This window comes from Paenibacillus sp. FSL H7-0703 (genome assembly GCF_038003485.1).
Classification (GTDB): domain Bacteria; phylum Bacillota; class Bacilli; order Paenibacillales; family Paenibacillaceae; genus Paenibacillus; species Paenibacillus polymyxa_B.
The window spans coordinates 1,325,417-1,440,759 of record NZ_JBBOPF010000001.1 but is presented as its reverse complement, the minus strand read 5'-3'; the positions used below and the strand labels follow the sequence as shown (position 1 = coordinate 1,440,759).

110 protein-coding genes, 1 tRNA gene, 1 other RNA gene and 1 pseudogene (2 of these 113 running past the window's edge) are annotated in these 115,343 nt (G+C 45.0%); 82 read left to right on the top strand and 31 right to left on the bottom strand.

The features are described from left to right. A protein-coding gene (locus MHB46_RS05925) for a DUF4183 domain-containing protein (RefSeq protein WP_341161835.1) crosses the window boundary here: on the bottom strand, positions 1-173 show its 5' end (the start). 337 nt of this gene lie to the left of the window's left edge; the window shows 173 of its 510 coding nt (coding positions 1-173); the start codon lies at positions 171-173; the stop codon falls past the left edge of the window. 377 nt (positions 174-550) lie between these two features. On the opposite strand from MHB46_RS05925, the gene MHB46_RS05920 reads away from it, so the two are divergent. Next, positions 551-1,633, top strand: coding sequence for an ankyrin repeat domain-containing protein (locus MHB46_RS05920; protein WP_341161834.1), 1,083 nt, complete (start codon positions 551-553; stop codon positions 1,631-1,633). A gap of 89 nt (positions 1,634-1,722) precedes the next feature. Here the strand turns inward: MHB46_RS05920 and MHB46_RS05915 are convergent, their stop codons facing one another. Beyond that, positions 1,723-2,610 carry a LysR family transcriptional regulator gene (locus MHB46_RS05915; protein WP_341161833.1) on the bottom strand — a complete coding sequence of 296 codons (888 nt, stop codon included), beginning with the start codon at positions 2,608-2,610 and terminating at the stop codon, positions 1,723-1,725. 126 nt (positions 2,611-2,736) lie between these two features. Here MHB46_RS05915 and MHB46_RS05910 point away from each other — a divergent pair, with 126 nt between their 5' ends. The 4 genes from MHB46_RS05910 (at position 2,737) to MHB46_RS05895 (ending at position 7,418) form a co-directional block, all read left to right on the top strand. Then, complete coding sequence (locus MHB46_RS05910; protein WP_328802266.1) at positions 2,737-3,408, top strand: O-methyltransferase; 672 nt, start codon at positions 2,737-2,739, stop codon at positions 3,406-3,408. A gap of 353 nt (positions 3,409-3,761) precedes the next feature. Further along, the gene (locus MHB46_RS05905; protein WP_023987941.1) at positions 3,762-4,508 is read left to right on the top strand and encodes a DeoR/GlpR family DNA-binding transcription regulator; all 747 of its coding nucleotides are present in this window, start codon (positions 3,762-3,764) and stop codon (positions 4,506-4,508) included. A gap of 2 nt (positions 4,509-4,510) precedes the next feature. Continuing rightward, positions 4,511-5,422: a 1-phosphofructokinase gene (pfkB, locus tag MHB46_RS05900; RefSeq protein WP_254349388.1), complete on the top strand. Its 912-nt coding sequence runs from the start codon at positions 4,511-4,513 to the stop codon at positions 5,420-5,422. Between the two features lie 67 nt (positions 5,423-5,489). Next, the gene (locus MHB46_RS05895) at positions 5,490-7,418 is read left to right on the top strand and encodes a PTS fructose transporter subunit IIABC (protein WP_165175946.1); all 1,929 of its coding nucleotides are present in this window, start codon (positions 5,490-5,492) and stop codon (positions 7,416-7,418) included. A gap of 166 nt (positions 7,419-7,584) precedes the next feature. Here MHB46_RS05895 and MHB46_RS05890 read toward each other — a convergent pair whose 3' ends face one another. Beyond that, a complete protein-coding gene (locus tag MHB46_RS05890) occupies positions 7,585-8,460 on the bottom strand; it encodes a LysR family transcriptional regulator (RefSeq protein WP_341161832.1) in 876 nt (291 codons plus the stop codon). A gap of 111 nt (positions 8,461-8,571) precedes the next feature. Here MHB46_RS05890 and MHB46_RS05885 point away from each other — a divergent pair, with 111 nt between their 5' ends. From MHB46_RS05885 to MHB46_RS26205, 8 genes are all read left to right on the top strand, one after another. Further along, complete coding sequence (locus MHB46_RS05885) at positions 8,572-8,958, top strand: tautomerase family protein (RefSeq protein ID WP_341161831.1); 387 nt, start codon at positions 8,572-8,574, stop codon at positions 8,956-8,958. Next, the gene (locus MHB46_RS05880) at positions 8,955-9,290 is read left to right on the top strand and encodes a carboxymuconolactone decarboxylase family protein (protein ID WP_209941581.1); all 336 of its coding nucleotides are present in this window, start codon (positions 8,955-8,957) and stop codon (positions 9,288-9,290) included. The genes MHB46_RS05885 and MHB46_RS05880 overlap by 4 nt, the downstream gene beginning before the upstream one ends. 244 nt (positions 9,291-9,534) lie before the next feature. After that, positions 9,535-10,392 carry a BglG family transcription antiterminator LicT gene (gene licT, locus MHB46_RS05875; protein WP_341161830.1) on the top strand — a complete coding sequence of 286 codons (858 nt, stop codon included), beginning with the start codon at positions 9,535-9,537 and terminating at the stop codon, positions 10,390-10,392. A 183-nt stretch (positions 10,393-10,575) separates the two neighbouring features. After that, entirely contained in the window at positions 10,576-12,453 is a 1,878-nt protein-coding gene (locus MHB46_RS05870) for a beta-glucoside-specific PTS transporter subunit IIABC (RefSeq protein ID WP_341161829.1), read from the top strand. Positions 12,454-12,528: 75 nt separating this feature from the next. Further along, a complete protein-coding gene (locus tag MHB46_RS05865) occupies positions 12,529-13,938 on the top strand; it encodes a glycoside hydrolase family 1 protein (RefSeq protein ID WP_165175934.1) in 1,410 nt (469 codons plus the stop codon). A gap of 179 nt (positions 13,939-14,117) precedes the next feature. Then, positions 14,118-15,020, top strand: a complete 903-nt coding sequence (locus MHB46_RS05860; RefSeq protein ID WP_023987954.1) for a LysR family transcriptional regulator — start codon at positions 14,118-14,120, stop codon at positions 15,018-15,020. A 123-nt stretch (positions 15,021-15,143) separates the two neighbouring features. After that, positions 15,144-16,283 carry a 5-methyltetrahydropteroyltriglutamate--homocysteine S-methyltransferase gene (locus MHB46_RS05855; protein WP_341161828.1) on the top strand — a complete coding sequence of 380 codons (1,140 nt, stop codon included), beginning with the start codon at positions 15,144-15,146 and terminating at the stop codon, positions 16,281-16,283. 263 nt (positions 16,284-16,546) lie between these two features. After that, positions 16,547-17,071 (top strand): DUF1036 domain-containing protein, encoded by a 525-nt coding sequence (locus tag MHB46_RS26205; RefSeq protein ID WP_445667607.1) that lies wholly within the window; start codon positions 16,547-16,549, stop codon positions 17,069-17,071. A 199-nt stretch (positions 17,072-17,270) separates the two neighbouring features. On the opposite strand, the gene MHB46_RS05850 is transcribed toward MHB46_RS26205, so the two are convergent. Further along, on the bottom strand, positions 17,271-17,609 hold the full coding sequence (locus MHB46_RS05850) for a helix-turn-helix domain-containing protein (RefSeq protein WP_341161827.1): 339 nt from the start codon (positions 17,607-17,609) through the stop codon (positions 17,271-17,273). A 349-nt stretch (positions 17,610-17,958) separates the two neighbouring features. Between MHB46_RS05850 and MHB46_RS05845 the strand changes: the two genes are divergently transcribed. The 3 genes from MHB46_RS05845 to MHB46_RS05835 all read left to right on the top strand — a co-directional run bounded on the left by MHB46_RS05845 (position 17,959) and on the right by MHB46_RS05835 (position 19,097). Continuing rightward, positions 17,959-18,228 (top strand): hypothetical protein, encoded by a 270-nt coding sequence (locus MHB46_RS05845; RefSeq protein ID WP_341161826.1) that lies wholly within the window; start codon positions 17,959-17,961, stop codon positions 18,226-18,228. A 100-nt stretch (positions 18,229-18,328) separates the two neighbouring features. Continuing rightward, the gene (locus MHB46_RS05840) at positions 18,329-18,427 is read left to right on the top strand and encodes a hypothetical protein (protein ID WP_014599622.1); all 99 of its coding nucleotides are present in this window, start codon (positions 18,329-18,331) and stop codon (positions 18,425-18,427) included. Positions 18,428-18,647: 220 nt separating this feature from the next. Further along, positions 18,648-19,097, top strand: coding sequence for a DUF6386 family protein (locus MHB46_RS05835; protein ID WP_165175926.1), 450 nt, complete (start codon positions 18,648-18,650; stop codon positions 19,095-19,097). Positions 19,098-19,227: 130 nt separating this feature from the next. On the opposite strand, the gene MHB46_RS05830 is transcribed toward MHB46_RS05835, so the two are convergent. Continuing rightward, on the bottom strand, positions 19,228-20,358 hold the full coding sequence (locus tag MHB46_RS05830; protein WP_341161825.1) for a phosphodiester glycosidase family protein: 1,131 nt from the start codon (positions 20,356-20,358) through the stop codon (positions 19,228-19,230). Between the two features lie 132 nt (positions 20,359-20,490). On the opposite strand from MHB46_RS05830, the gene MHB46_RS05825 reads away from it, so the two are divergent. From MHB46_RS05825 to nspC, 7 genes are all read left to right on the top strand, one after another. Next, positions 20,491-20,964 carry a DUF7716 domain-containing protein gene (locus MHB46_RS05825; protein WP_165175922.1) on the top strand — a complete coding sequence of 158 codons (474 nt, stop codon included), beginning with the start codon at positions 20,491-20,493 and terminating at the stop codon, positions 20,962-20,964. Positions 20,965-21,015: 51 nt separating this feature from the next. Further along, positions 21,016-22,329 carry a hypothetical protein gene (locus tag MHB46_RS05820; RefSeq protein ID WP_341161824.1) on the top strand — a complete coding sequence of 438 codons (1,314 nt, stop codon included), beginning with the start codon at positions 21,016-21,018 and terminating at the stop codon, positions 22,327-22,329. A 155-nt stretch (positions 22,330-22,484) separates the two neighbouring features. Then, on the top strand, positions 22,485-23,108 hold the full coding sequence (locus MHB46_RS05815; RefSeq protein WP_341161823.1) for an SMI1/KNR4 family protein: 624 nt from the start codon (positions 22,485-22,487) through the stop codon (positions 23,106-23,108). A gap of 180 nt (positions 23,109-23,288) precedes the next feature. Next, positions 23,289-25,169 carry a molecular chaperone HtpG gene (gene htpG / locus MHB46_RS05810; protein WP_165175916.1) on the top strand — a complete coding sequence of 627 codons (1,881 nt, stop codon included), beginning with the start codon at positions 23,289-23,291 and terminating at the stop codon, positions 25,167-25,169. 156 nt (positions 25,170-25,325) lie between these two features. Continuing rightward, on the top strand, positions 25,326-25,586 hold the full coding sequence (locus MHB46_RS05805) for a bacteriocin immunity protein (protein WP_165175914.1): 261 nt from the start codon (positions 25,326-25,328) through the stop codon (positions 25,584-25,586). A gap of 315 nt (positions 25,587-25,901) precedes the next feature. Next, positions 25,902-27,101: a saccharopine dehydrogenase family protein gene (locus tag MHB46_RS05800; RefSeq protein ID WP_013309649.1), complete on the top strand. Its 1,200-nt coding sequence runs from the start codon at positions 25,902-25,904 to the stop codon at positions 27,099-27,101. Between the two features lie 8 nt (positions 27,102-27,109). Continuing rightward, complete coding sequence (nspC, locus tag MHB46_RS05795) at positions 27,110-28,249, top strand: carboxynorspermidine decarboxylase (protein WP_069079886.1); 1,140 nt, start codon at positions 27,110-27,112, stop codon at positions 28,247-28,249. Positions 28,250-28,451: 202 nt separating this feature from the next. On the opposite strand, the gene MHB46_RS05790 is transcribed toward nspC, so the two are convergent. After that, positions 28,452-28,952, bottom strand: a complete 501-nt coding sequence (locus MHB46_RS05790; RefSeq protein WP_341161822.1) for a hypothetical protein — start codon at positions 28,950-28,952, stop codon at positions 28,452-28,454. A 311-nt stretch (positions 28,953-29,263) separates the two neighbouring features. On the opposite strand from MHB46_RS05790, the gene MHB46_RS05785 reads away from it, so the two are divergent. Together MHB46_RS05785 and MHB46_RS05780 are read left to right on the top strand one after the other, a co-directional pair. Beyond that, positions 29,264-29,779 carry a hypothetical protein gene (locus MHB46_RS05785; RefSeq protein WP_341161821.1) on the top strand — a complete coding sequence of 172 codons (516 nt, stop codon included), beginning with the start codon at positions 29,264-29,266 and terminating at the stop codon, positions 29,777-29,779. A 74-nt stretch (positions 29,780-29,853) separates the two neighbouring features. Next, complete coding sequence (locus MHB46_RS05780; RefSeq protein ID WP_165175906.1) at positions 29,854-30,363, top strand: GNAT family N-acetyltransferase; 510 nt, start codon at positions 29,854-29,856, stop codon at positions 30,361-30,363. A gap of 96 nt (positions 30,364-30,459) precedes the next feature. Here MHB46_RS05780 and MHB46_RS05775 read toward each other — a convergent pair whose 3' ends face one another. Continuing rightward, entirely contained in the window at positions 30,460-30,900 is a 441-nt protein-coding gene (locus MHB46_RS05775; RefSeq protein ID WP_165175904.1) for an N-acetyltransferase, read from the bottom strand. A 377-nt stretch (positions 30,901-31,277) separates the two neighbouring features. Between MHB46_RS05775 and MHB46_RS05770 the strand changes: the two genes are divergently transcribed. Next, a tRNA-Leu gene (locus tag MHB46_RS05770) sits at positions 31,278-31,362 on the top strand. Between the two features lie 93 nt (positions 31,363-31,455). Here MHB46_RS05770 and MHB46_RS05765 read toward each other — a convergent pair. Then, complete coding sequence (locus MHB46_RS05765; RefSeq protein WP_165176719.1) at positions 31,456-31,986, bottom strand: NAD(P)H-dependent oxidoreductase; 531 nt, start codon at positions 31,984-31,986, stop codon at positions 31,456-31,458. A gap of 197 nt (positions 31,987-32,183) precedes the next feature. Between MHB46_RS05765 and MHB46_RS05760 the strand changes: the two genes are divergently transcribed. Both MHB46_RS05760 and fabV read left to right on the top strand, forming a co-directional pair. Continuing rightward, the gene (locus MHB46_RS05760; protein ID WP_069079881.1) at positions 32,184-32,540 is read left to right on the top strand and encodes a winged helix-turn-helix transcriptional regulator; all 357 of its coding nucleotides are present in this window, start codon (positions 32,184-32,186) and stop codon (positions 32,538-32,540) included. Between the two features lie 168 nt (positions 32,541-32,708). Further along, positions 32,709-33,872, top strand: a complete 1,164-nt coding sequence (gene fabV / locus MHB46_RS05755; RefSeq protein WP_341161820.1) for an enoyl-ACP reductase FabV — start codon at positions 32,709-32,711, stop codon at positions 33,870-33,872. A 130-nt stretch (positions 33,873-34,002) separates the two neighbouring features. On the opposite strand, the gene MHB46_RS05750 is transcribed toward fabV, so the two are convergent. After that, on the bottom strand, positions 34,003-34,206 hold the full coding sequence (locus MHB46_RS05750) for a hypothetical protein (RefSeq protein ID WP_061828633.1): 204 nt from the start codon (positions 34,204-34,206) through the stop codon (positions 34,003-34,005). 168 nt (positions 34,207-34,374) lie between these two features. Between MHB46_RS05750 and MHB46_RS05745 the strand changes: the two genes are divergently transcribed. The 4 genes and pseudogenes from MHB46_RS05745 (at position 34,375) to MHB46_RS05730 (ending at position 39,169) form a co-directional block, all read left to right on the top strand. Continuing rightward, entirely contained in the window at positions 34,375-35,526 is a 1,152-nt protein-coding gene (locus MHB46_RS05745; protein ID WP_341161819.1) for a sn-glycerol-1-phosphate dehydrogenase, read from the top strand. A 197-nt stretch (positions 35,527-35,723) separates the two neighbouring features. Next, positions 35,724-36,830 carry a GntR family transcriptional regulator gene (locus MHB46_RS05740; RefSeq protein WP_341161818.1) on the top strand — a complete coding sequence of 369 codons (1,107 nt, stop codon included), beginning with the start codon at positions 35,724-35,726 and terminating at the stop codon, positions 36,828-36,830. 400 nt (positions 36,831-37,230) lie between these two features. Beyond that, positions 37,231-37,359: pseudogene (locus MHB46_RS05735) on the top strand (class II aldolase/adducin family protein); the annotation flags it as partial. A 112-nt stretch (positions 37,360-37,471) separates the two neighbouring features. Further along, positions 37,472-39,169: a ribulokinase gene (locus MHB46_RS05730; RefSeq protein WP_341161817.1), complete on the top strand. Its 1,698-nt coding sequence runs from the start codon at positions 37,472-37,474 to the stop codon at positions 39,167-39,169. A gap of 205 nt (positions 39,170-39,374) precedes the next feature. Here the strand turns inward: MHB46_RS05730 and MHB46_RS05725 are convergent, their stop codons facing one another. Then, positions 39,375-39,959: a helix-turn-helix domain-containing protein gene (locus MHB46_RS05725; RefSeq protein WP_007429779.1), complete on the bottom strand. Its 585-nt coding sequence runs from the start codon at positions 39,957-39,959 to the stop codon at positions 39,375-39,377. 297 nt (positions 39,960-40,256) lie between these two features. Between MHB46_RS05725 and MHB46_RS05720 the strand changes: the two genes are divergently transcribed. The 15 genes from MHB46_RS05720 (at position 40,257) to MHB46_RS05650 (ending at position 57,343) form a co-directional block, all read left to right on the top strand. Continuing rightward, complete coding sequence (locus MHB46_RS05720; protein ID WP_341161816.1) at positions 40,257-43,496, top strand: hypothetical protein; 3,240 nt, start codon at positions 40,257-40,259, stop codon at positions 43,494-43,496. A gap of 72 nt (positions 43,497-43,568) precedes the next feature. After that, positions 43,569-48,980 carry a polymorphic toxin-type HINT domain-containing protein gene (locus tag MHB46_RS05715; protein ID WP_341161815.1) on the top strand — a complete coding sequence of 1,804 codons (5,412 nt, stop codon included), beginning with the start codon at positions 43,569-43,571 and terminating at the stop codon, positions 48,978-48,980. A gap of 16 nt (positions 48,981-48,996) precedes the next feature. Beyond that, positions 48,997-49,341 (top strand): DUF3969 family protein, encoded by a 345-nt coding sequence (locus tag MHB46_RS05710; protein WP_341161814.1) that lies wholly within the window; start codon positions 48,997-48,999, stop codon positions 49,339-49,341. A gap of 508 nt (positions 49,342-49,849) precedes the next feature. Then, positions 49,850-50,986 (top strand): polysaccharide deacetylase, encoded by a 1,137-nt coding sequence (locus MHB46_RS05705; RefSeq protein WP_341161813.1) that lies wholly within the window; start codon positions 49,850-49,852, stop codon positions 50,984-50,986. 207 nt (positions 50,987-51,193) lie between these two features. Continuing rightward, a complete protein-coding gene (locus tag MHB46_RS05700) occupies positions 51,194-51,619 on the top strand; it encodes a phage holin family protein (protein ID WP_341161812.1) in 426 nt (141 codons plus the stop codon). Between the two features lie 81 nt (positions 51,620-51,700). After that, positions 51,701-51,988 (top strand): Dabb family protein, encoded by a 288-nt coding sequence (locus tag MHB46_RS05695; RefSeq protein ID WP_013309679.1) that lies wholly within the window; start codon positions 51,701-51,703, stop codon positions 51,986-51,988. A 24-nt stretch (positions 51,989-52,012) separates the two neighbouring features. Then, positions 52,013-52,453: a DUF86 domain-containing protein gene (locus tag MHB46_RS05690; protein ID WP_023987986.1), complete on the top strand. Its 441-nt coding sequence runs from the start codon at positions 52,013-52,015 to the stop codon at positions 52,451-52,453. Positions 52,454-52,461: 8 nt separating this feature from the next. After that, positions 52,462-53,109 carry a helix-turn-helix transcriptional regulator gene (locus MHB46_RS05685; protein WP_023987987.1) on the top strand — a complete coding sequence of 216 codons (648 nt, stop codon included), beginning with the start codon at positions 52,462-52,464 and terminating at the stop codon, positions 53,107-53,109. A 96-nt stretch (positions 53,110-53,205) separates the two neighbouring features. Beyond that, on the top strand, positions 53,206-53,529 hold the full coding sequence (locus MHB46_RS05680) for a YtxH domain-containing protein (protein ID WP_061828623.1): 324 nt from the start codon (positions 53,206-53,208) through the stop codon (positions 53,527-53,529). A 209-nt stretch (positions 53,530-53,738) separates the two neighbouring features. Beyond that, positions 53,739-54,548 (top strand): glutamate racemase, encoded by an 810-nt coding sequence (racE, locus tag MHB46_RS05675; protein ID WP_023987989.1) that lies wholly within the window; start codon positions 53,739-53,741, stop codon positions 54,546-54,548. A 120-nt stretch (positions 54,549-54,668) separates the two neighbouring features. Beyond that, complete coding sequence (locus tag MHB46_RS05670; protein WP_341161811.1) at positions 54,669-55,889, top strand: M14 family metallopeptidase; 1,221 nt, start codon at positions 54,669-54,671, stop codon at positions 55,887-55,889. Between the two features lie 136 nt (positions 55,890-56,025). Beyond that, positions 56,026-56,292, top strand: coding sequence for a hypothetical protein (locus tag MHB46_RS05665; protein WP_023987991.1), 267 nt, complete (start codon positions 56,026-56,028; stop codon positions 56,290-56,292). Between the two features lie 140 nt (positions 56,293-56,432). Beyond that, positions 56,433-56,735 carry an iron-sulfur cluster assembly accessory protein gene (locus MHB46_RS05660; RefSeq protein WP_274484827.1) on the top strand — a complete coding sequence of 101 codons (303 nt, stop codon included), beginning with the start codon at positions 56,433-56,435 and terminating at the stop codon, positions 56,733-56,735. 23 nt (positions 56,736-56,758) lie between these two features. After that, positions 56,759-56,980, top strand: a complete 222-nt coding sequence (locus tag MHB46_RS05655) for a DUF1450 domain-containing protein (protein WP_007429791.1) — start codon at positions 56,759-56,761, stop codon at positions 56,978-56,980. A 93-nt stretch (positions 56,981-57,073) separates the two neighbouring features. Further along, positions 57,074-57,343, top strand: coding sequence for a hypothetical protein (locus MHB46_RS05650; protein ID WP_341161810.1), 270 nt, complete (start codon positions 57,074-57,076; stop codon positions 57,341-57,343). Positions 57,344-57,543: 200 nt separating this feature from the next. On the opposite strand, the gene MHB46_RS05645 is transcribed toward MHB46_RS05650, so the two are convergent. After that, positions 57,544-59,526: an LTA synthase family protein gene (locus tag MHB46_RS05645; RefSeq protein WP_341161809.1), complete on the bottom strand. Its 1,983-nt coding sequence runs from the start codon at positions 59,524-59,526 to the stop codon at positions 57,544-57,546. A gap of 186 nt (positions 59,527-59,712) precedes the next feature. Then, positions 59,713-60,873 (bottom strand): THUMP domain-containing class I SAM-dependent RNA methyltransferase, encoded by a 1,161-nt coding sequence (locus tag MHB46_RS05640; RefSeq protein WP_341161808.1) that lies wholly within the window; start codon positions 60,871-60,873, stop codon positions 59,713-59,715. A 157-nt stretch (positions 60,874-61,030) separates the two neighbouring features. On the opposite strand from MHB46_RS05640, the gene MHB46_RS05635 reads away from it, so the two are divergent. Then, positions 61,031-61,675 (top strand): O-methyltransferase, encoded by a 645-nt coding sequence (locus tag MHB46_RS05635; RefSeq protein ID WP_023987995.1) that lies wholly within the window; start codon positions 61,031-61,033, stop codon positions 61,673-61,675. Between the two features lie 109 nt (positions 61,676-61,784). On the opposite strand, the gene MHB46_RS05630 is transcribed toward MHB46_RS05635, so the two are convergent. Continuing rightward, complete coding sequence (locus MHB46_RS05630) at positions 61,785-63,005, bottom strand: MFS transporter (RefSeq protein ID WP_025722314.1); 1,221 nt, start codon at positions 63,003-63,005, stop codon at positions 61,785-61,787. A 232-nt stretch (positions 63,006-63,237) separates the two neighbouring features. On the opposite strand from MHB46_RS05630, the gene hemE reads away from it, so the two are divergent. From hemE to MHB46_RS05580, 10 genes are all read left to right on the top strand, one after another. Beyond that, a complete protein-coding gene (gene hemE / locus MHB46_RS05625) occupies positions 63,238-64,308 on the top strand; it encodes a uroporphyrinogen decarboxylase (RefSeq protein ID WP_023987997.1) in 1,071 nt (356 codons plus the stop codon). Positions 64,309-64,315: 7 nt separating this feature from the next. Continuing rightward, positions 64,316-65,257, top strand: a complete 942-nt coding sequence (gene hemH, locus MHB46_RS05620; RefSeq protein ID WP_341161807.1) for a ferrochelatase — start codon at positions 64,316-64,318, stop codon at positions 65,255-65,257. Positions 65,258-65,264: 7 nt separating this feature from the next. Next, a complete protein-coding gene (hemY, locus tag MHB46_RS05615; RefSeq protein ID WP_341161806.1) occupies positions 65,265-66,710 on the top strand; it encodes a protoporphyrinogen oxidase in 1,446 nt (481 codons plus the stop codon). A 136-nt stretch (positions 66,711-66,846) separates the two neighbouring features. Next, positions 66,847-68,325, top strand: a complete 1,479-nt coding sequence (locus tag MHB46_RS05610) for a CapA family protein (RefSeq protein ID WP_341161805.1) — start codon at positions 66,847-66,849, stop codon at positions 68,323-68,325. An 81-nt stretch (positions 68,326-68,406) separates the two neighbouring features. Then, entirely contained in the window at positions 68,407-69,177 is a 771-nt protein-coding gene (locus MHB46_RS05605; RefSeq protein ID WP_341161804.1) for a glycerophosphodiester phosphodiesterase, read from the top strand. A gap of 39 nt (positions 69,178-69,216) precedes the next feature. Continuing rightward, positions 69,217-69,840, top strand: coding sequence for a fumarylacetoacetate hydrolase family protein (locus MHB46_RS05600; RefSeq protein ID WP_341163687.1), 624 nt, complete (start codon positions 69,217-69,219; stop codon positions 69,838-69,840). A 208-nt stretch (positions 69,841-70,048) separates the two neighbouring features. Next, a complete protein-coding gene (locus MHB46_RS05595; protein ID WP_341161803.1) occupies positions 70,049-70,855 on the top strand; it encodes a DUF92 domain-containing protein in 807 nt (268 codons plus the stop codon). Between the two features lie 82 nt (positions 70,856-70,937). Then, positions 70,938-71,516 (top strand): TetR/AcrR family transcriptional regulator, encoded by a 579-nt coding sequence (locus MHB46_RS05590; protein WP_250261805.1) that lies wholly within the window; start codon positions 70,938-70,940, stop codon positions 71,514-71,516. Between the two features lie 123 nt (positions 71,517-71,639). Then, entirely contained in the window at positions 71,640-73,589 is a 1,950-nt protein-coding gene (locus MHB46_RS05585; protein WP_341161802.1) for an ABC-F family ATP-binding cassette domain-containing protein, read from the top strand. 153 nt (positions 73,590-73,742) lie between these two features. Beyond that, positions 73,743-74,732, top strand: a complete 990-nt coding sequence (locus tag MHB46_RS05580; protein ID WP_341161801.1) for an aldo/keto reductase family protein — start codon at positions 73,743-73,745, stop codon at positions 74,730-74,732. 19 nt (positions 74,733-74,751) lie between these two features. Here MHB46_RS05580 and MHB46_RS05575 read toward each other — a convergent pair whose 3' ends face one another. The 6 genes from MHB46_RS05575 to MHB46_RS05550 form a co-directional block, all read right to left on the bottom strand. Next, the gene (locus tag MHB46_RS05575; RefSeq protein ID WP_341161800.1) at positions 74,752-75,651 is read right to left on the bottom strand and encodes a LysR substrate-binding domain-containing protein; all 900 of its coding nucleotides are present in this window, start codon (positions 75,649-75,651) and stop codon (positions 74,752-74,754) included. A 73-nt stretch (positions 75,652-75,724) separates the two neighbouring features. Next, entirely contained in the window at positions 75,725-76,762 is a 1,038-nt protein-coding gene (locus MHB46_RS05570) for a M42 family metallopeptidase (RefSeq protein WP_341161799.1), read from the bottom strand. A 13-nt stretch (positions 76,763-76,775) separates the two neighbouring features. Then, positions 76,776-77,198, bottom strand: coding sequence for a LapA family protein (locus tag MHB46_RS05565; protein WP_341161798.1), 423 nt, complete (start codon positions 77,196-77,198; stop codon positions 76,776-76,778). 56 nt (positions 77,199-77,254) lie between these two features. After that, on the bottom strand, positions 77,255-79,051 hold the full coding sequence (gene pepF, locus MHB46_RS05560; protein WP_341161797.1) for an oligoendopeptidase F: 1,797 nt from the start codon (positions 79,049-79,051) through the stop codon (positions 77,255-77,257). Positions 79,052-79,250: 199 nt separating this feature from the next. Further along, positions 79,251-79,439 (bottom strand): hypothetical protein, encoded by a 189-nt coding sequence (locus MHB46_RS05555; protein ID WP_025715827.1) that lies wholly within the window; start codon positions 79,437-79,439, stop codon positions 79,251-79,253. 7 nt (positions 79,440-79,446) lie between these two features. Continuing rightward, positions 79,447-79,680, bottom strand: coding sequence for a hypothetical protein (locus MHB46_RS05550; protein WP_013309704.1), 234 nt, complete (start codon positions 79,678-79,680; stop codon positions 79,447-79,449). 173 nt (positions 79,681-79,853) lie between these two features. Here MHB46_RS05550 and MHB46_RS05545 point away from each other — a divergent pair, with 173 nt between their 5' ends. The 5 genes from MHB46_RS05545 to MHB46_RS05525 all read left to right on the top strand — a co-directional run bounded on the left by MHB46_RS05545 (position 79,854) and on the right by MHB46_RS05525 (position 84,314). Further along, positions 79,854-80,051, top strand: a complete 198-nt coding sequence (locus tag MHB46_RS05545; RefSeq protein ID WP_341161796.1) for a cold shock domain-containing protein — start codon at positions 79,854-79,856, stop codon at positions 80,049-80,051. A gap of 208 nt (positions 80,052-80,259) precedes the next feature. Continuing rightward, entirely contained in the window at positions 80,260-81,675 is a 1,416-nt protein-coding gene (locus MHB46_RS05540; protein ID WP_341161795.1) for an MATE family efflux transporter, read from the top strand. Positions 81,676-81,912: 237 nt separating this feature from the next. Next, positions 81,913-82,992, top strand: a complete 1,080-nt coding sequence (locus MHB46_RS05535) for a tetraprenyl-beta-curcumene synthase family protein (protein WP_061828604.1) — start codon at positions 81,913-81,915, stop codon at positions 82,990-82,992. 23 nt (positions 82,993-83,015) lie between these two features. Continuing rightward, positions 83,016-83,987 carry a 6-phosphofructokinase gene (gene pfkA, locus MHB46_RS05530; protein ID WP_061828603.1) on the top strand — a complete coding sequence of 324 codons (972 nt, stop codon included), beginning with the start codon at positions 83,016-83,018 and terminating at the stop codon, positions 83,985-83,987. A gap of 117 nt (positions 83,988-84,104) precedes the next feature. Continuing rightward, positions 84,105-84,314: a DUF3906 family protein gene (locus MHB46_RS05525; protein WP_341161794.1), complete on the top strand. Its 210-nt coding sequence runs from the start codon at positions 84,105-84,107 to the stop codon at positions 84,312-84,314. On the opposite strand, the gene MHB46_RS05520 is transcribed toward MHB46_RS05525, so the two are convergent. The 4 genes from MHB46_RS05520 to MHB46_RS05505 all read right to left on the bottom strand — a co-directional run bounded on the left by MHB46_RS05520 (position 84,311) and on the right by MHB46_RS05505 (position 88,453). After that, positions 84,311-85,681, bottom strand: coding sequence for an MATE family efflux transporter (locus MHB46_RS05520; RefSeq protein ID WP_341161793.1), 1,371 nt, complete (start codon positions 85,679-85,681; stop codon positions 84,311-84,313). The two genes, MHB46_RS05525 and MHB46_RS05520, sit on opposite strands and share 4 nt — an antisense overlap. Before the next feature lie 196 nt (positions 85,682-85,877). Continuing rightward, positions 85,878-87,056: a putative glycoside hydrolase gene (locus MHB46_RS05515; protein WP_341161792.1), complete on the bottom strand. Its 1,179-nt coding sequence runs from the start codon at positions 87,054-87,056 to the stop codon at positions 85,878-85,880. A 214-nt stretch (positions 87,057-87,270) separates the two neighbouring features. Continuing rightward, complete coding sequence (locus MHB46_RS05510) at positions 87,271-87,459, bottom strand: hypothetical protein (protein WP_080683009.1); 189 nt, start codon at positions 87,457-87,459, stop codon at positions 87,271-87,273. A gap of 172 nt (positions 87,460-87,631) precedes the next feature. Beyond that, on the bottom strand, positions 87,632-88,453 hold the full coding sequence (locus MHB46_RS05505; RefSeq protein WP_165175841.1) for a YitT family protein: 822 nt from the start codon (positions 88,451-88,453) through the stop codon (positions 87,632-87,634). A 324-nt stretch (positions 88,454-88,777) separates the two neighbouring features. Between MHB46_RS05505 and MHB46_RS05500 the strand changes: the two genes are divergently transcribed. From MHB46_RS05500 to MHB46_RS05485, 4 genes are all read left to right on the top strand, one after another. Further along, positions 88,778-90,367: a DEAD/DEAH box helicase gene (locus MHB46_RS05500; RefSeq protein ID WP_029516709.1), complete on the top strand. Its 1,590-nt coding sequence runs from the start codon at positions 88,778-88,780 to the stop codon at positions 90,365-90,367. 222 nt (positions 90,368-90,589) lie between these two features. Beyond that, positions 90,590-91,351 (top strand): YesL family protein, encoded by a 762-nt coding sequence (locus MHB46_RS05495; protein WP_061828600.1) that lies wholly within the window; start codon positions 90,590-90,592, stop codon positions 91,349-91,351. A 58-nt stretch (positions 91,352-91,409) separates the two neighbouring features. Continuing rightward, positions 91,410-91,604, top strand: a non-coding RNA gene (gene ssrS / locus MHB46_RS05490) — 6S RNA. Between the two features lie 210 nt (positions 91,605-91,814). Further along, on the top strand, positions 91,815-92,207 hold the full coding sequence (locus tag MHB46_RS05485; RefSeq protein WP_013309718.1) for a DUF1499 domain-containing protein: 393 nt from the start codon (positions 91,815-91,817) through the stop codon (positions 92,205-92,207). Between the two features lie 91 nt (positions 92,208-92,298). Here MHB46_RS05485 and tpx read toward each other — a convergent pair whose 3' ends face one another. Beyond that, entirely contained in the window at positions 92,299-92,817 is a 519-nt protein-coding gene (gene tpx, locus MHB46_RS05480) for a thiol peroxidase (protein WP_023988020.1), read from the bottom strand. 119 nt (positions 92,818-92,936) lie between these two features. Here tpx and MHB46_RS05475 point away from each other — a divergent pair, with 119 nt between their 5' ends. Beyond that, on the top strand, positions 92,937-93,560 hold the full coding sequence (locus tag MHB46_RS05475) for a rhomboid family intramembrane serine protease (RefSeq protein ID WP_061828599.1): 624 nt from the start codon (positions 92,937-92,939) through the stop codon (positions 93,558-93,560). 98 nt (positions 93,561-93,658) lie between these two features. Further along, complete coding sequence (locus MHB46_RS05470) at positions 93,659-94,597, top strand: LysR family transcriptional regulator (protein WP_039270004.1); 939 nt, start codon at positions 93,659-93,661, stop codon at positions 94,595-94,597. 90 nt (positions 94,598-94,687) lie between these two features. Here the strand turns inward: MHB46_RS05470 and MHB46_RS05465 are convergent, their stop codons facing one another. After that, positions 94,688-95,359: a zinc metallopeptidase gene (locus tag MHB46_RS05465; protein WP_023988023.1), complete on the bottom strand. Its 672-nt coding sequence runs from the start codon at positions 95,357-95,359 to the stop codon at positions 94,688-94,690. 39 nt (positions 95,360-95,398) lie between these two features. Then, positions 95,399-95,830, bottom strand: coding sequence for a MerR family transcriptional regulator (locus MHB46_RS05460; RefSeq protein ID WP_023988024.1), 432 nt, complete (start codon positions 95,828-95,830; stop codon positions 95,399-95,401). A 295-nt stretch (positions 95,831-96,125) separates the two neighbouring features. Here MHB46_RS05460 and MHB46_RS05455 point away from each other — a divergent pair, with 295 nt between their 5' ends. The 4 genes from MHB46_RS05455 (at position 96,126) to MHB46_RS05440 (ending at position 100,197) form a co-directional block, all read left to right on the top strand. Next, positions 96,126-97,529 carry an ammonium transporter gene (locus tag MHB46_RS05455; RefSeq protein ID WP_039270006.1) on the top strand — a complete coding sequence of 468 codons (1,404 nt, stop codon included), beginning with the start codon at positions 96,126-96,128 and terminating at the stop codon, positions 97,527-97,529. A gap of 48 nt (positions 97,530-97,577) precedes the next feature. Further along, positions 97,578-98,660, top strand: coding sequence for a DUF294 nucleotidyltransferase-like domain-containing protein (locus MHB46_RS05450; protein ID WP_341161791.1), 1,083 nt, complete (start codon positions 97,578-97,580; stop codon positions 98,658-98,660). Beyond that, entirely contained in the window at positions 98,657-99,394 is a 738-nt protein-coding gene (locus MHB46_RS05445) for an exonuclease domain-containing protein (protein WP_341161790.1), read from the top strand. Before MHB46_RS05450 ends, MHB46_RS05445 begins: the two co-directional genes overlap by 4 nt. Before the next feature lie 158 nt (positions 99,395-99,552). Next, positions 99,553-100,197 (top strand): TlpA family protein disulfide reductase, encoded by a 645-nt coding sequence (locus MHB46_RS05440; protein WP_341161789.1) that lies wholly within the window; start codon positions 99,553-99,555, stop codon positions 100,195-100,197. Between the two features lie 38 nt (positions 100,198-100,235). Here the strand turns inward: MHB46_RS05440 and cimA are convergent, their stop codons facing one another. Beyond that, positions 100,236-101,852, bottom strand: coding sequence for a citramalate synthase (gene cimA / locus MHB46_RS05435; RefSeq protein WP_341161788.1), 1,617 nt, complete (start codon positions 101,850-101,852; stop codon positions 100,236-100,238). A 293-nt stretch (positions 101,853-102,145) separates the two neighbouring features. Here cimA and MHB46_RS05430 point away from each other — a divergent pair, with 293 nt between their 5' ends. From MHB46_RS05430 to MHB46_RS05420, 3 genes are all read left to right on the top strand, one after another. Then, a complete protein-coding gene (locus MHB46_RS05430; RefSeq protein WP_209947956.1) occupies positions 102,146-103,426 on the top strand; it encodes a DNA polymerase IV in 1,281 nt (426 codons plus the stop codon). A gap of 161 nt (positions 103,427-103,587) precedes the next feature. Next, positions 103,588-103,830 (top strand): ferredoxin, encoded by a 243-nt coding sequence (locus tag MHB46_RS05425; RefSeq protein ID WP_013309730.1) that lies wholly within the window; start codon positions 103,588-103,590, stop codon positions 103,828-103,830. Between the two features lie 267 nt (positions 103,831-104,097). Continuing rightward, the gene (locus MHB46_RS05420; RefSeq protein ID WP_341161787.1) at positions 104,098-105,522 is read left to right on the top strand and encodes a L,D-transpeptidase; all 1,425 of its coding nucleotides are present in this window, start codon (positions 104,098-104,100) and stop codon (positions 105,520-105,522) included. Positions 105,523-105,549: 27 nt separating this feature from the next. Here the strand turns inward: MHB46_RS05420 and MHB46_RS05415 are convergent, their stop codons facing one another. Next, a complete protein-coding gene (locus MHB46_RS05415; RefSeq protein ID WP_023988033.1) occupies positions 105,550-105,696 on the bottom strand; it encodes a hypothetical protein in 147 nt (48 codons plus the stop codon). 218 nt (positions 105,697-105,914) lie between these two features. On the opposite strand from MHB46_RS05415, the gene MHB46_RS05410 reads away from it, so the two are divergent. The 3 genes from MHB46_RS05410 to MHB46_RS05400 are packed head-to-tail and all read left to right on the top strand — an operon-like array spanning position 105,915 to position 108,426. After that, a complete protein-coding gene (locus MHB46_RS05410; protein ID WP_061828594.1) occupies positions 105,915-107,009 on the top strand; it encodes a quinone-dependent dihydroorotate dehydrogenase in 1,095 nt (364 codons plus the stop codon). Between the two features lie 34 nt (positions 107,010-107,043). Beyond that, on the top strand, positions 107,044-107,856 hold the full coding sequence (locus MHB46_RS05405) for a GTP pyrophosphokinase (protein ID WP_023988035.1): 813 nt from the start codon (positions 107,044-107,046) through the stop codon (positions 107,854-107,856). Beyond that, positions 107,857-108,426 (top strand): DUF309 domain-containing protein, encoded by a 570-nt coding sequence (locus MHB46_RS05400; RefSeq protein WP_341161786.1) that lies wholly within the window; start codon positions 107,857-107,859, stop codon positions 108,424-108,426. It abuts the gene before it with no gap. Between the two features lie 84 nt (positions 108,427-108,510). Here the strand turns inward: MHB46_RS05400 and MHB46_RS05395 are convergent, their stop codons facing one another. Then, entirely contained in the window at positions 108,511-109,038 is a 528-nt protein-coding gene (locus MHB46_RS05395; protein WP_013309735.1) for a thioredoxin family protein, read from the bottom strand. Positions 109,039-109,201: 163 nt separating this feature from the next. On the opposite strand from MHB46_RS05395, the gene MHB46_RS05390 reads away from it, so the two are divergent. Both MHB46_RS05390 and MHB46_RS05385 read left to right on the top strand, forming a co-directional pair. After that, the gene (locus MHB46_RS05390) at positions 109,202-110,866 is read left to right on the top strand and encodes an RsmB/NOP family class I SAM-dependent RNA methyltransferase (protein ID WP_341161785.1); all 1,665 of its coding nucleotides are present in this window, start codon (positions 109,202-109,204) and stop codon (positions 110,864-110,866) included. Beyond that, positions 110,863-111,645 (top strand): pseudouridine synthase, encoded by a 783-nt coding sequence (locus tag MHB46_RS05385; RefSeq protein WP_209947963.1) that lies wholly within the window; start codon positions 110,863-110,865, stop codon positions 111,643-111,645. The genes MHB46_RS05390 and MHB46_RS05385 overlap by 4 nt, the downstream gene beginning before the upstream one ends. A gap of 126 nt (positions 111,646-111,771) precedes the next feature. Here MHB46_RS05385 and MHB46_RS05380 read toward each other — a convergent pair whose 3' ends face one another. Continuing rightward, complete coding sequence (locus tag MHB46_RS05380) at positions 111,772-112,953, bottom strand: GGDEF domain-containing protein (protein WP_341161784.1); 1,182 nt, start codon at positions 112,951-112,953, stop codon at positions 111,772-111,774. 206 nt (positions 112,954-113,159) lie between these two features. On the opposite strand from MHB46_RS05380, the gene MHB46_RS05375 reads away from it, so the two are divergent. Beyond that, on the top strand, positions 113,160-114,284 hold the full coding sequence (locus tag MHB46_RS05375; RefSeq protein ID WP_209947967.1) for a glycosyltransferase family 4 protein: 1,125 nt from the start codon (positions 113,160-113,162) through the stop codon (positions 114,282-114,284). On the opposite strand, the gene MHB46_RS05370 is transcribed toward MHB46_RS05375, so the two are convergent. Continuing rightward, a protein-coding gene (locus MHB46_RS05370; RefSeq protein ID WP_028542811.1) for a YkvI family membrane protein crosses the window boundary here: on the bottom strand, positions 114,281-115,343 show its 3' portion. 44 nt of this gene lie beyond the right edge of the window; 1,063 of the gene's 1,107 nt are visible here — the last part of the coding sequence; its start codon lies off the right edge, out of view; the stop codon is at positions 114,281-114,283. The two genes, MHB46_RS05375 and MHB46_RS05370, sit on opposite strands and share 4 nt — an antisense overlap.

Genomic DNA, 115,343 nt, shown 5'->3' with positions numbered 1-115,343 from the left:
CTATCATTCGTGAAATTTTGTGCTGGGATAGTGGTCACTCCACCTAATATATTACCAAGCACGACAATAGCTGTGTAACGATTAACCACTGGAGTGACATTGATACTTGTTGTGATAGCAATGTTTCCAGATACGATACTGTCTGCTTCCAGATAGATTCGAATAATAGACATAGGAATTCCTCCATTCCTAATATTCCAGATAAATATTATAGTTTATGTGAATATTCTAGATATGGATTGGATGGGAGGAGTCTTCTAATTATTTCTCTTTGTTCAAGCTTCTTTGGGCCCGGGTTACTATTCGCTTTGTTTCTTTGGTATCCGAAGTCATCAACCATGCATTGCGAGCCCCTTTTCGTGGCACAGGATATACAGAATCATAATACAATTATAGCTTCTATAAGGTATTTTGACCTCTATTACTCACTTGTTTGCGCTAGAGTGAATAATGAATTTTGGGGAATCTGTTGGATTTATGTAAAGGAGAGGTTGGTATAAAATAGATATACATAATTAATAGTAGATACATAAAGAGTGAGGGAATAACGATGATTAAATTAAAAGATGTAGGCAATTTCGAGGTTCTTCCTGAGATAGCGATGCATATCGTTCAAGGCAATATATCCGCTTTACGCCAAGCGCTGACCGAAGGCTGGGATATAGAACAAGGAATCGTACTCAGCAAATATACGACATTAAGTCCATTAGATATTACACTCATCACTGAGCAAATGGAAGTCTTGAAGCTACTGGTCGATGAGGGGGTCCAACTTAATGTGAAGGATAATCCCGCATTCCTGAAGGCTGTTCGCTATGGTACCGAAGAGATTGTCCGTTATGTGGTCGCCCATGGCGCCAAGCTGGACGGTAAAAATCATGTCAAATCCGGTGCTTATGAGCAAGCCTACTACGGTAACAAAAGTAATATGCTGCTTATCCATGAGCTGGGCCTCGATATGAAGCAGCATGCTGGAGCAACACTCCGCAGCGCAGTTAGTAAGCATGACCTAAAAACAGTAGCATTACTATTGGAACATGGCGTAGATATTAATTTCAATGCCCCTAATATGGTATATCCTTATAAAGCCACGTCTTTGACAGTGGCGGCACGCAACAACGATTTTGCGATGGTGAAATATTTGGTTCAGCAAGGCGCTGATGTGACGCTGGCAGAAAAAGATGGAGAACGGGCATATACAATTGCACTAAGTAATAAAAACGTAGAAATGGCTGAGTATTTAAAGTCTGTAGAGCCTCCGGCATTTCATAATCTGGAAAATAAACGACATGCTTTGAAAAGCTACAAGCTTCCGAAGGATTTAATAGCCTTTCTGACGGGGGATCAGCTCCGTGTGAACCTGCCAGAAAATGATCTTGATATTCAATTTGTTGAGTTCTTCTCATTCATAGATACGGTTGAGATGAAGGTAGGTCGGCAAAAGCTGTTGCGTCTGTCTCTAAACGTAGACAATTACTCGGATATCATATTGGTGTGGAATCCGAAGCAAAAGTGTCTGGGTTATTATGACGAGGAGCATCAGGAATATGCGGATATGTGCAGCTTTGCCGAGTTTCTTGCACAGCCGGAAGATTATCTGGAGAAGATTATTGAGGGTGAATATTTATCATAACAAGGTGAGCCATGAATGCGGTACGCACGCAGTCATGGCTCTTGTTATTTTAAAATACAGCGCTAGTGTACACAGGTGCCTAATGCTCATCAGGAATGGTTACGCATGAGCTGAATGAGATTTAGAGTAGCGGTAGATAGGGGTTCGTTCTTACGGGTACAGATGGCGATTGAATTGAGAAGCTGGATGTCTTCTACATATACCCGGCACAGTTCGCCACGTTCTACATATTCACGCACGACCAGTGAGGACACAAAGTTGGCACCATATCCGGCAATAACTGCGGTAATCGCCTCATGCAGCCCTGTGAAGTTTAGGGTGACCTGGGGGGTGGGGGCATTATAGGTTCGACATAAGGAAAATAATCTCTCCCGTGTCGAGCTCCCCTTTTCACGCATAACAAAGGGTTCATGCATCATTTCCAATAAAGAAACCTGCTGATTTGCATACCGATGATCTGGAGCTACCACGAACCACAATTCATCACGAAATAATTCTTCAGTCTGAATCGTATCGGGATACTGCTCAGGCAGTCCTCCGTAGATAGCCAAATCCACTTCTATATTTAATAGCTGCTGCAAAGCATCGTTGGAATTTGTAGTGTTAATCGTCATTTCAACATGTTCATATTGTTGTTTGAATTTTGCAATCCAGGCCGGAATGAGAAAATGAGCCGGTAAATAAGTAGCCGCTAGCCGGATATGACCATGGGCTCCATCACGATAATCTTGTGAAAATTGTTCGATTTGCTGTTCGACAGCAAAGAGCCGTCTGGCGAGTACAGCAAGTTTTTCACCAGCATCCGTTAAGGCAATCCCTCTTCCTAGCGGCATGAGCAGTGTGAGAGATATTTCTTTTTCAAATTTTTTAATCTGGGCGGTAATCGCAGGTTGGCTAATATTTAAAAGTTCAGAGGCACGTGTCACACTCCCTGTAGAGGCGACCACGTGAAATAAGCGTAATGCATGCAGGTTCAAGACCATTCTCCCTTTCCGACAGATTCATATATGTAGATTATGAATAGAGCAAAAACATATATTATTTTTATAATAATAATTCATTTACAATCAAATTGTAAGTTAATCCAAAGGAGAGTGGAGCGAATGAATCAAACGAACACGTGGGATCAAGTAGACCAGTATATCTCGGAGTGTCTCATTCCGCATGATGCTGTCTTGGAACAAGTATTGGCCGCTAATCAAAAGGCGGGACTACCTCCGCATGATGTATCCCCTAATCAGGGAAAGCTATTAAATATCCTTGCTCAAATGCAGGGAGCGCGACGTGTGCTGGAGATCGGTACTTTGGGAGGCTACAGTACAATCTGGTTGGGAAGGGCGTTGCCGGAGGATGGAGAAATAGTTACGCTGGAAGCCAATCCGATCCATGCTAAAATTGCCCGGTCGAATATATCGTTGGCTCAGTTGGATGGAATAGTGGAACTTCGGGAGGGAGACGCTTTAGAGCAGTTAGCACAGATGAAAGAGGAGAGAGTTGACCCCTTTGATCTTATTTTTATCGATGCGGATAAACCCAATAATCCATTTTATCTGGATTGGGCACTTCGCTTCTCACATCCTGGCACCGTTATTATCGGTGATAATGTTATCCGTGAAGGAGAAGTGGTTCAAGCTTATAGCACAGACCCTCGTGTGCAGGGAGTAAGAAAGTTTTATGAGATGCTAGCTGAGGAATCAAGAATTACAGCTACAGCTGTCCAAACCGTGGGGAGCAAGGGGTATGACGGTTTCGTCATTGGAATCGTTAAGGGCTGAACGCTGAGCATCTCGATTGGCTAAACACAAAGGGGAGCAATCTTCGTGTTTAGCCTTTTTCTGAGTAGTAGAGAAGGTGGGGACGAATTGTGCGCATAATGGTAAAATAGTACTGATGGAAGCTTTAGAACGTTTTTGAACGTTTACTGCTGAATTCCTATGTAAGAAGAATGAATTTACATAAAAGTAGATGTATTTTCTTTAAAATGTAAACGCAATCATGATGATTGGAGCAGGAATTCACCATTTTGTAAAAAAATGAATTAGAAATGAATTTTTTTGAATCTTTTTGGAGAAAAGTGATTGTTTTTTGTCAAGTTTGTGGTACGATATGAACAGTTGGGGGAATGATGATGCTGACGGAAGAAAGATACAAGTTAATAATACAGCGCTTACAAGAATGTGGTGTTGTAAAGTTGCAAGAATTGGCTGATCTGTTGGGAGCTTCTGAGTCAACGATTCGGCGTGATTTGATAGATCTTGAGGGCCGTCAGTTGCTCAAGCGGATTCATGGCGGGGCAACCTTGCTGAATCAGAAAAGTCAGGAACCTGGCATGGAAGAAAAAACATTCAAAAACGTTCAAGAAAAAAATGCGGTGGCCCGTATAGCAGCCAAAGAAATTTTGGATGGCGAATGTATTTATCTGGATGCGGGAACAACAACGATGGCGATGATTCCTTACATTGAAGCTAAAGACGTGACGGTCGTGACGAATGGACTATCCCACGTAGAAGCACTGGTAAGCAAAAGAATCAGAAGCTATCTACTGGGAGGGATGATGAAAATTCATACCAAAGCCGTAATCGGGAGTATTGCCCTACAAAATTTGGACAATTTTCGATTCGACAAGTGCTTTCTAGGAACGAACGGGGTGGATATGGAAATGGGGTATACAACTCCTGATCCCGAAGAGGCGCTGATCAAGCGACGTGCTCACCAGCTGTCTGGCAAAACGTATGTGTTAGCCGATTCCAGCAAAATTGGAGAAGTAACCTTCGCCAAACTGTTCGAGCTCAAGGAAGCTATACTTATTACTGAATCGATGCCAGAACGGTCACGCCGATCCATCGCTCAGAAAACTAAGATAATCGAGGGATAACAATGATATATACAGTAACGCTGAACCCTTCCATTGATTATATCGTGGAAGTTGATGATTTGAAGCTTGGTGATTTGAACCGGATGAAACGTGATTTAAAACTGCCAGGTGGTAAGGGGATTAATGTATCACGTGTACTGAACCAGTTGGGAGCAGATAGCACGGCGATTGGTTTTCTCGGAGGATTCACAGGCAGGTTTATCGACGATACATTGCGGGAAGAATCCATTAAAACTGATTTTGTAATGATCGAAGATGACACACGGATTAACATTAAGCTCAAGCATGGCGATGAAACGGAAATTAATGGTTTGGGACCTGCGATTCGTGAGCAAGAGGCCGATGCGTTGGTGCAAAAGCTGGCGGGACTCCAGAAAAATGACATTGTCGTCTTGTCGGGAAGTATTCCACCGTCACTTGGAGGAGACTTCTATGATCGGCTGATTAGCGTATGCCAGCAAACTGGAGCTGAATTCGTCATCGACACCACAGGTGAGGCGCTGATGAAGGCACTGGTTCATAAACCGCTGCTCATCAAGCCGAATCACCACGAGCTGGCTGAGTTGTTTGGCGTAACGATTCATTCAAAGGAGGAGATCGTCACTTACGGTCGTAAGCTGCTGGAAGCAGGCGCAAAAAATGTACTGATTTCCATGGCAGGAGAAGGGGCTTTGTTCATTACGGCAGATGAAGTGTATCACGCAAATGTACCAGCAGGTACGGTGAAAAATTCTGTAGGCGCAGGTGATTCAATGATTGCTGGATTCGTGGGTACGCTGGCTCTTCATGGCGATCCGATCGAAGCATTCCGTGCAGGAGTGGCATCCGGAAGCGCAACTGCGTTTTCCGATGATCTGGCTACTAAAGAGAAGATTGAACAATTACGGCCGCAAGTCACGATTTCAAAACGGTAATCCATCTGCATCATGAGCTTATTATGCGTGTGTCAACACGCTGATCGAACTTAGGAGAGTGTGAAAAATGAGAATAACAGACCTGATGATTAAAGAAACGATGATCATGGACCTGCAGGCGACGACAAAAGACGAGGCGATTGAGGAGCTTATCGCTAGTCTCGAAGCAAGTGGACGTATTAATGACCGTGCCTTGTTTAAAGAAATGATTTACAAACGTGAAGCAGAGTCTAGCACTGGAATCGGCGGCGGCATTGCGATGCCGCATGCCAAGACCAAAGCCGTAAATGAAGCGACTGTCGTTTTCGCCAAAAGCAGTAAAGGCGTAGAATTCGAATCGTTGGACGGTGAGCCGGCAAAAGTGTTCTTTATGATTGCCGCTCCAGAGGGAGCAGCAAATACGCATCTTCGCACACTAGCAGCGCTTTCCCGGCTTTTAATTGATACCGATTTCATCGACAAACTGATGAATACGCAAACACCGGATGAAGTATCCGAGCTGTTTGATACCAAGCAGGCGGAAGAAGAAGCAGCCAAGAAAGCAAAAGAAGCAAAGAAAGAGGCTGCCAAAGCACAGAAAACGCCGGATGTTATCGTTGGTAACCCGAATTCAGACGAGTTTGTGGTTGCGGTGACTGCCTGCCCTACAGGCATTGCGCATACGTTTATGGCTGAAGACGCTCTCATTAAGAAAGCGACAGAAATGGGTGTTAACATCCGGGTAGAAACGAATGGCTCGGAAGGTGCGCAAAACGTACTGACAGCGGATGAAATTCGCCGTGCCAAAGGTGTAATCGTTGCTGCTGACAAAAAGGTTGAAATGGCCAGATTTGACGGTAAACCTGTATTGCAAAGACCGGTAAGCGACGGTATCCGTAAATCTGAGGAACTGATCCGCAAAGCGCTGAACGGCGATGCCCCAATTTATCGTAGTGAAGGTAAAAGCAGCGCTGAAGAGTCGAAAGCGGAGAAGAGCAGCGTGGGCAGTAAAATCTATAAGGATTTAATGAACGGTATTTCTCATATGCTGCCATTCGTTGTAGGCGGGGGGATTTTGTTAGCAATTTCCTTCTTGATTGAGCAAGTGGCAGGAGAAGACAATGCATTGTTCCAACTGTTGCAGACAATTGGCGGTGGAACAGGTGCGTTCCACTTCCTGATTCCGATACTGGCCGGATTTATCGCGATGAGCATTGGAGACCGCCCGGCATTGATGCCAGGTATGGTTGGGGGTCTGATGGCTGTAAACTCTAATGCAGGCTTCCTTGGCGGTCTGGCAGCTGGTTTCATGGCTGGTTATGTGGTGATCTTCCTGCGTAAAGCTTTTGCAGGTCTGCCAAAAGCACTGGATGGTTTAAAACCAATCTTGTTATACCCTGTATTTGGACTTCTAATTTCAGGCGCGATTATGTTCTACCTGTTCGATCCAATTTTCGGTGGTATTAATACGTGGCTTGTTAATGTTCTGAACAATTTGGGAACAGGTAATGCAGTTATTTTGGGTCTGATCCTGGGCGGAATGATGTCGATCGACATGGGTGGACCTTTTAACAAAGCAGCTTACGCATTTTCGATCGGTGTCTTTACTTCCAGCGGTAACACGAACGGTGCTATGATGGCGGCTGTTATGGCGGGTGGTATGGTACCTCCGCTGGCGATCGCATTAGCTTCGACGTTCTTCAAAAATAAGTTTACTGAGCAAGAGCGCAAGTCTGGCTTGACGAACTATGTACTTGGATTGTCCTTCATTACGGAAGGAGCCATTCCATTCGCAGCTGCCGATCCTCTGCGTGTCCTGACCTCTTGTATTGTAGGTTCAGCGATTGCTGGTGGTCTGACGCAGTTCTGGCAAATCAATCTTCCAGCTCCACATGGCGGGATTTTTGTAGCAGCTCTTGCCAATCATGCTTTGCTGTTCTTGCTTGCAGTCGTGATTGGCTCCGTGATTTCCGCGCTCATTCTGGGACTGTGGAAAAAACCGCTCGAAGCGAAATAACGGGTATGTCAAGAGTATAAAAATTAAAAGAGGGCCATATTTCCTTAGGCCATCAAAATATAGTAAAGCCGCTAAACATCAGGTTTCTGAGTGTTTGGCGGCTTTTTCTTTATGCAAAGGTGTCGGCTTTGCCTATATAGCTTAATTAGTAGTTATTGCATTGGAGCTATAACCTAAAAAGCTCCTTAACCAGCTGTATAAATAGCTTTCGGGCCGAAGACATATACTGCTGGTGATGGTTGTTTTGTAGCAGTCCAATAGGAATATTCGGGTCTGTTAACTGGAGGGGGACGGTGACCAGTTCCTCCGGCAAAGGCATTGACGATACAACCACTCCAACTGATGGAATCGTTTTTACAAATGTGGCGATCGACGAGATTTGACTGACAGTATAAAAAAACGGCATCGACGGAAAGCGTGAAAGCTCTTTCTCCAGTCGTATATGGTACAAGCAGTTCTTACCTCCGACGATAAGCGGGTACTCGTACAGATCTTCGAGATAAAGCTCAGTTTTTACCGCAAAAGGGTGATTACGGGACACAATAAAGGCAATGTGTTCGTGATATATGGGTTCAAAGTGTAAGGAAGGAATCGAGTGAGGTTCCCCGGAGATTGCAAAATCCAGCTTACCGTCCACCAAAGCATTTGCGAGTGCATCCGTGTTTCCAACTGTAAAATGGCACGTAATATTCGGTTTATGCTCTCGAAACTGCTGCAGAACCAAGGGCAGTACGGTAGCCGCCACCGTTTCAATCACACCGATATGGAGCGTGCCAATCTCCTCCTTTTTTAGAGACTTCGCCTGGTCCATTACAAAATTCCAATGCTGAATAAGCCCGTTTATCTCCTCGGCATATAGTTTGCCTGGGGACGTTAACTCTGCATCCCAACCCCTTTTAAAAAGCTGAAATCCCAGCTCTTTCTCTAGCCTCTGGATTTGGTTCGTGACTGTAGACTGAGCGTAGTTTAATTTGGCAGCAGCTTTTGAAAACGTTCCTTCTTCGATTATGGTACGAAATGTAGTTAATTCTTTCAGATCCACGCATGTTCATCTCCATCGGTAAAATTGAATATATTTATGATTATTTTCAATTATACAGATGAAAATAAGAGGAGTACAATCATCTTATCCCAGCGAATAGGAGAGATGAACATGCCATTTGTACGAATTGGCTACATGGAGCAGCAATACACAGAGCAAGAGTTGCCTTGGATTAGTCGCTGTATCATGAATGCTTTGATCGAACATTTTCAGGTTCCGGAAAAAGATTACTTTCAGGTTTTTCATGCTCATAAGCTAAGCGAGTTTTATTATAGTCCCGATTATTTGAATGTATCCAGAACAGACAAGCTGCTGTACATCCAAATTACAATGGGATCGGGTAGAACTACGGAACAAAAAAAGAGTTTCTACCAAAAGTTAGCGGAACTCTTATCTATTGAATGTAAGGTTAGACCGGAGGATGTATTTGTGACACTGGTAGAGACTGAATTAGAGGATTGGTCCTTTGGCAACGGACTTGCCCAGATGATTGTATGAAGCATAAATTGATCAGATCGAGTGTTCGGGAAACCATCGGTGATTTTGCTCCCGCTTTTGTAGGTTATACGGAGGATGTTCTTTTTGGAGATGTATGGAGAAGAAGTGAGCTATCTCTCAGAGAACGGAGTCTCATTACAGTTGCCGCTCTGGTAGCGTGTGAGCATGTAAATCAACTTCCTTATCATCTGAAACTGGCCAAGGAGAACGGAATTTCGGAGGAAGAACTGGTTGAGGTCATTACACAGCTTGCCTTTTATGTAGGATGGCCCCGGGCAGCCTCAGCTATTCAGGTTGCCAAAGAGGTGTTTTGCAAAGGGAAAGAGAGTTAAGCGTGAACCTAAAAACTGCTAAGCGCAAGGAATTCCGAGTGTTTAGCGGTTTTTTGGCATGATTGTGTTGTTATTCTGCCTTGAAAGCGGTATAGTAAGAGTAATTGAATGAGGGGTGAAGTGCCCTTCGGGATTGTTACTGGTAAGCAGGCGATACCCAAATAATGACTAATTGATTTAGTCGTTATTTGGTTTTTTTTGTTATTACAAACTTTGTCATTACATCAATGAGGTGAGCAGATAAATGATCATCCGGCAAATTTTTAACAACAATGTCATCCGAGCCGAAAATCAGGTGGGTCATGAATTTGTTGTCATCGGGAATGGTCTGGGCTTTAAAAAGAAAAATGGCCAGAGGGTCGATGAGGAAAAAATAGAAAAAACCTTTGTATTAAAGTCCGATAAAATTCCACAAAAATTAATAGATCTTATTGGGGAAACATCCGTAGAGTATTTAAAGGTGGCGGATGAAATTGTAGGCAGCGCAAAAAAGGAAATGGGAGATATTTTTAGTGACAATATCTATATTTCTCTGATTGACCATATTCAATTTGCCATCTCTCGATACAGAAAATCCGTGGGACTTAAAAATTCACTGTTATGGCAAATTAAAAAATTTTACAAAAAAGAATTTATGATCGGAATGAATGCATTGGACATCATCCATGCTCAATTTGGCATCCAAATGGATGAGCATGAGGCCAGCTTTATTGCTATGCATTTTGTAAATGCAAGACAAGACGGCCAGGGTATGAAACAAACGGTTGAGATTACCGAGGTGATTGATGACATTTTCAACATTGTAACCGATTACTATCAGATTACACTGGATGAAACTTCGTTCAATTATTCCCGGTTTATTACTCATTTGCAGTACTTTGCCCAAAGATTGCTGAGCAATGAACAAGAACAACTAGCTTCAGGGGATAATTTCTTGTATGACCAAGTCAAAGATAAATACGAGAGGGCTTTTCAATGCACCCAATTGATCAATCAATATTTGGAATTAAAGCATGAAAGTGCTATGTCGATTGACGAAAAAGTGTATTTGACGATTCATATACAGCGTGTAACCTCCAGAAACGATATGGCTACTTCTTAGAAAAAAAGCTTGCAAACGATTTCTAAGTGATTTATAGTAGGCTCACAACTTAAATATAAGGATTGTTACTGGTTAAGCAGGCGATACCTAAATGAATGGCAGTGATCATTTTCTTTGATCATATAGGCCTTTCGTTTAGGTATTTTTTTGTTTTCAGGCAATCTGCCCAAGAGGAGAATGAACATGGACCATAAGAAAATGGGCGAGGACATCGTACGTCTCGTTGGAGGAGAAGAAAATATCAATGGGCTTGTCCACTGTGCTACACGACTCCGATTTGACCTGAAGGATTCACGAAAAGCCGAAAGAGAAGCGCTTGAGAAGCACGAGGGGATCATTACAGTTGTTGAAAGCGGCGGACAATTTCAAGTTGTTATTGGCAGCCATGTTGCCTATGTATATGCGGAGATTATGAAAAACAGGGATTTTGGATCGAATTCCCCTGCCAGTGAATCCAGTGGTAAAAAAACATCGGTCATATCCACAATCTTTGAAGTCATTTCGGGCAGTTTCTCCCCGTTGATTCCGGCGATGGCGGGCTCGGGAATGATAAAAGCACTCCTAACGGTTTTGACCTTGCTGGGATGGATGTCTGCAACAAGTGATACCTATCTGATTCTGTCTGCTGCAGGGAATGCTGTGTTTTACTTCTTGCCTATTTTGCTGGGGATTACGCTTGGTATAAAGCTGAAGGCGAATCCTTATGTAGCTGGTGTGATCGGTGCGGCTCTCATGGAACCCAACTTTACGGGGCTGATGGACAAAGGCGCTGATGTATCGTTTTTAGGAATACCGGTGGTCATGATGAACTACTCCGCCAGTGTTTTCCCGATTTTCATATCCATTAGCATCTATGCGTTGGTGGACAAGTTTTTGAAGAAGATCATTCTTAAGGATTTACAATTGTTTTTAGTTCCGATGCTGGCTTTAATGATTATGGTTCCGCTATCTGCGATGGCTTTTGGACCTTTCGGTACAGGGGTAGGAGATTGGATTTCTTCAGGTGTGACATGGTTAATCGGTGTAAGTGGCATTTTGTCAGGGATTGTTCTTGGCGGTTTTATGACCTTTATGGTCGTCTTCGGACTTCACTGGGGTTTTACACCTATTACGATTCAAAATATCGGTGTTGGTGGTGATCCGATTGAGGCGATGGCTGCAGCAGCTGTATTTGCTCAAATTGGTGTCGCATTTGGTATCTTCCTGAAGGCGAGAAAAGATAAAACACTTAGAACTCTTGCCGGTTCCACGAGTATTACAGGATTGCTGGCTGGTGTGACAGAGCCGATTGTGTATGGTCTGGTGCTTCGTTATAAACGTGTCATTCCGATTGTCATTATCGCAGGCGCTCTTGGCGGAGCTATCAATGGACATTTTGGGGTGAAAATGACGGCTTATGTGTTTCACAACATTTTTGCGATTCCAGTGTATACGCCAACCTTGGTTTACGTGATTGCCATTGCCTGCTCATTCGCGGCAGCAACCGCACTAACCCTTATTTTTGGGTATGAAAGCAAGGTGAAGGGGGAGGCCCCAGAAACAGTTGAATCCGTGAAAACAGCAGAACCAGAACCAGTTGCTACAGCAACCAAGGCCGTTGATATCAAGAAAGAAACGATATACAGCCCGATCACAGGCAGGATCATACCATTGAGTCAAGTGAATGATTCTGCATTTTCTACAGGGGCTATGGGAAAAGGGTTAGCTATTGAACCGTCTGTGGGTGAGGTTGTAGCGCCAATAGATGGAGTCGTAACCTCGCTGTTCCCCACAGGACATGCCATAGGATTGACTTCCAATGCGGGTACAGAGATATTAATTCATATCGGAATTAACACCGTTGCGCTGAAAGGGAAGCATTTTAATCCAGTGGTTAAAGAAGGCGACAGCGTGAAACAGGGCGATTTGCTAATCCAGTTTGACAGGGAACAGATCATAGAAGCAGGATACGAAATCGTAACGCCTGTCATCGTCACACTCACGAAACATAAAGTGGATGTATTTGAGACAAATCAGGAGCAGATTCAAAAAAATGAAGTATTGTTAACCTTGGTTGTGTGATACTGGCAAGCATCATCATTACACACATAAATTGCGAACATCAGAAGGATATAACTATACTGGAGGGACTAGATCATGAAACATAATCAATTGAAGGCATTTCCTGAAAATTTTTTCTGGGGAGGTTCCACTTCTGCTTATCAAGTAGAGGGTGCATGGGACGAAGATGGAAAAGGACCCTCTGTCATTGACATGGCTAATCACGTCGAAGGGGTCACTGATTTTAAGGTAACCAGTGATCATTACCATATGTTCAAAGAAGACGTAGCTCTGATGGCTGAAATGGGCTTTAAAGCATATCGTTTCTCTATTGCTTGGACACGTATTTATCCCCAGGGCGCAGGTGAAGTTAATCAGAAGGGAATCGCGTTTTACAGCTCATTAATTGACGAACTAATCAAATACGGGATTGAACCGATTGTTACTATGTATCATTTTGATCTGCCTTATGCTCTTGAACAACAAGGCGGTTGGTCGAAGAGGGAGACGATTGATGCCTTCGAACAATATGCTAAAACATTGTTTGAGAACTTTGGAGACAGGGTGAAATATTGGTTAACCATTAATGAGCAGAACATGCTGATTCTCCATCCCGGTTCTATTGGCACATTAGATACAAGTCTGGAAAATCCGCAAAAGGTACTGTACCAACAAAATCATCATATGTTAGTCGCGCAGGCGAAAGCGATGGTATTGTGCCATGAAATGCTACCTGACGCGAAAATTGGACCAGCGCCGAATATCGGGGTTATCTATCCAGCCAGTTCCAAGCCGGAAGATACACTGGCGGCTGATAACTATGCAGCGATTCGTAACTGGCTCTATCTGGATATGGCTGTATTTGGCCGTTACAATCACATTGCGTGGAGCTATTTGGTCGAGAAAGGCTATGAGCCTGTCATTGAAGAAGGGGATATGGACATTTTAGCGAAGGGAAACCCGGACTTTATCGCATTTAATTATTATACCTCTCAAACCGTAGGAGAAAGTTTAGATGACGGAAATGATTTTTCACATACAGGTGATCAGCATGAAATTGTGGGTGAACCTGGAGCATATCGAGGTTCCGTCAACCCCAACCTGCAAACGACGGAGTTTGGTTGGGAGATTGATCCGGTCGGTTTTAGAACCACATTACGACAAATTTATTCTCGCTACCACTTGCCTTTAATCGTAACAGAGAACGGCCTGGGCGCTTTTGACAAGCTTGAAGAAGGGGATGTAGTGAATGATCCTTATCGTATTGACTTTTTCAAGAAACATATCGAGCAGATTCAACTGGCTATTACAGACGGTGTAGAAGTATTCGGCTTCTGTCCGTGGTCTGCGATTGACCTTGTTAGTACCCATCAGGGCTCCAGCAAACGTTACGGGTTTATCTATGTGGATCGTGAGGAGTTTGATCTCAAGGATCTGCGTCGTATTCGTAAACAAAGCTTCTATTGGTATCAAAAGCTGATCTCCACAAACGGTGAAATTCGTTAATTAAAGTATCATAACTAGAGCACCTCCCTGAATGGAAGATTTTCATTTAGGGAGGTGTTTATATTTTTTAAACCTTAGGGGGAGAGGTTGATTTCATTTAAGCAACAACTATCCCTTTTCCAGAAGTGTGATTATGTATTATATAATAGAAGAAACACAAACGGAAAGGACATCATGCATTGACCTTACAACAATTAAAATATGTCATTGAGGTTGCCAATCGTGGCTCCATGAATGAGGCTGCGAAGCGGTTGTTCATTTCCCAGCCCAGTCTGTCGAACGCGATTCGCGATTTGGAGGAAGAAATTCATATCACCATTTTTGAGCGTACCAATAAGGGAATTTCTTTGTCCAAGGAAGGCGTGGAATTCCTCGGTTATGCACGTCAGGTCGTTGAGCAGGCGGAGCTGCTGGAAAGTCGCTATCTGGATGCCAAGCCTTCACCACAGCATTTTGCTGTGTCCACGCAGCATTACGCTTTTGCTGTAAATGCATTTGTGAATCTGGTGAATCAATATGGTCAAGAAGAGTATGAACTGGCTTTACGAGAGACCAAAACCCATGAAATCATACAGGATGTCAAAAGCCTGCGCAGTGAGATAGGAATCCTGTATCTGAACGAATTTAACGCCAAGGTCATTAACAAGCTGCTAAAAGATGCGAATCTGCAATTCAATAGCCTGTTTACGGCCAAGCCACACATTTTTATCAGTGCCAATAATCCGCTATCCCGACAGTCTATCGTGACCATTGATCAGCTTCATCCCTATCCGTATCTGTCCTTTGAGCAAGGGGAGTACAATTCCTTTCACTTTTCCGAGGAGATTCTCAGTACGTTGTCACATCCCAAAAGCATTCGTGTCCATGACCGGGCGACCCTTTTTAATTTGCTCATTGGCTTGAACGGCTATACGATTTCTACCGGGGTGATCAGTGCGGATCTGAACGGTAACGACATTATTTCCGTCCCTCTGGAATGTGATGAGTCTATTAATGTGGGATGGATTTGCCATAAAAACGCTGCGCTCTCCAAGCTGGCTACCGTCTATGTAGAAGCGTTGCATGAGGCGATAGGGGAATAAAAGGTTGGGTATAGCCTTAGGCTATAACTAGCTATAGTTTATTGGAGTTACCTTATAACTGAAAATGTATGTTATCTTTCTTACAAGAACTTCACTATAGAAGCGAAAAAGGAGATAACCCTAATGAGCAGCATCCTTGACAATGCATCCCAACGTAAAGTCACCCCTTTTAGACATGATATGGTCGGCAGCTTTTTGCGCCCGCAAGCGATTAAAGACGCCAGAATTCAATTTCAAAATAATGAAATCTCTGCGGACGAGCTGAGAAAGATTGAAGATAACGAAATTATCAAGCTAGTGGAAAAGCAAAAATCCGTAGGACTTCAAGCCGTGACAGACGGTGAATTCAGACGCTCCTGGTGGCATCTTGATTTTATGTGGGGTCTGGACGGTGTGGAAAAGGTACAGCTTTCGAACGGCTACCAATTCCAAGGTGTGGAAACAAGAGCGGAAACCGCACGCTTGTCCGGTAAAATCGGACATTCCCGTCATCCTTTCATTGAAGATTTCAAATTCCTGAAGCAAGTAGCAGGTGAGGATGCCATCGCGCGCCAAACGATCCCGGCACCTGCACAGTTCCTAGCCGAGCTGTTGCGCGGAGAGAATAAAGAAACAACCGATACGTATTACAGCAATCTGGATGAACTGGTGACGGATATCGCCAAAGCCTACAAATCCGTGATTCAAGCGTTGTACAATGAGGGCTGCCGCAGCTTGCAACTGGATGATTGCACATGGGGGATGCTCTGTGATAAAAACTATTGGGAAGCTAGACAGCATGCAGGTGAAGATGTGGAAGATACCAAAAAGCTGTTTGCCCGTGTGAATCAGGAAACGGTGAAGGATCTCCCAGCCGATTTGGTCGTAACGACCCACGTATGCCGTGGTAACTACCATTCCACCTGGGCATCTTCTGGCGGCTATGAGCCTGTAGCCGAAACCCTGTTCGGCATCGACAACATCGACGGCTACTATCTCGAATTCGACACCGACCGTGCAGGTGATTTCACACCGCTTAAGCATCTGAAAGATCAAAAGCAGGTCGTACTGGGCCTCGTTTCCTCCAAAACGGGTGAACTGGAAGACAAGCAGACGGTCATTAACCGCATTAAGGAAGCGACTCAATTCGTCGACATCAACCACATCTGCCTCAGCCCACAGTGCGGCTTCGCTTCAACAGAAGAAGGCAATATTCTGACAGAAGAGCAGCAGTGGAAAAAGCTTGCCTTCATTAAAGAGATTGCGGACGAGATTTGGAAGTAAGGTTTGGTTTAGGATATTTAAAAGGTTCTATTAGTTAAGGATATTTTATTGAAAAACACGTCATATATGGACGTGTTTTTTGATCTTTACAAGATTAGGTGGGGGTTTTCTTTTGATTGAATTCTATAACATAAACAACATGGTCATATGGTTTCGCTAAACTGATGGCGGGAAACTCTAAAAAAGCATAATCTCTGAGTATCCTAAAAAAGGCTAAGACTCTTTTATGTTTGTCCACTTCCTATTTACAACTCTTGCATACAATGGATTGTAGAATGGTATTAAGAGGGAGTGACAAAAAAATGAGTCTTTATTTTCGAAACAGCACCAATTCTACCGTACAGGTAGCCATTTTCTATCACGCGAGTAGGTGTGGGTTTGTCTTTGTGGGACAAACGGGTATATTGTCTACCTGGTACCGTCTGGCGCCTGGTCAAACGAGGGAAGTTGTTACTGGCAATGTAGGGGATAGAACAATATATTATTACGCTGAGAGCGTATCAAGAAATCTTGTGTGGTCAGGTAGTTTTCCCATACATGTTCCTAATTATAACTTCAGTGGATGTTGGATCTGGAATATTAATGGTAATCTATGCAATAATTGCAGAAGAGTTGGTTTTAAAACACTTAACATCCAACGCGGTTTCGTGAACTTTACAGTCAACCTTATTACAAATAGTGCTCAAAGAAAAACGAAGCTAAAAAATGTTCGTATGGTATTGCCCACAAAAAGGGTAAAAAGAAAATCTAAATTGAATGACCGCAAGAAACTACCTAGAAGCCAATAATTTCATAATGGCGGGAAGTCCTTTGCAATTTCGTATTCGATTCGCGCTTTTATATAAGAAACTTGAAATTAAGTTAATACTGGATATATATATGTTATTTTAATGTTCGATAGGGTATTGAACTTACGTAAAACAATAGTGCAATAGGAACTGCCTTGTTAACTAAAGGTGGCTCCTTTATTTTTGCTAAAAAATCCTTTTAATTTGTAATCTCCCGTATCACATTCCTCGCCAAGCGTACTTTCTCTGGACTCGATTTTTGGAGTATTTTTACGATTTCTTGTATATCAGTTTCATGTTTTGTAACCTTAATATCCTCATTTACATAAGCAAAAAGCTGAATCAAATTAACATCCAGTGCATTAGCAATTTTAGCTATATTTATTAAAGATACGTTTTTTTCTCCACGCTCAATCTGCCCTATGTATGAAAAATGGAACTCACCTTTTTCCCCAAGCGACTCCTGAGACAATCCTTTTTCTTTTCGCAAAGCACGTATTCTGGCACCCACTAATTTAAGAACTTCTTTATCTTCCATCGTCTACACCTCACTATTCTAAAAGTGTAGACAAGATATCCAAATGAAAACATTGAATAATGAATATAATAAATAATAATAATATCTATAAGTATTATTTTAGAGTATAATAAGACTAATATTGAAATTCTCTGGAGGAATAGATATGAAAGAAGCTCCTTCTACCTTTATTTCAAGTCCCACTCAACCGTCCAGACCCTCACAACACCTACATCATTCAATAACGGATTTTAAAACTCTATCCCAATACCACATGAAACTAGCCCAAATCCTGTACAAGCACAATCAAGTCCAATGCTGCATTATCCTATGTGACTGGGCTTTGACCTCCATGTTAAAAGCACTATATATGAAAGAAAACAACAGCCGTTTCCCTCCCGGATTACTGTCTATGACTGATCTGCTGCACTTATTACATACCGAAACCAACCCGGGATTGGATGTTGTTGTATTTATAGGCACCACTCAATTTCTTTCATCCCAGTTAGAAACCCCGCTCCTTCAAAAAATGAAGTACAAGGATGTGAGCAGGTTACTGCGAAGAACGGACGACATTCTCTGCCAGTTGTCATCCAGAGTCATTAGCGATCTATCTCAAACGTATCAGTCCATTTTCTGAGTAGTCCTTCCATGGCAAATAAACTTGCCGATTCGCCCTGTCGTTATCCGCTTTTCTTCATACGATAAGAGTAAGCTTTAACGCAAGGAGGGATTCAGACATGGGTGAAGTAGGTTACGGTGGAGCATGGACATCCACAGGAGCGATTTTGGTATTGTTCATTTTGTTGGTAATTATTACTAAGTCTTTTCTGATCTAACAGCAGGTTAGCATCGCTTAAATCCACAAATCGGCCTTCTTTCACGACATCGTGAGGGAGGGCTTTTTATGCAGAATAGGTGTTAGCCCAACATGTTGTCTGGCCCTGCAAGCATTGTTATACTTTACATACAGGGGGATTTTCCCTCAAATATATGGCAATACGGATAGCGTAAGACGTGGAAAAACAGAAATTCGTTGACCAAAATCAGGAGGATCGCATGATGAATATGGCAAGCAGTCCATTTCAATTTACGACAGACACGGCGACTCTTTGCTTATTTGATACGCAAGCTCTTAAGCATCGTTTGGACGATGATCCGGATTGGTGGTCCATCGAAGAGGACGAGCTGGGCGAGTTGAATGCGGGAAATGTAGCTTTTTTGAATCTGGGAGCCGACGGGACCTATGAGGTTTTGATGACAGATCATATTGACAAGCCTGCTGTACGACTGTTTTTGAAGGTTCCCTCAGGCAACCTATTTATTGGAGCAGGGGAGGAAGCCACAAGTGGTGGACTGGAGCCTGAATGCGTATGGGGAGGGACGTTCCTTTCTGTGCAACCGGGATTTTATGAATGCTTGGCGAGCAGAGAAGACAATCGTATTTATCTTTCTTTAAAAAAAGGAAGCGAAGGCAGCAATAGCTTTACAGGTCTGATTCGATTGTAGGTTGCAGGCAACCCGTAGCGGCCCATACAAGCCGCCTGAACAGGTGGAAGCAGGAACATCCGAAACCAGGAAAATGGATAAAAGGCTATCCCCACGGCTTACACATCCGTGAAGACAGCCCTTTATCTGTCTATTGATACTTTACAATAATGGCATTGCTGATTTGGCGGCCGGGTGTGGTGAGGTAGGAGCCGTTGTAATACAGCCCGCTGGAAGCACCGCCGTCCAGATTCATGGCTTGATAAGCGCCGGCCTGCTTCATCATTTGGGCGAGCTGCGGTATAGTCGCTCCACTTGTGGTTAGGAGGATTAGCTTATGATCCCGACTTATCCCGAGTGCGCTGCGGGCGCCGCCGCCTGTTAATATTTTAGGGTCCTTGAAGCCTTCGGCTTTGACATTTAGGGAAACCTGACCGTTCGTGACCAGACGAGGCCCGGCTTGAAGGGCACCTTCGACACTGCCTTGGCTTAAGCGTTGTTCAAAGGCAGAACCCGACATTAGCTCGGATAAATGGTTGGCATCGTAGGTGAAGACCGTCCGTTGGTCGCCGGAGCTTTTTTTCAACATCTTTCCATGGCTGACCAGATAGCCGTAAGGCGTTTTGTAGGAACTTTTGGTATAGGCGTCAAAGAATGTACCATTGATGGCTACAACCGCTTGGTTACGTTTGGCGAGACTACTTAAGTCTTCCACTTTACCAATGGAATCGCCTGCCAGTGCCACGTCCAGGCTTACCTTGGGATGGAGCATAGAGATGGTGACCACCTTAGCGGAAAATGTACGAGACCCGACCTTGAAGCTTTTATGAGCTGTCGTAATGGGTGTAGTGTTTCCGGGTAACTTGCCAGTATGTACCGGAAGCGTGACGGACTTTGCACCTTGCTTAATGCGTACAGCTGAGGTTTCCTTTTGCCATGAGACTTGCAGGTTTAGATATTGGCTGATGAACTGCAAGGGTACATAGGTCGAACCATTATCGGTAAAAGGAGCATTTTGCAAACGGACCGTTTGATCGTTCACTTTGGCAGTAGATTTCCCGGCAAATAGGGTGATCCGAGTATTGCCTTGCGCAATTTCTATTTTTTTGTCCGCTGCCGTCATGTTGAGTGTGATCCCTTCATAGCTGTTCAGAAGACGAAGCGGGATGAAGGAGTGGTTACTCTGGTCCACATAGACCAGCATAGGTGCTGGGGCAGCAGCGTAGATCGGGGATACCAGTAATAGCAAAGACAGGATAACAAGTGCGGTGATTCTTTTCATGAATAGATCAATCTCCTTATGTAGTCTTGACACTTTACGAGGTGCTTGTAATTATATCGGGTTTTATAAGTTGTAAATGTATGTTATGCGAATTTTGAGTGTTTAGCTGGTATAGGAAGCGGGAGGTTGAAGATGAGCAGGTATGAGACAAGACTTGAGGATTACCGTCGCAGAGAGCGCCCGTCTTATCGTGTATTTGAAGGATTGCAGGAATTGGTGCGTAGCGTGGGGCAACTGCATAATAACTGGTTATATGTGAATGTGGATCAATGGGATCAAGACCCTGTTCACACACCAATTTATTATTGGGATGAGCATTGGCTAGAGGAATGTGCAGAGGAGGGTACAGTCGTAACCAACGAACAGGACGAGTATATTCCCAAGTGGGTGCCGGATCGTCAGGTTCAAACCTGGTTTGAGTTGGCGACCTTCGAAAGTATTGTGGAAGTCCTTAAGGCTGCTGGACAGCCAGTGACGCTTCAGATGGTGATTATAGCGGTAAAATACTATGACAAACGAGATGCCTTTCTGGACTATGAAGAGGTGAAGGCAGTGACAGACCTGTGGTCTGTGCTGACAAAGGTGAGAAACCACCTAACAGAATGAACAAAGCCTGTAGAACAAACAGGGCATACATACACTGGATGGGGGAAGCAAATGAGTTGGTTGAATCATGAAATGGCAGCAAAGTGGCGACAGGAAGGAAAAAGGTATGCCGCAGATGTGAATGAATTTGTCAGAGTCGGCATGGAAAGTGAATGGCAGCAGGAGCAATCAGAGCCAAACCAGGACGAACGCCCCAAGATGGCCAAAGATATTTTTCGTATGATTCAGGAGGCGAATCAGGCTGGTGAAATGGAGCAGTTACGTCGAGAGATTCCAGCCGCGTCTTGGCCGCTTACACCAGCGTTCGAGGAGGCTTTGCAAGCCGTTAGGCCGATAGCTTTTGTGAATGGAGGCAATGAAGTCATTCTACATGCGGGCAATCCTCGGGAACGTGGGACGATCTATGTGACGGGAAAAGATAGAATCTTGCAAATCCCCGGACTGCATCGAGTAGGCTGTTCGCCGGACAGGACTTATTTTGCGTTGGTGGATGGACAGGGGATTCGGATTGTTCGTCAACCGGACTTAAATCTGCAAGGAGAAGAGACAGCACATTTTCAGTGGGAGGATATACAAGGCCGCTTAAAAGCATCCATTCCTGATCTGGAGTGCTTGGGAGATGAGGAGCATCCTGAAGATATATTAGATGAAGTGATTCCGTTTGGCGATGGACAGCGACTTCTGCTGCTTTGCGGTTACGGCGTTTATTTGCTGGCTGGTGATCAGGTGGATTTGATCCATCCCGAGGCGTCTGAACGAAGAAAACTAGAGTTGGAAGACACGATTGTGGATATGGCCCATGGAGCTGTGTCGAGGGATGGACGTTGGATTGCTTACGGTAGCCAGATGAGTGAGCATATGCTTATGGATCTGTCTGATAAGACGGTGCATACATTGGAGCCAAGTTCTAGTTATCCGCATTATGCTCTATTTTCCAATGATGATCTGGACGTCTGGTACAATGCCTGTCATTTCTACAACGGTGCCACCATTCAAGTGTCGATTGCTGAGGTGGAGCAGGGTCTTGCTCAGAATAAGGAAGAATGGCCGATGATGAATGAAGAAATGCGAGTATACGCTGCAACAGCGCTGACACAAGGATCTATTTTGGGTGATGCCTACGGTTATCTCCGTCTGATTGACAGGGAGGGCCGTGAACTTTGGCGCTATTTTGTCGGCAGTACGATATCCGGGCTGGCAGTTACACCTGATGAAAGTATGTTGGCGGTTGGAACGTATGGCGGTATGCTTCATTTGATTGATTTGCAGAGCGGCACGAAGGACGAATATAGCATTGGCACCGCGCCAATTCACGAGACAGCGCGTTGGGTGATCTGGCGGAACTATGAGCCCTTGCGCTGGTAATACTAATATTCCGCAAATGGTGATAAAAGCAAGTTCTGATAAGCTGAACTTAAAAAGTGTAGCAGCACATGATTACAATGCTATTTTCAGATAGAGGGCATTTGGCATTAACCCATGATGCAAAATGTGAATAGAGAGGAAAGAGGTGTGAAGACATGGACAAGAAAGCGGATATTCGTACATCCATGAAGGAACTATTTGCTCAGATGGATGAAGCCTTTTTTATGGATGTGGAAGAAAATGTACCGATGGAAATGCGTGATGGGAATGTTGACGAGGAGGGATGGATCAAGTGGAAGCCTCTCCTTTCACAGATTACTGAACAGGAAGTTCGGGAGATGGAGGAAAAATACCATTTTGAGCTGCCGCCCCTGCTGAGGAGTTTTATCACGTCCTACCATTATGTATCTTTACAATTCGATAATGAGTCCATCCCGGGAGTATACTGGAGCGATTGTACGTTTGTTGAGTTCCCACGTCTGCCTGTAGGTCAAGGATTAAAGGCATTTTATGATTTGCTTGATCAATGGTCACCTCTTCTGTCAGCAGGCTACATTCCTTTTGCAATAGCAGAGGACGACCAGGGTCCCGTTTGTTTAAATGCAGGCAGCAGACATAAGGACGGCGATTATCCTATTGTTTGGTTCTTTCATGAGGACCTCCAGCATTTGAATGAGGATGAGCTTCGGATCAGGAGTAATCTGCTTCCCCATGTACAGGGACTGTTTCCATCTTCTGTCGAAATGTTTAACGTGATGTTTAAGCACATTAGACACTAGCGATTTCCTAAAATGTAATTTTAATGTTCAGTCGACCGAGATATTGACATAAAAAATGAGGAATGATATAAAAAAGGTAGGCTAGCACTCGAATGATGGGAGTGCTAACAAAGTTGAATCGTTTGCATAGCTCATATCCGCTGGCCTTACATAGGTTCATATTTGAAAGGAGATATCCGAATGGAGAAAAAACAGTTTCAGGCTGAGTCCAAGCGTCTGCTCGAAATGATGATTAACTCGATTTACACGCAAAAGGAAATTTTCCTAAGAGAGCTGATCTCCAATGCAAGTGATGCGATTGACAAAATTTATTACAAAGCATTGACGGATGATCAACTGGTCTTTGACAAAGAAAATTATTATATCAAAGTAACTGCCGATAAGGATAACAGAACGCTAACCCTGCGTGATACCGGGATTGGTATGACCAAGGAAGAACTAGAAAATAACCTGGGTGTTATTGCTAAAAGTGGTTCACTGGCATTCAAAAATGAAAATGAATCCAAGGATGGTCATGACATCATCGGTCAATTCGGCGTCGGCTTCTATTCAGCTTTCATGGTAGCCGATGTGGTTACAGTGACTACCAAGGCTTTGGGAAGCGATACTGCATATAAATGGGAATCCACAGGTGCAGACGGGTATACCATTGAGGCAGCTGAGAAGGACGAGGTCGGAACCGAGATTGTTCTAAAAATCAAAGCAAACACCGAAGATGAGTCCTACGACGAATATTTGGACGAGTATCGTTTAAAAGCACTGATTAAAAAATACTCCGACTTTATTCGCTATCCGATTAAAATGGATATTACAGGCAAGCGTCTGAAAGAGGGAAGCGACAACGAGTTCGAGGATTATGAAGAAGAACAGCGCATCAACAGCATGGTTCCGATCTGGAGAAAAAACAAAAGCGAGCTGACCGACGAGGATTATCAAAATTTCTACGCGGAAAAACGCTATGGCTACGACAAGCCGCTCCAGCATATCCACGTCAGTGCGGATGGCGCGGTAGTGTACCAAGCTATTCTGTTTATTCCTGAAAATATTCCGTTTGATTTCTACTCCAAGGAATATGAAAAAGGGCTGGAGTTGTATGCCAACGGTGTGCTGATTATGGAAAAATCTCCTGACCTGCTGCCGGATTATTTTAGCTTTGTCAAAGGTATGGTCGACTCCGAAAGCCTGTCGCTCAACATTTCCAGAGAAATGCTGCAGCATGACCGTCAGCTGAAACTGATTGCCAAAAATATCGAAAGCAAAATCAAAGGCCAATTGCTAACCTTGCTCAAAAATGACCGGGAGAAATATGATCAGTTCTACAAATCATTTGGCAGACAATTGAAATTTGGTGTCTACAACGATTACGGCAGACATAAAGAAACTCTGCAGGATCTGCTCATGTTCTACTCTTCTACAGAGAAAAAGCAGGTTACTTTGGACGAATACGTATCGCGTATGCCAGAGGATCAGAAGTATATTTATTATGCTTCCGGGGAGTCCAATGAGCGTATTGAAAAACTGCCGCAAACCGAAATGGTGGCTGACAAAGGCTACGAAATTCTGTATTTCACCGATGATATTGATGAGTTCGCTATTAAAATGCTCTTAAGCTACAAAGAGAAAGAATTCAAATCTGTATCGAGCGGCGATCTGGGCATTGAGCCTGACGAAAACGAGAAAGAAACAGAAGCAGAACAAAACGACAACAAAGAGCTGTTCGAGTACATGAAGGGCTTGCTGGAAGGCAAGGTATCCAGTGTTAAAGCCTCCAAGCGCTTGAAGACACATCCGGTATGTCTGTCCGCAGACGGCGAAGTGACGATTGAGATGGAAAAAATCTTGAACGCCATGCCTAATAACGCCGATGTCAAAGCGAATAAAGTGCTGGAAATCAACGTAAACCATGCGGTGTTCAACTCTTTGAAAGAAGCTTTTGACAAGGATAAGGAGAAGGTAAACCTCTATACGGCATTACTGTATAATCAGGCTTTGCTGATCGAAGGCTTGCCACTGCAAGATCCGGTTGAATTCACGAACGATATTTGCAAAATCATGGTTTAACAAGCTTTATTATTGTATAGAGCCGTTCCCATACTGGGGGCGGCTTTATTTATCATAAACACTTCTTAAATCTCCATAATAGGTCATATAGCGCTTACAGAAGAAGGGATGGGCCCACACAATGCCGATCATACTCAATTAAAGGAGGGCAATTATATGAGTCTGGATAGAGATAGAAAGGAACTCCAAAATTTAGAGCGAAGTGAGCTTATAGAGTTAGTGGAAAAAATCATCAGAGGTGAGGGAACAGAAGAGGAAATCGACAGTATGCTGACCATAGTGATGCAAAATACGCTCCATCCGGGGATCAGTAATTTGATCTACTGGGATGACCGTGACTTGAGTGCAGCTGAGATCGTAGATGAGGCATTACGCTATCAGCCCATTATTTTACCACCCCATGAATCTTCTTCATAGGATGCGGAGGGGTGGTCTTTTGTTTAGAAATAAGATAGTATTAACTCTTTAGGACTATGAGCATTAGATTCAAAAAAACTTCCGTTAAATACGTGCTGACTTCCCTGGAGTGTATGAGGTAATGTTTGTTTTCTGCACACTTTACGGAGTTTTTATGCCTAATTTTGAGATTTGTAAAGTTTTTGTGACATGTTCCTGTGAATTTTGATACAGCAAATTGTCGTTTTTCTTGATTATTTGGTGGGATGTCTTTATAATCATTTTGTTTGCAAGAATGATTAGCGATTAGCGTATGGAATAAGGAGGTTATTTATTTTGGGAAAAGCATTGATTATTGGCGCCGGTGGCGTGGCCAGCGTTGTGGTGCATAAATGTTGCCAAAACCCAGATGTATTTGAAGAAATTTGTATCGCAAGCAGAACTGTTGAGAAATGCGATGCGCTTAAAGAGAAGCTGGGTGGAGGTCGTACGAAGATCCAAACGGCTCAGCTTGATGCTGACAACACCGACATGGTCATTGACTTGATTCGAAGCTTTCAACCGGATGTAGTTATCAATGTGGCTCTCCCTTATCAGGATTTGACGATAATGGATGCTTGCCTTGAGACAGGTGTTCATTACGTTGATACGGCGAACTATGAACCGCCGGATACGCCGAAGTTTGAATACAGCTGGCAATGGGCCTACAAAGAAAGATTCGAAAAAGCAGGAATTACAGCTCTGCTGGGCAGCGGTTTTGATCCAGGCGTAACTGGAGTATTTACGGCTTATGCTCAAAAGCACTACTTTGATGAAATTCATACGATTGATATTGTGGATGCGAATGCAGGGGACCACGGATATCCTTTTGCAACTAATTTTAATCCGGAAATCAATATTCGTGAAATTACGGCGAAGGGCCGTTACTTTGAAAACGGAGAATGGATTGAAACTGAGCCACTTTCTGAGAAAAAGGTATACGACCTTCCTGAAATTGGACCGAAAAATATATATCTTTTGTACCATGAAGAACTGGAATCTCTTGCAGTGAATATTAAAGGCGTGAAAAAAATCCGCTTCTGGATGACGTTCTCGGACAATTATCTGAATCATTTGAATGTACTTCAAAACGTAGGCATGACTTCGATCGAGCCTATTGATTACGAAGGACAACAAATCATTCCACTGCAATTCCTGAAAGCTATTTTGCCAGACCCGGCTTCTCTGGGACCAAGAACAAAAGGCAAAACGAACATTGGTTGCATCATCCAAGGTGTGAAAGATGGAAAACCAAAAACGTATTATGTTTACAATGTTTGTGATCATGAGGAATGTTATGCTGAAGTTGGCTCCCAAGCCATTTCTTACACAACTGGTGTTCCTGCTATGATCGGCGCAATGCTTATTATCAAAGGTATCTGGAAAAAACCAGGCGTTTACAACGTTGAGGAATTTGATCCAGATCCATTCATGGAAGCACTAAATAAACACGGATTGCCATGGCAAGAGAACTTTACGCCAACGTTGCTTGATTGAGGCCTGCGATGAATATTGATATTACAGGACTTCCATCACCTTGTTATCTTGTTGACGAAAGACTTCTTGTCAAAAATCTTGAGGTTTTAAATTCCGTTCAAGAGCGGACAGGCTGCAGTATTTTGCTTGCTCTTAAGGGATTTTCGATGTTTTCGACCTTTCCTCTGGTTGGCAAATATTTAAAAGGCGTAACCTCCAGTTCGTTGTTCGAGGCCAGACTCGGTCGCGAAAAAATGGACAAGGAAGTTCACGTATACGCACCTGCTTATGTAGACAGTGAATTTGATGAGCTATTGGAATATGTTGACCATATTGTTTTCAACTCCTTTGATCAACTGAAACGCTACAAAAGCAGAGTGCAAGGCGTAACTTCCAAAAAAATCGACATCGGCATTCGAGTTAATCCGGAATATTCGGAAATCGAAACGCCGTTGTATGATCCTTGCTACAACAACTCCAGAATGGGTGTGACCCTGGCTAACTTTAGACCTGAGGATCTGGATGGCGTGGATGGTATTCATTTTCATACGATGTGTGAACAGAATTCAGATACGCTGGAGCGCACCATTAAAGTCGTGGATGAGAAATTCGGGCCATACATTAAGAACATGAAATGGCTCAATTTCGGCGGCGGTCACCATATTACCAGAGAAGACTATGATCTGGACACGCTGGTACGCTGTATTCAATATTTTCAGGATAAATATGGTGTGCAGGTTTATCTGGAGCCAGGCGAAGCTATTGCTTTGAATACTGGATATCTGGTGGCTACCGTATTGGATACGATGAAAAACGGAATGGATATTGCCATTCTGGATACTTCGGCTGAATGTCATATGCCTGACGTGCTGGCTATGCCATATCGCCCGAATATCATCGATGCAGGCCAGCCTGGCGAGTATGCACATACTTACAGACTTGGTGGGCTTACGTGCTTGGCTGGAGATGTGATTGGTGACTATTCCTTTAAAGAGCCATTGAAGCCGGGAGACAAGCTTGTATTCTGCGACATGGCCCATTACACGATGGTCAAAAACCACATGTTCAACGGAGTCAACCTGCCAGCCATCGCCAGCTACAACGACGAAGAAGGCATCAAGGTAATCCGTCAATTCTCTTATGAGGACTTTAGCTCTCGTTTGTCGTAAGACTTACACAGGGGTAAAAGAACTGAGTGCACCGAATAGAATGACTGAACTACAAAAGCCTCGCCCCTTGAGAAAGGGGTGAGGCTTTTTGGCGTAGTTAGGGATTTTTTAGTTTTTATATGTGCCTGTTGCATGTATCCAATACGACAACGGGCATTAAATAATGGTTCAATACTTGAAAAGTTATATAAATTTAGTTAGTCTAGCTTACAGCTTCAGAAGAGAGTTTATAGTCAAACATTTTTCCTCCGAATTGAAGTCCGAGCGCATTGACGGCTAGGTAGTAATCCTTACCTTGCTCAAGAGTTGCATTTAAAAAATATTGACCATTTTTTGAACTTTTAATGCTTTGACCATTACTGTCGAAAAGGGTTAGTTCCAACCAAGAGTCGGGATATCTGTGTCCCTCAATTGTGAAGTGAACTTCTCTCGAGTTATTTTCTGCCATTATTTTATATACATCGTAGTTTTCCCACATCCCATGCTTCTCTTCACCGAGGGTTCCAATGACCCCATCACCTATAAAATAGTAGTTAGCCTGTTCAAAACTATCATTTGGTTCCTGTTCATGATATTCAAGTGCAGAGGTTAGAGTTGATTCCTTTGCTACTGGTACAGAATCTGCATCTTCAGCAAAAGCGGCACCTGCAGAAGTGCTTAGCAAAAGTGTGAGACCTAATGAAGTTAACAACGTTTTTTTCATAAATAAGAGTCCTCTCTTTTTTTGGGATTTATATTCATTTATATGAATATATTAGTAACTAACATGGACTATTATATATTATTTACCAGAAAATTGGAATAATAAAAAGGGATATTTATCAATAAAATGAATATAATAGAACATTTTGTTACAAAATTGCATTTTGTATGTTCACAAGTTTGTCTTAGGGGTTCTGTTCAAAGGTTAGATTTCTTGGAGGAAAATATATATGGTATACTCATTGGATTAGGAACAAACTTCGACATGAGTTGGGGAAATAAATTGTAACGATAGGCAGAGGTGAATTGCACATGTTCGACCCGACCGTTTTTGATAATTTAAAAGTAGCGATGGAAAATACAGTATACGATATGGATAATTTGGATTCACGTATTGACATTACACAGCGGATCGACAGATTGGAAATGTCCGTGATGTCACGTGAATTTGCTGTCCAATTTAGACTGAGAGAACAGCCTGGTGTAACGGCAGAAATTCAACTAAAGGCGGATCTAAACAACTTGGCTGCGGAAATTTTGGAAATCAAAGATCAAATTCCGGGATGTGTCTTGTTGCTGAGTTTTTACATGGAAATTCGTGAGATTGAGTCACAATGCAGCCGGATTGAAAATATACTGACCGAAATTTGGAAGCCCGATCTTCGACCGGTACAAACGCTTAGTCAGATTTACGGAGAGAAGACATCTACATACCAAAATAGGATTGAACTCCGATTTTCCAGACAAATTAACGAAGATCAGATGGAAGACATTCCAGAGCTGTTGGAACACATATTGCTGACGCTTATGGAATTAAACAAGGTCTAAACATCCCTCTTCCTCTTAATGAAAGACAGGCTGTTGTCGTTTGGGGGATTTAGAGGTAAAGGAGCTAGGGAGATATGATAAATGAACCCGATTTTTCTGAAATATATGCGATTATGGAGTCTTCTTTTCCAGCATCAGAATGCAGGACGTTTGAGGCTCAAAAGGCTTTATTGAAGCGTCCTAGCTATCGTATTATCACTGAAAAAAATGAGCAGGGGAATATAGTCGCTTTTTTGGCGGGCTGGGAATTCGCGTATTTTCGGTTTGTAGAGCACATTGCGGTAGATTCCCGTATACGAGGTGGCGGATTAGGCAAAAAGCTTATGAGTAGATTTATCTCACAGTCTGATCATCCGGTAGTGCTGGAGGTTGAGCCGCCAGTGGATGAATGGTCACGGAGAAGAATTGGCTTTTACGAGCGATTGGGGTTCCATTTGAACCATTTTGAATATGTACAGCCCCCTTTAAGAGAAGGACAGGCGGATCTGCGGCTTCAGATTATGAGCTATCCAGGTGCGTTGGCTGAATCGGCGTTTGCTCCGTTTAAAGAGATTTTATATACCGAGGTTTATGGTCTTAAATAAGAGACTAGACAGCTAGTAGATAAAAGTAAAAGGCTCTGCTTATACCGTATGGGTACGGGAGCGGAGCCTTTGTTCTAAAAAGCTAGAGGTGCTTCATTATCGTTCATGTTTTGTCCATACCATTACAAATTCTTTCTCGTCAGTTTCGGCATCAACAGATTCCGCTTGAATGGTAAATCCATTTTTAGTATAGAAGTTAAATGCTTTCGTGTTCGACTGGTATACCTTTAATTGAATCTCATCATGTTGCTTCTTGATCCAATCTAGTAGTAACTTGCCATAGCCTTTTCTTTGAGAATCAACACGTATAAACAGAGCCGCCAAGTATCCATCCAACATGGAGACGAAGCCGCCAATGCTATGATCATCTTGTATGATAACGTAGTTTTGAGCGAGAGGAAGGTACCTGTTTTCCATCTCGGTAACTTGTGATGCCCAATACTGCGGAGCAATAAAATGATGGGCTTCTATGGAAGCATCTAGCCAGATGGCTGCCAACTCGTTGAGCTCTTCCACATTTGCGGGTCTAATCGACATCGTATCTCCTCTTTCACAGTGCAGTATGTAATCTTATAGATGATGCTGAAATAAAAAAGACCGTCCGAGGACGGTCTTTCTACCCGTGGCGCTTATTTAAAGCTTTGATCCGTATCCCGCGCCTCCGTCAACTCTGTAAATTAGAGAATAACGGACCGGGTAAGGGATACGCTCAACATGTGATTATTGATGTTGACGCACCTCCTTTCCTGATGGACCCATTTTACCATATCTGGTTTGTGATATCCAGTGATTTTCTTATATTTACGGAAATGATTCATAGAAAATATAATATAAAAATAGCTTGATTTTATGTTCTATGGAAGATATAATCTAAATTGCCGTGATTGAAAAACATCGGTGTGAATACATAATATGCGGTCGTGGCGGAATTGGCAGACGCGCACGGTTCAGGTCCGTGTGGGCTAACCCCCCGTGGAGGTTCGAGTCCTCTCGACCGCATCATAGCCTAACATTTACAGGTTCTTGGATTGGCTGGATGCCACCAAGAGCCTGTTTTTATATGGTTAAGCTGCGCGTACCATTATAACTATTTTATTTATACTGAAATATATATTTAATATAGTCTTTTGCACTCTGATCAATGTCTTCGTCGCTTGCTTGAAACGAGGCTCCGAAGACAGCGAAATAGGGTAATGTTATGGCGCCAACATGCACTGCGCTTGCCTTAAAAGGTGCTATAACTTCATCTACAGTAAAAGAAACGGAACCAGTAGGTAAGTAATTTTCTTTTTTATCGCCAATGGACATGGCTATCCCTAGCTTCTTTCCTTTTAACTTATCACCCTTTGAACCATAAGCCCATCCATGGGTAAAAACATCATCGAACCACTTTTTTAATAAAGGAGGGTAACTATACCAATACAAAGGGAATTGAAATATGACATTATCGTATGCTTCAAGTAGCTGTTGTTCTTTCAAAACATCAATGCTCCAGTTTGGATACTCTTTATAAATCTCATGAATTGTAATTTCATTGGTATATTGAAGTAATTCTCGTTTCCATCTGTTATTTACTCTAGAATCTTCGATATTGGGATGAGCTAAAATCACAAGAGTTTTCATCATAAATCACCTTTCTTACGTAACATATTTGCCTTTGTAGATGCTCTATTATTATTCTGTATGCTTCAAAAAAAGTAAATACACACAATAAAGTAAGATAGTTACTTGAAAGTATGCATTGGACTTAAAGTGAAGATATGCGATTATAGAATTAATTAGATAAACTTTGTTATTTTTAGCGTTGAAGAGGTGGTACTATGAAACAATATAATTTAGGCATAGAAGCAACACTTGAGATCATCGGAGGTAAATGGAAATCATTAATCATATGTTTATTAATGTCTGGTAGAAAAAGGACAAGTGAATTACAGCGTAGTATTTCAGGCATTTCTCAAAAGGTTCTTATACAGCAACTTCGCGAACTTGAAAAGGATGGTATCATAGGTAGACATGTGTATAATCAAATGCCTCCAAAAGTGGAGTATTATATAACGGAATATGGAATTACAGCAAATGAAATTATTGACTTAATGTGTTCTTGGGGAAGGGCTAATATCCAAATAAGACAACAGCAAGGAGAAGATGTGATGTTGTTAGAAAATGATTCAAAATGAATAGTGGAGTAAAAAAGCGTTGCAGACTATGATGTTTACGGTAGTTTTCTTCGGCTGTCTTCAAGTGTTATGTTATGTGTTGAGCCGCAAGCTGATTTGCTATATAGTTATGACTGGACAACCATTACATCCATATTAAATGAATGCTAAAGTAGGGGGACCCTTGCAATGATTATTAAACCGAAAATCCGTGGTTTTATATGTACGACTGCACATCCTGCAGGATGCGCGGCTCATGTTAACCGTCAGATCAACTACATCAAAGAAAGCACATCAATACAAGGAGCTAAAAAGGTGCTTGTGATCGGAGCATCTACTGGATACGGGCTGGCTTCTCGTATTGCTGCGAGCTTCGGTCTGGGAGCGGACACCATAGGGGTATCCTATGAACGTCCTGCATCAGAGGGGCGCATGGCTTCAGCAGGCTGGTATAATACGGTAGCCTTTGAAAGAGCGGCCAGAGCAGCTGGCTACATAGCAGAAAGCATTAATGGAGATGCTTTTTCTCATGAAATTAAGCAGGAGACGTTGAAGCTGGTAAAGGAAAAGCTGGGCAAGGTAGACCTGATTGTATATAGTGTCGCTTCACCGCGACGGACACATCCCGAAACGGGTGAGACCTTTAATTCCGTTCTCAAGCCTATCGGACAGTCTTTTTCTAATAAAACAGTGAATACGAATACAGGTGTCGTATCAGAAATTACGCTAGAACCGGCTACGCAGGAGGAAATTGAGAACACCATTACGGTAATGGGTGGCGAAGATTGGTCCTTGTGGCTGAAAGCGTTGGAAGAAGCTGATCTGCTGGCTGAAGGGGTAACCACACTGGCTTACTCGTATATTGGTCCCGAAATTACGGAGGCTATCTATCGTAAAGGAACCATTGGCCAAGCTAAAAATGATTTGGAAGCTACAGCACATACTTTAACAAGGCAATTGGAGCGTTATCATGGAAAAGCTTACGTTTCTGTGAATAAAGCTTTGGTTACACAATCCAGTTCGGCTATTCCAGTCGTACCTTTGTATATTTCTTTGCTGTTTAAGGTCATGAAGGAAAAGGGACTGCACGAGGGATGTATTGAGCAGGCACAACGTCTGTTCGAGACGCTATACAGTGGGTCCACTGTGGAAACGGATGAAGAAGGACGCATCCGTCTGGATAACTGGGAAATGAGAGACGATGTGCAGCAGGCTGTCAAAGCGGCTTGGTCCGAAATCACTACAGAAAATGTATCTGAATTGGGTGATCTCGAACAATACCGTCTGGATTTCCTCCAATTATTTGGATTCGGGTTTGATGAAATTGATTATGAATTAGACGTTAATCCATAGGTTGATACACTTTCATAAGTGATATTTGTAAAACAAAAACGGGTACTCTCAAGCGATGCAATTGCTTAAGAGACCCGTTTTTTATGTATATTGGCAAAAAACAAGTTGCACTCGTTTTCACTAACGGCATTTATCGAGAATTAGATGTGGAAAGTGACTTACGGTGCAGCAAGCGAAAAACGGCAATGGTAATGACAATCCCTACAACGCCAAAGACTGCAACAGAAGTCAGAGCTCGATAGGCTTGCCAGCCGAACAAAAATGCAATACCACTGCCAAACGTTGTACCTGCCAGTAAACCAAGTGCGCAGGCAATATCCGTTCCAAATTTCATAAACATGTTCCTTTCGAATGTATAAATTAAAAAGCAACTTGTACTTTTTCGCTGGACTTGGACATACACTTGTGCGTACAATTAAATAGTAATCGTTTTCAAACGGAATCTATTAATCATTATGGATCATTCTTGTGCAAATTATTCCTTTTTCAGGAGGTAGATGAAATGAATATGAATGAGCAGATCAAGCTGTGGAACGAAGAGGCGCAGGCTAGTAACGCTGATCATCCTCATCGAAAGGTTGAATTGTTTATTGAGGTACGGGATGGAGCACTGGAGTCTGTTGTTCCTTATCTGAACCAACAGGATTATCGTCATGTAACTCTTGTAGAAGATGAGCATACTTCGGCGGCGGCAGGAAAAAAAGTAGCTGAGCTGATTCGTGAGGCAGGTTTGACAGTTGATGTAGTCCGCTTACCTCCGAATGCTGTAGGGGATGTCATTGCTGATGAAACCTACATTATGAAAGTGCTGCTGGGTGTGGCGGATAAGAGTCAGGCTGTACTTGCTGTAGGCTCCGGCACGATTCATGATCTGGTTCGCTTCGTATGTTATAAAATGAATCGTCCGTTCTTGTCAGTACCGACGGCTGCTTCGGTGGATGGTTTTACTTCCGCAGGCGCACCATTAATTGTGGACGGCAGCAAGCAGACATTCCAAGCAGTTCCGCCAGAGGCGATCTTTGCTGATTTGTCCGTGCTGGCAAATGCGCCACAGACGATGACTGCCGCCGGTTTTGGCGATATGCTCGGTAAGTTCACCTCACTAGCGGACTGGCATGTTTCCAGAGATTTGGGAAACGAGCCGTATTCACCTGTGGCTAATCGCATTACCGAGGAGGCTCTGCGTGCCTGTGTAGAGCATGTCGATGAGATTGCGGCAGGCAGCAAGGCTGGTGTCGAGGTATTGATGAATGCACTGATTGCATCCGGTATTTCGATGCTGATGATAGATCATTCTCGTCCAGCGTCAGGGGGAGAGCACCATATTTCCCACCGAATTGAAATGGATTTTATTGCAGAGGGACGTAAGCAAGTTTTGCATGGTGCCAAAGTAGGCGTAGCATCCGCATTGCTGTCCGACCTGTACAGGGATTTAGCAGCCAGTCAGGATGTAGAGGCCTTTAAGGTGTATCGGGCTTTGCCTACGTCGGAGCAGATGCGTGCATGGCTGGCTCAGGTCGGAGGCCCATCTACCATTGCCGAGCTGGGGGTTACGGAGGAACAGCTTGCTCGTGCATTGCGCACGGCTCATACCTTGCGTGATCGCTATACAGGACTTAAGTATATGAACGAACATCAATTGCTTCGTTCGTAATGTGCAACAACTACACAAATTGTCCTTAGATATTCAGCCAATCTTGTGTGGCAAAGAAGGGATAAGTGAATGGGTTTACACTTCTGGCAGCAATACGATGATATCCTGTTCCTGTAACATTTGTATGTACAAATGAACGGTATGCTATAATCGTGGAATATGAACAGGTACACGATATTGCAAGTACGGAGGAAATTATGGCGCCCAAATATATACAAGTTAAACAGGAAATTTTGTCATGGATTCATTCATCTAAACTGGAACCACAAAGCCAGCTTCCATCTGAGCATGAAATGTCTGAACAATTTGCCGTTAGTCGGCAAACGGTGCGTCAGGCGCTGGGTGAGCTGGTGCAGGAAGGCTGGCTGTTTCGGATGCAGGGCAAGGGAACCTTTGTCGCGACACGGGACAGCAAGCAGCCCGAAGATCCAAAGACGATTGGAGTCATTACAACCTATATATCGGATTATATTTTCCCATCCATTGTACAGGGAATTGAATCTAAATTGAGTCGTCAGGGCTATAAGATGCTGCTGTCAAGCACAGGTAATGACCCTGAGCAAGAAAGTCAGTGCCTGGAAATGCTATTGAGTCAACCGCTGAGCGGAATTATTATCGAACCGACCAAAAGTGGAGAGCGTAACCCCAATCTGAACTATTATTTAACCGTGGAAAATCGCCAAATCCCTTATTTGATGATCAATGCGCGTTATGAGGAAATGGATGCGCCATGTCTGCGAGTAGATGATGAAAAGGGTGGTTTTTTGGCGGCCGAGCATCTGATTAAGCTGGGACACCGACGCTTGGCCGGATTTTTCAAAACCGATGATATGCAGGGGATTCTTCGTATGAAGGGATTTGTGGCCGCTCACCGCAAATATGGTGTGACACTACACCCGAACGCAGTAACGACTTACCGGACAGAAGAAAAAAATGAGATTCCGCTACAACGTGCGTCGGAGCTATTGGCGATGGAGACGGGAGAGCGTCCTACTGGATGGGTGACCTACAATGATGAGCTGGCTGTTCGACTCCTGGATATTGTACGTTCGGTGGGCCTGAACATTCCCAATGATCTATCGTTGGTTGGGTTTGATGATTCATTTTTGGCGACAGCAACGGAAATCAAGCTAACGACAATTCGGCATCCAAAGGAAGAGTTGGGGTTACGTGCTGCCGATACCATGCTGTCGATGATTGAAGAGAAGGGGTACCATGAAGAAGATCGTCAGTTAATTCTACCTCCTGAGCTCATCGTTCGTGAATCTACTGGGCCTGTCCAGGTCATGCCTAGAGAACACTAGGCTGGAAGATCAGTCGGTTTTATTTCTTAACATGTAAGGACAAGTTAGTAAGTATACAGCTTTAACGCTTAATATTTGATGGCATGTTTCTCGTCATACCGAACAGTCTGTTTTCTGGATTGCAGAAATAGGCTGTTTTTGTTATATTTTTTCTGAAAATGAGTACATAAATCTATCGAGAAAATACATAAAAAAAGACTAGCTAAGCTGTACGTACAAGCATATAATGAAAGCGCAAACAAGGTTAAAGGGTCGTTAAGACCTTCCTGTAATTTCCATTTGAAGTTAGTTTCATTCACCTCCTCCATTGCAGATTTCAGAAATGATAGTAAAAGGTGTGTCTTATACATATTAGAACAATTGAAAAAGGAAGTATGGAAGGCCGATTTGGCTCTTCCAAGGCGTGGCCTATGAAGAACTGAAAGCGGAGCAACTGGTTGTACTGATTCTACAAGGCGATATTGTCGAGGTTGACCTTCGGCCTTCGTCAGATACGCCTACACATCATCTGGCATTGTACCGTTCTTTCGTTCGGAATCCAGAATTCACCTTAGTGGATCTGGTGCTGCTGGGTAAGCATTTTCTGCGCAAGCATGGGCGAACGCTTATTATGGTCAAACGAAAAAGGAGGAGGCACACAAATGAGCAAGTATACAATTGGTGTCGATTATGGAACGGAGTCCGGCCGTGCGATTATTGTTGACCTGTCTGACGGAGCTGAAATTGCTACACATGTAACACCTTACCGTCATGGAGTTATGGATGAAGTGCTGCCTGGTAGCGGACGCAAATTGGAAATGGATTGGGCGCTGGAACATCCGGCTGATTATATTGAAGTGCTGACTATTTCTATACCTGCCGTTATGAAGGAGACTGGCATTTCTCCAGACGATATCATCGGGATCGGAATTGATTTTACAGCATGCACGATGCTGCCGATTGACGCGCAGGGACAACCGTTGTGCTTTGACGAGAACCTGAAAGATAACCCGCATAGTTGGGTGAAACTGTGGAAGCATCATGCAGCACAAGATGAAGCGGACCGTTTAAATGCCATTGCCTCGCAGCGAGGAGAGGTGTTTCTGCACCGCTATGGAGGGAAAATTTCTTCCGAATGGATGATCGCAAAAATTTGGCAAATTCTGAACGAGGCACCGGACATTTATAATCAAACAGACCGCTTTGTAGAAGCGACCGACTGGGTAATTTCCCAGCTCAGCGGGGAACTGAAACGTAATCAGTGTACAGCTGGCTACAAGTCTATTTACCATCATCGCGATGGTTATCCGAATCGTGAATTTTTTAAAGCGCTCGATCCGCGTCTAGAAAATTTGACGGATACGAAGCTGCGCGGTGAGATTTATGAATTGGGTGCTCGTGCAGGTGGATTAACAGAGAATATGGCTGCAAAACTCGGACTGAATCCGGGAACGGCAGTAGCGCTAGGCAATGTGGATGCACATGCGGCTGTTCCGGCAGTAGGCGTCGTCACACCAGGCAAGCTGGTGATGGCGATGGGAACTTCCATTTGCCATATGCTCCTCGGTGAGGAAGAAAAAGAAGTAGAGGGTATGTGTGGCGTTGTAGAGAACGGAATTATTCCGGGCTATTACGGGTATGAGGCTGGACAATCGGCGGTAGGAGACATTTTCGCATGGTTTGTGGATCATGCTGTTCCCGGCGAAGTGAAGGAGCAGGCAGCTGCGGAAGGTGTGAACGTCCATGTATGGCTGGAGCGTAAAGCGGCTGAATATAAGCCGGGGGAAACCGGGTTGCTGGCGCTGGATTGGTGGAACGGTAACCGTTCTCTGTTGGTTGACACCAACCTGACGGGGCTGATTGTCGGGTATACGTTGCTGACGAAGCCAGAGGAAGTGTATCGTACATTGCTGGAAGCAACTGCGTTCGGAACACGTAAAATTGTCGATGCGTTCCATCATAACGGCGTGCCAGTAGACGTATTGTATGCGTGCGGTGGATTGCCGCAGAAAAATCGTCTTTTAATGCAAATTTATGCAGATGTAACCGGACGTGAGATTAAGGTGGCGGCTTCTACTCAAACTCCTGCATTGGGTGCGGCCATGTTCGCAGCAGTGGCTGCGGGAACTGAAGCTGGAGGGTACGACGATATCGTCGAAGCAGCGCGTCATATGGCTCGTGTACGGGACGAGAGCTTTATGCCAATCCCTGAGAACGCGGCCGTGTATGATAAGCTGTACGAGGAATACAGCCGTCTTCACGACTACTTTGGACGTGGAGGCAACCCGGTGATGAAAAAGCTAAAGACTATCAAGGAAGAAGCTGGACGTTCAACTGAAACGGCAAGCATTCATTCTTAAGAAACTGACAAAATATAAGCAAGCAGTATTTAAAACTCTGTTATCTAAAAAGCACAGTACACCGAGGAATCGGCAGACTGTGCTTTTTTTGCATTTTATATTCTGTGAATTACATGATGTGAAAGTCTCAGTGGATGAAAGATGGTAATGCGTTCCTTTCAAAGACTTTCATGAAAATTACAATCGTTTCGGTTTACGGACATTTTTACTTCTTCAGCATGGCATCAGCAAACAAAATGGATTTTGGAATACGGAAAAACTGTTCCGCCTGATCCTGGAAGGTTTGCGAAGGAACGGTACCCTGATGCAACCATTTCCGAAATGTACCGGGGTGAACGCCAATCCAATGACTCACATCGGTCACCGAAATATCATGTACCATGCATAGACCCGCCAAGATCCGATTTTTAACCGGAGAACGAGTCACAGTCCGTTTCATAAAACGGGACGGCGCTGGTTGACAGATGAGTGGTGAACGCCGGACAACCTCTTCATTAAATAGAATATGGTGCGGATAACCAAGTGTATTACACGTCTTTTCCAGATTAGTGTTGCCGGGAATGCGACCTTCATATACCCACGCACTGACACTACGGGAGGAAATGGAAAGCTCCTCGGCAAGTTGGGACAGTTTAATGTCATTAGCCATCAAAACGGCAAGCAAAACGCGATTGCGCACTTGACAGCGTGTTGGTTTACGAAAACGTTTGACACGCACGCCTTTTCCCAAATATTTGCGATTGATCAGAGACCACGCCTGAATGGAATGTTTATCTTGTTGTTTAGGCATATACCCTCCGATTTTTTTTAACCACATACTACTATACCCGAAGGGGGCTTTGCAAGTGACTCCTCTCCTGATTTTCTTTTAATCCCATGGGCTTAACCGGTTTATGGAAAATAAGGTCCATTTGGCCTATAAAAATGGAAGTTTAAGGTGCCGATATATTAAATTGTGACATTTTTTATGGAAATGGAGGTAATATGTTCTTCTCTTATGATTGTAAGGATGTACAGAGAGAAAAGTGGGTTTTTGCAGCCCAACATGCAATTTTTTTGACGAGAGAAAGGGAGGTTATACAGTTAGATGATTTGTAAAAAGGTAATGGTATGGTTTCTGACGGCGATTTTAGCGATTAACACCTTGCTGTGTCTGCCTGTTGTAGCAGGAGCAGAAAAACAAAATGCAACGGGCGGAATACAACAAGGTCATGCAGGTTTGGTACAGGAGGAACAGGAGCTTTCTGATGGAACAGTTTCTTTCAATCCGCCCACTTCTGCGACAAACAGCGTTTATAACGCACTCATGATGAGTTTGGCAGCGGTAGAGTATACGTCGATCATAATTGATCCTGGAGAAAGTTATGAATTTCAGAATACAGATACAGTTAGCAAATCTATATACAGCAACGCTTCTCAATCTAAAGGCATTCTGTACGATAGTGTAAGTTACAAAGAGGACGGAGACATCAGCACTGTCCATATGGACTACGGCATTAGCCCCATTGGTGTTCCTGGGGGAGGCACAGCGTTTATTACGAATACAGGAACAGCAGCATTAACCGTAAAAGTAACGGACGTCTTCACCTACAGTACATCGGAGGACCCGGCACTAGAGCGAGTTACGGTCTCTAAAAATGAAAGCTATCGGATTGTGAATGAAGGATGGACTGCCCGTTCGATTCAGCATGATGGGTCAAATGCAGACAATCGCCGTTTTGATTACGCAAAATACAAGGCAGACGGAACTTTATCCGCATCTGATCTCAATAGCATTGCTCATCCCTCTTTGGGTGATGGCGAGGAACTGATTATTACAGGTTCCACTGCCAATGCGGTGACCTTCGGATTTCCATACGGCAAATACAGTATAGAAAGCACCGGCGAGCCGGCTTATGCGCGGGTTACCCTAAATCAGGGGGAAAGCTACCAATTTATCAATGTGGGAACCCGATTGGATACGGTGGAAAGTGACGGTACATCTAAAGATAAACTTGACTATGTTGTTTATCTGGCAAACGGAACAGAGGCTTCACGCGGCAGTGGCACTACGGCGAAGCCGCAGATTGCTGTGGACAGATACGCGGTAATTACCCAGGTCACTGCCAATCCGGTTACATATGGGGCTCCATATCGCAATTTTATTGCTCGTCCTGTGGGTGGTGATGCAATCAGCCGTGTGGAGCTTGAGGTGGGCAAGAGCTACATTTTCCACAATAATGGTACGCTAATGAATCCGATCTACAATAACTCCAAAAAGGTAGGAAGCTTGTTCGACTATGCTATTTACAAGCCGGATGGAACGGTAAATTCCTCTGGTTTTAACAGCCAGTCTGGTCCCATGATCCCGCCTTCGGGATATGTCATTGTGACTGTGATCGGTCCGAGTCCTATTATCTTTGATTATACAGATGATTTTTCCTGGGAAACTAGCAATGATCCTGCCTTTTTACGCGTAACACTGTCTAAAGGCGAAAGTTATGCTTTTACTAATATTAGTGATCATTTGAGGAATCTGCATAGCACAGCCAGTACCGTTAAAGGAAAATATGATGTGGTTCTGTACAAAGCAGATGGTACAGAGCAATCCAGGCGCAATACCGGAAACTCAACCTTTTTGGTTGGTGCAGGTAAAAAGGCCAGTGTGACGGTAACCAGTGACACGCCAATCACGTTTGGTGGTATCTATCGGAGCTTTAAGGCCAGCGAAGATGATAATGGTATCGGGCAAACGACGCTGGAGCCAGGGGATTCGTACATTTTCCGCAATCATGATAGCAAATCGCATTCATTGCGGCATGACAAAAGTAGTGGAAGTGCACGCTTTGATTCGGCAAGCTATCGAGGGCTTCGTTTACTGACATCAGATCATTTCAACAATACAGTGGACCCAGAGATTGTTGCAGGCGGTGAAGCCATTGTCACCAATGTATCCGATCGGCCAATCACCTTTAGTTACAGCAGTAAGGTAGAGGCTATGCTTAACGCACAGGCAGCCTTCCATCGAATTACATTGAAACGCGGTGAAAGCCGGAAATTTATCAATGTAAGCACTTTGGACAAGGCTCTGGATGTCATTTCAGTCAGCGGTATGAAGTGGAATTACATGAATTACAAGGCAGACGGTACGGTGTACAGTCAGGCCAGTGATACGACTCAATTGCCGTTGGTACAGGCTGGTGGATATGCCATTGTAACGACGGTTTCGGATGTGCCAGTGACTTATGGAGCTGTGTTAGGAATATTCGACGTTGAGGATGCTCAGGTGCCGACAGGCAATCAAGTCACTGTCAAGCAGGGAGAAAGCTATGTATTCCATAATACTGGTTCACAGGCTTCCTCATTAACGACAGATGCTTCAAACGAAAGCCGCCTCTACGACTATGCCATATATGAAGAAGGTAGCGGTGTAAATTCCAAGGTGGATAGAGCAGGTATGGATGCTTCTCTACCTGAAATCTCACTTGGAGCCGGAGATACGCTTGTTGTGACTGTCACTTCGCCGCAAGCCGTGACCTTTCATTTCAAGAATGAAATTAAAGCGGAGCCAAGCACAGAACCGGCGTTGTTAAAAACGTCTTTGTCTGGCGGCAAGCAGGAGATATGGATCAATCGCGGAAGTCAGGAGGCCCCTATCGTGACGAATGCGAAGGCGGCTGGTGGAACGTATCAATATACCGTTACGGATCAGGCTGGAAAAGTGATTCGTGAACATAAAGAGGCGATAGATAATCAACAGCAAGTGCCAGCTAATGCCAATATTCATCTTGCCGTAGCTGCAGCTGCTCCTGCTGTTAACTTTGGAGCGCCTTATCGTGTGTTTGCCGTAAAAAATAACGATGACAGCAAGCTGGACGAGCTAATTGAGCTCATAGATAAAGAAGCTGACTTTACGGCAGGCCAACAAGGGAAATATCGGTTTACACCCAAAGAAGACGGGATTTACCGTTTTGCTGTGAAGGAGAAATCCAACTTTGCTGCGCAGCAACCCATTGTAAGCTTGTTTACGGACCCTGATTTTAGTAACCAGCTTGTCTCTTCAACAGAGCAAGCACAAATATATGGTTGGGATTACACGGTCTTAGAGTATGAGATGAAGGCAGGCCAAACGATTTATGTGAAGTTGACAGAAACCAATAGCGGCGCATTACAAACCGTAATTAAGGCAGCACATATGGCGCTTGGTAAGGATACTTCATATGAATATGGAAAAGGGAACCGACTGAATAAAGTTATTTTGTTCACCGGTGATCAAATTCAACTGGATTATGACTTAAACGGAAACGTCATTAGACGGACGAAGAAGGTATTTCCTTTTACAGATTAAAAGGATGTCTTTGCTTCGAAAAAACATAACAGATAGTTGGATGTACAGGCATTATTAAATAGGGGTGAGCGAGTGTTTAAACGTTATATTTGTAGTCTACTATGTATGGCAATGTTGCTGGGTCCATGGAGCACATGGGCATATGGAGAAGAAGGGAACGGAGATGCAGTAGCTTCTCAGTCTTCTACTCCACAGATTATTACCAGAGCATGGCTTGCACAGCAAACAGGTAAGGATCAGGCTTGGGTCAATGCACAGTTATCCAAAGGCTATACTTTATATGATATTTATAAAGCTTGGCAAAAAGATGGTGGAGAAAATTCATTACCGGAACAAAGTCCAAGCTTGTGGGTACAGCAGAATGGGCTGACATTGAGCACAAATGCAAAGGCGGAACCGTCTGATGAGTCGGCTGAGCTGAAGGAAGGTGAAAAGCCCACTCAGACCGCCCAGGATGAAAAGGCAACTCAACAACCGCTAGATAAGGAAGAGGGTAAAGCACCGGCTCCAGACACGACTGAGATGGATATACCATCCATCCCCCGTGTAATTGATTCCGTATATGCTCCGACTCCAGGAGAAAACGGACTGATCGGGAAGGATTTACTTAAACAAAGTTTGTTGCAGGTATCTGCTACAACAGATGTGTATGCTCCTTTTGATCAGGCGGCGCTTGCACAAAGCAGGTTGAGTGATGATACATCGCGTTATGGAATGGATTATGGTGACAACAGTGTGTCCACCGCTTCAGGACAGCTCGTTGTTCAAAATACGGACTTGGTACTGCCGGGGTCATTGCCCTTTGCATTGGCTCGTGTGTATAACAGTTCATTGGCAAATAATCAGGTTGGTGTGCAGCAAAATGAAGGGTTGTATACAAACATAAGTGCCATCCGCGAGGAAGAAGCAGCTTCTGGTCTAGGGAGAGGCTGGAAATGGGATCTTCCTCATATGCAGAAACAGGATGGTAAACGGTATTTGTATATTCCGGGAACAGGCTCCTATGAACTGAGAGATGATTTGCAGCTTGAAGGATATGCATACAAAGATCTGAAGATCAGTACAGATCAAAGCGCAAGTGTGCAGGGAGTAAGCAGTGCATACAAAATAGCAGTGTTGAATGGAAATGACTATTATCTCGATCAGGACGGTTATTTGATTTTAATCCAGGATGCGTATAAGAATCGAGTGGAATTTGATTATACAAGTTCTGGCGGAGCAAAGCTTATTCGTTCGATTAGAAACAATGATGGCAAAGAACTTGATTTCACTTACAATGCTGGACAGCTTGTTGTTAAAGAGCAAGGCACGGACCATCAGTATACCTATCGTCAAAGTAGTGAGGGAAGCAGCAAGGTGCTGTCAGAAGTACTGGATTCTCTTTCCCGAAGCACAAGCTATACGTATACATTCATGGATGCTCCTTTTAATGTGGTCGTAGATGGTGAAAGAAAGACTGGAGCCCTACAGCCCAATGAAACCGCGTTGCTTACACGAATTGTACGACCTACTTCATCGATCACAGACATTCGTTATGAAGCCTATAACAAGCAGATAGGCGTGTACGGTACACAAGGCGTGTTCAAGGTGGCTTCACGCGCTGATATGTACAGTACAACTGCCGGCGATCGTTTTTTAAATAAAATTGATTTCGCGTATTCCGGAGAAGATCTAGCCAGTTATGGCAAAAATGCTGAGTGGACGGTGGTTGCCAAAGGGACGCGTACAACAGAAACCTTCCATTTTGGTAAAGTCTTTAGAGGAGATAACACACCAGACAAGCTTGTTCTTAACCGCTATGATCAAGAGGGTGATTCTACCGGCTATCATATAAACTACACCTATAATGAGGCCATGGATTGGAATTTGCCTGTGCAAATGGAAGAGTCCTATACGGAAGGAGGTTCTTCGTCAGAACCTGTAACCACCTCCTATGACTACAATGAATATGGTCTTCCTTTGAAAATATCCCAGAGTACGGGATCGGAGACTGTTCATACGTATAAAACCTCTAATGAGCCTTTTTTCTGGGTTCAACCCGCTCAGACGGTCAACAAAATAAGTGAAGGAAAAACGTTGACGACGGTTCGCACCTACAAGTCAGAGGGCAATTTGTATGAGCTAAAAAACTATGAAGGCACAGAGCAAGGAAAGCTATTATCGCACAGCTCTACTTTTTACAATACAAAAGGGAATGTAAGCAGCCAGAAAATTCAAATTGATGACAGAAGCGATGCTAATGTGTCTATTGATTATGATTCTCCTTATGGTTCTTATCTCCCAACAAGGCAGCTTTTGCCTAAAGGTGTTGAGTATACGTATGATTACTATCCGACCGGAGAAATCAAGTCCCAAACAGATGCCAAGCGCAAAACGGAGTCTTATGTGTATGACGCAATGGGGCGTGTAACAAAGGTTACTTATCCGGACGGCACTCAAACTGTCGTGGTGTACAAGGATGATACGAATGATGTCACTGTTACCGGACCCGATGGCGTAAGCGTTGAAAGATTGTATAATCCGTTCGGGCAGATGCTCCAGCAGCAGGTGGATGATGCAATCTATGGTTATGGTTATGATGATCATGGAGATATGGTAGAAAGCACGGATGCTGAACAAGCAACCACTCGCTACGCCTACGATGCTTTTGGGCGACCTGTAAAGACGAACTATGCGGATGGAACAACAGATACCGTGGCGTATAATGCGGTGGATCGTACCGTTACTCAGACGGATGCCTCTGGCTACCGTATACGTGAAGTATCGGATGCTCTAGGTCGTGTGACCTCCACACAAGAAGCTAAAAATGGATCATTTCAGCCGCTGGAGTCGCTAGCTTACAATCATGCGGGTATGGTCACTAGCCGGACGGACGGTAACGGTCAACGCATGATCTATGATTACGATGCTCTGGGACAAATGACTTCGGTCACAGATCCATCCGGGCAGCAGGTTAGCTATATGTATGATCTGGCCGGAAATTTGAAGACCGTTCAGTATCCTGATGGGCAAAAGAATGTGTATTCGTATGATGAGTTGGGCAGACGTACTTTACTTGAGAAATCGAGCGGAGGAACCACGTTAAATATTTACGATACGGATGGAAACATCACCCGTATGCTGACGGGGAAATCGGACGCAATCACCTTTCAATATAACGCTGACGGATTGGTTACCGAAGCGGCGGGTCCTGATTTTAAAACCAATTATACCTACGATAACGCAGGACGAAGAAAAAGCATGACAGATGGGCAGGGAACTACCTCTTATGCCTATGATCCAGCAGATGGGTCGTTGACTGGACTGAAGTACCCGGACGGCACGCAAATAAACTATGAGTATAACAAGCAGTCTCGTACAGGATATGTGCTGACAGATGCTTCCGGGACGTCTATGCACGTTCAATCCAAGCTGGACAGTGTGGGCCGAGTTACCCAAATGGACATTAGCGCTGGGACCGGTGTGGCAAATGTACAGAGTTTGGGAGAAGCGAGTGCTGCTGCGGGTGGATCACTAGATAGCATGACGTTTGATTATGCTCCTAATGGTTTGCTAAAAGGTCAGTCTTCGAGCAGAGGACTGAGTACACGATTCAGCTATAACGGACTGGATTTGTCCGGGGTTACAGTGGAGCAAGGCGGTACAGCGCTACACCAATTTGGTTATGAACGAGATGGGAATAAAAACATCATCGGACGTACACAAAACGGAACAACAGACCAATTTGGATATGACCCGTCAAATCGAATTGCCAGCGAAGCCGCAGGTGAGAAGAATAAGACCTATGGCTACGATCCGAATGGAAACCGAAGCGCCGAAGGCAGTGGCAAAGTGTTCGGCATGAAAAACGCTGAATATACGTATGATTCTGTCAGCCGTCTGACAAAGGTGAGCGGTGAAGGCAAAGAGGTCGGGTATAGCTATAACGGAGACGGGCTACTGTACGAGCGTACAGAGGGCGGCAAAACGACTCGGTATTACTATGACGAAGAAGCGAAGCTGATTGCGGAAGCTGAGGTCGAAGGTGGAGCAGCGAAGATCACGTATGCTTACGTGTATGACTTGTCTGGTCAACTGTGGGCGAGACAAGACAAGGCAAGCGGGCAGTTGCAATATTATCAGCTGAACGGTCACGGCGATGTGGTGGGCCTAAGTGATAGCTCGGGCAAGGAACTGAATAGCTACAGCTACGATATCTGGGGCGGCCCGGAGAAGGTCAAAGAGACCGTACCGAACGTGCTGCGCTACGCTGGCGAGTATTGGGACGACACGACCGGACTCCAGTACCTGCGGGCTCGCTGGTATGATCCAGGCACAGCCCGTTTTATGGGCGAGGATACGTATCAGGGCGAGATGAATAATCCGCAAAGCTTGAACTGGTATGCGTATGTAGCTAATAATCCGCTATTCTATGTGGATCCGAGTGGACATTTTTTTGAAACTAGAGATTATCAAGAGCTTAGAATATTACTAAATGAAGCCAGACTTAAATCGAATTCCAGCAAGAAGAATCAGAATTATCAGGTATACAAGGATTTCATACGAAAACGCTACGATTTTGTGTCCATTTATGGAGGAGCAAACCAGTACAATTACTTATACGACCTGCTAACGGGAACAAGTGACTATAAGAATAGTTCTGGCAAGTCTGATTGGGCTAAAGATCAGTTATTAAGTGCATACCAAAAGTGGACAGATGCCGAAGTTCTTGGCATGGCCGCAATGGGTATGATTGGCAATTTTGGTGGGAAGTCTGCTGGTAGAGGGAAGTATAGTGGTAAAATAAAATCAGGGGAATGTAATTGCTTTACCGCAGGCACTAAGGTTCAAACAGACGAAGGAGAGAAACCTATCGAGGAAATCGAGGTAGGGGAGAAGGTACTTGCTAAGTCTGATGAGACTGGAGAAGTGGCATATAAAGAGGTCGTGGGGCTGTTCCAAAAACAAGCTGACGAAATCTACTATGTCCATATCGGAGATGAAATCATCGAGGTAACAGGAGAACATCCTTTTTGGTTGCATGGTAAGGGATGGATACTTGTTAAAGACCTGAAAGTAGGAGACTTGCTTGTTTCAAGTGACGGTACTACACTGGCAATAGACAAGATTGAAAAAGAGCCGCGTGAAGCAACAGTTTATAACTTTGAGGTAGAAGACTTCAATTCTTACTTTGTTTCTAACCTTGGGATTTGGGTGCATAACTGTGCGTTACAAAATGTATATAAATCCATTAAAGATGCGCCACTTTACCCACAAGGTTTTTCAGGTGCTAAAAACGGAAGTGTAAAGAACAAGGTTAATAATACAGAATTACTTGAAGAACTACGAGCTATTGAATCCGGTACTTGGCACAAAATTTACAAGGATGGTGTGGGGGCAAACGGTAAAAAAATCTCTATCCATTACTTCCAAAGCCAATCGGGTCAAGTGTTTAATGTCAAAGTGAAAAATGGATGGAGCAATTCGTCCAGTAAAATGCCTTAATACGAGGAGGGATACATTGAACCTACAAATTGAATTGGAGAATTCAGAAGAAATTCAAAAATTTTTATGTATATTAAATCTTGGTATGCTTGATTCCTTGCTTGAAGGGGCATTATCATTTGAAGATGCGTACGCATATCTATACCGTCCTTATGTAGCACAGCTTCTAAAAGAAATTGAAGCGAATAAGACAATAGTTGAGTTATTTGAGGAATGCTGTATGTTGGAAGATATACGAGATATAGCCCCTGAAAAGCTAAAAGATGCAATTAAACTGAAAAAGAAAGAGACATTAGATTTACTTAAATCAATATCTAACACAGTGAAGCCAATGTATTGGCTCAACAAATTTGATGAATGATTCAAAGACCTTGGGGCCGGCACTCCTCAAGGTCTTTCTTTATACCAACACCTAATACCAAGTAAATGGGCTGAATGATACTCCTTTATGACAATCCCATAGCCTATTAGAAACCCAAAATCTTCAGATAACACTGTATCTTGCTCCAAGCACCTTACCTCCATTTTTTTTTCGGTAGTTTCTAATTCCATTAAAAGAATCTACTACCCACTTGTACTTCTAAACACAGTCGATTTATTCACAACTTTGTAACCTTCTCTGGCAGGGGGGTTGCGAGATTGTTTTCAAATTGTTTTACTATATTTACCTACTATAGTCTGGTAATCTATTAATATATATAGGGGGAACGAAAAGACGTCCGGTTCAGTCGGTTCATAAGCGTTTATGTTCTATATGTTGAGTGAATGTCTATATTGCCATGTCTATATCGTCATGTCTGTATAACTTCATAGACAAGCTAGAGATAGCTCCCGCACATTATAAAATACAGCACAGGATGGTGTAATGAATGAAGCTTTTAAATGCAAAATGGATGGCTGTATGCTTGATGGCAATCTGTTGTTTGGGTTTGCTAGGTATACATACGAATACGGCGAGTGCACAAGCGAAGGCTCCTTTGCTGGGGGTCAATGATGTGTTGCTAGATTCGAATACCATTCAGCCCGTAATGAAAAATGATAAGTTGTATGTTCCTATCGTTACATTAGGGCAAAAGATGGGGATTTCTACTTCGGCCAGCGGCAACACATTGGTACTGACTGGACATAATCGCAGCTTTACGCTGGATTTGAACAAGGGGGATGTGTTCGAGCGTGGAGATCGTACAATGGTGCCCATTCGCACTTTGACCGATGCGTTTGGCTTCACTATTACGCTTCCAACAAGTAATCTGTATCGAATTCAGAACGCAAATGCTAGTTTGTCTGATGCTCAGTTTTTGAATACATTCGCAACAGAAATTAAACAGTATGCAGCTGTCAAACCGGACAAAGCCAGCAATACTGGCAACAAGGGAACTGCCTCATCATCCAGCCGTACGATTTATTTGAGCTTCGATGATGGTCCTACGGCGCATACGTCGCAGTTGCTGGATATCTTGGACAAATACAATGCGAAGGCTACTTTCTTCATGCTGGGACCTGAAATTCGTCAACATAGCGCAGTGATGAAAAGAATGGTAGAGGCGGGTCACGGTTTGGGCTTGCATGGGATGACGCATCAGGTGAAGAAAATCTATGCATCCCCTGCAGCAGCATTGGCAGAGATGAATCAGGATAACGAAATTTTATTTATGGCTACAGGAAAACGCACTTCTTTGATTCGTACACCTTATGGCAGCAAACCATATTTGAAGAAAGCATACCGCGATCAACTGACGGGCGCAGGCTATCATATTTGGGACTGGAACATTGATTCCAATGATTGGCGTTATACTAAAAATCCAGAGCATTTTGTACAGACTGTCCTAAGTGATATTAAGAGATTGAAAAAGCAAGGCAGAACACCAGTCGTTCTTATGCATGATAAGCCATCTACGATCAAGGTGCTTCCACAAATCATGGCTGCTTTGCAGAAAGAAGGCTATTCGTTCGAGCCGTTGAATGATAACCTGACTCCGCTTAATTTTTGGAATGATCATCGTTAATTGAATAGCATGAAAGAAAAGACACCTTTTCAACCATTTATATAGTGGTTTTGAAGGTGTCTTTTTGTTGTATTTGCTTGGAGTTGTGAAGTTTGCAGCACGCTTTATATGAATCTATGAATTCATGTCTATGCACAGGTCATATGACTTTACGGGTTACCATGTCGCTGCATATATTACAGTAACCGCCCCGAGAGGAGGAGAGGTATGAATATTAATCCGAATATGTTTAGTATGATTTGCGCTACCGCAGGAGCCCTTATTACGTTTGCCTTTGGCGGCTGGAATCAGCTAATGGTGCTATTCACGGTTGCAATGGCTGTTGATTATGTGACTGGAGTCGCCGCAGCAATTAAGACTGGGCAAGGTTTGAGCAGTAAAGCCGGCTTTTGGGGGCTGGCGAGAAAGGCTTTAATGCTAATGGTGATTTCTTTGGCGCATCACGTGGATCTCCTGATGGGTACCGAAATCATGAAAGGGGCGACGACGTATTTTTATTTATCCAATGAATTAATCTCTATTACGGAAAACTGTTCACGAATGGGTCTGCCGCTCCCACCGAAGCTCAAGAATTTTTTTGCCCTATTAAAGGACAAGGAGTCTGATGGTAAAAATGGTGGAAAAGATCGCTAGAATTACAAAGTTTCTTTCCGTATGTGGGGCGTTATGATAAAATTTTCAAGAGAACATTTTTAAGATAAGGAGCCTATACGCATGATTAAACATATTGTTTTGTTCAAATTGAAAGACCGCTCCCCTGAAAGCATTGAGCACACAGCATCCATTTTGCGCAGTATGAACGGCAAAATCAAAGAGCTGCTGTCACTCGAAGTAGGTACGGATGTGATTCGTTCGGAACGTTCTTATGATATTTCCCTTACCGCTGTTGTCGAAACACTGGAGGATTTGCAAACGTATCAGGTACACCCTGTGCATCAGGAAATTATTGTACACATGAATGAAGTGAAGGATGTATCTATCGCAGTTGATTATGAAATCTAAAGCGATTACTGGAGGTGCAGGACCTTGTATTATGTCAACCGGGAACAAATTGAGCTTCGACTAGGGGCTGTTCCCGACATTGTCGCCGGACTTCGCCAGACTTCTGCTGCCTGGAACGGCGATCTGTTGCAGGGACTAGTGCAGGAGCGCTGCCTTCATCTGGCGATTGAGACGGTAACGGACGTAGGAAGCTATATCATCGACGGATTTATTATGCGTGACGCCAGTAGCTATGAGGATATTATCGGTATCATTCATGAGGAAGGTGTACTGGATGATACCGTATTTCATTCGCTAGTAGAGCTGGTAGGCTTACGTAAACCCCTAGTACAGGAGTACTTTCATTGGGACCGGACAAGCCTTCACCCGCTTACACCAAAGCTGCCTGGGTTGCTGGAGCTTTTTGCATCTAACGTGCATGATTATTTAAATAAGGAATTGGGTCCCCAGCCCGAGGGAGTGTAAAGGCAAAAGTGACGGATAAGTATATCGTACCCGAAATGCCCACTAGGCGCATGATCATGACATTATTGAAAACCCAGGGACCTGTGGGAGTCGGAAGCTTGGCAGCTCAATTGGGCATTACCGAAATGGGAGTGCGCAGGCATCTCAAATTGATGGAGCAGGATGGTCTGATCGTGGCTACGATCGTGAGACAGGCGATGGGACGCCCGACGTTTTTATACAGTCTGAGCGAGCAGGGAAGCGAGCAGTTTCCTCGTAATTATGATCATCTGTTACTGGAACTGTTAGAGGAGCTGGATGAAGAACAGGGAATGGAAGCTGTTTACTCGCTGTTTGATGGTAGAAAACGTAAAATGATGAAGCGCTACGCCCCTCACATGGAGGGGGAGACTACACTGGCTTCACGTGTGGAAAAGCTTTCGGGCATCCAAAATGCTTCCGGATATATGGCAGAGTGGCGCGAGGAAGAGGATGGTAGCTACTCAATTGTGGAATACAATTGTCCTATCTCTCAAATTGCAGGCCGTTACCGCAAGGCTTGTGAATGCGAGCAGCAAATGTTTGAGGAGCTGCTTGATGCCGAGGTTGTTCGTGAGGATTGTTTAGCGGATGGGGGCCGCTGTTGCCTGTATCGTATCCGCTCTAAAAAAAAGTAAAACTTTTCAGGCTTGTTTTCTGTATCATGACAAGCTCTCCATGCTTATAATGCACTAACAGATGGGCATTCGCCCGGGCACAAGGGAGAGATGATGATGAAGGAGAACTGCAAAAGTTTTATCCGAGGCGCGTTGGCAGGCAGCATTGTTGGTTCGGTTGCTGCTTTGTTATTTGCCCCTAAGTCAGGTCGTGAGCTGCGTCAGAATATTACAGATCAGGCGCGCAACGTAAGTGATAAGGGACAGGAGCTAGCGGGGAAAATTTCAGACACCTCAATTGAGTATACTGACAAAATTAAGGAGACAGCCTCAGCCGTCATTCATGAAATCGGGCAATGGCGTAAAAAGGGTGAAATTGTTCCTGAGGTTAGTATTTCATCAGCGACTGTTCAAGAAGATACGGAAAAAGATGCTCTGTAACGGTCTGTAAAAACGTAGGTGAAACACTGAATACAGTTTGAATTCGTGGCTTCTCCCGTTGGGGTGGAGCCTTTTTATTGATCACTTCCTCGTTTTAGGGTAATCTTTTGGGGTACCTTTTACACGAATACGACATAAGGTATGTAGCAACGGATAGCTTTCCGAGATGAAACAACTCATATTTGAACAAAAAAGGAAGCGGTGTGTACGTGCAGCAAGCGATTGCAATATTGGATTCCGGTGTAGGAGGTTTGACGGTTGTAAAAGAAGTCATGCGTCAGCTTCCGCGGGAAAAAATCATTTATTTTGGAGACACTGCGCGCACTCCGTATGGCCCCCGACCATCGGAAGAGGTTAAAAAATTTACAGAGCAAATGGTTGATTTTCTGATCCAATTTGATCCGAAAGTCATTATTATTGCTTGTAACACGGCTACTGCCGCGGCATTGGACTATATAAGCCAAAAGGTATCCATTCCGGTGATCGGAGTCATTCACCCCGGGGCTCGTGCTGCGATCAGCGCGACTGCTACCGGGCATGTCGGGGTGATTGGGACTGTCGGTACGATTCGAAGCGGAGCGTATACAGCTGCGCTCAAGCAATTGTCTCCTTATGTAGACGTGGTGAGCCATGCTTGTCCTGCGCTTGTTCCATTAGTGGAACAAGGGTTATTCCGCTCCAAGACGACATCGCAGGTTGTGGAGGAGACATTGAGACCTATTCAAACGTATCCGATTGATTGTCTGATACTTGGTTGTACGCATTATCCTTTTTTGAAGGAAACGATTCAAGAAGTCATGGGACCTGCAGTAAAGCTCATAAGCTCGGCAGATGAAACGGCGCGTGAGACGAGCACCATTTTGTATAACAAAGGCAAGTTGGAAGCTGGGGACGAGACGCCGGTACATCAGCTTTTTTGTTCCGGCGATCCTGAATTGTTCCAGCGCATTGCCGCACAGTGGCTCGGGGAGCAAATTCGCCAAACGCCTGTCGTCTGGCAAGTCACCAATTTGGATTAACGAGACAACCGACTTTTTTTGTCATTGGACAAATGAAGTCGGTTGTTTTGCTTTTCGCTACATCAAGACACGCCGCGTCTGCATAACATGCAGTAAGGCAGATGGAAGGGGCGTAGTAAGATGAGGGAATATATCGTTCAAAAAGGAGATACATTGCACCGGGTCGCCTCGGCTTTTAAACTATCGGCGGATACTTTGATCGTAGATAATCCGTGGGCCGCCACGCAACCCTATCTGATTAGTGGTCAAGTGTTATATATTCGTCCGTCTACGGATCGTAAATACGTTATTCAGCCTGGTGAGTATGCAAGCCAGATTGCCAAGCAGTTTGGTGTGGAGCTTGATGAGTTACGGCTAGCCAATCCAGGACTTGCGGAGCATGATTTTACGGAAGGGAAAACAATTGTTATTCCTGAAGACCATCAGGATCAGATTGTACGATTACGTGGAGAGTATGGATATGAAGATTTAAAGGAAGACCTAGCGGCCTTGGCCCACAGATATCCATTTATTGAAGTTGGCAGCATTGGCACCAGTGTCATGGGGAAGGATATTCCTTATGTACGTATTGGGCAGGGAACGCGTAAAATTCATGCCAATGCTTCTGTTCATGCTAATGAATGGCTGACGACGCCTTGTTTGCTGCGTTTTATAGAGCAATATGCACAAGGGATCGATGGGAATGGAGAACATGCAGGGACCTCTCAATGGGTGTATGGAGGTTCTCCGCGGGATCTGCTGGAGCATACATCCTTATGGGTGGTCCCGATGGTCAACCCGGATGGGGTAGAGCTGGTGCAACAAGGTGTACTCCCAACTCATCCGTTGTATCATGACCTCGAAAAGTGGAATGAAGGACGTGCTGATTATCGCGGTTGGAAGGCCAATATTCGTGGTGTTGACCTCAACGATCAATTTCCGGCATATTGGGAAGAAGAGGTACGCAGACGCGGTAAAACAGGTCCGTCTCGACGAGACTATGCAGGACCTGCACCTTTGTCTGAACCAGAGTCCAAAGCGCTTGCCGATCTGACGGAGCGCGAACAGTTCGACATGGTGTTATCCATACACAGTCAGGGACAGGAGATCTATTGGAATTATCGGGATCTAGAGCCTAAGGAGAGCCGAGATTGGGCCTTACGGCTAGCTGCCGCAACAGGGTACCGGGCGGTAAAGCTGGGTGGTAGCGATGCAGGGTACAAGGATTGGTTTATACAGCGATTTGGTAAACCAGGGTTTACCGTTGAAGTCGGTCTAGGTGTAAATCCGCTGCCCATGCGTGATTACGATGATATTGCAGCAGAAGTGGGCATGTTAATGGCAACAGTGCTGTCATGGTAAAAAATTCGGCCTACTGAAACGTATCGAACCATTTGCGCGTATTAGGAGGAACACGTTTTTTATAAGTGTTCCTCTTTACATGTCCCTTCAATGGGGTATATATACTTAGGAGCATTGGAAATGGAGTGAACAACCTATGAAGTGGAAAAGATTACTATCTCTCCGTCAATGGTCACATGTATTTCGTCGTATGCCCCGATTTATTACTTCATCAAGGATTCCGCTGGGGGAAAAATTACTCTTTGCGGTGCCTGTGTTGCTCTATTGGGTATTACCTGATGTCATGCCATTTATGCCCATCGACGATATTGGTGTGACGCTATTGCTTATGAATTGGTTTGTCACCCGTGCCGAACGAAAATATCCAGATGTGCTTGAAAAGCAGCATGTACGTGTTCGGTAGATAAGCTTATGAATTTCGTGATTGCGATTTTTCACGATTTTCTTTACAATAGGAATATTGCCTTTTGCTATGCTGAACATAATTGTGATTTATCCAATAAACCACATTTCATTTAATGAATATGAAGGAGATGAAGTTTGATGAACTGCAAAATTACTCGTAACGCAGCTAAAGTATTGAAACTTGAACTGGATAAGGAAGAGAACCAAGGGAAGAGCCTGCGCGTTGTTATTACTCATGCTCATGGAGATCATGCTCATTACGGGCTGGATTTGGACACGCCTAAAGAAACAGATACTGTCGTATCTACAGATAAAGGCATTGACGTCATTTTGGAAAACGACCAGCCGCTGCTGGATGGTGTAAAAATTGATTACTTGTACTTCCCCGAAGAAGGATTTGTCATTACTAACCCTTCCCAAGGTAATCACGGCGACCACTAAGCCGGAGCTCGGAGGGACGACAGATGGCCAATGATATTCGCGTATGTGATGAATGCAATCATATCCGCTTGAAAACGATCTTGCCCAAGTTGCAAAAGATGGCACCAGATGCCGAGATCAAAATCGGCTGCAAATCGTATTGCGGTCCTTGTGGGAAACGGGCGTTTGTGTATGTGAACGGACGTTATGTGAGTGCGGCCACAGAGGATGAAGTATTGGAGAAGGCTGCGCGCTTTATCAAATAGTTCCAGACGCAGCATTCGCAATTTTTGAATATTTCCCCTTCTTCTGATCCATGCTAATGGATGTAGACCACTGCCCAGAAGGAGGAGTGACGCATGGCCCAATATGATTCCAATCTCGACAATCACAGTGTTGAGGCTCAAACACAAAACTCGGTCGACAAGCTCCACCATGCCGTTTCTCAGGCATTGTCACATCCGGCTGAGCAACTGATTGAGCAGGCGGAGCAATCTCGCACTCATGCTGAACATGCCATACAGCAGGCGAAGGATAGCCTTGGTGACGATGCAGTAGAAGTTGCGAAGGACATGCTTGGTGAAGAGGTACAACGGCTTGAGCAGGCTAAAAAAACGTTGCGTTCCTAAGCATTTGTGAATAGTAACGAGCGCAGTCGAGTGACAATCCATATAAAAAAGCACGATCCACAGCACCTACAAGCTGATGGATCGTGCTTTTTTTATTATATACAGGGCAGTTATGCGATCGACATCCTTATAGGAGTCCGGGAAGATGCTATGTTAGCAACCTCCTACAGAAAGTCAATTAGATACAGATACAGAAGGAGTTACTTCTTTGTTTGTGGTTCCCATTCGCGAATAAGATCGTATGTGATAACCTGATCGGATATGTTCAACCGATTGAGAGCTTCGGTATAGCCCGGCCCGCAGGCATTCACATCTGTAGGCTGGCCTGTATTCAGGTTGTAACAGGTCCCTTTGGAGAATGTGCCGTCCTCAGATGGAATGTAGTATACTCGGCCATCTGTGAAAGCACCACTACGCAGCACGACCATACGAGGCTTCCCGCTAAACAGATCGTTTCCCATAAAATGATATGGTTTTGTAGAAATCCCAAGCAGGTGCATTACGGAAGGCGTCAAATCCAACTGGCCTGCCGGTTCTGTATACGTTCCCGCATGACTTCCGTCAGGAAGATGCACAAGTAATGGCACCTGATTCATGATTTTCTGCATGTCTAGATCTGTGAGTGGCTTGCCTAAAAACTTTTCATACAGTGCTTTGTCTTTAATTGAATTGTCATGATCCCCATAAAACATCAGGATCGTATTATCCCACAATCCGTCTTTCTTCATCTGATCTACCAATTCACCCAGTGCTTCATCTACATAATGGACAGATTTCAGATAGTCTCCGAACATGGTACCTTCAAACTCGCCAACATCTAAATCTACCGCGTCAGGTGACAGGTTGTACGGATGATGGCTCGAGATACCGACCATATAGGCGTAGAACGGCTGCTTAACTTCGGTGGTGAGATCATTGAGCGTTTGACGGAAAAAGGATTTATCTCCCAGGGACCAGCCCAGGGGCTCATCTATTTTAAAATCTTTTTTACTATAGAACTTGTCATAGTTCATCGCCTTATACATGGTGTAACGGTTCCAGAAGCTGCTGTCGTACACGTGAAACGCATTGGGACTATACCCAGTATCCTTCAAAATAGAAGGCAACGTATCGAATTTATGGTCCGCATAACGGATAAATACGGAGCCTGTAGGGAGCGGATGCAGCGAAGCATGTGTAGAGAAGTCCGCGTCCGAAGTACGGCCCTGGGCAGTCTGGTGAAAATAATTGTTGAAATACATGCTTTCCTTCGTCAGTTTGTCAAAGTTAGGCGTAATCGCTTGACCATTGATCTGTTTGCCGATAAAAAAGTTCATGAACGCTTCAGCTTGAATGACCATCACGTTTTTGCCCTTATACTTGCCAGATAGATCATTTTTAACCTGAAGCAACTTTTGGTGCTGATTAAACCATTCCTTATCCTTATCGGATTCTGCTTGAGCCAATGTAGGCTGGGGACCAAGGTGATCCTGACCATAGCGGTAGATGTCGTATCCATGAAATCCGATCAATCCGGTTACGTTGTACAAGGCCATCGACCACCAGTTACCGACAAATATGCCAGTTGCCCACGTGGAGGTATAATATTTGATCGGCCCAAATGTCAATACATAGCCAATCAGGAAGGCCAATGCCCCTTTGGAGAAGCGAAGCAGAAACCTCTTAGTGAACGAGCTTCGGGATGCTTCTAAGTAAGTATCATTCGTTGTAAACCGACGCCGTAAGGAAGCCACAAATATGACATACGGAATGAATAGAATCCAGTCTGCAAAAAAGAAAACGTCCCTCCAGTACATAAGGGATGCGATACTTCCGCCCAGAGAATCAACTTGTCCAGCTTGAAGTAAGACAGGAATCGTAATGAAATCCTGAAAATACCGATAATAAACCATGTCGGAATAAATGAGCGCGGTGAGCAAAATGTCGAGCACCACAAGAGCAATCAAACGTCCGCGACGTGACAGCCACAAGGTCCAAAAGCTCACAAGTAAGAGCGAACCAATAGCGATGACATAATCCAGCGGATTCATGTCAATATTTTGGGCATGCAGGTTATAGTGAATCAGTACGAGCTTGCCAATCATAAGTACAAAAAACAGACCTAATCCGAAATATCGAGACAGCAGCATTCTGCTGAACATGTTACCAGTGCGACTTGCACTGGCCGTGCGAATAACCAACACTTTACCCCCTCCGGCAGAAATGTTCGGCTAGTATAAACTACATATTAACGTAATGTTAAACCGAAATGCCTTTAATTATTATAGCGCTCATCCCGCACATTTCAATGATTAAGTAAAGAAAGTACAGCACAAATCAGGCCAGAAGAACGAACAGAAGGTTCGTTTCCTGGCCTGAGCTCCATCTATTTAGGACTGCAACGGCGAAGTATCTTTGCGGCGCGGAGGTAGAGGGCCCAGATACTGATAGTATTGGCATTCGATCCGGCCGTTAAACAGCTTACGGCGCTTATCTGCTTTACGGCCCCAATAATGTTCAAATTGCTTGGTGGAACTGATGGCAAAGAAGGACCAAGTCTTCATCTCGGCTGCTGTGCGTGCAAGTGAACGGATCAGCTTTTCCACCTCGGATTGCTCGCTCAGTCTCTCGCCATAAGGTGGGTTTGTAATCATCACACCATATTGTCCTTCAAGTCTGACTTTAGTTACAGGCATCACCTTAAGCGAGATGTCTTTAGCAAAGCCTGCTGCTTTTACAGCTGCCTCAGCCACTTGTATGGCATTCGGGTCGATATCGCTACCTGCAATCTCAAAAGGAATGTCATCGCGGGTCAAATCCATCGCCTCGTCGCGAGCCTGATCCCATAATTCTCTGCCAATGACAGGCCAGTCTTCCGAGTTAAAGGTACGTCTCAGGCCTGGCGCAATGTTCCAGGCTTGCATGGCAGCTTCGACCAATAAAGTACCGGAACCGCAGCACGGATCATAGAACGGTCGATCGGGGCTCCAGCGACTAAGCTGAATAAGAGCAGAAGCCATTGTCTCTTTGAGAGGCGCCTCTGTAACGAGCTTGCGGTAGCCGCGTTTATGCAATCCTGGACCGGTCGTATCAAGCGTTAACAATGCACGATCATTCAATAGAATGACCTCAATGACGTAACGAGGGCCATCTTCAGCAAACCAATCTGTGTGGTAGGTTTCCTTGAGCTTCTCTACAATCGCCTTCTTGACGATTCCCTGACTGGCTGGTACGCTACTAAGCTGTGATTTGTGCGAACGTCCCTCTACGGGAAATTCACCATCTACAGGAATCCAATCCTGCCAAGGCAATGCTTTGGTACCCTCGAACAGCTCGTCGAAGGTAGTTGCAGCAAATTCACCCATTTTTATAAGCACGCGGTCTGATGTGCGAAGCCACAGGTTACACCGGCATATATCCATATAATCTCCGGTAAAAACGACGCGGCCATTTTCAACGGTCAGATCTTCGTACCCGAGTTCTCTGAGTTCCCGGGCCACGACGGCTTCAAGTCCCATTGGCGCAGTTGCAATTAGTTGCAGTTGAGTCATTAAACGTATTCACTCCGTCCCCATAATCATGTAAGCTTGGTTCAATCCCTATAGTATAGGTCATTGTACTCGAAGAGACAAATCATTAAGGTAAAAAATTTACGAAGGACACCACGTCCAACCTGCGTTATGATTAAGCAAGAAGGAGAGATGAACCGTGGAAATTACACCAAATATGACGCCTGAACAATATGTAGACCAGCTGGTACAAGAAGATGAAGCACTGCGCAGTATTAGGGAGGCTATCGTTAAAGAAGGTATGCCGGAAGTATCCGTTGCTCATCCTTACGGAAAACTGTTGACCTTTCTTATTGAAGTATCTGGCGCACAGCATGTACTGGAAATCGGCGCATTAGGCGGCTACAGTGGATTATGTCTGGCCCGTGGGCTGGGAGAAAAGGGCCGCATTGTGTCACTGGAGCTGAAAGAAGCATACGCAGCGCTGGCACATCGACATATGGAAAACAACGGCTACGGTGACCGTGTCGAATACCGTATCGGACCCGCAGCGGACAGCTTGAAGGAACTTCAGGAAGAGGGAAGAACTTTCGATTTTTTCTTCATAGATGCAGATAAGGAAAATTACCCGGTGTATCTGGAATATGCGATTGCTCTGGCGAATCCGGGTGCCATTATTGCGGGAGACAACTGTTTCCTTCGCGGACGGACGCTGAATACGGATAAGAACGGCCCTGCCGTCCAAGCCGTGAGACGGTTTAACGAAACGATAGCAACAGATCCGCGGCTGGTCAGCACGCTTTTGCCAGCTTACGATGGATTGGCGCTAGCTCGAGTTAAATAGCATGCATTCCATATGTATAGCTATGTAAAAAAGAACCTCCTTGTCCACAGCAGCGTGAATAAGGAGGTTCTTGTCTGTTAAGGCGGGCTTGTCTTACCCGAAGGTTATCTTACCTGAAATCAGGCGTAGCCTTACGATCAAAGAGCTTCATGCGTACCCAGAATATGTTGACGATTAACAGGACACCTGACATGATAAACAATCCTTCGATGCCGATAAACCCGGATAGTACCCCGCCAATGACAGCACCCAGCATATTCCCCAGCGCCAGCGAACTGGTATTGAAGCCGAAAGAACGGCTTTCCATTCCTTCCGGTGTATACGTGCGAATCAGCGCATTTACGCTTGGTAGCAGACCTCCCATAAATACACCCATGAAAAAACGGATAATGACAAGTTGCCATACTTCATTGACAAAAGCCTGCGGAATAAGCATAACCGCCGTTCCAAGCAGTGCAATGGTCAAGATCTTGTGTGCTCCTATCTTGTCACTCAGTCTTCCAAGGAGCGGTGCAGCAACCATATTGGATACACCTGTAATAGCCGTAACAAACCCGGCAATCAGCGCAATTCCTTCTGCCGATCCATACAGCTTTTGCACATACAACGGCAGAAGAGACACCGTACTGATCATGGCAAACTGGAGCAAAAACGTTACGGTGAACAAAGCCGGAAGCTGGGGCGTATGGCTTAACTCCTTTAATCCGGCAAGAACCGAAATTTGTGGTATGCGTGCAGCTTCCGTTTTGCTGAAATTTTCTTTAACCAGAAACATTGCGATAAGCGAGGCTATAAAAATTAGAGTGCCTGTAATATAAAAGATCGGTCTGAATCCGACCCAGTCAGCCAAAAATCCGCCTAGCAGAGGGCCGAGAATCGTGCCAGCCATCTGACCGGATTGCATAATTCCCATAGCGAATCCGGTTCGCTCTTTGGGAGTGGTACCCGACACTAAGGAAATCGATGCCGGATTGAAACCCGAAATCGTACCGTTCAGCAGGCGAAGCGCCAGCAGTTGCCACGGGTGAGTGACCAAACCCATACATCCGATGACCAAAGCCATACCAAAGCCTGAGCGAAGCAGCATGACTTTACGTCCATATCGGTCAGCCAGCTTGCCCCACAAAGGCTGGAACATAAATGAGGTCAAAAAGTTAGCGGCAAAAATAACTCCGGCCCATAGACCAATATCGTGCTCTCCCTTCACATGAAGGTCCTGAGCCAGATACAGGGCGAGGAACGGAGTAATCATCGTAATACCCGCATTGACCAGAAACTGACCGAACCAAAGCACAATGAGATTGATTTTCCATGTCTCCCACGTTTTCAATGTGCTTTCACTTCCTTTCTGCCCATTCTCATCCTGTTGTAAATCCTACTTATCTAAGCATAACTTCTCCGGAGCTTTAAAAAGCCATTTCTCTAGTATAGCACACTTCATTGAAACTTTATCCAAATGTCATGGGTTTGTCATGGTTTGTTCGAGAGCTGCGGTTGTTACGACTCTTGAAAAAGGGCATAATAAAATATAGTATTTATGATTCGAACTGGAGGCTGAAGTCATGACCTACAATGATACTTTTATCCGCGCTTGCCGCAAGCAAGCTGTGGATCATATTCCCGTATGGTACATGCGGCAGGCCGGAAGGTATGACCCTGAGTATCGCAAAATTAAAGAAAAATACACGTTGCTTGAAATATGCCGCCAGCCCGAGCTGGCCGCAGAAGTGACTTTGATGCCCGTGCGCAAGCTTGGGGTAGACGCTGCAATTTTATATTCTGATATTATGAATCCGGTAGCCTCGCTAGGGGTTGATTTTGATATTGTCAAAAATATTGGTCCGGTTATTGATAATCCGATTCGGTCAGCTGCAGACGTAGACAAGTTGCGTCCGATTGATGTGGAACGCGATTTGGGTCATATTTTGGAAACGATTCGTATTTTGGACCGTGAACTGAACGTGCCATTGATTACGTTCGCTGGAGCGCCTTTTACCATTGCAAGCTATTTAATAGAAGGAAGACCCTCCAAAGGATATATTCGCACCAAAGCGATGATGTATGGAGAGCCTGAGTTGTGGCATCGCCTGATGGATAAGCTAGGGGACATGGTTATTACATACGTGCGAGCTCATATCGCTAATGGCGGTAAGGCTTTTCAATTGTTTGATAGCTGGGTAGGTGCGCTCTCGCCTTATGATTTTCAAACTTTTGTGCTGCCGACTATCACGCGTATTTTCCATGAATTATCTGATCTGGATGTACCTAAAATTTATTTCCCGGGCGTAAGCTCTGGTGAATTGCTTCCACACTTGAATGGGTTAAAAGCCGATGTGATTGGACTGGACTGGCGGGTAAGTATACCTGAAGGACGTCGTCGCTTGGGGAACGGTTTTGGTGTACAGGGAAATCTGGATCCTTATGTGCTTACTGCGCCAATCGATGTGATCAAGCAGTATGCGAAAACCATTGTAGATGAGGGCATCTTGGAGCCGGGTTACATTTTCAATCTCGGTCACGGTTTATTTCCTGAGGCCTCGCTAGATAAGCTAAGAGAGCTTACTAATTATGTACATGAGTATTCCCGCTCGGTTTTGTCAAAAAATGAATACATTAGAAATGTTAAGAGGTGATCTGCTAATGAAAACCAAAGTGGGTGTACTGGTCATGTCCTACGGGACGCCGGAGAGTCTGGATCAGGTGGAAGCCTATTATACACATATTCGTCGCGGTAATGCTCCCTCGCCGGAGCAGTTAAAGGAATTAAAGGATCGTTATGAAGCTATTGTAGGCGGTGTGTTTCCGCTGCGGCAGAATACGGATCGGCAGGTTCAAAACCTGCTGGAAACCTTAAATCGGGAAAATCGCAACCCGGACATTGAATTTGTCTGTTATCAGGGACTCAAACATGCCAAACCGTTTATTGAGGACGGTGTGGAAGCCATGGTGCAAGATGGCATCCGTGCAGCGGTAGGTGTCGTGCTGGCTCCGCATTATTCCGTTATGAGTGTAGGCACTTATATTAAGCGCGCACAGGCTAAGGCACAGGAACTGGATCTGGCCATATCATTTGTGGAGAGCTATTATCTTCATCCTAAGTTGATTAAGACGCTGACTGAGCGTGTGAACGCCAAACTGGCGCTTTTTGAAGAAGCTGGAGCCAAGCGGGATGAGGTTCGTGTTCTGTTTAGTGCGCACAGCTTGCCTGAACGGATTTTGGCTATCGGTGATCCCTATGTGAAGCAATTAATGGCTACTTCGCAGGCTGTTGCGGACAAGGCGGGAATTACCAACTGGCAGTTTACGTGGCAAAGTGCCGGTCGTACAGCAGAACCATGGCTGGGGCCAGACATTTTGGATACCATGCACAGTCTTAAGGAAGAGCAAGTGGAGTATGTGCTGGCTGCGCCAGTTGGCTTTGTTTCTGATCACTTAGAGGTGTTATACGATCTGGATATTGAAGCACAGGCGTTGGCGAAGGAATTGGATATGCGTTTTCAGCGTATTGATTCACTCAACAGTGATCCACTGTATATGGAGACGCTTAGTGATGTCATCATAGACCAATGGAAAAAGGGATGAGGGCATAATGGAGCAAAAGTTACGTAATATTGTAATTGTAGGCGGAGGCTTGACCGGGCTTAGCACTGCTTTTTATACACGAAAAATGTACAAAGAAGCTGGCTACACGCCTCGAATTACGCTGGTGGAGAAAGCTTCCGTGTTGGGCGGGAAAATTGAAACCTTGCATAAAGATGGTTTTGTAATTGAAAAGGGGCCAGATTCCTTTCTGGCCCGTAAAACGGCCATGATAGACCTGGCAAAAGAGCTGGAGCTGGATCATGAGCTAGTGAGCACAAATCCTGAGGCTAAAAAGACATACATTTTGCATGAAGGACAGCTTCATCCGATGCCTCCTGGGCTGGTGCTGGGGATTCCAACAGAGCTGAAACCCTTTTTGCGTAGCGGCTTGATCTCTTTAGGCGGGAAAATGCGGGCTATGATGGATTTTGTCATTCCACCTCGCCGTGTACCGGGAGATGAGGCGTTGGGTGATTTTATTGAGCGCCGACTGGGCAAAGAAGTACTAGAGAATGTAACCGAGCCACTGTTGGCGGGGATTTATGCTGCCAACATGAAGACGCTAAGTTTGCAGGCGACCTTCCCACAATTTGCTGAGGTAGAGCAGCAATACGGAAGTCTCATTCACGGGATGATGACAGGTCGAAAACCAGCTGAAACACATACGGGTACGAAAAAAAGCGTCTTTCTGACCTTCCGTCAAGGCTTGCAAAGTTTGGTGCATGCGTTGCTGAATGATTTGTATGACTGTGATTTACGCACCGGAATTGCTGTTACAGAATTCACAAAGACAACGGAAAGTGAAGACAGCCCATATCGAGTTATGCTGGACAATGGAGAGACGCTGGAGGCAGATGATATTTTTGTAACGACTCCCAACTTTGCTGCTGCGCCGCTATTGCGAGATCATGTCAATGTGGCTGCACTGGAAGCCGTTAATTACGTCTCCGTAGCAAACGTGGTCATGGCCTTCGATAAAACAGATATTGAGAATGTCTTTGACGGTTCTGGTTTTCTGGTACCTCGCAAAGAAGGACGCAGCGTGACCGCTTGTACATGGACGTCTGCCAAGTGGCTACATACTAGCCCGGATGATAAGGTGTTGTTGCGCTGTTATGTAGGGCGAGCAGGGGCTGAAGACACTGTAGAGTTACCGGATGATGAGCTGATTGCACTGGTACGTAAGGATTTGAAAGAGATGATGGGAGTTACAGCAACTCCGCTATTCACGGAAATTACACGTCTTCGCAATTCCATGCCGCAATATCCGGTAGGGCACCCGCAGGCTATAGCTGATTTGCGGGAAGAGTTACGCACTGCCATGCCGGGAGTGTATGTGTTGGGTGCTGGCTATGATGCGATTGGTTTGCCGGATTGCATCCGTCAGGCTAAGGAATGGGCCTCCCATGCCGTCCAAACGACACAGCAGGAAGCGGTCAAGGTACAGGTGTAAATGTTCAATGATGAACCCTTCGCGATCCAGGCGAGGGGTTCTATTTATATTGAAATTTGATATATAATGGAGAAGGTGTAAATTCGCCAGCTAATAAAGAAGTTATGCAAATGCAATAGCATAGAAGGAGTGAAGAATGTACCCTCCCAGATCACAGCGAAATGAAGGTCGCAAGAAAGCAAGAAAACCAAAAATAGGCAAGGCTTGGATCATTACGAATCTGGTCCTACTGCTTATGATCGTAGGTCTTTTCGGTTATTATTACATATTTGAACACGACAACAGTGGCTCTCTTGCGGAAAATGGCGGGTATTCGCAAACGGAGAAGAAAATCCAAACGGGATCTGCTAGTGAAGAGAGGTCTACTCCCTCGGTCAGTGAAAATGATACAGCCTTGTCAAATAAACAGCTGGACGAAGACCCCCATGCAGATAAGCAATTTGCTGACAATGAAACGAAGCAATCTGCTGCTTCAGACACAAGCCATCGTCCCGCGACAACGTCTGACACAAATGCTCCCGAAGGCAGCTCTTCAGGAGCAAAATTATCCTCGGGGAAAGACGGGCAGGCAGGGAACGATATGTCCAAGGATGTATACGACGGTAATCCATCCGCCGATAAGGGAGGAACGGAGGATGTGAAAAAATCAAAAAAAGACGATGCAGGTTCTCCGACAGTCACGCTTCACTTTGTAGGGGATGTGCAATTTTCTGGTAAAGTTGAGCAGCGATTGGAGCAGAATGGGTTTGATTTTCCGTATCAATATCTCGGAAACTTGTTTCATAAAGACGATCTGACGATGGCCAATCTGGAAACGCCCGTGACAACGAATGGTGTGGGTGCGTTAAATAAAACGTATGTGTATAAATCTTCGCCCAAGGCGTTAACTGGGTTGGCTGCGGCAGGGATAGACGCTGTCAATTTGGCCAACAATCACATTTTGGATCAGGGCACAGGCGGATTACTGGATACACTGAAATATCTGGATGAAAAAGGTATTGCCCATGCTGGAGCCGGACGTAATGCAAAAGAAGCGTATGCGCCGCATTATTTTGAACGTAAAGGGATCAAAATTGCGTTGTTGGGGACTACACGTGTCATGCCTGAAGCCAACTGGAATGCGGGCGCCAAACTGCCTGGTGTAGCAGGAGCCTATGATTCGACCGCTATCGTAAAGTCCATCCGTGAGGCACGAATGCAGGCTGATCTGGTTATTGTCATTGCCCATTGGGGGAAGGAGCGCGCTACTGCACTTGAGCCTCATCAAACCGAGTTATCGCACGCTTTTATTGATGCTGGAGCTGATCTTGTCATTGGCGGTCATCCACATGTGCTTCAAGGGATGGAACAATATAAAGGTAAATGGATTGCATACAGCACAGGCAATTTTATTTTTTCTAAATCAACGGTGCCAGCCACTTGGGATACAGCGATATTTCAGGCAACCTGTACCCGAAAAGGGGCTTGCGAAATGAAGCTGACCCCTTACCGGGCGGAGCTAGGTCAACCAATCCCATTGAAGGATACGGAGGCCAGCAAAATTTTGCAGAGAGTGGCGGCACTGTCACCGGGAAATGTCTCGATAGGGACGGATGGTACAGTAAGCGCTCAATAGAAGTTCGAAAAGAAATTTTTTATATGGGATTGACGGAACGATCGTATGAGGGACTCCTTTGTGGATGGAGGTCATAACAAGATGAATCATTTGTGCGTGGCTCACCGCGGTTTTTCGGGGATTGCTCCCGAGAACACGATGGCAGCCTTTCAGCTTGCGTTGGAGCAACCATTTGTACACTGGATTGAGCTGGATGTACAGCTGTCAAAGGATGGTGTTCCGGTAGTAATTCATGATTTTACGCTAGAGCGAACGACGAATGGTACAGGGAGAGTAAAGGATTCGGACTGGAAAGCATTGCAACAACTTGATGCTGGTAGCTGGAAAAGTGCAGAATACCGTGGAGAAATGATCCCATCCCTCGCACAGGTACTGGATTTATGTCATGGCCGCGTATCGCTCAATATTGAGCTTAAAACCGCTGGTGACATGTATCCAGGATTGGAAAAAGCCGTACTCCGTGAAATTGTGATGAGAGGGATGGAGGGAGAGGTGGTATTAACCTCTTTTGAGCGTGCCGCATTACGCCGGGCTAAGGAGCTGTCTCCTGAGATCCGTACCGGATTGATTATCGACGCGCGTCCAGATGATTTGGCAACGCAACTGGAGCAGCTACAATGCACTTTTTTATCCATAGGCTATCCGCGTTTGGATCGAAACCTGATGAAAGATCTCACTGGCCGCGGTATTACTGTCATGGCGTGGACGGTGGATGACCGCCGTATAATGCGGAAATTGTCCTCATTGCATCCTGAATTGATGATTTGCACTAATTGGCCGGATCGCTGGGAGCAGGTTTTTTTGCTTTCCAAGCACCGGATGTGGCACTATATACGTAAACTTATTCGTTAATCAATTGAACTACATACGCGGGAAGGGTGACGGATCGTGATGAACGTGGATATTCGTAATGTTTACTGTGTCGGACGCAATTATAAGCTGCATGCGGAGGAGCTGGGTAATGAGGTTCCCGCAGAACCGATGATTTTTTTGAAGCCGTCTCATGCAGTCGTACCGCTGGATGGCGCCACGCTGGAGCTTCCTCAGGGGCAAGGAGATATTCATTTTGAGACTGAGCTGGTTGTGGCTGTAGGACGTAAATACGAACCAGGCATGTCCGCAGATACATGTCTGAACGCATTTGCATTCGGCATTGATTTTACACTACGTGATGTACAAAGTGTGCTCAAGAAAAAAGGCCATCCATGGACCGCCGCCAAAGGCTTTAAATCGTCTGCACCCGTGACACCATTCCTGCCTTTAGAAAAATTGGACATGCTGGAGCATCAGGATTTTTCCTTGCTCAAAAATGGACAGGAAGTGCAGCGTGGACATGTTAAGGATATGATTTTTTCTATCCAGCATATCGTTGAATATATAGCGACTCATTATGGACTGGGCGAGGGCGATATTATTTTCACAGGTACTCCAGCAGGAGTAGGGCCTACAGCAAGTGGGGATCGCTTTGAGCTTTTCTGGGGAAGTGATCGTCAGGGAAGCTTCACCATCGCATAAATTTGTGAATGGCATCCATGAAGAGGATTAAAAAAGGGAAGTTCTTGGTGGATGGGAGTAAAGAGAGATTCCCGTAGATAAGCATTGTGAAGGCCGTGTCCTGTGCCAAAGCATGGGACACGGCTTTTATATAAGCGTAGAGCGTTGTACAATAATATACAGAACGAAAAAGAAAAACGGAGATTCATTTCAAAAGCGGAGGTATATCATGGACTGGATCATCGGATTGCTTTGTGCTGCTGTGGTGGCCGGAGCTGCATTTTATAAAAAATCCTTAACCTTATCTGGCTTTGCCGCGGCTGTACTGATGGGAACTGTATATTATGGGGCGGGTAACCTGTTCTGGTTCGGCACATTGCTCTTGTTCTTTATCACGTCGACCCTTCTGTCGAGGTTCAAAAAGGAGCGCAAGGCTGAACTGGAAAAATCGTATGCCAAAACTGGAAACCGGGATGCAGGCCAAGTATGGGCCAATGGGGGATTAGGTATGCTGTTATGCCTGGGTTATGCGATATGGCCCCATGTAATGTGGCAGCTGGCTTTTGTCGGTGTCATGGCTACGGTCACATCCGATACGTGGGCAACGGAATTTGGCAGCCTGAGTCGTAGGCCACCCCGTTCGGTGCTTAACGGGAAGGTGCTGGCACCCGGAACCTCAGGAGGAGTCTCTGTATTGGGAACGGCTGCGGCCTTGGCTGGGGGTGTACTGATCGGCATAGGTGCATGGGGCTTTGGACACGTCATGGGAACCCCGAGCTTGCCGTTATGGCTGTGGGCACTGGTTGGAGGTATATCCGGTAGCGCCGGGGCCTTTGCTGATTCCTATCTTGGTGCTACGGTGCAAATGATGCGTTCCTGCACGGTTTGCGGACGGGAAGTAGAAGTAGACTCACATTGTGGACAAACGACGGTCTATGTACGGGGCTGGCGTTGGATGAGTAATGATCGAGTGAATAGCATTAGTTCTATTTTCGGGGGATTGGTCGCTCTTGCAGGTATTTTTTTTATACTCTGAATACGGGGCTGGAGATCGTTACAAGGAATTAACTGTTATAAGAATTGACCGTGTATCAATCCTTGTATAAGGAGGTGCTAAGATGGGCGATATACACGGAGATAAATATGAAGCTATTTTGGACGCAGCTTACGCTGTCTTTGGCACCAAAGGCTTCTATGAAAGCAAAATTTCAGAGATTGCAGAACAAGCGGGAGTTGCCAAAGGCACAGTATACTTGTACTTTAAAAGCAAAGAGCAGCTATTTACAGCAGTCACACGTAGAGATTGTGAGCAATACCTAGCCGAAATGCAAGGTGCATTAATTAATCGTACTTTGGGAGAAGGACTGCTGCGGATGGCGAATTTGCATCTGCACTACTATTTCAAGCGCAAGCAGCATACTAAATTATTTTTTATGACCCCCAACAGTGACCCCGATCTAATGGAGTTTATGCGGGGATTTATTCAGGACTATACTGATTTGGTCAACAATAAACTGGCGTCAGAGGGTGTACAGCAGTCCGAGTTTCATGCGAAGGCATTCATTGGTATGTTGGAACGCCTAAAAATGGATATTTTATTGAATCAAGATTTCCGCGAATGTGACGTGGATCAGACGGCTGAATTAGTGGCGAACTTATTTATGCATGGCTGTAAAGCCGGAATACAAAAATCCTGACACATCTTGTTGCTAAAAAACCGTACTGACTTCGTTCAGGTAACGGTTTTTTTAATCATTGGCTATGTCTGTGTTAAAATAAACAGGATGCATCACAAAATTGGGGAAGAGTAGGGAATCCGTATGAATATTATGACCGTTGAACATATAACGAAAAGCTATGGCGAGAAAATGTTGTTTGAGGATGCTTCCTTTGGTATGGATGAACGTGACAAAATAGGAGTCGTCGGTGTAAATGGCACCGGTAAATCAACGTTTTTACGGGTAATTTCCGGATTAGAGCCGCCAGATGATGGCAATATTGCAGTGAACAACGATGTGCGAATTCAGTATCTAGCACAAAATCCGGAGTTTGATCCCGAAATGAAGGTACTCCAGCATATTTTTCATGGCAACCAGCCTGAGATGAAAGCGGTCCGTGAATATACGGAAACCATGGAGTTGTTGGAATTAAATCCAGGTAGCGAGGAGCTTCAAAACCGTCTATTGCGAGCAAGTCAGCAAATGGATACGTTCCAGGCATGGCAGCTGGAGAGTGAGGCCAAAAATATACTTACCCGACTGGGGATCACCCAGTTTGAGTCTCGTATGGGCGTTCTATCCGGCGGGCAGCGCAAGCGGGTGGCTTTGGCAGCGGCTTTGATCCAACCCTGCGAGTTGCTCATTCTGGACGAGCCTACAAACCATATTGATAATGAGTCGGTTGAATGGTTGGAGCAATATTTGCAAAAAAGACGTGGTGCGTTGTTAATGATCACGCATGATCGCTATTTTCTGGATAGAGTTGCAAATGTCATGCTGGAGCTGGATCATGGCCGCCTTTTCCGTTATGAGGCTAACTATACCCGTTTTCTGGAGCTGAAGGCAGAACGTGAGGAGCGGGAAGCGTCTACGGAACAAAAAAGGAAGAACTTGCTGCGTAATGAGCTGGCCTGGATTCGCCGTGGAGCAAAGGCTCGTTCCACCAAGCAGAAAGCGCGTATTGACCGATATGAGCAGCTTAGGGATCAGCAACCGGAAGCTCGTTCTGGATCTGTAGATATGTCCGTCGCCTCCACACGTCTGGGTAAAAAGATCTTGGAGATCGAGCATCTGTCCAAATCGGTAGATTCTCGTAAGCTGATACAGGATTTGAGCTACATTGCGGTTCCTGGTGATCGTGTTGGTATCCTAGGTCCTAACGGTAGTGGGAAATCCACTCTGCTCCAAATGATTGCCCAGCATATAGAACCGGATTCCGGCAACGTTGTGCTGGGACCGACGGTGAAGCTTGGCTATTTTACTCAGGAACATCAGGAAATGAACGAATCATTACGTGTCATTGAATATATTAAGGAAGAAGCCGAAGTGATTCGTACAGCAGACGGTTCGACGATTACAGCTGCACAAATGCTGGAACGTTTCCTGTTCGCACCAAGCGCGCAATGGACGGTTATTTCGAGGCTGTCTGGAGGCGAAAAACGGCGCTTGTATCTGCTTCGTGTTCTGATGTCGGCACCGAATGTGCTATTGCTGGATGAACCAACAAATGATCTGGATATTCAGACCCTTTCCGTTTTGGAAGATTATCTGGATGAATTCCCAGGCGTGGTTTTTATTGTTTCTCATGATCGCTATTTCCTGGATCGGACAGTGGACAAAATACTGGCGTTTGAAGGGGATGGACAGGTACGAGTACATGTAGGGGACTATAGCGAGTATGCAGAATGGATCAGTAAAAATGCTCAATCTTCTGTGAATACGTCTGTCTCGACGAGTACGGCTTCCTCGAATCGCTCTTCCGCGCCTAAGTCTGCGGGTCCTTCTGATTCAGTCAAGGAGACAAGTAAAACCAAGCTCAAATTCACCTTTAAGGAACAGCGGGAATATGAGCAAATTGATGAAATGATTGAACAAGCCGAACAGAAGTTGGCCGACATTCAGCGACAGATGGAAGAGTCTTTCAGTGATTCAGCACGACTACAGGAGCTCATGGCTGAGCAAGTGAAGGCCGAACAGCATCTGGAGCATCAAATGGAACGCTGGACCTACCTGAATGAGCTGGCCGAGCAGATTGAACAAAGTAAATCTTAAAAATACAGAAGCAAGTCACCATTCAGAGTGGAGGCTTGCTTTTTTTATCGAATTATTAATATGTTTTTCATATTAAAAGTGCGTGAATTATATATTTCTAATATTAAATTACGGTGGGTATAATGGATTGCATATGGGAGGGAGGAATTAAAAATGGAATATCGTAAACTTGGAAAAAGTGGATTAATGGTAAGTGAGATCGCATTGGGAAACTGGATCACCCACGGTGCTCAAGTGGATGATACTATAGCGCAAGCCTGTGTAAACGCTGCACTAGACTCAGGGATTACCACGTTTGATACTGCTGATGTGTATTCGGATACCATGGCGGAAACGGTTTTAGGTCATTCTTTAAAGGGAATACGCCGTGAAAGTATTGAATTATGTACTAAGGTTTTTCATCCCACAGGTACCGGACAGAATGATAAAGGGCTGTCTCGCAAACATATCATGGAGGCCTGCCATGCTTCTCTTCGACGCCTGCAAACGGATTATATTGATGTATATTATGCACACCGTTTTGATCCAACCGTATCGCTTGAAGAAACTTTTTTGGCCTTATCCGACTTGGTGCGGCAAGGGAAGGTTTTGTATGTAGGAGTAAGCGAGTGGACAGCAGAGCAGATAAAGCAAGGAGCCGCTCTGGCTAAGGAATTAAAGGTCCCTTTCGTGGCAAGTCAGCCCCAATATTCCATGCTGTGGCGTGTCATTGAAGCTGAAGTGATTTCCGCTTGTGAGCAGGAAGGGATTGGGCAGGTGGTTTGGTCACCTCTGGCACAAGGTATTCTTTCTGGTAAATATGCAGCAGACAAGCCGTTACCCGAGGGATCAAGAGCTTCTACGACAGCAGGGTCACCATTTTTCGAACGTTTGGCTGGACAATGGTTACGTAAAGAAGTCCTTTTGGCAGTAAAGAAAATTCAGCCGATTGCAGAAGAATGCGGACTGACGCTACCCCAGCTTGCAGTCGCATGGGTTTTACAAAACCCGCAAGTGTCCTCAGCTATTATCGGTGCTTCCAAGCCCGAGCAGGTTAAAGAGAACGTAAAAGCTGCGGGTGTCCGTCTAGATGGGCAGGTCATGAGACAATTGGATAGCATCTTAAATGGTATTGTTGAACGTGATCCGAGAAAAACAGGTTAAGATATACGATCAGGGAGATCTACATGTCTAACTCTTCGTTACAAGCTGTTTCTTCAACCACTTCCAGAAAATGAGTCAGAACAGTTTCATGTGCACCTGTTTTCCATGCAGCATAAAGTGGGATGGACGGAGACTCTTCTTGAAAGGAACGAAATACGACATCACTGCGTTGAAAGACAGAAACGGAAGAGGGGACAATGGAGATACCTATACCCGCCGCTACCAAGTTAACGATCGTATACATTTGAACGGCTTCCTGTACGATTTGAGGCTGAAATCCGTGTTGTCCGCAAAAGTCGAGTATGAGATTATGAAAAGAAGCTCCCATATGAGGCGGAGACAGGATAAAAGATTCGTCCGCTAAAGAACGTAAAGACAAGGTTGAATGGTGGGCTAACGGATGTGTTTGTGGAAGAACGGCCATGAGTGATTCGTTGGTGTAAAGACGAGAAGTGATATGTATAGATGGATCTGCACAGCGCAGAAAGCCCACATGAACTTTGCCATCGTGTATGGCTTTCAGTTGTTGGACAGATGTCATTTCAAATAACGTAAGCTTCACATCTGGAAAACGCTCACGGAATTTCTTCAAGGCATTAACCATCAGACTGCCAGAGGCTGAATCTACAAAAGCGATGGATAATTGTCCGAATTTCCCCTGACTTGCAAGCTGTGTGATCTTAATAGATCTTTCTAATTGAGCAACCACGTTTCTGGATTCTTCTAAAAATATCGCTCCTGCTGACGTAAGTCGAACTTGTCTCTTGGTTCGTTCTAAAAGCTTCACGCCAAGCTCTTCTTCAAGGCTTTGAATTTGTTGGCTCAAGGGAGGTTGGGTGATATTCAGTTTTTTCGCAGCACGGTTAAAATGCAGTTCTTCCGCTACTGCGATAAAGTAACGTAGTTTTTTTAGATCCATAGCTGTGATTTCCTTTCACTAAGCCTTCACCGACCTATTCTCCAGTGGAACAGGTCGGTTTTTATCGTTCGAATTAAACCATCACATAAGCTGCAAGCAGACGTGCAGTGTTCACCACGGCCTGCTTGTGCGTGCGCTCCATGGCATGGGAGGCGTGTACGCCAGGGCCGATCAACGCAGCACGGATGTTATTACCGGCTCTTAGTGCAGCCGAAGCGTCTGAACCGTAGTGCGGATAAATATCTACCGCATACGGAATATTCAGCTCTTTGGCAAGCTCAATCAGACGGGTCGTCATAATATAGTCGTAAGGCCCGGAGGAATCCTTGGCACAGATAGAAACATCCGTTTCCTTGCAGCTCAGATCTTCACCCATACAGCCCATGTCGACAGCTATCATCTCACTGATTCCTTCGGGTATGTAAGCCGCTCCGTGCCCCACTTCCTCATAGTTAGAAATGAGCAATTTAACGGTATGTCGAGGCTTCCAGTTTCCATGTACAGCAGATTCCAGTAAACCAAACAGTGCAGCTACACTAGCTTTATCATCCAGATGGCGTGACTTGATAAATCCACTGGGTGTTACGACTGGACGCGCATCGAACGAAATAAAATCGCCCACCGCAATACCGAGCTGAAGCACGTCTTCTTTTGACCCGACAAGCTCGTCAATCCGTACCTCCATATGGCTCTCTTTGCGCTCAAAGCTCCGTGCATCATCATAGACGTGCACGGATGGATGGCTGGACAGAATAGTGCCTGTATACGTTTGTCCGCTTCGGGTATGAATAAGGCAGTATTCGTTCTCAATGCTGTTCATCATGAAGCCGCCGACGGATGTCAGACGTAGGGTGCCTTGTGCTGTAATGGAACGCACCATTGCGCCCAATGTATCCACATGTGCGCTCAGCGCCATCGTATGGTCCTTTTCCTGACCTTTCAGAGTCAAGATGGCACCGCCTTTTGCATTCCATTCGATTTGTACCCCGAGGCTTTCCGCTTCTTTACGAATCAGCTCCATCACATGGTGTGTATACCCACTGGGACTAGGTGTGTTCAGTAGCTGATTTAAAAAGTTCATCATATAATCTTCATTTAATTGAATCGTCATTTGTTGCTCCTCCTCATTTGGACAACCGATCAGGGTTAGAGGACGGTTGCTCTATATCTTGGTCGAATGTAGACCCTGTGCTGGAAGAACCCGTCGCGTTATAGGTCACATCCGCGTTTGCTTCCACCGTGGATGTGTGCTCTTCTTGTAGTGTATGAAGCTGAGTAGTCAGACGTTTAATCTCTCTCTGAAGCCTATATTGGCGGAAAATACCGAAAGAACCGACAATAAGTCCACCTAGAAGAGTGCAACCAAGAATAAGCAAAATCAAAGGAATGCTAACCCTACTGAATAGAAGGTTCACTTGAACCGAATTCACATTAATAACAGCAAATACAGCTGTTAACAAAGCAATAACAAGAGCTGCGATCAAAGACCATTGTGTTTTCAAAATGCCACCTCCTCCCGTTACATTATAAAATCCCTTGCCCGCCATGGACAAGGGATTTATCCGTGCATCATTTCAATGCTGGATTTTAAGTGCGCACGGTTTTACTTTCCTTCAGTTAGCTTTTCCATTTCTGTAATGACTTCTTTGAATACGCTCATCGCTTCGCGGATCGGCTGCGGAGAGGACATGTCAACGCCAGCTTTTTTCAAAATATTGATTGAATAATCACTGCCACCGCTCTTCAAGAAGCCCAAGTAACGGTCAACGGCTGGCTGGCCTTCTTCCAGAATCTGTTTCGAGAAACTGGTTGCTGCCGAGAAGCCAGTAGCATACTTGTAGACGTAAAAACTGTTATAAAAATGAGGGATCCGTGCCCATTCCATTTCAATGTCTTTGTCTACCTTCATACCAGGCCCGTGATATTTCACATTCAGATCATAGTAAATCTCTGATAAAAGCTGCGGTGTAAGGGATTCTCCCTGTTCAGCGCGTTCATGTACAATTTTCTCAAATTCCGCAAACATGGTTTGACGGAATACCGTTGTGCGGAATTGATCTGCATAGTAGGTGAGAAGGTACATTTTCTCTTTCGGATCGGTTGATTTGTTCAGCAGGTAGTCCATTAGCAATGCTTCATTGGTTGTGGATGCCACTTCAGCCAGGAAAATGGTGTACTGTGCATCTCTATACTTCAATGCGTTGTCTGAATAGTACGAATGCAACGCATGCCCCATTTCATGAGCAAGTGTGAACATGCTGTTCAGGTTATCTTTATGGTTCAGCAGCACATATGGGTGGGTACCATAAGCTCCCCAACTGTATGCACCAGTACGTTTGTTTTCGTTTTCGTATACATCAATCCAGCGCTCATCATAGCCTTTTTGCAACGAAGCCAGATAGTCCGCGCCCAGTGGCTTAAGGCCTTCCTTTGTTTGCTTTTTGGCGTCTTCATACGTAATGTCCATCTTGTATTCGTCCACAAGTGGAGCGAACAAATCATACATATGGAGCTCATCCACACCTAACAACTTTTTACGCAGCTTGATGTAGCGATGGAGCAGGGGCAAGCTTTCATGAATGGTATCAATGAGATTCGTATACACTTCCTTCGGAATATTGTCACCGTACAGTGACATTTCCAGTACAGAAGGGTATTTGCGAACACGAGAATAAAAAATATTTTTGTTTACATTGGCACTTAGTGTAGAAGCAATTGTATTTTTATTTTTGGCATATGTGTCATATACCGCTTTAAAAGCACGTTCGCGAACTTCGCGGTGCGGACTTTCAAGGAATTGAATGTAGCTGCCATGAGTCAGCTCAACCTCTTTGCCGTTTTCATCCTTAATTTTTGGAAACTTCAGATCGGCATTGTTGAGCATGCCAAAAATCGTTTGCGGGGCTTGAGCCAGATTGCCAACCTGAGCGAGCAACGCTTCTTCTGTCTTGCCCAGAATATGTGCTTTTTCCCGCTTCATTTCTTGAAGTGTAAACCGATAATCTGCAAGCTTCGGATCTTCAATGAAGGCATCGAGCTGATGATCCGGCAATGCCAAAATTTCAGGCGTCACGAAAGAAAGAGACTCACTAACCTCAACGCCTAATTTTTTGGCTTTTTGCGAAAGACCCTGGTATGTAGGTTCAGCTGTATCCTCATCATGATGCAGATGTGCGTACACATATACACGCTCGGTTTTAAGCGACAATTCATCTTCCAATTTAAAGCAGCTGCCAATCGACTCTGCTGAATTGAGCTTACCTTGGAATTGTTCAGCCTTTTTGGCTAGTTGTTTGACTTCTTCGTATTCTTGATCCCATGCTTTGCGGTTGGGAAACAAATCTTCCAGTTTCCATGTATTTTCCACTGGCGCATCAGCGCGTTTTACAATTTCACTCATGGAGAGCCTCCTCTGATCGAACGTAATGTGGGGTAGAGCTGCGGCAGTAAGGGACGGATGCCAAAACGAAGAAACCGCCACGCTTACCGTAAGCAGCAGGGCAAGAGGTTTTACAGGATGCATGTAACGGCAGATCCTCCTTATACCATGGCTTGTTATGCCATAGTATGACCTCTTACGCCCGAAAGTATAATTTTCCTTACTGTGGGTTGGAACCTATATTTAATAAGCTGTATACAATGAGATAAAAGGCAAGGCAAACCATGATTACAGCAGTGAGGGCCATCCACTTTTTGAGAGGAGTCGGTATCGTATCACGCTTCATGATCAGCACTCCGCCCAGCGTGAAGGCCAGAATAATGAAGATGAGATAGCTGTTGGACACCATGAATAGGCTAGACCTGTTTGAAAGCGTTCATGATCCGCTGCCACTCTTCCTCATTATCTTGAAAGGACTGCTTGGGAAACCGATTTTGAGCCCAATGCATTAGCGCCGGACGGCTTAAAAACGTGTGGGCTTCCTCGCCCCAATCATCGGATATTTCCCGTAGAACGATGTAACGGCCCTGCACCTCGACAGTCATCATGTTCCAATTGTCTTTTTTGTATATTTCGTGTTTTTTCATCATATGCATGTCTCCGATTTTATAGATGTTTTGGTTCATGATACCGCAGTTTCCGCCGCAAAAGCAAATCATTCCAGCCCGAAAAACCCGGAAAAACATCAATTGCATTGTGAAAAAGCATGAAGTATAATATGGATATTCGCCATAGATGGCGGTATTTTTAGGAGGTTGTTCACTTGAAAGGTACAGTTAAATGGTTTAACGCAGAAAAAGGTTATGGCTTCATTCAAATGGATGGTGGCGAGGACGTATTCGTACATTTCTCCGCAATCCAAGGCGACGGCTTTAAAACTTTGGACGAAGGTCAAGCGGTTGAATTCGAAATTACTGAAGGTAACCGTGGACCCCAAGCAGCTAACGTAATCAAACTGTAAGTGTAACTGAATTGTAAGAATGGTTCCGTTTCTACGGATGTCTTATATATTACGGTTAAACTATGAATTGAGAGCGCAGTTCCTTTAATTTAAGGGACTGCGCTTTTTTGCGTAAATACGTTTATGATATGAGAAGATTGAGCAGGAATAGGGTATTATACGTAATAAAACTAGGCAGAAGACATTTCAAATTGAAGGAGTTGAGAAAATGAGTGCAGCAGAGGCTAGTCGTAAGCCTTCCCTGATTGAAGGTCCTATTGCCAAAACGCTGTTTATGTTCTCTTTGCCGATGCTGTTCGGAAACATTCTGCAATCCCTGAATGGAACGATCAATTCGATCTGGGTGGGGAAGTTTCTGGGAGAAGCCGCATTGACTGCCGCTTCCAACGGAAATATTATAATGTTTTTTCTTATCAGTTCGATTTTTGGCGTTACCATGGCTGCCACTATTATGATCGGACAAAATATCGGAGCAGGAGACGTAGCTGAAACCAAGCGTATAGTAGGTACAAGTGCAGTCTTTTTTCTGGTGCTCGCTTTTGCTATAGGTATTATCGGATTTTTGAGTGCGCCTTGGATTCTTCATGTACTCAATACACCTGCCGAATCAGTGGATATGGCGATCACGTATACGCGTATTATTTTCGCAGGCATGCCCTTTTTGTACGGCTATAACTACATAATGACTGTAATGAGAGGGGCTGGAGATTCCAAAACACCATTTTATTTTCTGATCGTTTCCGTCGTACTGGATGTACTACTCAACCCGCTGTTAATATTCGGATGGGGACCGATTCCCGCTATGGGCATTGGAGGTTCCGCTACTGCTACCCTGATCGCTCAAGGGATCAGCTTTGTTTTGATCCTCATTTACCTATATCGAGTAAAATATTTTTTGCGCATTACATCTTCAGAGCTTCATTTACTCAGATTTGATTGGAAGATTATTTGGACCCTAATCCGTAAGGGAGTGCCGATGGGGTTGCAAATGATTGCTGTCTCCACCAGCGCGATTGCTTTAATGAATCTGATTAACGGCTACGGGACAGTGGCAGCAGCAGCTTATACAGCAGCCAATAATTTGTCGAGCTATGTGCAGATGCCAGCAATGGCGTTAGGTGCAGCTGTATCTTCCTTTGCCGCTCAAAATATCGGAGCCGGACGTTGGGATCGAGTGCGCATGACAACCTGGATTGGGATTGTGTATAATTTTGTGTTGACAGGTGGAGCTGTGGTATTAATTTACGTGTTTAACCGTCAGGCCTTGCTCATGTTCCTTCCATCTACGGGGGGTGCATTGGAATTGGGAATGCGGATTAATATGATCACCTTGTGGTCTTTTGTTATATTCGGTGTTACCAATGTCATTACAGGTGTTGTTCGATCAACGGGTTCCGTCATGATACCGCTTTTAATTACCATTATTTCATTATGGGGTATTCGTATACCTTTGGCCTATGTATTTGTCAATGAGTATGGTCTAGATGCTGTATGGTGGAGCTTCCCTGTTGGTTTTGCTATTTCTGCCGTAGCAGTCATTTACTATTATGCTTTCGGGAAATGGAAGCAGGCAAGCATGGGAGAGGGAATCCAAGCCATGAAGCCCGCAGAGGACAAGGGATAGGTAGGCCATTTATACTATTTGCGATTAAAGTCTTATAAGGATAGATTTTGTGTAACTCCTATTTTTGACTAATAAAACATTACAGGTATAAAATTCTTTTTGTAAGAATAGCTCATTTTCTTGAATTTTAAAGAAAAAAGTGAGGTTGTTCATTTGTGCTAAAAGGACGATCATATTATAATGGATATGGTTTGGATAGGTATAATTACGTAGACAACAATGTGGAGGCACCGTCATTTGAGTTATGTTGAGCAAGGACGTTATCAAGTACCGAGAGGCCCCATAGGTCTAATGAGCCGAATGTACAAGCACATTCTCCCTGAAACGAAACTAGAATTGAGTAACTGGAAGAGCAAGGCCGAACAAATTCCGGACCCTGAGCTGCGAAGCCAGGCGCTTGCGAGCATAGCGGATAAGACATTTCACTGCGTGGGTGGAGCGGTTTATGCCGCTGCCAATATGTCTGCCCGGCAGACGCTAATTCCGCTGATCGTAGCGTATCAGACCATTAGTGATTATCTGGACAACCTGTGTGATCGCAGTACGTCCATGGACCCGGATGATTTCAGGCTACTGCATCAGGCTATGCTGGATGCGGTTAATCCGACGGCTAGGCCAGTGAATTATTATGAGTTGCGTCGTGAGCAGGAGGATGGCGGTTATTTGACCAGGCTGGTGACAACCTGTCAGTCTTGTGTAAGCAGGCTTCCGGGCTATGAGGCGGCCATGCCTTACGTTCAGGATTTGGCGCGATTATACACGGATTTGCAAGTATACAAGCATATTAAACCCGAGCTGCGGGAACAAGCGCTTTTGGATTGGTGGTCGCTTCATAAAGACCGTACACCAGAGTTGCGCTGGAATGAGTTTGCTGCGGCTACCGGTTCAACTCTGGGGGTCTTTATGCTGTTTCTTGCTGCCAGCGACCAGCATCTGACAGATGCAGGGGCTGCCTCAATACATGCATCGTATTTTCCACATGTGTGCAGTCTTCATATTTTGCTGGATTATCTAATCGATCAAGACGAAGACCGGAAGGGCGGAGATCTTAACTTTTGCAATTATTATGAAGATACCGACATGGTGCTAGACCGGATCGCCTACGTTGTGAATCGGGCGCGGGCTGATATTGCAGATGTCCCTGCCAGCTCCTTTCACCGGATGATTATCGAGGGATTGCTGGCTTTATATTTATCCGACCCTAAAGTTAGCGAGCAGCAGGACGTTCGCGCTGTTTCGAGACGTTTAATGAAAAATAGTCCGCTCATGCGTTTGTTTTTCTTATTAAACAGTCGATGGATAAGAAGGCTTATATGATTATTTTGAGGAGGTCATAAATCATGACAGCAGTTAAGAAAATTGCAGTATTAACAAGTGGTGGAGATTCACAAGGGATGAACGCGGCAGTTCGCGCCGTCGTACGTAGCGGATTGTATTTTGGACTGGAAGTATTCGGGATTCAACGTGGTTATCAAGGCCTTTTGAACGACGATATTTTTCCAATGGATCTGAGAAGCGTCGGAGATATCATCCAACGTGGGGGAACTGTACTTCAATCTGCAAGATGCCTGGAATTTACGACTGAAGAAGGGCAGAAAAAAGGCGCTCAAATTTTGCGTAACCGTGGAATTGACGGCGTAGTCGTGATTGGTGGCGACGGTTCCTACCAAGGAGCTAATAAACTGACCAAGCAAGGCATTAAAACGATGTGTCTTCCGGGTACGATTGACAATGACATTTCCTTCACGGACTACACTATTGGTTTTGATACGGCGGTTAGTATCGTAGTGGACGCAATCAACAAGCTGCGTGATACGATGTCATCCCATGAACGTTCTTCTATCGTGGAAGTTATGGGACGTCATTGTGGTGATATTGCTCTGCATGCGGGTCTGGCTTCTGGCGCAGAAACGATTTTGGTGCCTGAGGTAGAATTTGACCTGAACGAAGTATCCGACCGGATGAAACAAAACTTTAAGCATGGTAAACGCCACAGTATCATTATCGTTGCTGAGGGTGTAGGCAAAGGTGAAACAGTAGCACAAGTTATCCAAGAAAACTGTCCGGATTATGAGCCTCGTGTTACAGTGCTTGGACACATCCAACGTGGAGGCACACCAACAGCGTTTGACCGCAACCTGGCGAGCCGTTTGGGTGACTTTGCTGTTCGCCAATTGATCGAGGGCATATCTGACAAGGCTTGCGGAATGATCGACGGTAAGTTGGTAGCTACAGATATTGACAAGGTTGTAAATACCAAAAAAGATTTCAATATGGAGCTTTATGAGCTGGCCTTGCGTTTGTCCCAATAATAAGAGCCTTTATGTAAAATAGATCGGCTCTGATATTGGAAATGATCAAAATTATGCGGATGACCCGAGTCATCCGCTATTTTTTTAGCTTTGAGTCCTATCAGGAGGTAGTCATATATGTACCTATTCAAAATCGAAGTGGACAGTTCGGAAGGAGCGCTGACCGTCATTATCGCTGCTGAAAATGAAGAACAGGCATTTGAAGAGATTGAACAACATGTGGAGAGACACTTTCTATATCCTCCCAAGCTGAACGAAGTGGCTATTGTGGAGAAAAAACGAATAACTTTAGGCGCAGCATATGTAATCGAGACACGCAAAGGCTAAATAGCCTCTGCGTGTTGTTTTTTTTCGGCGAAACGACGTTGTACTCTCACCAGACGCCAGAGAAGTAAAATAGCGCCTACAGCCAACCCTGTTATCAAACCGATCCAGTAGCCGTAGGGCCCCAATGAAGTCCAGCGTGCCAGTATATATCCTACAGGAAGCCCAATGACCCAATAGGAGAGGAATGTGAGCAAAAAGGCTGGATTGACGTCTTTATACCCGCGTAGCGCTCCTTGTGTAGGTGTAGCGACAGCATCAGATATCTGAAAGAAAATCGCATAGATTAGAAAATGCTGTGCCAATTGAATGACCTGCGGATCGGTGGAGTAAAGTCGAGCGACCTGTTCACCCCAGATAAGCAGTACAATAGCTGTAATCAGTGATAGACCTACTGCGCTGCTAATCCCCATTACACTATAAGCTTTGGCATCCCGCGGACGAGCAGCCCCTGTTTCATAGCCAACTAGAATCGTAAGTGCCATGCAAATGCTGAGTGGAATCATGTACAGCGTAGATGCAAAGTTCATGGCGGCCTGATGTGCGGCTATGGTAGCTGTATTATAGCTACTCATGAAGAGAGTGACGGCTGAAAAGACGGCAGTCTCAAAAAATATAGCAAATCCAATCGGTACGCCAATCTTGATGAGCTCTTTCAAAGCACCAGCTGCAATCCCGTATATTTTGCTGAAGATTCGATATTCGGTAAATATTTTTCCACGATGCGTAGTGATACCGGCGACCAGCATGATGATCCAGTAGGTGGTTGCCGTTGCCACCCCGGAGCCTACACCCCCCAGACGCGGAAAACCCCAGTTTCCATAAATAAGTAGATAGTTCAACAATACATTAATGGGTAACGACATGAGCGTGATGAACATCGTAAAGCGGGTTTGTCCCAATGCATCCATAAAGCTTCGGAGCACAGTGTAGGCAAATAGAGGAACAATCCCGAAAGCCATCGCACAAAGATAGTACAGGGCCACATTATGAACTCTCAATTCCAAATTCATACCGTTCAAAATAGGCTTGACCAAAATGATGCCAGCAATCAAAACGACCATAGACAGGGCGAGAGAGAGCCAAAGTGCTTGAATGACATAGTAGGAGACTTTATCTTTGCGCTGTGCTCCTACCAATTGAGATACAATGGGCGTGATAGCCATAAGTATTCCGTTAAGGCCTGTTTGTACAGGAACCCATAGGCTTACTCCAATGGCTACTCCAGCCAGATCGGCAGGGGAAAAGTGTCCCGACATATTCGTATCAAAAAAAGTCATGGCAGATAGTGCAAGCTGGGTAATCAGGATAGGGAACAAAATGTAGAAAAGTTGCTTCCATTTCTGTCCCGTTGTTAGAGTCAATTGCATTTTTGTTTTCCTCATTTACTAGGGATTGATTATTCGTATGTATCATAACATGTAAGTATTTATTGTAAGGGATACCGCTACATTTGAACAGTAATAAAAAAGACTGCACCCGTTCGCCAAACAACGGGACAGCCTTCGAAATGATTATATAATTTCTAGATTTTATATAAAATAATAAAAAGTCCGGAGAGATAAATTATTTGTATGTTACTCCGCTAGTATAGCGGTTTGTGGCATTCCAAAGTAGATATTCATCCACTTTCATATCCTTAAGCGCTCGAATTTGGTCCTCTACTTGAGATTTTCCATACTTAGCATAATGTCCGCTCCCCAACCAACTTGCGGTAAAATCCTGGATCCAAGGACGAATAATTGGCTTTAGCTTGCCCGTCGGATCGAGCTTTTTGTGTGTATCGGCCATGGAGCCTTTAATCGTCTGGTATGGATTCTTATCGGGGTCTTTTACACCGAACCAGCCTGTGGTGTAGTGACTTGGATAAACCATGGGCGAAATGACATCCACATTTTCGGAGATTTTAGTGAAATCCTGTCCGATCCCCTCCGCAGCAGGAACGGATGCGGCATATCCGAAAATATCTACCGATACTCGTACACCTAATGGAGCAAGCTCTTTACGGGCATATTGTACGAATTCAGCGACTGCATCCGAGCGAGATTGATCTGATTTGGTATATTTCAGCTTGTCTGCTCTTTTCTCAAAGCCTTCGGGGAAACGTACATAGTCAAATTGAATTTCCTTAAAACCAAGTTTGGCTGCTTCCTTAGCGATGGCGATATTATAATCCCATACTTCTTTATTATAGGGATTGACGAACCCGTCTCCTTTGCCGTTTTTCCAGACAGAGCCGTCAGGGTTACGGAAAGACATCTCGGGATTTTTGTTAGCCAGTACCGTATCTTTAAATACGACAATACGAGCAATCGGGTAAACATTATGCTTTTTCAATCGGTCCATCAAACCGGAAATATCCCCAATGAATTTTTGCGGCTTGCCCAATTTGAGCAGCTCGGTATTGGTCGTTGGATAAGTGATGTAACCTGCATCGTCTTTAATATCAATAACCATGGAATTGAGCTCTGTCTTGTCAAGCAGTTCAAGCAGCTGAGTCATACGCGAACCGCCTGCGCTATAAGCCGTGACATAGATACCCTTGATAGCAGGAGTCGTCGGTTGTGGGTCAATTTTAACTGGAGGATTGGAGGCATCCACCTTCATATTATTGTGCTGAGCCTGGATCATGGCGCTACTAATTGTTGTTGCCACCGTATCTTTTACATTTGGAGCGTTGGCTGACTGATCGCCGTTTCCGCCTATCCCCATCGCCAATAGCATAATTGCCCAAATCATATTCATTTCCTAACTCTCTCCCTTATGTATGTCGCTTACCTGATTATACGTAAAGTTATGTATCGAAAAACAACACGCTTGTAACCAATACTGGAATCATCAGGCACAGTCTTACATGATTAACCCAACCTGTGTTCATTGAATCCATAAAAATGCATAAATAATGCCGCTCTCTTCGCGGTTAGATGTAACCGGAAGAAGCGGCACTTGGTAAAGAAATTTATTGAAGATAATTATTGTCTTGATGCTCGCAAATACTGTACTGAATAATTTCTAGCGCATCCGTTGGCTTGAGTATGGCCATCCCGTCCCGAAGCACAATCATCGAGTTCAGCTCATCCTTTTTGAGAGAAGGGAGCATTTCCGGGTACCATCTTAAGACAATGTCGGACAGTTTTACCGTTTCCATTTCCACAAAAATCACCCTTTCCTGCTCGGAATCATTCCAAAAGAATCATTCAATACGATTCGGAAAAGCAAAGTGCCTGTGAAATAGCAGGTAAAGCTGGTCTTTATATACTATGGGAACAGCGCACATATAGTGTACCACAGAAACTGTATTTTGACACTTGGGTTTGTGCTTATCTTCGGCGAAATGAACCCATCACCCCAACCGTTTCCACAATATTGACAAAAGCTGAAGGGTCCACTTCTTTAATGATCCGTTTTAATTCAACTAGCTCGTAGCGTGTCGTGACAGTCATCAGCATGTCCTTTTCGGTATGTGAAAATGCGCCTTCAATTTTTATTTTGCTAACACCGCGTGGTGTGGTCAACATCCGCTCCAGTAGCTTGTCGGTGTGTTCTGTAATAATGTAGACGGTAATCTTCGTGTGACTGACATAGATTTGATCCAATACCTTGCCAGTCACAAAAATAGATAGCATGGACGCAAGTGCAATATTCCAATCATCGTTCAAATATCCTGCTGCAAGAATGACCAGTCCATTCATGCCAACCAGTACAGTTCCTACGGGGAAGTCACGATAACGAGTGACGATGGAACCGATAATGTCAAAACCGCCCGTTGAACCCCCTACCCGAAAGGAAATTCCTGCTCCAACGCCGATCATCACCCCACCAAAAACGGAGGCTAGCAGGGGGTCCGACACGACAGATTGCACCGGCACCCAGGCCAAAATCCACGTTGTAACGACAACGGATAAAATGCTCAGGCTAATAAAACGCTTGCCTAAAATAAACCAGCCTGCAATAAGCATCGGAATATTGATAATAAAATACATCGCGCTGATATCAAATTTTGTGAAGTAGCCGATTAACATGGAAAGACCGGCTACTCCCCCGCTCAGCAAGTGGTGTGGCACGAGAAACAGATTAAAACCGCATGCAATGGCAGCGGCTCCAAGAATGACAATTAAGCAGTTTAACACTATTTTTAACAACTTATTTTCACCTCATTTAAATTATACGGGAAGCAACTTGCTGGTATTCATGAATTGTTCTGTGCTATAATGCGATGTGGATATTCTTGAGTAGGGACCTATGTCCAGAGAAACACTTAAAATTTAAACTGTTTTAAAAAGGATAAATTCGTTTAAGATGTATCGGATAGGTTCCCCAAATTCATTACAGAAAGATACAGTTATAGGTCTAAATAAACTTCACTGTATTGGGGAAAACTTATACAATAATATCGCTACTTAAGAATACAGACAACATTGTGGATTGTCCACCACATCCACCATTATGAAGGAGTTTGAATAAATTTGACGACATTTGCAGAATTTGATCTTGAACCGAAAGTAATTCAGGCGATTACAGAACTGGGCTTTGAAGAAGCAACACCAATTCAATCCCAATCCATCCCGATTGCACTGCAAGGCAGAGACATGATTGGCCAAGCCCAAACAGGTACTGGTAAAACCGCTGCGTTTGGTATTCCGCTGATTAACAAAATTTCTAGAAGCGACGAAAAAATCAGAGCCCTGATCATGGCACCAACACGTGAGCTTGCTATCCAGGTAGCTGAAGAAATCGAAAAACTTTCCCGTTTCAAAGGTCTTCGTACTTTGCCAATCTATGGTGGACAAGATATCGTACGCCAGATTCGTGCTTTGAAAAAGAAACCTCAAATTATTATTGGTACGCCAGGACGCTTGCTTGACCATATTAATCGCAAAACCATCAAGCTGGAAGATGTAAACACAGTTGTTTTGGATGAAGCAGATGAAATGTTGGATATGGGCTTCATGGAAGATATTCAATCCATTCTGAAGCAAGTTCCAGACGAGCGTCAAACGATGCTTTTCTCGGCTACAATGCCTCCTAATATTAAAAGATTGGCTGAGCAATTCCTCAAAAATCCTGAGCATGTTTCAGTTATTCCTAAACAAGTTAGTGCTCCACTGATTGATCAGGCCTATATCGAAGTTCCTGAGCGTCAAAAATTCGAAGCATTGAGCCGTTTGATCGACATGGAATCCCCAGAACTTGCTATCGTATTTGGTCGTACAAAGCGTCGGGTAGACGAGCTGGCTGAAGCTCTGCAAAAACGCGGATATTCTGCAGACGGTTTACACGGTGACTTGTCTCAAAACCAACGTGATGCTGTAATGCGTAAATTCCGTGACGGAAGCATCGACGTGCTCGTAGCGACTGACGTAGCTGCCCGTGGTTTGGACGTTTCCGGCGTAACTCACGTTGTGAACTTTGACCTTCCGCAAGATCCAGAAAGCTATGTTCACCGTATTGGACGTACTGGACGTGCAGGTAAAGAAGGGGAAGCTTGGTCTTTCGTAACGCCTCGTGAAATTGACCATTTGCACTTTATCGAACGTGTAACTCGTCACCGCATTCCACGCAAGCCGCTTCCAACGTTGGCTGAAGCTCTGGAAGGTAAACAACGTATCATTGCTGAACGTCTCCTAGAAGCTGTAGAAAGCGGTGAGCTGAACGAATATAAAGGTTTGGCTATTCAAATGCTGGAGCAATATGATTCTGTACAACTTCTCTCTGCAGCTCTGAAGCTGATGACTGGTGAGAAGAGAGAAGCGTCGATTGAACTGACTCCAGAAGATCCAATCCGTGCAAAACGTCGTAAACCAGACGTGCGTTCTGGCGGTCGCAAGCCTTCTAACTATAGCGGTCGCAGCAACGGTGGTTACAATTCCAACCGTTCTGGCGGTAGCGGCGGTAGTGGAAGCAAAGGTGGATATGGCGGTTACAACCGTGGCAAAGAAGGCGGTGGCTACAACCGTGATTCCGGAAGCCGCTACAGTGGAGATCGCAAACCACGCCCGAGCAGCAATGGAGAAACTCGTCGTCCTGCAAGACGTGAAGATTCCTCTTCCGAATAAGAAATGAAATAATGAAAAGTCGAAGCAGATGAAGCTTCGACTTTTTTGTTATGATTAATCAGTATGTATGAACCTTTTAGAGATCTGCTTTAATGGGTCACGTATTGATTTCACTGGCGTATTAGGGCTGAAATACGGTATGATATAGTCAAGAGCCGGAATTTATAGGCATAGCAACATGAGTCTTGGAACTGCCAAGGCTTGCGGAGGGAGAGACTAACATTGGAGTTTAAAGGAGCTATGGGTGGTATTTACCGCCTGACCGAGTGGATTACCCGACTGGCGGCTACAAATTTGTTATGGGTGTTATGTTCGTCGCCTTTTGTGTTCTGCCTCATACTGAAACTACTTGTAATGAATCAGAATTTGGCTAATGAGTCTTTACAAATGAATTGGGCGATGGCTATTTTGGCACCGCTTACTTTATTTCCAGCCACATCGGCTATGTTTACAGTGGTTCGCAAATGGGTAATGGGCGATACCGATACGGGCGTGTTTCGTACCTTTTTTAAAGGGTATAAAGAGAATTATAAGCAAAGTTTGATCGGGGGTATCTTTTACACGTTGCTGTTTGTCATCATGTATGTGGATTATACCGTGTATATGACACAACTCAGCAACCTGCAAATCGTCGGCGTAATTATGCTTATTCTTATCATTATTTTGCTTGTGTCTATGTTTAACTTCTTTTCGATGGTGGCTCATTATCATATGTCTACCGGACAAATTATTAAAAATGCGGTGTTACTGACGCTGATTCGACCATTTCGTGTATTTTCTACCCTACTCGGCAGCGCTGTTGTTATATTTATCGGAGTCAAATATCCTGTGCTTTTCCTATTCTTCATTGGCAGCGTGGTTGCCTGGTTCGCTTTCTTTAACTTTTACGGAACGTTCCTCAAAATGCAGGATCAAATGGAAAAGATGAAGCAGAAAGATGAAGATACGGCAAGCATTGAAGACAAAAAAAGTGATAACCCCTAAAAATAAAACATATTTCTCCTAGCATTTACTTTCTGAGTGAGAAGCGCTATAATAAGGTCACATCCTGCGATGCACGTTACGGTCATTTGTTGTTTTGAACCAATGACAATGTCTAGGGAGATCTATACGGATGAATAGCTGAAAAGCCCTGTCAATTCCTGACAAGGGGACTTCAAAAGTTTATTCTGCGGTCACCCACCTGCTAAAGCAGGTTCAGAAGACGCTATGGTCGAACGGCATCGGCGGGTACTCCAAAGATAATGAATACACTCTGTTCATGCTTCGTGCAGAAACAGGGTGTTTTTTGTATGCAACAATGTTAAACTAAGACATGAGGTACTAAGGTCGCATACCACAGGTATGGTCGGTTAATTTTTTGTTGTTTAACGTTTTTATAAAGCGCTTGCAGCAAAAAACCGATGTGCTGCATTATGGCAACGATTATCGTGAAGGAGGAAATGTCTTGTCGTTGAAGAGGACTCTGGTAGGGATTGTGCGCAGCCAAGAAGGTACAAGCGACCGGGTCAAGGACCCCCAAATGAAGACACGCTATTATAACTTATCGAGAGACAAGGCTTGGGAAGAAGTATCATCTATTTTGAAAAAAATTCCTGGCTACAAGGTACTCCATGAGGTAGCATCCGTAGGTGAGATTACGTTAGAGAAGCGAACGGCGTTCGGTAGAACCGTCGACATTACCGTTTCCATATTGTCCGTCTCGCCAGTTCGGAGTGCGGTGGATATTTATTCTGCTTCACGCGGATCGCTAGGGGACTTGGGCGCGAATTACCGCATCATTTTGCAACTGTTCGCTGTGATTGACAAGAAGCTGTCCGCTCATAAGGTCGTGCAGTAATTGTAGATGCGTGAGCAGTGATGTGGCAGACAAACGTCAAAAAAAGCGAGGAAGGCAACCCTTCACTCGCTTTTTTAATATTCAGTCTGATTTAGACGAGTTTTTTCACTGCTGCAATCGCTTGGTCATAGTCAGGATGTTCGGACATTTCGCTCAAGTATTCTACGTAAGCGATTTTGTCATTTTGATCAATTACAAAAATAGCTCTATGATCCAAATGAAATTCCTTAATGAACACACCATAAGCTTCGCCGAAGGAATGATCCTTATAGTCGGACAGTGTCAATACGCGGTCGATACCGGCAGCACCGCACCAACGAGCTTGAGCGAAAGGCAGATCGACGCTGACAGTTAGCACCACGACTTGATCCCCAAGGGAATCAGCTTCTTGGTTAAAACGTCGAGTCTGTGCGTCACACACGCCTGTATCCAAAGAAGGAACAACACTGATCAATTTGACTTTGCCCGCAAAGTCTTGGAGCGTAGCTGCTTCTAGCAGGTTTTTCTGTAATTTGAAATCAGGTGCCTGGTCTCCAACCTTCAGTTCAGGTCCTAAGAGTGTCAAAGGATTGCCTTTAAAAGTAGCAGCTCCTGTACGTTCTTGTGCCATATGTAATAGCCTCCTTGGTTTTTAGCATTGGTTATCGTTGCCGAAATCTATTATAATCTTTTATAAAAGACATTGTCCAATTTGAATAAGGTGGAGACACCCATGAAGGAAGGATTGCCTTGATTTTTTTACGTTATGAGAACTGGAAAAGTTATTTGCGGTTTTACCCAGTGACCTGTCTGATTTTGCTCATTAATATTGTGATGTTTATTGTACTCACCGTACAGGGTGGATCGGAAAATAGTTTGACGCTGATCCGATATGGAGCTTTGATTAATGAAGCGCCATTCACTGATCAGCTGTGGCGATATGTATCAGCCATGTTTTTACATGCAGGGTTTGATCATCTTCTGTTCAATTCCTTCGCCATACTCGTATTCGCTCCTCCGCTGGAGCGTTTGCTGGGGTCCTTCCGCTATGTGTTATTGTATCTGGTCACGGGCATTGTAGGGAACATACTGTCCATCGCGCATTACAACATGATGGCGGAAACGACAGTCTCTGTAGGAGCCTCAGGAGCGATTTATGGCATCTATGGAGCATTCCTATACGTTGCCCTGTTCCAGCGGTCACTGATGGATGACGCCTCGCGCAAAACGCTGTACACGCTGCTTGGGTTTGGTATCCTGTTTTCTTTCGCTGTAGCGAACATTAACTGGACGGCTCACTTCGGGGGATTACTCAGTGGGTTTTTCCTTTATGGATTAATGATCAGATTGACTGGCCAACGCAAACGTCACTAAAGACAGTTTTACCGTAAGTTAGCAGGGTAAGAAAGAGGATGATGTTCGATTGACGTCTTCTTCCGGATGTTGAAAAACAGATTGGAGCGAATATCGGAGTGGAATTACGACAGTTGCAATACTTCATGAAGGTAGCGCAAAAAGAACATGTCACTCAGGCAGCCGAGGAGCTACATGTGGCGCAATCTGCGGTAAGTCGGCAAATTCATCAGCTTGAAGAGGAGCTGGGAGTTAATCTTTTTATGCAAAAGGGTCGCAATTTGCAGCTAACGCCAGTGGGACAGCTATTTTGCAAACGGGTTGAGACGATTATAAAAGATCTAGAGCGAGCTGTTTTGGAGGTTCATGAGTTTTTGGACCCTGAGGGGGGCGAAATCCGCATCGGTTTTCCGCACAGTTTGGGGATTCATCTTATTCCTACGGTGGTGGCTGAATTCCGAAAGCGGTATCCCAATGTTAAATTCAGATTTAAACAGGGGATGTACCCGAGTTTAATTCGTGATGTGTTAGCGGGTGAGGTGGATTTGGCTTTTGTATCTCCTTTTCCGGATCGTCATGATCATGTAGAGGGGGATGTGGTGCTGACCGAGGAGTTGTTTGCTGTTCTCCCGCCCAATCATCCTTTAGCCACGGCCAAACACATCACGCTGAGTCAGCTTAAAGGAGAAAAATTCATCCTGTTCAGAGATGGATATTCGTTACGCCCGATTGTCTGGCAGGCTTGTCTGGAGGCAGGATTTACGCCAGATATTGCTTTTGAAGGTGAAGAGACAGATACGATTCGCGGATTAGTTGCGGCTGGTATGGGAGTCAGTCTTTTGCCTGAAATGGCGTTGTTTCAGACCAACCCGCTTCAACCTGCAAGAGTGTCAATTGTTGATCCAGAGGTCACGCGAACTATAGGCTTGATTCATCGCAAAGATGACAAGCTACCATTAGTTGCAAAGTCATTCCGGACTTTTTTGTTGCAATATTTTGGTCTTAAAGGTAGTGTTGCTACTCCGAATGGAAGTGCAAAAGCGGATTTAGGGCAGTGAGTATAGCTGGTTGGTTTTAGATAAAGAAAAAAAGGTTGTTCCTCAACCGTTAACTTGGTGGAGGAACAACCTTTTTTGCAACACAAGCAATTAATCCCGGCTGTTAAAGATACCGATTAAGCGAATTAGTTCCAGCAAGGAAACGAGAGCTGCAGCCACATAAGTTAATGCAGCAGCATTTAATACTTTGGCGATACCCCGTTCTTCATCACTACGGATAAACCCTTCGGAAACCATGATTTCCCGGGCGCGGTTGGAAGCATTAAATTCAACCGGTAATGTAATTAATTGAAAAGCAACAGTAGCCGAGAAAAAGATAATACCCAAGCCAATCAGGTTCGTGTAGCTGAATAAAAAACCGGCAATCAGCAGAAATGGTGCAATCCCGGAAGCGAAGTTTACGATCGGAAAGATCCGATGACGGAGTGCTAGCATGGGATAATGCTCTTTATGCTGAATGGCATGACCGACCTCGTGACAAGCTACGGCAACTGCGGAAATGGATTTTTCATAATAAACGGGCTCGGACAGCCGTACGACTCTTTGCATCGGATCATAATGGTCAGATAACGCACCAGGTACTGGTTCAATAGGTACATCATGCAAACCATTGCGATCCAGCATATGCCGAGCTGCATCATAACCGGTCAACCCATTTTCATTTGGGACATCAGACCATTTATTAAAAGTACCTTTTACACGGAATTGCGCCCATAAGGATAATCCGAACGCAAGAATAATCAATATATACATACCCATCATAAAGCAACCCTCCATTATTGTTCATCATAGCCCGGGCGTCTACATCATAGAACTATGCTCCAGCAGATACTTCAGAGCTTCGATACAAGCGGCGCTTTGTGGTAGTAGACCAGTAAGCAACTTGCGCGCTTGAACGGGCTTGAGCTGCCCCAAAAGAGGCTGTAGTTCATTGACTTCACGTTCTAGACGCTGCATGTGCATCTCTAGACTCGTTAGTTTGTCAGTGACGTGCTCTTCCCCCGCGACCGAGTTCCATTTAATCAGTGTCTGTCTGATTTCCTCAAGGCTATACTTCTCTTGTTTCATTTGGTTAATACGTTCAAGCCTGTTTAAGGTTTCATCATTATAAAGCCGATAATTTTTCAATGATCGTTCTTCAGGTGTGATCAAACCAAGCTTTGTGTAATAATCAATAGTTCGTTCGCTGACACCAGCCGCCTTGGCTAGCTCACCAATTCGATACAGCTTCATATCCCCATCTGTCTTCACCTCGCGCTCTTCGTTCAACCTTCAATATTAGCATTTGCAAACGGAGTGTATATAAAGAATATTTTACATGATTCCCAACCATACAGTCAAACGTCATGCTTTTTTTTGGACAGAAACAAGCTACTTTTATAGTTAGTAAATGTGACATGGAGTGTTCGGGACCATATTTTTTTAACATAATAAAAAAAATCTTGTCAACTTTCATGTATTCTGATTATAATGACAATAAGAATTTCACGAAATGTAAAGAAACTTAACATTTGAGGGAGTGGGCTTCATGAGAAAAAAGTGGTTAGTTGTATTATTGGCCATGCTGACAGTATTAGCTTTTCCGGTAGGTGCGTTTGCTGCTGACGGTCCGACAAATATTCAACTTCAAGCCGGGCTAAACACGGCCTTTACGTTCTTGGCATTTATACTTGTATTTTTTATGCAAGCGGGATTTGCATTGCTGGAGGCAGGATCGACACGAATGAAGAATGCGGGCCATGTCGCTGGTAAAACGATTCTTACCACAGGTGTTGCGGCTTTGTCCTTCTGGGCACTTGGATTTGGATTCGGCTTTGGTAATGATGGCGGAAACGGATTTATGGGACTGACGGGTTTCTTCATGAGTGGTACGAATGCTGCTGCATCGTTTGATGCTCTTTCAGGTCTGGATGTTCCGATTACAATTATGTTTTTGTTCCACTTTGCTTTCGCTGCGGTATCACTTTCTATCGCATGTGGGGGGATGGCAGAGCGTGCAAAATTAAGTGTATACATTATCTTCGGTATTTTGTTCTCTATCGTGATCTATCCGGTTGTAGCTCACTGGGTGTGGGGCGGCGGATGGCTTGGTAAGTTGGGCATGCAGGATTATGCCGGTTCGACGGTAGTCCATTTGACAGGCGCTACGGCGGCACTCGTCGCTACACTGCTGCTCAAACCGCGTCTGGGCAAGTTCAATAAAGATGGCAAGCCGAACATTATCCCTGGTCATAATCAGGTGTACTCTATCTTGGGTGTTATTATTCTCTGGTTTGGTTGGTTTGGGTTTAACCCAGGTAGTGCTGTATCGGCTATGAACGACGGATTCTTTGGATATGTGGCCTTGACTACCAATATTGCTGCTGCGGCAGGTGGGGTTTTCGCTTTGCTCGTATCCTGGATGGTATATGGAAAAGCAGATATTCCTGCTATGCTAAACGGTGTGCTGGCGGCTTTGGTTGCTATTACTGGTTCTTGTGCCTTTGTAGCCCCTTGGGCGGCACTGGTCATTGGTGCAGTTGCAGGGATCGTCACTTTCTTCACAGCGCAATGGTTCGAGCGTGCAAGAGTAGATGACCCGGTATATGCTTTCTCCGTGCATGGTGTTGCAGGGATGTGGGGCGCAGTGTCCACAGGGTTCTTCGCTACTCCTGAGCTTGTAAAAATAACAGGTGTAGGTCAAGCGGGTTTGTTCTATGGTGGTGGATTTACCCAATTAGGAGTACAGCTGCTTGGACTGATTGGCACCTTGGCTTTCGTGTTCGTCATTTCCTTCATTATTCTGGGGGCGATGAAAGCGATTATGGGTATCCGCGTTACGGAAGAGGAAGAAACGATGGGACTGGATATCAGTGAACACGGTACGTACGGCTATCCTGAGCAAATGAAGTTGGTTGCCGAGGCTGAAAAGCGTTCTGGAATTGTGAACTAATATGTAAAATATAAAGAACCAGTATGGATGAGCGGAGGAGATGGAAGTATGGAACTGCAAAATATGGCCTCTTGGGTGAGTTCCGCTGAAGCGATTGATCAAGCAGATACGCCTGAATCGCTAAGGCAGGCCAGGGTTGACTCTCAAAAATGGCTGCTGGCTTCCCAAGCCTCCGCTCCGTTATCAGACTGGTTACAAACGGCGAATGAAATGCATGACCGCATCGCGGCCAGAGCTGTACAAATGTGCGAAAAAGGGATGGTTGAGGATGGCTTCGGCCCTCCTCCCGTCCCTTACGCATTTATAGCCTTCGGAAGCATGGGGCGCTCGGAATCGACGCTGTGGAGTGACCAGGATAACGGTATGATTATCAGTGACATAATATCTGCTGACAAAGAATTGTATTTTAGAGAGTTTGGTCGCAGAGTGTCTGCGATGTTAGAGTATTTGGGATATCCCAAATGTGAGGGGAAAGTAATGTGCTCGGAGCCGTTGTGGCGCCAAACATTGTCTGGATGGCAAGAACAGCTAACGAAATGGTCGGACGATTTTGCTTGGGAGCCGATCCGTTATCTGATTATCTCGTCTGATATGAGGCATATCGCTGGAGATGAGCAATTATCTGCAAACTGGAAACGAAGTTTTTATGAGTTGTTCCGAAAACATCCTGATTTACCCTCGGCGGTACTTCGGAACACAGTGAGGCATAAAGCGACACTTAATATTTTAGGTCAGATTGTTACCGAGCGCTTCGGTGAGCATGCGGGCGATTTTGATGTGAAATACGGGTTGTACATTCCGCTGGTGAACGCAGTCCGTTTTTTGGCGTTGCAACATGGTGTAGAGGAAACCTCCACCCTCAAAAGGCTCAGTCGTCTCGCATCATTGGAAGCGGCGCCGTTGCCTTTACTCGACGCTTGCGAGCGTGCCTTTCGGATTGCGCTTCAGCTTCGAATGGCTACTCCGGTGAAGAAGAATGATGGATTGCTGGTCAGCAATGGCTACCTGGCTGTAAAGCCGCTGAAACAAAGTAAAGGCTGGCATGAGTTGCGCGAGGCGCTTTCGACGGTACGACGGCTGCATCGTGCGTTGCAAAGGCAGTTGCGATTTATGGAAGGGAGAAGGTCATGAAGGAACCAGCGCAGGGAAGTGGCTTCTGGAGCGCTCTCCGCAGAGGAGGAGTGCCGTCTGCGATTGCATCTGTAATGGGGGCTCCTACGGCTCAGCAGATGGCTTTTATTCGCTCCTTAACCCGGGAGCAACGGCGCTCTGAAGTATTGCGAACCCCGCTGGATCGTCTGGAGACGGTAGTTTTTGATCTAGAGACAACGGGATTTTCAGCACAGCATGGAGATGAGATTTTATCGTTCGGGGCGATTCGGGTTGTCGGGGACATGATTATGGAAAAAGAGCAGTTTTATACGCTTGTTAATCCACGGACTGTGATTCCTGAGCATATTACCGAGCTAACTGGGATTACCCGGGAAATGACGGATGATGCTCCACCGCTTATGAACGGACTGCACGACTTTATGTCCTTTGTAGGTGGGCGAGTACTTGTGGCACATGCTAGCGCTCATGACAAGGCCTTTTTGAATGCTGCGTTATGGAAAACATCTAAAGTTCAATTGACTCACCGTGTTCTGGATACGATGATGCTTGCCAAATGGCTTGAGCCACAGCAACATCAAACCTACAGTTTGGATGAATTGTTGACCCATCAATCCATTCCGATTGAAGGACGGCACCATGCGTTAGAGGATGCGAAAATGACGGCTAAGCTGTGGGTTGCTTATGTTCAGGAAATGTTGAAGCGTAATGTGACCAATTTGGCAGATGTCTACGCGCATTTAAGTCATGCCTGATTCAGTACAAGGCATAGCATAAAACAGCAAGTTCGCGATTTCGTGGGTTTGCTGTTTTTTTGCGTCCTGTTCAGATTTAGAAGGTTAGAGGTGGGAACAGTATGGGCATCCTATGGAGAAGGTAAGGGTTATTTAGACGAAAGACAGGTGATAAGACTGTGAAAAGATTTCTTTTCATCAGAGCGATGGTTATGCTGGTTGTGGTTGGGGCTTCGTGGGGAGTTATTGAAAACACAACTTATGCAGCAAACCTGTCCATGGAAAATGCACCATTAAAAGAGGAATACGGTAGAGAAAGACTTAAAGCTGAGAAAGAGGTAGAGGATGAAACAGATGCGGTAGAGGTAATGAAAAAGATAAAGCCTGGTCAACGGCTTCCTTCTATGATTTTAAAGGGGTTAAACGGCAAGACCTACGATGTAGGGGTCACGCGCAATAAAGCTTTGGTTATTAGCTTTTGGGCTTCGTGGTGCGATCCGTGCCGATTAGAAGCGCCTATGCTGAATGAGTTGTATAGTAAGTACAAAGATGATGTGGATGTGTATGGTATCAATGTAACTCGCTATGATCGATTGGAGGATGTACAGAAGTTTTCCCGCTCTTTGGATCTCAAATTTCCCATTTTACTTGATGAGCAAGGAGCATTGTTTGAACGATTTGGAGGAGTGGCTTTTCCAACTCATGTAATGGTTGATCATCATGGACAGGTCCGCGAAATCATAATCGGCATGCTCAGTGAGCAGGAGTTGGAACGCAAAATAGAAACTCTTGAAAAAAAGAAGGTGTCTTTGGGAGCCGAGTAGACCCCAAAGACACCTTCTAAGCTCATGCGAGCACCTGATTAGTGATTAACTAATCCATGATGAGTAAGCTCTGCCTGATCGTTTTTTGGAGTCGGTGCTTCCAATAATGCGTAACGGAAGCTGTCCAAGAGAGCTTCCCAGCTGGCTTCGATTACATTTTCAGATACACCTACGTTACTCCAGACGTCCTCGTAATTTTTAGACTCAATGAGCACACGTACCTTGGCGGCAGTGGCATCCTTTTCGTCAAGCACACGTACCTTGTAGTCAGCCAAATGCATGTCCCGCAAGGCAGGGAAATATTGAGAAAGAGCCTTGCGGAGTGCGTTATCGAGCGCGTTGACAGGACCGTTGCCTTCAGCTGCGGTATAGACACTCGTCCCTGCGACATTCAGTTTCAAAAATGCCTCGGATACGACCGGGCGGCCGGCAGTTTTCTCTACCAGCACTTTGAAGGATTCAAAAGAGAACATTTCCTTCACTTCACCACCTGCTTCACGAATGAGCAGTTCCAACGAAGCATCCGCGCCTTCAAACTGGTACCCCTGATGCTCCAGTTCCTTGATGCGGCTAATTACGCCACGTGCCTCATCACTAGATGGGTCAAGGGTGATGCCCAGCTCTTGCGCTTTGGATATCACGTTGCTTTGCCCGGCCAGTTCGGAGACCAAGACCCGTTGCTTGTTCCCCACGAGTTCAGGAGCGATGTGCTCATAAGTTCGCGAGTCGCGCAGAATGGCTGACACGTGGATGCCCCCCTTATGGGCAAAAGCTGCATTGCCTACATAAGGCTGGTTCACAGGCATATTGACGTTGGCGACTTCGCTCACAAAGCGGGCTGTATTGTGGAGTTGATTTAACTTCTCAGTATCTAGACAGTCGTAGCCCAGTTTGAGCTGCAAATTAGGAATGACGGAGCACAGGTTAGCGTTACCACAACGTTCACCGTAGCCGTTGATGGTACCCTGAACCTGCCTTGCGCCTGCTTGTACAGCACTTAGAGAGTTCGCTACTGCCAATTCGCAGTCATTGTGTGTATGAATACCCAACTGCGACCTCGTTATCTGGCTTTGCAGCATAGTGACAATTTCCTGAATCTCATGCGGTAGGGTACCGCCGTTTGTATCGCACATCACGAGCCAATCCGCGCCTGCTTCTTCTGCTTTTTTCATAACGGCCATTGCATACTCGGGATTGTTTTTATATCCGTCAAAAAAATGTTCGGCATCAAAAATAACCTCCATGCCCCCTTGCTTTAAAAAGGCGATGGAGTCGTAAATCATAGACAGATTTTCCTCCAGTGTCGTCTGTAGGGCGGTGTGTACATGGAAATCCCATGATTTACCCACAAGTGTAGCAGCCTGAGCGCCGGATTCCAGAATTCGTTGTAGATTGACATCCTGTGCTGCGATGCTATCTTTGCGGCGCGTGCTGCCGAAGGCGACAATCTTTGCCTGAAGGCCTAGCTCTTGTACCCGTTTGAAAAATTCGATATCCTTGCTGTTGCTTCCGGGAATCCCGCCTTCAATATAATGAACACCGAGATCATCGAGTTTTTTGGCGATTTTCAATTTGTCATCAGCAGACAAGCTAATTCCTTCTCCTTGAGTGCCGTCTCGCAGCGTTGTGTCAAAGATAGAAATAGCGGTGGACATGAGGGACTCCTCCTTTGCGGATTGCTCAGATTGGTGATGCTCTGCTTTTTTAAGCACATTAATTTAGTTGTTTAACGCTTAAAAACAGGAAAGCGTTAGTTTGTCGTGTTCGTATGTTAGTCGATTATATCAACTTATGACTTCAATTGTAATATATAATTATCATTTTTAGCCGCAAAACCTTTATTTTTTATGTAAAATAGAAATAGCATTTAAGGGTATTTCAAGTATAAAATCAAAACACATATTCCCGCGATGACGGGTGAATTTACAGTTAAAAAGAAGGGTTGAGCATGAAAGATGTCAGTGCTTATTATCCGGCTGGTGGACGAGTTATTCTGCATGTGGATATGAATGCATTTTATTGTTCCGTTCATGCAGCGGAGGAGCCGGAGAAATATAAGGGACTGCCTACCGCGGTGGCAGGCAGTAGTGAGCTGCGCAAAGGTGTAATTGTAACCTGCTCTTATGAAGCTCGACGATTGGGCATTTCAACAGGGATGGTCGTTCAGCAGGCTCGTCGGATCTGTCCGCAGCTCATCGTAATACAGCCTGATTTTCACTTGTATCGTCGTTATTCCAAGGCATTTATGAGTATTGCCTATTCATATACGCCTATGCTGGAAGCAACTTCAATTGATGAGTGCTATCTGGATATTTCTGGCTCCAAACAGTTTGGAACACCTATGGAAATTGCTGAGGAAATCCAGCGCAGAGTAGAGGACGAACTGGGTCTCCCCTGTTCAATTGGAGTTGCTCCCAACAAGTTGCTGGCCAAAATGGCCTCTGATCTGAAAAAACCACGCGGGATATCTATTCTACGTTTGCGTGATGTACCCAACATTTTGTGGAACCTTCCTTGTGGTCAATTGTTTGGTGTGGGCCGCAAAACGGCAGATAAGCTTCTACAAATGAACATTCGCACCATTGGACAACTAGCTAAGGCTGATGAGCATATGCTGGTTGGCGTATTTGGTGTGACGGGTTCGTGGTTAAAATTGGCCGCTAATGGGATTAACCATTCTCCAGTCAGCACTGAACGGGAGCCAAACAAGTCCATTGGTCACACGACTACCCTGCCTATGGATGTGGTAAAGCTGGCAGAAGCCCAACGGGTACTTCTTAACATTAGTGATCAGGTAGCCCGGCGGCTTCGACGACACGGTATGCTGGCAGGAGGTATACAATTGACGATTCGGACGCCGGATATGAAGACCTTTACGCGTTCTCAAGTCAGGAGCACTCCTACGGAAAGTGCAGAGGACATATATAAGGAAGCTTGTGCGTTGTATCGTCGCCATTGGGGAGAAGATAAGCCTGTGCGCTTGCTGGGGATTACGCTACAGCAGCTCATTCCAAAGGAGGAAGCGGCCGTTCAAATGGATCTATTTGAATACCAGGATCAGCCTAAGAAGGAAAGCTTATTGAAGACGATGGATGCACTGCGCGATAAGTTTGGTGAAAATGCAATTTTGACCGCTGGGATGCTGGGAGATGATCCTTCGGTACTTCTTCGCAACTCCAAGTTGCGCGGAACTTCGCTGCAAAAAGACAATCTACCAACTCCGGAGTGAAACTTTTGGGTAGATTATTGCAAGCATCACAAGCTACGTTATAAGTGTTTTTTGCATGAAGGATAAAGGAAAATAATTTGTAATAATATTGGGTTTGTATTAATATGTGAATAGAATGCAAAAGCTGGTTTGTTTGACTGTATAGGAGGAAGAGAAAAGTTATGGCTAAATACACTTGGGTAGAAAAAGATACATGCATTGCTTGCGGAGCGTGTGGCGCTACAGCACCAGACATTTATGATTATGATGATGAAGGTTTGGCAGAAGTGATCTTTGAAGGGGATGCAAACCAAGGCATCAAGGCGATCTCAGAAGATTTGTTTGATGATATGCAGGATGCTTGTGACGGTTGCCCTACAGATTCCATCAAAGTAGCAGACGAGCCGTTCAATAAAGAAGGTTAAGCGTAGGCTTCTTCGATAGGCACAGCACTGACAGCTCTCTTCGCCGTATAACGGTGAAAGTAAGCTGTTGGTGCTGTTTTTTTAGATTATAGAATGGTTCAGCGGAGCTGAACTATCCTATAATCGCAAGAAAAACTTCTGCCAAGCGCGGTCTGGCTTCCGTGAGAGTACGTCGATAGACGTTTTTTTTATGTGCTGTCCATCGAGTCTATTTTTGCCGATATACATAATAGGAAGTATGCAAGATTACACGATCAGGAGGATCCGATGAACCATTCGCCTCATCTTAAATCGTATGTAAAAAAACACCCTGATAATAAAATGGCCTGGTATTTACTCGGCAAAGAGTATGAGAGCAGCGGTCAAGAGGGCAAAGCAAATTATTGCTTTAATCGCGCAGGAGAAGTGTTCGAAGCCTTCGAGCATAAACAGATTCCGGCAGACGTATGGATGGAATATCAGGATAAACTGGTTCAAATGTCCAAGGAGAAGGAGCGAAGGACGGCTCGAACGCGCCACCTGTTAACTGCGTTAATGGTACTACTGCTCATATGGGTTCCTTCAGCCAATTCACCGAGACCTTCAAATGAAAATGCATCTGTTCCATCTGGAACTGAGCAGGCAGCAATTGATAATATTGAAGTTACGAAAGTGGCCACTGCTGATCCGAAGGAGATGGCCCAGATCGGTGTGGTTGGTGGTGTGTTTACGGCTCAAGCTCGAAAAGGGAGTGGAGCTGGAACGGGGCTTACTGATTTGTTGGCTAAGACTAGCCGACTGCCGTCTAAGACTACGGTGTTGGGTATGGAGCAAGGGGGCTCATGGCTGCTCTGGAGAGAGGGTATGAAGCCATTACTTAGTGTACAGAACAAAGGAAACGGTGGATTAGTTGTTCAGTCTTACGACGCCGCTGCGTGTGCTTGCAAGCCGTCAGACAGTGAAAATCTTCGCAAAGCAGGTCTAAAATGGGCTGCTGGACAGGAGGAATTAGCTGTGTTGAATAGCTCCATGCGTGCTTTTCGCTCACAGCATCAACGTCTTCCCCAGAGTCTTGATGAACTGACTCGAGACTTTCCTGCTAACACGATGTACGGTACGACAGACGAGATGAAGAAGGCTTTTACACCTATGCGTAATTTACTTGTTTCACCAGGACAGGGAACAGGGAAGGCAGTAGATTTAGACGCTGACTCGTCGGCCGAAAGCAGTCCATTACTGGCATCGTCATTGCACGGACGACCTTTTCTGGGGCAACCGCTGCGAATTGTGGTGGACAAATCCAAGCACAGGCTCGCACTGGTGAGTGGCAATGTACTTATTCGAAATTATCCTATCGGTTTGGGCGGAGAGAAAACACCAGAAGGGAAGTTTGTGATTACCGATAAAGTAGTAAATCCGAACGGCAAATCCAACGGTGAGTTTGGCAGTCGTGGAATGCAACTGTCTGCAACGAATTATGCCATTCATGGCACGAACGAGCCGGACAGCATTGGCAAAAATGAGTCGTTGGGTTGCGTCCGAATGGGTAAAGAGGATGTGGAGGAATTGTTTGCACTCGTACCTTCGGGTACGGAGGTAGTCATTGGTAACGGGGGATTGCCTGAGCAAGTGCTTGTGCCTGGTTCTCGATTTACAAGTGAGCCGCAGCATGACCAGACGAATCCCCGCAAAACCTATCACTGGCTAAATTAACGTTTTGATGCTATTGCTACTTGGTGTTTAACGATTTCCTGCTTGTGCTAAAACAATGACCAGAATAATCACAATGATGAGGAGAACAAAGCTGACGGCGGTCCATACAATCGCTTTCTTGTTCACCTCATCCTTTTTCTTTTGCAAACTGGGCGGCTTGCGCTTGGTCTTCATATCAGCAATCCCTCTTTTCTAACGGGCTAAGGTCTTGTCTTACTATGTCCATTGTAAATGGTTTGATTATACATTTTCAATGACATCTCCATGACAACTGAATTGTTCTGGAGCTACACCTCGCAAATTACTTTCTTTTTGGTATGGAAAAAGCTAAACTATTTTGTAGAGATGTTTTTTTAGGATTGTGCAAGGGCATAGAACGGAGTGGATGAATCGTGTTGTATCGAAGGATTGCGAAACCTGTTTTTTTTAAAATGAGTCCAGAGACGGCCCATCATGTAGTCATTGACGGCTTAAAACATGCGGGCTCATTCCCTGGTGGAGCAGCGACACTGCGAGGGATGTACGGAGTCAAGGAAACGGAGGATCTTGCCGTTGATCTGTTTGGCATTCATTTTCCCAACCCGATTGGACTGGCTGCAGGACTGGATAAAAATGCAGAAGCGGTTACTGGTTTTTCTTCCATCGGGTTTGGATTTATGGAAGTGGGAACGGTGACACCTGTGGGACAGCCCGGCAATGATCGGCCCCGGTTGTTCCGACTGCCTCCCGATGAGGCGTTAGTCAATCGGATGGGCTTTAACAATCTGGGTGCTGAGAGCATGGCCAAACGTCTGGCTGCACTCAAACATCGACCTGTTCCGGTCGCAGTTAATATCGGCAAAAATAAAATCACGCCCAATGAGGATGCTCATAAGGACTATGAAAAGTGTATTTCCGCACTGTATCCGTATGCGGACTTCTTTGTAGTGAATATTAGCTCGCCGAATACGCCGGATTTACGAAAGCTCCAGCATGGTAATGAACTGAAGTCGCTATTGGAAGCGGTTCGGGCAGAGATGGGAGTTCAGGCGAAAAAGTATGGCAATGCCAAGTCTGTACTGGTTAAAATTGCGCCAGATGTATCGGATGAGGAATTGGAATATATGACAGATGCGATTGCTGCCAGTGGAGTAGACGGCATTATTGCGACCAATACAACAATATCCAGAGCTGGTCTGACGCACCGAAATGCGAGTGAAACAGGAGGGCTGAGTGGTAAGCCGCTGCGTGACCGTTCCACAGAGGTCATCGGACGGGTGTACCGCCAGACGGAAGGTAAGCTGCCTATTATCGGATCAGGCGGCATCTTCACGAGTCGTGATGCCTATGACAAAATTAAAGCAGGCGCAAGCCTGATTGAAATTTATACAGCATTGATCTACGAAGGGCCGGAAGTAAATAGGGCTATACATGCTGGCCTGCGTGAGCTGCTTCGAAAGGATGGCTTTAGACACATTACCGAGGCTGTTGGTGCAGATCACAGATAAAAAAGCGTTGTCGGAAGAGACAGGAGGTACGGGGATGGACGGAAGAGACTGGGGAACATTTTTACTGCCATACGATCAGGCGGTGGAAGAGCTTAAGGTCAAGTTCAAAACAATGCGTGCGGAGCTGAAAAAGCGCGAGGAATACGCTCCTATCGAATTCGTAACCGGACGGGTTAAAAAAATATCAAGCATCCTCGATAAGGCGAAGAGATTACAGGTTCCTTCTGATCAGCTGGAGACGGGAATCGAGGATATTGCAGGCATTCGCATTATGTGTCAATTTGTAGAGGATATTCGGCGGGTGGCCGAATATATCAGAAGACGTAAGGATTTGACCGTACTGTATGAAAAGGACTATATCACCAATTATAAAGACAGCGGCTATCGCAGCTTTCATATGATTGTGGAGTATCCAGTTCAAACAGCAGTGGGGCTGAAAATTGTGCTGGCAGAAATTCAAATCCGTACTTTGGCTATGAATTTTTGGGCAACCATAGAGCATTCTCTTAGCTATAAGTATCGTGAAAGCTTGCCTGATAATATGCGCACACGATTGAAAAAGGCAGCTGAGGCAGCCTTTGTATTGGATAATGAGATGTCTTCTATGCGTCTTGAAATATTGGAAGCGCAGAAAAAGTTCGAGGATGAAGCCAATATTGTTTCTAAAGTGCTAACAGGTATGCACCGGCTGTATTTCTACCATAAGATCAGTGAAACGATTGATGCGCAGCGCAGATTTAATGAACTGTGGGAACGGCACGACATGGAAGGAATCAAGCTGCTTCACGATGAGGTCAAAGAGATGTTAGAAGCCTCTACCAAGGAAGAAGACAGGGATGAGTATTAAATGGAAAACCTTTCCTACGAACCGCTGTACGTGACTTATTTGGTATACTTCAATCGGGATCGGGATTACTTTGAATGTCATGAGGTACTGGAAGAGCTGTGGCTTAAGCTGGACCGTGACCCTGTATATAAAGGTTTGCTGCAAGTTGCTGTAGGACTGTATCATTTCCGGAATGGTAACTATCGTGGTGGACATATGATGCTGAATAGTGCGGTCCACAGGCTGGAGCATGCTCCTTCGCAGGCGCTGGGCATTAATATGGCGAAGCTGGTGAACGAGGCGCGCGTTTGCGCCCGTCAGCTTGCTGAAGCAGTTATGACCGGTACGGAAGAGCTTCAGCACCAACCGCCGGTTTATCGGGATTTGACGATAGAAATCGTCGAGCCCGGGCTGCGCAGGGCCGTGGAGAAGGCATCGTCGTCCATTCCAGTCAACATCCCGCAGCAGAGAGGTCCTCGGCGTGGGGAAAAGCATGAGCAGCGTCAGCAGGCGCTGGCAGCTTCAATTAGGCGAAGACAGGCAGCTGGCGGCTCAGGCTCTGTCTCGGCGGAAACGAAGGATACGCCTTGAGTTTGAAGCTCATGATAAGCAAGCAGCCCGATCCGTTTCATAAGGATCGGGCTGCTTTATCGTTTCAGGTGTGTGAACGTTTGACTAGGAGGTTACGTTCTTTTTATATTTCTCAAAGAAGGCTTTGAAATCGTCGAGTGTGTACCCATTGTCCGAAGGACTTTCCTTCAACCCGCCTACCATACGTTCCTTTTCCACGCCTTTTTCGTAATAAATGAGCGTAGGGGTATACTCAATCTTATACTTGTCCCAGCCATCCTCATACTCACGCAGGTTAAATTCGTGCATCGTAATGTTCTCCTGCTTGCTCAAAGGCAAGAGCTTAGGGGTAGTGGCGCGGCAATGCACACAGTCGGACGCGAAATGATAGACGAAGAAGTTTTCCTTTTTGTCAATTTTACTCTGTAGATCTTCCGGCTTAATAATTTGCTGATAGTTCGGGTCATTTAACAGCTCTTGAGTAGCAGGATTTAACGAGGCTGTGGAAACGCCATACAGCTTGTTTTTAGTGCCTGAATTTAAAGCGAGCAGCACTCCAAGCAAAATGACCAGCACAACAAAAAAGCCGATGACAGGTATAAGCTTTTTTTTGTTGGATTTTTGTGCGTTCAATGCAATCTCTCCTATCAAAATTCAAAATATGTAGCTATGAATCTCATTATTATACAACATTACAGATTGTAGTGAAAGTTCGTAAATCACACCGATATTGCAGGATAACAGGTTGAATATGGTACAATAAAATTTATTTTAAAAGGACAGGATGATTACGATTATGGGTGTACAGCTCCCCACAGCATTTGTAAAGCGCATGGAGCAACTGCTCGGCGACGAATTTGAAGCATTTATGACCGCCTACGACCACACGCCCCATGCCGGGATTCGCGTCAATACGTTAAAAATTTCGGTGGAGGACTTTAAGGAACGTTCTCCGTTCGAACTGCGGCCAATTCCATGGTGTGCCACGGGTTTTTACATTCCGCACGGTACGAAGCCGGGGTTACATCCTTACTACCATGCGGGACTGTACTATATACAGGAACCGAGTGCAATGTCTCCGGTTGAACTGCTCAATGTAGCTCAAGATGAAGCTGTATTGGACTTGTGCGCTGCACCGGGCGGGAAATCGACCCAAATAGCGGCCAAACTACAAGGAAGCGGCGTATTGGTGACTAATGATATTAGCGCGGACCGAACCAAAGTGTTGGCTAAAAATGTGGAATTGTACGGTGTGCGTAATGCCGTGGTACTGAATGAAAGCCCGGATCGAATCGCCGATGCCTTTCCTCATTTTTTTGACAAGATACTAATTGACGCACCTTGCTCGGGAGAAGGTATGTTCCGCAAAGATGAGGATATGGCAAAACAATGGGAAACGCATTCGGTGGATAAATGTGTAGTCATGCAACGGGACATTTTGCGTGTAGCGGCCTCGATGCTGAGCACAGGAGGGAGAATTGTCTATTCGACCTGCACCTTTGCGCCAGAAGAAAATGAAGGAATGATCGCAGAATTTCTGGAGGCTCATCCCGATTTTGACGTAGTCCCTGTTCCGTCGGAGGCAGGTTTTGCACCAGGCCACCCGGAATGGATGAGTGAAGAGGTCGCGGCATCACATCCCGAACTGCGGGGAACAGCACGCCTTTGGCCGCATCTCGTAGAGGGAGAAGGCCATTTTATCGCTGTGTTGCAACACCAAGGTGGTCGTGTCACTGGAACTGAAGATCACACTGAATCCGGGGATTTGACTCCATTTGAGGGCAAGAATGACAGGGCATTGAACATAGATGCAGCGTATCCACGGAAAAAGCAGTTTTTGTCCGTCAAGGAAGCACTGACGCCAAGCGGTCAAGGAAGACATGCGACTGGTGAGCCTAAACGAAGTGGAAAAGGAATGGACGGGAAGTCCGGTAAAGGAAAGTCCGCGCGCGGCTTGGGTGGCAATAAGTCTCGTTCTGGCAAAGAGAATGTAAAATCCGCTGCACGCTCCCCACAAGATGTACTGGAGTCCTATCACCAATTTGTGAAGGATCAGCTGGAGGTGTCCTTTACAGGCTATACGGTGGTCTATGGAGATCGTATTTATCAGTCGCCATTGGCATCCCATCGTTTGGACGGCCTTAAGGTGGTGCGACCAGGCTGGTTTATGGGTACCGACAAGAATGGTCGCTTTGTGCCTTCACACCCGTTGGCGGTGGCATTACGCCCTTCAGAAACGGCTAGAAGCATCAATCTCTCCAGTTCAGATGCTGAGGCCATCCGGTATTTAAAAGGGGAGACCTTGTCCATCCCCGTTGAGAGAATGGCACTGCGGAACGAAGTCCAGCCCAAAGGCTATACTCTCGTGTGCATTGATGGTTATTCGGCTGGGTGGGGCAAATGGCAGGACGGCATGCTCAAAAATGAATACCCTACAGGTTGGAGGTGGACATCGGTATGAGTGGAAAAGGGAGACAAACGCAACGTTTGGATAAAGTTTTAACCCATATGGGATATGGTTCCCGTAGTGATATCAAGCGACAGGTGAAGCAAGGGATGATCACAGTAAACGGGAGGATCACCAAGGATAACGGCTTACAGGTTCATCCATACCAGGATCAGATTGAAGTGAACGGGGAACGTGTTGTTTTTCGGGAGTATATTTACATCATGCTGCACAAGCCACCGGGCGTTATATCTGCAACTGAAGATACGAGGGAGCGGACGGTGCTGGATTTGCTGAGCGCGGAGGAACGACACTTTGAGCCTTTTCCAGTAGGACGCTTAGACAAAGATACAGAAGGGCTATTGTTGTTGACCAACGATGGTAAGCTAGCGCACGAACTACTTTCTCCACGGCGGCATGTCCCTAAAACATATGAGGCTACCGTATCGGGGCATGTCACGGAGGAGGACATTCATCAATTTACAGCAGGAGTGGAACTGGATGATGGGTATGTTACACTTCCCGCGCAGTTGACCATTCTTCGCCACGAACATCCGCACCAGGCAGATGGAGAAGTCATTTCCTATATTTCGCTTGTAATCCATGAGGGAAAGTTTCATCAAGTGAAGCGTATGTTCGAAGCGGTTGGTAAAAAGGTGACCTATTTAAAAAGAATAGCTATGGGGCCATTAAAGCTAGATGAACAGCTTCCACTGGGCAGCTATCGAGAGCTGACTAGTGAAGAACTGGCATGGATCGGCCGGGATATAGCATCTGCAACGTCAGAAGTTTGATGGGCAGATTAAATATAAATGACGCACAGGCTCTTGTGAAATTCCTGTGCGTCATTTTATGATAATAGACAACCAGACAGAGAATTATTCAAACTCAACGTTCAACACTGGATCGCAGTTTACGAATTATTGTGCGCGTGCTGCCCGACTCTTTTTCACTTCAGCTGCTGTATAAGCTGTAACCTTGTTTTTACCTGTCGTTTTGGATATGTACATCGCTTGATCGGCCTGCTTGACCAGTTCATCCGGGTTCATTTCCTTCTTCACTGTACTGTGTCCGACACTGATGGTGACAATGCTTTCTTCCGCGACCCGCTCGCGGATACGTTCTGCGACATGTCCAACCTTGGCACGTCGATCTACAACCATTGCGACCAGTTCCTCGCCACCGTATCGTCCGGTCAGTCCGATTTCATCCAGTTCATCCTCCATAATCTGTGCCACCTGTTTGAGTACTTCATCCGCACGAGCATGGCCTTGCGTATCATTCAACTTTTTGAAATTGTCAATATCGCAAAAAATGACCGACACGCGGATTCCTTGATCCATATATCGCCGTAGTCGTCCCGAAAAATATTTACGGTTATATAGCCCTGTCAAGCCATCGGTGATGGAAGAACGGTAAATCCTTTGGAGCAGCTCCACAATCCGTTCAAACAGGATGAGGAATAGCGTAGTGTAGTACAGCAATGGTAAAAATGACATATATATATCTGTGTTTGACCTGCTAGCTTCTGCAGGGATGTCATTTCGCAGCCACAAATAGCCGAGCCAGAGCAAATACATGGATAAGCCCGCTACATACTTCTTTGGCTGTCCGATTCGTGGGGTGATGAACACAAGGCTCAGTATAAGTACCAGTACTCGATAAAACAGAGTGAACCCAACCAGTTTCGCTGCGCTGATCCAAGCGGGCAACAAACCTGCAGTCCAGGCAATAACCGGCAATATCAATAACGCACCCAGCAGCAGCAAGGTCCATGTCTGCGCACGTTTCAGCTTCCGGTAGAGTTGAAATACGGCGGCATTGATGAGCACGAAGGCAGACGCCTCCAGCACATTTTTCCACACGATTCCTTGGAGTTGCATCTTGCCTCCACCTGCTGAATAGAGATTCATGGCTTCATATGTCATAATAATAATAGCGGCAACCGAAAAAAGGATATAGGCTTTTTTTCGTTGTCTGCTATATATGATCACGCACATCAGTGCCATCATGAGTATAATATACAAACCGCAGGCTGCACTTACGGCCCCGGCCAGAGATGGGAAACCCAAGGTTCCCGATAAGGACAACAACGTCAACATCACCGACTCCATTTGCAAAAATAGTCAATCTATTGAACGGTTGATATCGTTCCGATACAATAGACAGGATTTATCCTATTTAAAATGTTATAATTTTCTTTTGTGACTAACATTTATTCTCAATATATCATCTTTCAGAAAATCCGGAAACCTATACATACAATCTGTGATCCGGGCAGTTTAATGCTTGAAAGGGGAAGCACGTCATGAAATTGCTACAGGCTCTCTTTTTCCCACCCGAGCAACCGGGAGGCGTTTCATCCATGATTCCATATCTGCAAGAGCGATTTACATCCCCCCGTTGGGAAATGGAGCTATTTTCAATCCCTAAACGGATTCGTAACAAGGGTAGGGACGAAGTAACTTTTGACACCTTTGACTGGACGAGATATGAACAATATCCAATCGTTCAAAAATATATTCAGACGTACCGTGACTATTTATGGTGGACACGGCTTCGTATTCAGAAGCCCTATGACCTCATTCATGCTCATCATCCGATTGCGGGAATCGCCATGAAAACTGTTTTTCCTGACATTCCGCTCGTACAGACGATTCACTCTTCCTATGAGAAGGAGTTAATTCTAAACGGGAAAATAGAGGAGAACGGGCCTGAACACCAATTCTTGGTGTCACTGTATGGGGAAATGGAGCAGAAGGCGGATCGTCTGATAGCGGTATCTCATTCTTTTCAGCATTACTTAACTCCTTACGTTCAGAATCCGCAAGACATTGCAGTCATTCCGAATGGATATGATGAGAAGCGCTTCAAACCCATTCCACACGAAAATGAAGTGACACAGCTCATAACCGTTTGTCGCCTTGTTCCGGCGAAAGGACTGGATATTTTATTGGGGGCCTGTGCTGAACTTAAAAAAAGAAATCTGGATTTTGTGCTTCATATTATTGGAGACGGCCCGGTTCGCCCTGAGCTGGAAGAGATGGCGCGACAGCTCGATATATACCATGAGACGATTTTTTATGGATATACCCTTCATCCAGAAGAGTTTATGCCTTTCTTTGATGTATTTGTCTTGCCTTCTCGGGCGGAGGCCTTTGGTTCGGTATTTGCGGAAGCAGCGTTAAGTTGCCTGGCATTGGTAGGTACAGAAGTGGGAGGAATACCGGAGCAGATTGAAGATGGGGTAAATGGTCTGCTCGTGCCACCCGACAATCCGAGGGCACTGGCAGACGCATTAGAAAAGGTCATTGCTGACCCTGCCTATCGTTATGAGCTGGCTAGATCTGCCTGCGATAAAGCTAAATCAAGCTATTCTTTAAGTCGGGCGGTTAACGAGTTGAAGAAAATGTATTTGAAATTTCCACATTAACCATGACGAGTACCACCTGGTTTGGAATCGGAATGCCGAAAGCTGGAGCGAGGACGTGAGGAACGGAAAGGTCTCCTGCGTCCTGCTATGATCAGTTTGCTAACCCACATCAGACTGAGCATTCCGAAAATAGGATAAAGGACAGATAACAGTGAACTGAAGCCGAACTGACTGATTAAAAAACAGGTGAGCATAATGAATAGTGTGATGAGCTTGGGCGAAATTTGGACATGCTGACGAATTTGCAGACTGACTCCATAAATGTCGGCTACAAAGGTACTGAAGATTTCCATGAAAATGAGTAGAATGTATATGATTTCGACAAAGGCACCCAGACGGTAAGCAATGCTTCCCATAGGGATTTCAAATTGCTGAATACCCGGCATATGTGCTGACATGGCAAAGTGTGCAGCCATTAGCATAAACCCGACACCAACTCCGCCCAAAACTCCGCCCCAGCGGATAGTTCTTCGGGAAAAGGTTTGGCTGCCAAGTGGTACAAGCACGGCTTGGGCCATAGTTAGGTTAAAGGACGTGTACAGCAGTGGAGAGAGCAAGGTTCGAAATGTACTGTGATCTGTCGTATTCGTAATAAAACTCTGAGGATTGGGCATGGAGAGCGTGCTGTGAACGAGCAGAAGAGACATGATGATCATCAGAGGGACAACCACGGTGTTCATGTGCAAGATGGCCTTAATGCCTTTACTTAGCAGCAAATAAGTACCAATCAGTGTAATAAGCAGTCCGGTTTGGTAATGCAGGTGAAGGTGCTCTACAAAAACAGAGCCGGCTCCTGCCAGCATGACGCTGTTTACGCCAATCAACACGATGAGTGTGAACCAGCTAATCCATTTCCCGGCATTGGCACCAAAAAGATGTTTGTTCAGGTCCTCGTAGGATTTGGCTGAAATATCATGTGCGATCAGCATCATTTTCGTACCCAACCATACAAATATGATTGTGGATAGCATAATAGTGAGTGTAGCCCAACGACCATACTGCGTAAAAAATTGCAGAATTTCTTGTCCGGTAGCAAATCCGGCACCGACGATTGTACCG

What these genes read in the sequence shown, in the direction of transcription:
- MHB46_RS05680 (WP_061828623.1), top strand. Translation starts at nt 53,206, where the DNA reads ATGAAGGAGAACTGCAAAAGTTTTATCCGAGGCGCGTTGGCAGGCAGC.
- MHB46_RS05415 (WP_023988033.1), bottom strand. Translation starts at nt 105,696, where the DNA reads ATGAAGACCAAGCGCAAGCCGCCCAGTTTGCAAAAGAAAAAGGATGAG.
- MHB46_RS05590 (WP_250261805.1), top strand. Translation starts at nt 70,938, where the DNA reads ATGGGCGATATACACGGAGATAAATATGAAGCTATTTTGGACGCAGCT.
- pepF (WP_341161797.1), bottom strand. Translation starts at nt 79,051, where the DNA reads ATGAGTGAAATTGTAAAACGCGCTGATGCGCCAGTGGAAAATACATGG.
- MHB46_RS05815 (WP_341161823.1), top strand. Translation starts at nt 22,485, where the DNA reads ATGGACAAGAAAGCGGATATTCGTACATCCATGAAGGAACTATTTGCT.
- MHB46_RS05660 (WP_274484827.1), top strand. Translation starts at nt 56,433, where the DNA reads ATGAACTGCAAAATTACTCGTAACGCAGCTAAAGTATTGAAACTTGAA.
- MHB46_RS05700 (WP_341161812.1), top strand. Translation starts at nt 51,194, where the DNA reads ATGAATATTAATCCGAATATGTTTAGTATGATTTGCGCTACCGCAGGA.
- MHB46_RS05600 (WP_341163687.1), top strand. Translation starts at nt 69,217, where the DNA reads ATGAACGTGGATATTCGTAATGTTTACTGTGTCGGACGCAATTATAAG.
- MHB46_RS05840 (WP_014599622.1), top strand. Translation starts at nt 18,329, where the DNA reads ATGGGTGAAGTAGGTTACGGTGGAGCATGGACATCCACAGGAGCGATT.
- MHB46_RS05430 (WP_209947956.1), top strand. Translation starts at nt 102,146, where the DNA reads ATGAAAGATGTCAGTGCTTATTATCCGGCTGGTGGACGAGTTATTCTG.
- hemH (WP_341161807.1), top strand. Translation starts at nt 64,316, where the DNA reads ATGAAAACCAAAGTGGGTGTACTGGTCATGTCCTACGGGACGCCGGAG.
- MHB46_RS05385 (WP_209947963.1), top strand. Translation starts at nt 110,863, where the DNA reads ATGAGTGGAAAAGGGAGACAAACGCAACGTTTGGATAAAGTTTTAACC.
- MHB46_RS05605 (WP_341161804.1), top strand. Translation starts at nt 68,407, where the DNA reads ATGAATCATTTGTGCGTGGCTCACCGCGGTTTTTCGGGGATTGCTCCC.
- MHB46_RS05375 (WP_209947967.1), top strand. Translation starts at nt 113,160, where the DNA reads ATGAAATTGCTACAGGCTCTCTTTTTCCCACCCGAGCAACCGGGAGGC.
- MHB46_RS05380 (WP_341161784.1), bottom strand. Translation starts at nt 112,953, where the DNA reads ATGTTGACGTTGTTGTCCTTATCGGGAACCTTGGGTTTCCCATCTCTG.
- MHB46_RS05420 (WP_341161787.1), top strand. Translation starts at nt 104,098, where the DNA reads ATGAACCATTCGCCTCATCTTAAATCGTATGTAAAAAAACACCCTGAT.
- MHB46_RS05525 (WP_341161794.1), top strand. Translation starts at nt 84,105, where the DNA reads ATGTACCTATTCAAAATCGAAGTGGACAGTTCGGAAGGAGCGCTGACC.
- nspC (WP_069079886.1), top strand. Translation starts at nt 27,110, where the DNA reads ATGAATATTGATATTACAGGACTTCCATCACCTTGTTATCTTGTTGAC.
- MHB46_RS05740 (WP_341161818.1), top strand. Translation starts at nt 35,724, where the DNA reads ATGGCGCCCAAATATATACAAGTTAAACAGGAAATTTTGTCATGGATT.
- MHB46_RS05575 (WP_341161800.1), bottom strand. Translation starts at nt 75,651, where the DNA reads ATGGATCTAAAAAAACTACGTTACTTTATCGCAGTAGCGGAAGAACTG.
- MHB46_RS05610 (WP_341161805.1), top strand. Translation starts at nt 66,847, where the DNA reads ATGTACCCTCCCAGATCACAGCGAAATGAAGGTCGCAAGAAAGCAAGA.
- fabV (WP_341161820.1), top strand. Translation starts at nt 32,709, where the DNA reads ATGATTATTAAACCGAAAATCCGTGGTTTTATATGTACGACTGCACAT.
- MHB46_RS05765 (WP_165176719.1), bottom strand. Translation starts at nt 31,986, where the DNA reads ATGAAAACTCTTGTGATTTTAGCTCATCCCAATATCGAAGATTCTAGA.
- MHB46_RS05455 (WP_039270006.1), top strand. Translation starts at nt 96,126, where the DNA reads ATGAGAAAAAAGTGGTTAGTTGTATTATTGGCCATGCTGACAGTATTA.
- hemE (WP_023987997.1), top strand. Translation starts at nt 63,238, where the DNA reads ATGACCTACAATGATACTTTTATCCGCGCTTGCCGCAAGCAAGCTGTG.
- MHB46_RS05540 (WP_341161795.1), top strand. Translation starts at nt 80,260, where the DNA reads ATGAGTGCAGCAGAGGCTAGTCGTAAGCCTTCCCTGATTGAAGGTCCT.
- MHB46_RS05555 (WP_025715827.1), bottom strand. Translation starts at nt 79,439, where the DNA reads ATGGTGTCCAACAGCTATCTCATCTTCATTATTCTGGCCTTCACGCTG.
- MHB46_RS05730 (WP_341161817.1), top strand. Translation starts at nt 37,472, where the DNA reads ATGAGCAAGTATACAATTGGTGTCGATTATGGAACGGAGTCCGGCCGT.
- MHB46_RS05905 (WP_023987941.1), top strand. Translation starts at nt 3,762, where the DNA reads ATGCTGACGGAAGAAAGATACAAGTTAATAATACAGCGCTTACAAGAA.
- MHB46_RS05570 (WP_341161799.1), bottom strand. Translation starts at nt 76,762, where the DNA reads ATGACGATTCAATTAAATGAAGATTATATGATGAACTTTTTAAATCAG.
- MHB46_RS05745 (WP_341161819.1), top strand. Translation starts at nt 34,375, where the DNA reads ATGAATATGAATGAGCAGATCAAGCTGTGGAACGAAGAGGCGCAGGCT.
- MHB46_RS05920 (WP_341161834.1), top strand. Translation starts at nt 551, where the DNA reads ATGATTAAATTAAAAGATGTAGGCAATTTCGAGGTTCTTCCTGAGATA.
- MHB46_RS05665 (WP_023987991.1), top strand. Translation starts at nt 56,026, where the DNA reads ATGAAGTGGAAAAGATTACTATCTCTCCGTCAATGGTCACATGTATTT.
- cimA (WP_341161788.1), bottom strand. Translation starts at nt 101,852, where the DNA reads ATGTCCACCGCTATTTCTATCTTTGACACAACGCTGCGAGACGGCACT.
- MHB46_RS05425 (WP_013309730.1), top strand. Translation starts at nt 103,588, where the DNA reads ATGGCTAAATACACTTGGGTAGAAAAAGATACATGCATTGCTTGCGGA.
- MHB46_RS05820 (WP_341161824.1), top strand. Translation starts at nt 21,016, where the DNA reads ATGAGTTGGTTGAATCATGAAATGGCAGCAAAGTGGCGACAGGAAGGA.
- MHB46_RS05450 (WP_341161791.1), top strand. Translation starts at nt 97,578, where the DNA reads ATGGAACTGCAAAATATGGCCTCTTGGGTGAGTTCCGCTGAAGCGATT.
- MHB46_RS05445 (WP_341161790.1), top strand. Translation starts at nt 98,657, where the DNA reads ATGAAGGAACCAGCGCAGGGAAGTGGCTTCTGGAGCGCTCTCCGCAGA.
- MHB46_RS05870 (WP_341161829.1), top strand. Translation starts at nt 10,576, where the DNA reads ATGGACCATAAGAAAATGGGCGAGGACATCGTACGTCTCGTTGGAGGA.
- MHB46_RS05510 (WP_080683009.1), bottom strand. Translation starts at nt 87,459, where the DNA reads ATGGAAACGGTAAAACTGTCCGACATTGTCTTAAGATGGTACCCGGAA.
- MHB46_RS05830 (WP_341161825.1), bottom strand. Translation starts at nt 20,358, where the DNA reads ATGAAAAGAATCACCGCACTTGTTATCCTGTCTTTGCTATTACTGGTA.
- MHB46_RS05790 (WP_341161822.1), bottom strand. Translation starts at nt 28,952, where the DNA reads ATGAAAAAAACGTTGTTAACTTCATTAGGTCTCACACTTTTGCTAAGC.
- MHB46_RS05785 (WP_341161821.1), top strand. Translation starts at nt 29,264, where the DNA reads ATGTTCGACCCGACCGTTTTTGATAATTTAAAAGTAGCGATGGAAAAT.
- tpx (WP_023988020.1), bottom strand. Translation starts at nt 92,817, where the DNA reads ATGGCACAAGAACGTACAGGAGCTGCTACTTTTAAAGGCAATCCTTTG.
- MHB46_RS05780 (WP_165175906.1), top strand. Translation starts at nt 29,854, where the DNA reads ATGATAAATGAACCCGATTTTTCTGAAATATATGCGATTATGGAGTCT.
- MHB46_RS05805 (WP_165175914.1), top strand. Translation starts at nt 25,326, where the DNA reads ATGAGTCTGGATAGAGATAGAAAGGAACTCCAAAATTTAGAGCGAAGT.
- MHB46_RS05520 (WP_341161793.1), bottom strand. Translation starts at nt 85,681, where the DNA reads ATGCAATTGACTCTAACAACGGGACAGAAATGGAAGCAACTTTTCTAC.
- MHB46_RS05460 (WP_023988024.1), bottom strand. Translation starts at nt 95,830, where the DNA reads ATGAAGCTGTATCGAATTGGTGAGCTAGCCAAGGCGGCTGGTGTCAGC.
- htpG (WP_165175916.1), top strand. Translation starts at nt 23,289, where the DNA reads ATGGAGAAAAAACAGTTTCAGGCTGAGTCCAAGCGTCTGCTCGAAATG.
- MHB46_RS05850 (WP_341161827.1), bottom strand. Translation starts at nt 17,609, where the DNA reads ATGGAAGATAAAGAAGTTCTTAAATTAGTGGGTGCCAGAATACGTGCT.
- hemY (WP_341161806.1), top strand. Translation starts at nt 65,265, where the DNA reads ATGGAGCAAAAGTTACGTAATATTGTAATTGTAGGCGGAGGCTTGACC.
- MHB46_RS05885 (WP_341161831.1), top strand. Translation starts at nt 8,572, where the DNA reads ATGCCATTTGTACGAATTGGCTACATGGAGCAGCAATACACAGAGCAA.
- MHB46_RS05775 (WP_165175904.1), bottom strand. Translation starts at nt 30,900, where the DNA reads ATGTCGATTAGACCCGCAAATGTGGAAGAGCTCAACGAGTTGGCAGCC.
- licT (WP_341161830.1), top strand. Translation starts at nt 9,535, where the DNA reads ATGATCATCCGGCAAATTTTTAACAACAATGTCATCCGAGCCGAAAAT.
- MHB46_RS05750 (WP_061828633.1), bottom strand. Translation starts at nt 34,206, where the DNA reads ATGAAATTTGGAACGGATATTGCCTGCGCACTTGGTTTACTGGCAGGT.
- MHB46_RS05845 (WP_341161826.1), top strand. Translation starts at nt 17,959, where the DNA reads ATGAAAGAAAACAACAGCCGTTTCCCTCCCGGATTACTGTCTATGACT.
- MHB46_RS05585 (WP_341161802.1), top strand. Translation starts at nt 71,640, where the DNA reads ATGAATATTATGACCGTTGAACATATAACGAAAAGCTATGGCGAGAAA.
- MHB46_RS05390 (WP_341161785.1), top strand. Translation starts at nt 109,202, where the DNA reads ATGGGTGTACAGCTCCCCACAGCATTTGTAAAGCGCATGGAGCAACTG.
- MHB46_RS05405 (WP_023988035.1), top strand. Translation starts at nt 107,044, where the DNA reads ATGGACGGAAGAGACTGGGGAACATTTTTACTGCCATACGATCAGGCG.
- MHB46_RS05825 (WP_165175922.1), top strand. Translation starts at nt 20,491, where the DNA reads ATGAGCAGGTATGAGACAAGACTTGAGGATTACCGTCGCAGAGAGCGC.
- MHB46_RS05650 (WP_341161810.1), top strand. Translation starts at nt 57,074, where the DNA reads ATGGCCCAATATGATTCCAATCTCGACAATCACAGTGTTGAGGCTCAA.
- MHB46_RS05655 (WP_007429791.1), top strand. Translation starts at nt 56,759, where the DNA reads ATGGCCAATGATATTCGCGTATGTGATGAATGCAATCATATCCGCTTG.
- MHB46_RS05400 (WP_341161786.1), top strand. Translation starts at nt 107,857, where the DNA reads ATGGAAAACCTTTCCTACGAACCGCTGTACGTGACTTATTTGGTATAC.
- MHB46_RS05880 (WP_209941581.1), top strand. Translation starts at nt 8,955, where the DNA reads ATGAAGCATAAATTGATCAGATCGAGTGTTCGGGAAACCATCGGTGAT.
- MHB46_RS05910 (WP_328802266.1), top strand. Translation starts at nt 2,737, where the DNA reads ATGAATCAAACGAACACGTGGGATCAAGTAGACCAGTATATCTCGGAG.
- MHB46_RS26205 (WP_445667607.1), top strand. Translation starts at nt 16,547, where the DNA reads ATGGATTGTAGAATGGTATTAAGAGGGAGTGACAAAAAAATGAGTCTT.
- MHB46_RS05760 (WP_069079881.1), top strand. Translation starts at nt 32,184, where the DNA reads ATGAAACAATATAATTTAGGCATAGAAGCAACACTTGAGATCATCGGA.
- MHB46_RS05855 (WP_341161828.1), top strand. Translation starts at nt 15,144, where the DNA reads ATGAGCAGCATCCTTGACAATGCATCCCAACGTAAAGTCACCCCTTTT.
- pfkB (WP_254349388.1), top strand. Translation starts at nt 4,511, where the DNA reads ATGATATATACAGTAACGCTGAACCCTTCCATTGATTATATCGTGGAA.
- MHB46_RS05580 (WP_341161801.1), top strand. Translation starts at nt 73,743, where the DNA reads ATGGAATATCGTAAACTTGGAAAAAGTGGATTAATGGTAAGTGAGATC.
- MHB46_RS05695 (WP_013309679.1), top strand. Translation starts at nt 51,701, where the DNA reads ATGATTAAACATATTGTTTTGTTCAAATTGAAAGACCGCTCCCCTGAA.
- MHB46_RS05465 (WP_023988023.1), bottom strand. Translation starts at nt 95,359, where the DNA reads ATGATGGGTATGTATATATTGATTATTCTTGCGTTCGGATTATCCTTA.
- MHB46_RS05670 (WP_341161811.1), top strand. Translation starts at nt 54,669, where the DNA reads ATGAGGGAATATATCGTTCAAAAAGGAGATACATTGCACCGGGTCGCC.
- MHB46_RS05720 (WP_341161816.1), top strand. Translation starts at nt 40,257, where the DNA reads ATGATTTGTAAAAAGGTAATGGTATGGTTTCTGACGGCGATTTTAGCG.
- MHB46_RS05550 (WP_013309704.1), bottom strand. Translation starts at nt 79,680, where the DNA reads ATGATGAAAAAACACGAAATATACAAAAAAGACAATTGGAACATGATG.
- MHB46_RS05565 (WP_341161798.1), bottom strand. Translation starts at nt 77,198, where the DNA reads ATGGCGGGCAAGGGATTTTATAATGTAACGGGAGGAGGTGGCATTTTG.
- MHB46_RS05640 (WP_341161808.1), bottom strand. Translation starts at nt 60,873, where the DNA reads ATGACTCAACTGCAACTAATTGCAACTGCGCCAATGGGACTTGAAGCC.
- MHB46_RS05865 (WP_165175934.1), top strand. Translation starts at nt 12,529, where the DNA reads ATGAAACATAATCAATTGAAGGCATTTCCTGAAAATTTTTTCTGGGGA.
- MHB46_RS05835 (WP_165175926.1), top strand. Translation starts at nt 18,648, where the DNA reads ATGATGAATATGGCAAGCAGTCCATTTCAATTTACGACAGACACGGCG.
- MHB46_RS05705 (WP_341161813.1), top strand. Translation starts at nt 49,850, where the DNA reads ATGAAGCTTTTAAATGCAAAATGGATGGCTGTATGCTTGATGGCAATC.
- MHB46_RS05895 (WP_165175946.1), top strand. Translation starts at nt 5,490, where the DNA reads ATGAGAATAACAGACCTGATGATTAAAGAAACGATGATCATGGACCTG.
- MHB46_RS05595 (WP_341161803.1), top strand. Translation starts at nt 70,049, where the DNA reads ATGGACTGGATCATCGGATTGCTTTGTGCTGCTGTGGTGGCCGGAGCT.
- MHB46_RS05515 (WP_341161792.1), bottom strand. Translation starts at nt 87,056, where the DNA reads ATGAATATGATTTGGGCAATTATGCTATTGGCGATGGGGATAGGCGGA.
- MHB46_RS05725 (WP_007429779.1), bottom strand. Translation starts at nt 39,959, where the DNA reads ATGCCTAAACAACAAGATAAACATTCCATTCAGGCGTGGTCTCTGATC.
- pfkA (WP_061828603.1), top strand. Translation starts at nt 83,016, where the DNA reads ATGACAGCAGTTAAGAAAATTGCAGTATTAACAAGTGGTGGAGATTCA.